The sequence below is a fragment of the Salinarimonas sp. genome (genome assembly GCF_046292825.1).
GTDB lineage: Bacteria > Pseudomonadota > Alphaproteobacteria > Rhizobiales > Beijerinckiaceae > Salinarimonas.
Genome location: NZ_JBKBQG010000001.1, coordinates 226,614 through 339,810, shown reverse-complemented (window position 1 = coordinate 339,810; position 113,197 = coordinate 226,614). Strand labels below are relative to the sequence as shown.

General features: G+C 69.8%; 99 protein-coding genes, 2 tRNA genes and 4 pseudogenes (1 of these 105 running past the window's edge). 53 read left to right on the top strand and 52 right to left on the bottom strand.

Going from position 1 to position 113,197, the window contains the following annotated elements; genetic code table 11:
- Positions 1-644 carry the 3' portion of a helix-turn-helix transcriptional regulator gene (locus tag ACK4UM_RS01625; RefSeq protein WP_409794667.1) on the top strand. It extends 175 nt beyond the left edge of the window, so the window shows 644 of its 819 coding nt (coding positions 176-819); the start codon falls outside the window, past its left edge; the stop codon is at positions 642-644.
- Between the two features lie 34 nt (positions 645-678).
- Here ACK4UM_RS01625 and ACK4UM_RS01620 read toward each other — a convergent pair whose 3' ends face one another.
- The 7 genes from ACK4UM_RS01620 to ACK4UM_RS01590 all read right to left on the bottom strand — a co-directional run bounded on the left by ACK4UM_RS01620 (position 679) and on the right by ACK4UM_RS01590 (position 8,660).
- Positions 679-1,806, bottom strand: a complete 1,128-nt coding sequence (locus ACK4UM_RS01620; RefSeq protein ID WP_409794664.1) for an ABC transporter ATP-binding protein — start codon at positions 1,804-1,806, stop codon at positions 679-681.
- Positions 1,803-2,822, bottom strand: coding sequence for an ABC transporter ATP-binding protein (locus ACK4UM_RS01615; protein WP_409794661.1), 1,020 nt, complete (start codon positions 2,820-2,822; stop codon positions 1,803-1,805). The genes ACK4UM_RS01620 and ACK4UM_RS01615 overlap by 4 nt, the downstream gene beginning before the upstream one ends.
- A gap of 91 nt (positions 2,823-2,913) precedes the next feature.
- Complete coding sequence (locus tag ACK4UM_RS01610; protein ID WP_409794658.1) at positions 2,914-4,473, bottom strand: ABC transporter substrate-binding protein; 1,560 nt, start codon at positions 4,471-4,473, stop codon at positions 2,914-2,916.
- A gap of 70 nt (positions 4,474-4,543) precedes the next feature.
- Positions 4,544-5,479 (bottom strand): ABC transporter permease, encoded by a 936-nt coding sequence (locus ACK4UM_RS01605; RefSeq protein ID WP_409794655.1) that lies wholly within the window; start codon positions 5,477-5,479, stop codon positions 4,544-4,546.
- On the bottom strand, positions 5,476-6,417 hold the full coding sequence (locus ACK4UM_RS01600; RefSeq protein ID WP_409794652.1) for an ABC transporter permease: 942 nt from the start codon (positions 6,415-6,417) through the stop codon (positions 5,476-5,478). The genes ACK4UM_RS01605 and ACK4UM_RS01600 overlap by 4 nt, the downstream gene beginning before the upstream one ends.
- The gene (locus ACK4UM_RS01595) at positions 6,414-8,048 is read right to left on the bottom strand and encodes an amidohydrolase (RefSeq protein ID WP_409794649.1); all 1,635 of its coding nucleotides are present in this window, start codon (positions 8,046-8,048) and stop codon (positions 6,414-6,416) included. The genes ACK4UM_RS01600 and ACK4UM_RS01595 overlap by 4 nt, the downstream gene beginning before the upstream one ends.
- Before the next feature lie 536 nt (positions 8,049-8,584).
- A tRNA-Ala gene (locus ACK4UM_RS01590) sits at positions 8,585-8,660 on the bottom strand.
- A gap of 228 nt (positions 8,661-8,888) precedes the next feature.
- On the opposite strand from ACK4UM_RS01590, the gene ACK4UM_RS01585 reads away from it, so the two are divergent.
- The 5 genes from ACK4UM_RS01585 (at position 8,889) to ACK4UM_RS01565 (ending at position 12,982) form a co-directional block, all read left to right on the top strand.
- Complete coding sequence (locus ACK4UM_RS01585) at positions 8,889-9,179, top strand: YggT family protein (RefSeq protein ID WP_409794646.1); 291 nt, start codon at positions 8,889-8,891, stop codon at positions 9,177-9,179.
- 14 nt (positions 9,180-9,193) lie between these two features.
- Positions 9,194-10,069, top strand: a complete 876-nt coding sequence (gene folD / locus ACK4UM_RS01580) for a bifunctional methylenetetrahydrofolate dehydrogenase/methenyltetrahydrofolate cyclohydrolase FolD (protein WP_409794643.1) — start codon at positions 9,194-9,196, stop codon at positions 10,067-10,069.
- 194 nt (positions 10,070-10,263) lie between these two features.
- Positions 10,264-11,013, top strand: a complete 750-nt coding sequence (locus ACK4UM_RS01575; RefSeq protein ID WP_409794640.1) for an electron transfer flavoprotein subunit beta/FixA family protein — start codon at positions 10,264-10,266, stop codon at positions 11,011-11,013.
- A gap of 1 nt (position 11,014) precedes the next feature.
- On the top strand, positions 11,015-11,950 hold the full coding sequence (locus tag ACK4UM_RS01570) for an electron transfer flavoprotein subunit alpha/FixB family protein (RefSeq protein WP_409794637.1): 936 nt from the start codon (positions 11,015-11,017) through the stop codon (positions 11,948-11,950).
- Positions 11,951-12,106: 156 nt separating this feature from the next.
- Entirely contained in the window at positions 12,107-12,982 is an 876-nt protein-coding gene (locus ACK4UM_RS01565) for a 3-hydroxybutyryl-CoA dehydrogenase (protein ID WP_409794634.1), read from the top strand.
- A 72-nt stretch (positions 12,983-13,054) separates the two neighbouring features.
- Here ACK4UM_RS01565 and ACK4UM_RS01560 read toward each other — a convergent pair whose 3' ends face one another.
- The 7 genes from ACK4UM_RS01560 to ACK4UM_RS01530 all read right to left on the bottom strand — a co-directional run bounded on the left by ACK4UM_RS01560 (position 13,055) and on the right by ACK4UM_RS01530 (position 20,685).
- Entirely contained in the window at positions 13,055-13,621 is a 567-nt protein-coding gene (locus ACK4UM_RS01560) for a hypothetical protein (RefSeq protein WP_409794631.1), read from the bottom strand.
- A 23-nt stretch (positions 13,622-13,644) separates the two neighbouring features.
- On the bottom strand, positions 13,645-14,142 hold the full coding sequence (locus ACK4UM_RS01555) for a hypothetical protein (RefSeq protein WP_409794628.1): 498 nt from the start codon (positions 14,140-14,142) through the stop codon (positions 13,645-13,647).
- A 214-nt stretch (positions 14,143-14,356) separates the two neighbouring features.
- Positions 14,357-15,379 (bottom strand): class I fructose-bisphosphate aldolase, encoded by a 1,023-nt coding sequence (locus ACK4UM_RS01550; RefSeq protein ID WP_409794625.1) that lies wholly within the window; start codon positions 15,377-15,379, stop codon positions 14,357-14,359.
- 41 nt (positions 15,380-15,420) lie between these two features.
- Entirely contained in the window at positions 15,421-16,617 is a 1,197-nt protein-coding gene (locus ACK4UM_RS01545; protein WP_409794621.1) for a phosphoglycerate kinase, read from the bottom strand.
- A 106-nt stretch (positions 16,618-16,723) separates the two neighbouring features.
- Positions 16,724-17,731 (bottom strand): type I glyceraldehyde-3-phosphate dehydrogenase, encoded by a 1,008-nt coding sequence (gene gap, locus ACK4UM_RS01540; protein ID WP_409794618.1) that lies wholly within the window; start codon positions 17,729-17,731, stop codon positions 16,724-16,726.
- Positions 17,732-17,826: 95 nt separating this feature from the next.
- Entirely contained in the window at positions 17,827-19,791 is a 1,965-nt protein-coding gene (tkt, locus tag ACK4UM_RS01535; protein ID WP_409794752.1) for a transketolase, read from the bottom strand.
- 486 nt (positions 19,792-20,277) lie between these two features.
- Positions 20,278-20,685, bottom strand: coding sequence for a hypothetical protein (locus ACK4UM_RS01530; RefSeq protein ID WP_409794615.1), 408 nt, complete (start codon positions 20,683-20,685; stop codon positions 20,278-20,280).
- Positions 20,686-20,781: 96 nt separating this feature from the next.
- Here ACK4UM_RS01530 and ACK4UM_RS01525 point away from each other — a divergent pair, with 96 nt between their 5' ends.
- Positions 20,782-21,039, top strand: a complete 258-nt coding sequence (locus ACK4UM_RS01525; protein ID WP_409794612.1) for a transcriptional regulator — start codon at positions 20,782-20,784, stop codon at positions 21,037-21,039.
- Between the two features lie 383 nt (positions 21,040-21,422).
- Here ACK4UM_RS01525 and ACK4UM_RS01520 read toward each other — a convergent pair whose 3' ends face one another.
- From ACK4UM_RS01520 to ACK4UM_RS01475, 10 genes are all read right to left on the bottom strand, one after another.
- Positions 21,423-22,913 carry a TrkH family potassium uptake protein gene (locus ACK4UM_RS01520; protein WP_409794609.1) on the bottom strand — a complete coding sequence of 497 codons (1,491 nt, stop codon included), beginning with the start codon at positions 22,911-22,913 and terminating at the stop codon, positions 21,423-21,425.
- Positions 22,914-22,918: 5 nt separating this feature from the next.
- Positions 22,919-24,304: a Trk system potassium transporter TrkA gene (gene trkA, locus ACK4UM_RS01515; RefSeq protein WP_409794606.1), complete on the bottom strand. Its 1,386-nt coding sequence runs from the start codon at positions 24,302-24,304 to the stop codon at positions 22,919-22,921.
- A gap of 182 nt (positions 24,305-24,486) precedes the next feature.
- Positions 24,487-25,227, bottom strand: a complete 741-nt coding sequence (locus tag ACK4UM_RS01510; protein ID WP_409794603.1) for a YqjD family protein — start codon at positions 25,225-25,227, stop codon at positions 24,487-24,489.
- A 33-nt stretch (positions 25,228-25,260) separates the two neighbouring features.
- A complete protein-coding gene (locus ACK4UM_RS01505; protein WP_409794601.1) occupies positions 25,261-26,022 on the bottom strand; it encodes a DUF3618 domain-containing protein in 762 nt (253 codons plus the stop codon).
- Entirely contained in the window at positions 26,019-26,420 is a 402-nt protein-coding gene (locus ACK4UM_RS01500; protein WP_409794598.1) for a phage holin family protein, read from the bottom strand. Before ACK4UM_RS01500 ends, ACK4UM_RS01505 begins: the two co-directional genes overlap by 4 nt.
- A 10-nt stretch (positions 26,421-26,430) precedes the next feature.
- Positions 26,431-27,123, bottom strand: coding sequence for a hypothetical protein (locus tag ACK4UM_RS01495; RefSeq protein WP_409794595.1), 693 nt, complete (start codon positions 27,121-27,123; stop codon positions 26,431-26,433).
- A 224-nt stretch (positions 27,124-27,347) separates the two neighbouring features.
- On the bottom strand, positions 27,348-27,845 hold the full coding sequence (locus ACK4UM_RS01490) for a hypothetical protein (protein ID WP_409794592.1): 498 nt from the start codon (positions 27,843-27,845) through the stop codon (positions 27,348-27,350).
- Between the two features lie 10 nt (positions 27,846-27,855).
- On the bottom strand, positions 27,856-29,166 hold the full coding sequence (rlmN, locus tag ACK4UM_RS01485) for a 23S rRNA (adenine(2503)-C(2))-methyltransferase RlmN (protein ID WP_409794589.1): 1,311 nt from the start codon (positions 29,164-29,166) through the stop codon (positions 27,856-27,858).
- A gap of 457 nt (positions 29,167-29,623) precedes the next feature.
- On the bottom strand, positions 29,624-30,403 hold the full coding sequence (locus ACK4UM_RS01480) for a DUF1499 domain-containing protein (protein ID WP_409794586.1): 780 nt from the start codon (positions 30,401-30,403) through the stop codon (positions 29,624-29,626).
- A gap of 9 nt (positions 30,404-30,412) precedes the next feature.
- Positions 30,413-31,315, bottom strand: a complete 903-nt coding sequence (locus ACK4UM_RS01475; protein ID WP_409794583.1) for a LysR family transcriptional regulator — start codon at positions 31,313-31,315, stop codon at positions 30,413-30,415.
- Between the two features lie 140 nt (positions 31,316-31,455).
- Between ACK4UM_RS01475 and wrbA the strand changes: the two genes are divergently transcribed.
- Complete coding sequence (wrbA, locus tag ACK4UM_RS01470) at positions 31,456-32,055, top strand: NAD(P)H:quinone oxidoreductase (protein ID WP_409794581.1); 600 nt, start codon at positions 31,456-31,458, stop codon at positions 32,053-32,055.
- A gap of 193 nt (positions 32,056-32,248) precedes the next feature.
- A complete protein-coding gene (locus ACK4UM_RS01465) occupies positions 32,249-32,482 on the top strand; it encodes a hypothetical protein (protein WP_409794578.1) in 234 nt (77 codons plus the stop codon).
- Between the two features lie 53 nt (positions 32,483-32,535).
- Here the strand turns inward: ACK4UM_RS01465 and ACK4UM_RS01460 are convergent, their stop codons facing one another.
- Positions 32,536-33,513 (bottom strand): L-threonylcarbamoyladenylate synthase, encoded by a 978-nt coding sequence (locus ACK4UM_RS01460; protein ID WP_409794575.1) that lies wholly within the window; start codon positions 33,511-33,513, stop codon positions 32,536-32,538.
- Between the two features lie 173 nt (positions 33,514-33,686).
- On the opposite strand from ACK4UM_RS01460, the gene ACK4UM_RS01455 reads away from it, so the two are divergent.
- On the top strand, positions 33,687-34,757 hold the full coding sequence (locus tag ACK4UM_RS01455; protein ID WP_409794572.1) for a methyl-accepting chemotaxis protein: 1,071 nt from the start codon (positions 33,687-33,689) through the stop codon (positions 34,755-34,757).
- A gap of 312 nt (positions 34,758-35,069) precedes the next feature.
- On the opposite strand, the gene ppdK is transcribed toward ACK4UM_RS01455, so the two are convergent.
- The 4 genes from ppdK to ACK4UM_RS01435 all read right to left on the bottom strand — a co-directional run bounded on the left by ppdK (position 35,070) and on the right by ACK4UM_RS01435 (position 43,417).
- On the bottom strand, positions 35,070-37,748 hold the full coding sequence (gene ppdK, locus ACK4UM_RS01450; protein WP_409794569.1) for a pyruvate, phosphate dikinase: 2,679 nt from the start codon (positions 37,746-37,748) through the stop codon (positions 35,070-35,072).
- 160 nt (positions 37,749-37,908) lie between these two features.
- Positions 37,909-39,117 (bottom strand): hypothetical protein, encoded by a 1,209-nt coding sequence (locus ACK4UM_RS01445; RefSeq protein ID WP_409794566.1) that lies wholly within the window; start codon positions 39,115-39,117, stop codon positions 37,909-37,911.
- A 191-nt stretch (positions 39,118-39,308) separates the two neighbouring features.
- The gene (gene glyS / locus ACK4UM_RS01440; RefSeq protein WP_409794563.1) at positions 39,309-41,390 is read right to left on the bottom strand and encodes a glycine--tRNA ligase subunit beta; all 2,082 of its coding nucleotides are present in this window, start codon (positions 41,388-41,390) and stop codon (positions 39,309-39,311) included.
- 341 nt (positions 41,391-41,731) lie between these two features.
- Positions 41,732-43,417 (bottom strand): lysine--tRNA ligase, encoded by a 1,686-nt coding sequence (locus ACK4UM_RS01435; protein ID WP_409794560.1) that lies wholly within the window; start codon positions 43,415-43,417, stop codon positions 41,732-41,734.
- Between the two features lie 176 nt (positions 43,418-43,593).
- Here ACK4UM_RS01435 and ACK4UM_RS01430 point away from each other — a divergent pair, with 176 nt between their 5' ends.
- From ACK4UM_RS01430 to ACK4UM_RS01400, 7 genes are all read left to right on the top strand, one after another.
- Positions 43,594-43,797: an AbrB/MazE/SpoVT family DNA-binding domain-containing protein gene (locus ACK4UM_RS01430; RefSeq protein ID WP_409794557.1), complete on the top strand. Its 204-nt coding sequence runs from the start codon at positions 43,594-43,596 to the stop codon at positions 43,795-43,797.
- Between the two features lie 53 nt (positions 43,798-43,850).
- The gene (locus ACK4UM_RS01425) at positions 43,851-44,597 is read left to right on the top strand and encodes a M48 family metallopeptidase (protein ID WP_409794555.1); all 747 of its coding nucleotides are present in this window, start codon (positions 43,851-43,853) and stop codon (positions 44,595-44,597) included.
- Positions 44,597-45,802 (top strand): multidrug effflux MFS transporter, encoded by a 1,206-nt coding sequence (locus tag ACK4UM_RS01420; RefSeq protein WP_409794552.1) that lies wholly within the window; start codon positions 44,597-44,599, stop codon positions 45,800-45,802. Before ACK4UM_RS01425 ends, ACK4UM_RS01420 begins: the two co-directional genes overlap by 1 nt.
- Before the next feature lie 79 nt (positions 45,803-45,881).
- A complete protein-coding gene (gene ahcY / locus ACK4UM_RS01415; RefSeq protein ID WP_409794549.1) occupies positions 45,882-47,282 on the top strand; it encodes an adenosylhomocysteinase in 1,401 nt (466 codons plus the stop codon).
- Positions 47,283-47,455: 173 nt separating this feature from the next.
- Entirely contained in the window at positions 47,456-48,421 is a 966-nt protein-coding gene (gene accD / locus ACK4UM_RS01410; RefSeq protein ID WP_409794546.1) for an acetyl-CoA carboxylase, carboxyltransferase subunit beta, read from the top strand.
- Positions 48,422-48,434: 13 nt separating this feature from the next.
- On the top strand, positions 48,435-49,760 hold the full coding sequence (locus ACK4UM_RS01405; RefSeq protein ID WP_409794544.1) for a bifunctional folylpolyglutamate synthase/dihydrofolate synthase: 1,326 nt from the start codon (positions 48,435-48,437) through the stop codon (positions 49,758-49,760).
- A gap of 23 nt (positions 49,761-49,783) precedes the next feature.
- Entirely contained in the window at positions 49,784-50,404 is a 621-nt protein-coding gene (locus ACK4UM_RS01400) for a septation protein A (protein ID WP_409794541.1), read from the top strand.
- A 32-nt stretch (positions 50,405-50,436) separates the two neighbouring features.
- On the opposite strand, the gene ACK4UM_RS01395 is transcribed toward ACK4UM_RS01400, so the two are convergent.
- Positions 50,437-50,589, bottom strand: coding sequence for a hypothetical protein (locus tag ACK4UM_RS01395; RefSeq protein ID WP_409794539.1), 153 nt, complete (start codon positions 50,587-50,589; stop codon positions 50,437-50,439).
- A gap of 9 nt (positions 50,590-50,598) precedes the next feature.
- On the opposite strand from ACK4UM_RS01395, the gene ACK4UM_RS01390 reads away from it, so the two are divergent.
- Both ACK4UM_RS01390 and ACK4UM_RS01385 read left to right on the top strand, forming a co-directional pair.
- Positions 50,599-50,721 (top strand): hypothetical protein, encoded by a 123-nt coding sequence (locus ACK4UM_RS01390; protein ID WP_409794536.1) that lies wholly within the window; start codon positions 50,599-50,601, stop codon positions 50,719-50,721.
- Between the two features lie 22 nt (positions 50,722-50,743).
- The gene (locus ACK4UM_RS01385) at positions 50,744-51,283 is read left to right on the top strand and encodes a DUF3291 domain-containing protein (protein WP_409794533.1); all 540 of its coding nucleotides are present in this window, start codon (positions 50,744-50,746) and stop codon (positions 51,281-51,283) included.
- Between the two features lie 55 nt (positions 51,284-51,338).
- Here ACK4UM_RS01385 and ACK4UM_RS01380 read toward each other — a convergent pair whose 3' ends face one another.
- The gene (locus ACK4UM_RS01380) at positions 51,339-51,965 is read right to left on the bottom strand and encodes a CGNR zinc finger domain-containing protein (RefSeq protein WP_409794531.1); all 627 of its coding nucleotides are present in this window, start codon (positions 51,963-51,965) and stop codon (positions 51,339-51,341) included.
- 269 nt (positions 51,966-52,234) lie between these two features.
- Here ACK4UM_RS01380 and ACK4UM_RS01375 point away from each other — a divergent pair, with 269 nt between their 5' ends.
- The 13 genes from ACK4UM_RS01375 (at position 52,235) to ACK4UM_RS01315 (ending at position 65,740) form a co-directional block, all read left to right on the top strand.
- A complete protein-coding gene (locus ACK4UM_RS01375; RefSeq protein ID WP_409794528.1) occupies positions 52,235-53,515 on the top strand; it encodes an MFS transporter in 1,281 nt (426 codons plus the stop codon).
- Positions 53,516-53,604: 89 nt separating this feature from the next.
- Positions 53,605-53,937 carry an ArsR/SmtB family transcription factor gene (locus ACK4UM_RS01370; protein ID WP_409794525.1) on the top strand — a complete coding sequence of 111 codons (333 nt, stop codon included), beginning with the start codon at positions 53,605-53,607 and terminating at the stop codon, positions 53,935-53,937.
- Between the two features lie 216 nt (positions 53,938-54,153).
- Entirely contained in the window at positions 54,154-54,369 is a 216-nt protein-coding gene (locus tag ACK4UM_RS01365) for a hypothetical protein (RefSeq protein ID WP_409794524.1), read from the top strand.
- Between the two features lie 67 nt (positions 54,370-54,436).
- Positions 54,437-55,777 carry a permease gene (locus ACK4UM_RS01360; RefSeq protein WP_409794521.1) on the top strand — a complete coding sequence of 447 codons (1,341 nt, stop codon included), beginning with the start codon at positions 54,437-54,439 and terminating at the stop codon, positions 55,775-55,777.
- Between the two features lie 369 nt (positions 55,778-56,146).
- Positions 56,147-57,673, top strand: a complete 1,527-nt coding sequence (locus tag ACK4UM_RS01355) for an ABC transporter substrate-binding protein (RefSeq protein WP_409794519.1) — start codon at positions 56,147-56,149, stop codon at positions 57,671-57,673.
- A gap of 82 nt (positions 57,674-57,755) precedes the next feature.
- Entirely contained in the window at positions 57,756-58,697 is a 942-nt protein-coding gene (locus tag ACK4UM_RS01350; RefSeq protein WP_409794516.1) for an ABC transporter permease, read from the top strand.
- Positions 58,697-59,605 (top strand): ABC transporter permease, encoded by a 909-nt coding sequence (locus ACK4UM_RS01345; RefSeq protein ID WP_409794513.1) that lies wholly within the window; start codon positions 58,697-58,699, stop codon positions 59,603-59,605. Before ACK4UM_RS01350 ends, ACK4UM_RS01345 begins: the two co-directional genes overlap by 1 nt.
- Positions 59,605-60,819 carry an amidohydrolase/deacetylase family metallohydrolase gene (locus tag ACK4UM_RS01340; protein WP_409794510.1) on the top strand — a complete coding sequence of 405 codons (1,215 nt, stop codon included), beginning with the start codon at positions 59,605-59,607 and terminating at the stop codon, positions 60,817-60,819. The genes ACK4UM_RS01345 and ACK4UM_RS01340 overlap by 1 nt, the downstream gene beginning before the upstream one ends.
- Complete coding sequence (locus tag ACK4UM_RS01335; RefSeq protein ID WP_409794507.1) at positions 60,816-61,835, top strand: ABC transporter ATP-binding protein; 1,020 nt, start codon at positions 60,816-60,818, stop codon at positions 61,833-61,835. The genes ACK4UM_RS01340 and ACK4UM_RS01335 overlap by 4 nt, the downstream gene beginning before the upstream one ends.
- Entirely contained in the window at positions 61,832-62,815 is a 984-nt protein-coding gene (locus ACK4UM_RS01330) for an ABC transporter ATP-binding protein (protein ID WP_409794505.1), read from the top strand. The genes ACK4UM_RS01335 and ACK4UM_RS01330 overlap by 4 nt, the downstream gene beginning before the upstream one ends.
- Before the next feature lie 26 nt (positions 62,816-62,841).
- Positions 62,842-63,345, top strand: coding sequence for a RidA family protein (locus ACK4UM_RS01325; RefSeq protein ID WP_409794504.1), 504 nt, complete (start codon positions 62,842-62,844; stop codon positions 63,343-63,345).
- Positions 63,346-63,607: 262 nt separating this feature from the next.
- Positions 63,608-64,819, top strand: a complete 1,212-nt coding sequence (locus ACK4UM_RS01320; RefSeq protein WP_409794503.1) for an aminotransferase class V-fold PLP-dependent enzyme — start codon at positions 63,608-63,610, stop codon at positions 64,817-64,819.
- Between the two features lie 93 nt (positions 64,820-64,912).
- A complete protein-coding gene (locus tag ACK4UM_RS01315) occupies positions 64,913-65,740 on the top strand; it encodes an IclR family transcriptional regulator (RefSeq protein WP_409794500.1) in 828 nt (275 codons plus the stop codon).
- Between the two features lie 12 nt (positions 65,741-65,752).
- Here ACK4UM_RS01315 and ACK4UM_RS01310 read toward each other — a convergent pair whose 3' ends face one another.
- The 3 genes from ACK4UM_RS01310 to ACK4UM_RS01300 are packed head-to-tail and all read right to left on the bottom strand — an operon-like array spanning position 65,753 to position 70,383.
- Positions 65,753-66,646, bottom strand: a complete 894-nt coding sequence (locus tag ACK4UM_RS01310) for a DMT family transporter (RefSeq protein WP_409794497.1) — start codon at positions 66,644-66,646, stop codon at positions 65,753-65,755.
- Between the two features lie 3 nt (positions 66,647-66,649).
- Entirely contained in the window at positions 66,650-69,091 is a 2,442-nt protein-coding gene (locus ACK4UM_RS01305) for a PIG-L family deacetylase (protein ID WP_409794494.1), read from the bottom strand.
- Positions 69,088-70,383 (bottom strand): ROK family protein, encoded by a 1,296-nt coding sequence (locus tag ACK4UM_RS01300; protein WP_409794491.1) that lies wholly within the window; start codon positions 70,381-70,383, stop codon positions 69,088-69,090. The genes ACK4UM_RS01305 and ACK4UM_RS01300 overlap by 4 nt, the downstream gene beginning before the upstream one ends.
- Positions 70,384-70,571: 188 nt before the next feature.
- Here ACK4UM_RS01300 and ACK4UM_RS01295 point away from each other — a divergent pair, with 188 nt between their 5' ends.
- From ACK4UM_RS01295 to ACK4UM_RS01270, 6 genes are all read left to right on the top strand, one after another.
- Positions 70,572-71,822 (top strand): extracellular solute-binding protein, encoded by a 1,251-nt coding sequence (locus ACK4UM_RS01295; protein ID WP_409794488.1) that lies wholly within the window; start codon positions 70,572-70,574, stop codon positions 71,820-71,822.
- Positions 71,823-71,947: 125 nt separating this feature from the next.
- Positions 71,948-72,820 carry a carbohydrate ABC transporter permease gene (locus ACK4UM_RS01290; protein ID WP_409794749.1) on the top strand — a complete coding sequence of 291 codons (873 nt, stop codon included), beginning with the start codon at positions 71,948-71,950 and terminating at the stop codon, positions 72,818-72,820.
- Positions 72,817-73,674: a carbohydrate ABC transporter permease gene (locus ACK4UM_RS01285; RefSeq protein WP_409794485.1), complete on the top strand. Its 858-nt coding sequence runs from the start codon at positions 72,817-72,819 to the stop codon at positions 73,672-73,674. The genes ACK4UM_RS01290 and ACK4UM_RS01285 overlap by 4 nt, the downstream gene beginning before the upstream one ends.
- Positions 73,671-75,194 (top strand): argininosuccinate lyase, encoded by a 1,524-nt coding sequence (gene argH / locus ACK4UM_RS01280; RefSeq protein WP_409794482.1) that lies wholly within the window; start codon positions 73,671-73,673, stop codon positions 75,192-75,194. Before ACK4UM_RS01285 ends, argH begins: the two co-directional genes overlap by 4 nt.
- A 1-nt stretch (position 75,195) precedes the next feature.
- Positions 75,196-76,272, top strand: coding sequence for an ABC transporter ATP-binding protein (locus ACK4UM_RS01275; RefSeq protein ID WP_409794480.1), 1,077 nt, complete (start codon positions 75,196-75,198; stop codon positions 76,270-76,272).
- Positions 76,269-77,177, top strand: a complete 909-nt coding sequence (locus ACK4UM_RS01270; RefSeq protein WP_409794477.1) for a PfkB family carbohydrate kinase — start codon at positions 76,269-76,271, stop codon at positions 77,175-77,177. The genes ACK4UM_RS01275 and ACK4UM_RS01270 overlap by 4 nt, the downstream gene beginning before the upstream one ends.
- 260 nt (positions 77,178-77,437) lie before the next feature.
- On the opposite strand, the gene ACK4UM_RS01265 is transcribed toward ACK4UM_RS01270, so the two are convergent.
- Positions 77,438-77,584, bottom strand: a complete 147-nt coding sequence (locus ACK4UM_RS01265; protein ID WP_409794474.1) for a hypothetical protein — start codon at positions 77,582-77,584, stop codon at positions 77,438-77,440.
- Positions 77,585-77,873: 289 nt separating this feature from the next.
- Here ACK4UM_RS01265 and ACK4UM_RS01260 point away from each other — a divergent pair.
- From ACK4UM_RS01260 to ACK4UM_RS01250, 3 genes and pseudogenes are all read left to right on the top strand, one after another.
- A pseudogene (locus ACK4UM_RS01260) lies at positions 77,874-78,063 on the top strand (transposase); the annotation flags it as partial.
- Positions 78,064-78,239: 176 nt separating this feature from the next.
- Positions 78,240-78,841: pseudogene (locus tag ACK4UM_RS01255) on the top strand (integrase core domain-containing protein); the annotation flags it as partial.
- 254 nt (positions 78,842-79,095) lie between these two features.
- A tRNA-Ile gene (locus ACK4UM_RS01250) sits at positions 79,096-79,171 on the top strand.
- Between the two features lie 1,129 nt (positions 79,172-80,300).
- On the opposite strand, the gene ACK4UM_RS01245 is transcribed toward ACK4UM_RS01250, so the two are convergent.
- Positions 80,301-80,534: a hypothetical protein gene (locus ACK4UM_RS01245; RefSeq protein WP_409794471.1), complete on the bottom strand. Its 234-nt coding sequence runs from the start codon at positions 80,532-80,534 to the stop codon at positions 80,301-80,303.
- 220 nt (positions 80,535-80,754) lie between these two features.
- Between ACK4UM_RS01245 and ACK4UM_RS01240 the strand changes: the two genes are divergently transcribed.
- The 4 genes from ACK4UM_RS01240 to ACK4UM_RS01225 all read left to right on the top strand — a co-directional run bounded on the left by ACK4UM_RS01240 (position 80,755) and on the right by ACK4UM_RS01225 (position 87,712).
- The gene (locus tag ACK4UM_RS01240; protein ID WP_409794468.1) at positions 80,755-83,577 is read left to right on the top strand and encodes an EAL domain-containing protein; all 2,823 of its coding nucleotides are present in this window, start codon (positions 80,755-80,757) and stop codon (positions 83,575-83,577) included.
- A 464-nt stretch (positions 83,578-84,041) separates the two neighbouring features.
- The gene (locus ACK4UM_RS01235) at positions 84,042-86,381 is read left to right on the top strand and encodes an MHYT domain-containing protein (RefSeq protein WP_409794466.1); all 2,340 of its coding nucleotides are present in this window, start codon (positions 84,042-84,044) and stop codon (positions 86,379-86,381) included.
- A 173-nt stretch (positions 86,382-86,554) separates the two neighbouring features.
- On the top strand, positions 86,555-86,986 hold the full coding sequence (locus tag ACK4UM_RS01230; RefSeq protein WP_409794463.1) for a hypothetical protein: 432 nt from the start codon (positions 86,555-86,557) through the stop codon (positions 86,984-86,986).
- A 402-nt stretch (positions 86,987-87,388) separates the two neighbouring features.
- Positions 87,389-87,712, top strand: coding sequence for a helix-turn-helix domain-containing protein (locus tag ACK4UM_RS01225; protein ID WP_409794460.1), 324 nt, complete (start codon positions 87,389-87,391; stop codon positions 87,710-87,712).
- A gap of 642 nt (positions 87,713-88,354) precedes the next feature.
- Here the strand turns inward: ACK4UM_RS01225 and ACK4UM_RS01220 are convergent.
- From ACK4UM_RS01220 to ACK4UM_RS01185, 8 genes and pseudogenes are all read right to left on the bottom strand, one after another.
- Positions 88,355-89,585, bottom strand: a pseudogene (locus tag ACK4UM_RS01220) (IS256 family transposase).
- Positions 89,586-89,793: 208 nt separating this feature from the next.
- A pseudogene (locus ACK4UM_RS01215) lies at positions 89,794-90,111 on the bottom strand (integrase core domain-containing protein); the annotation flags it as partial.
- Positions 90,112-91,036: 925 nt separating this feature from the next.
- Positions 91,037-92,068 (bottom strand): aldo/keto reductase, encoded by a 1,032-nt coding sequence (locus ACK4UM_RS01210; protein ID WP_409794457.1) that lies wholly within the window; start codon positions 92,066-92,068, stop codon positions 91,037-91,039.
- Between the two features lie 14 nt (positions 92,069-92,082).
- Entirely contained in the window at positions 92,083-92,376 is a 294-nt protein-coding gene (locus ACK4UM_RS01205) for a putative quinol monooxygenase (RefSeq protein WP_409794454.1), read from the bottom strand.
- A 13-nt stretch (positions 92,377-92,389) separates the two neighbouring features.
- Positions 92,390-93,085 (bottom strand): GntR family transcriptional regulator, encoded by a 696-nt coding sequence (locus tag ACK4UM_RS01200; RefSeq protein ID WP_409794451.1) that lies wholly within the window; start codon positions 93,083-93,085, stop codon positions 92,390-92,392.
- Positions 93,082-94,113, bottom strand: a complete 1,032-nt coding sequence (locus ACK4UM_RS01195) for a Gfo/Idh/MocA family protein (RefSeq protein ID WP_409794448.1) — start codon at positions 94,111-94,113, stop codon at positions 93,082-93,084. The genes ACK4UM_RS01200 and ACK4UM_RS01195 overlap by 4 nt, the downstream gene beginning before the upstream one ends.
- Positions 94,110-95,234: an isocitrate/isopropylmalate dehydrogenase family protein gene (locus ACK4UM_RS01190; protein WP_409794445.1), complete on the bottom strand. Its 1,125-nt coding sequence runs from the start codon at positions 95,232-95,234 to the stop codon at positions 94,110-94,112. Before ACK4UM_RS01190 ends, ACK4UM_RS01195 begins: the two co-directional genes overlap by 4 nt.
- Positions 95,231-96,250, bottom strand: coding sequence for an SMP-30/gluconolactonase/LRE family protein (locus ACK4UM_RS01185; RefSeq protein WP_409794443.1), 1,020 nt, complete (start codon positions 96,248-96,250; stop codon positions 95,231-95,233). Before ACK4UM_RS01185 ends, ACK4UM_RS01190 begins: the two co-directional genes overlap by 4 nt.
- 107 nt (positions 96,251-96,357) lie before the next feature.
- Here ACK4UM_RS01185 and ACK4UM_RS01180 point away from each other — a divergent pair, with 107 nt between their 5' ends.
- The 3 genes from ACK4UM_RS01180 to ACK4UM_RS01170 all read left to right on the top strand — a co-directional run bounded on the left by ACK4UM_RS01180 (position 96,358) and on the right by ACK4UM_RS01170 (position 99,732).
- Positions 96,358-97,365, top strand: coding sequence for a Bug family tripartite tricarboxylate transporter substrate binding protein (locus ACK4UM_RS01180; RefSeq protein ID WP_409794440.1), 1,008 nt, complete (start codon positions 96,358-96,360; stop codon positions 97,363-97,365).
- A 69-nt stretch (positions 97,366-97,434) separates the two neighbouring features.
- Positions 97,435-98,190, top strand: a complete 756-nt coding sequence (locus ACK4UM_RS01175; RefSeq protein WP_409794438.1) for a hypothetical protein — start codon at positions 97,435-97,437, stop codon at positions 98,188-98,190.
- 9 nt (positions 98,191-98,199) lie between these two features.
- Positions 98,200-99,732, top strand: coding sequence for a tripartite tricarboxylate transporter permease (locus tag ACK4UM_RS01170; RefSeq protein ID WP_409794435.1), 1,533 nt, complete (start codon positions 98,200-98,202; stop codon positions 99,730-99,732).
- A 410-nt stretch (positions 99,733-100,142) separates the two neighbouring features.
- Here ACK4UM_RS01170 and ACK4UM_RS01165 read toward each other — a convergent pair whose 3' ends face one another.
- A complete protein-coding gene (locus ACK4UM_RS01165; protein WP_409794432.1) occupies positions 100,143-101,051 on the bottom strand; it encodes a LysR substrate-binding domain-containing protein in 909 nt (302 codons plus the stop codon).
- 183 nt (positions 101,052-101,234) lie between these two features.
- Here ACK4UM_RS01165 and ACK4UM_RS01160 point away from each other — a divergent pair, with 183 nt between their 5' ends.
- The 5 genes from ACK4UM_RS01160 (at position 101,235) to ACK4UM_RS01140 (ending at position 106,104) form a co-directional block, all read left to right on the top strand.
- Positions 101,235-102,260: an amidohydrolase family protein gene (locus tag ACK4UM_RS01160; RefSeq protein WP_409794429.1), complete on the top strand. Its 1,026-nt coding sequence runs from the start codon at positions 101,235-101,237 to the stop codon at positions 102,258-102,260.
- Positions 102,257-102,760, top strand: coding sequence for a TRAP transporter small permease (locus ACK4UM_RS01155; RefSeq protein ID WP_409794426.1), 504 nt, complete (start codon positions 102,257-102,259; stop codon positions 102,758-102,760). The genes ACK4UM_RS01160 and ACK4UM_RS01155 overlap by 4 nt, the downstream gene beginning before the upstream one ends.
- The gene (locus ACK4UM_RS01150) at positions 102,757-104,034 is read left to right on the top strand and encodes a TRAP transporter large permease (RefSeq protein ID WP_409794423.1); all 1,278 of its coding nucleotides are present in this window, start codon (positions 102,757-102,759) and stop codon (positions 104,032-104,034) included. Before ACK4UM_RS01155 ends, ACK4UM_RS01150 begins: the two co-directional genes overlap by 4 nt.
- A 64-nt stretch (positions 104,035-104,098) precedes the next feature.
- Positions 104,099-105,073: a TRAP transporter substrate-binding protein gene (locus tag ACK4UM_RS01145; protein ID WP_409794420.1), complete on the top strand. Its 975-nt coding sequence runs from the start codon at positions 104,099-104,101 to the stop codon at positions 105,071-105,073.
- A 131-nt stretch (positions 105,074-105,204) separates the two neighbouring features.
- On the top strand, positions 105,205-106,104 hold the full coding sequence (locus tag ACK4UM_RS01140) for an aldose 1-epimerase family protein (RefSeq protein ID WP_409794418.1): 900 nt from the start codon (positions 105,205-105,207) through the stop codon (positions 106,102-106,104).
- On the opposite strand, the gene ACK4UM_RS01135 is transcribed toward ACK4UM_RS01140, so the two are convergent.
- The 7 genes from ACK4UM_RS01135 to ACK4UM_RS01105 are packed head-to-tail and all read right to left on the bottom strand — an operon-like array spanning position 106,105 to position 113,117.
- Complete coding sequence (locus tag ACK4UM_RS01135; protein WP_409794415.1) at positions 106,105-107,019, bottom strand: 2-dehydro-3-deoxygalactonokinase; 915 nt, start codon at positions 107,017-107,019, stop codon at positions 106,105-106,107.
- A gap of 5 nt (positions 107,020-107,024) precedes the next feature.
- The gene (locus tag ACK4UM_RS01130) at positions 107,025-107,963 is read right to left on the bottom strand and encodes a dihydrodipicolinate synthase family protein (protein ID WP_409794412.1); all 939 of its coding nucleotides are present in this window, start codon (positions 107,961-107,963) and stop codon (positions 107,025-107,027) included.
- 2 nt (positions 107,964-107,965) lie between these two features.
- Positions 107,966-109,144, bottom strand: a complete 1,179-nt coding sequence (locus ACK4UM_RS01125) for a mandelate racemase/muconate lactonizing enzyme family protein (protein WP_409794409.1) — start codon at positions 109,142-109,144, stop codon at positions 107,966-107,968.
- The gene (locus ACK4UM_RS01120; RefSeq protein WP_409794407.1) at positions 109,141-110,085 is read right to left on the bottom strand and encodes a dihydrodipicolinate synthase family protein; all 945 of its coding nucleotides are present in this window, start codon (positions 110,083-110,085) and stop codon (positions 109,141-109,143) included. The genes ACK4UM_RS01125 and ACK4UM_RS01120 overlap by 4 nt, the downstream gene beginning before the upstream one ends.
- Positions 110,082-110,918, bottom strand: coding sequence for a carbohydrate ABC transporter permease (locus tag ACK4UM_RS01115; RefSeq protein WP_409794404.1), 837 nt, complete (start codon positions 110,916-110,918; stop codon positions 110,082-110,084). Before ACK4UM_RS01115 ends, ACK4UM_RS01120 begins: the two co-directional genes overlap by 4 nt.
- Positions 110,918-111,871 carry a carbohydrate ABC transporter permease gene (locus ACK4UM_RS01110; RefSeq protein WP_409794401.1) on the bottom strand — a complete coding sequence of 318 codons (954 nt, stop codon included), beginning with the start codon at positions 111,869-111,871 and terminating at the stop codon, positions 110,918-110,920. Before ACK4UM_RS01110 ends, ACK4UM_RS01115 begins: the two co-directional genes overlap by 1 nt.
- A gap of 10 nt (positions 111,872-111,881) precedes the next feature.
- Positions 111,882-113,117 carry an extracellular solute-binding protein gene (locus ACK4UM_RS01105; RefSeq protein ID WP_409794398.1) on the bottom strand — a complete coding sequence of 412 codons (1,236 nt, stop codon included), beginning with the start codon at positions 113,115-113,117 and terminating at the stop codon, positions 111,882-111,884.
- Positions 113,118-113,197: the final 80 nt, after the last annotated feature.

The following is a 113,197-nucleotide window of genomic DNA, read 5'->3' as shown; positions in this document are numbered from 1 at the left end:
GCCTGGCCGAGCGGCTCGCGATCCCGCTTCGCGAGCGCAACGCGCTCCTCCTCGCCGCGGGCTATGCGCCGCATTACGCGGAGCGACCGCTCGACGCGCCCGAGCTCGCCGCGGCGCGCGACGCGGTCGCGCAGGTGCTCGCCGGGCACGAGCCCTATCCGGCGCTCGCCGTCGACCGGCACTGGTCGATCCTCGCCGCCAACGCCGCCGTGGCGCCGCTCCTCTCGGGCATCGCGGAGCCCTCGCTCGCGGCCCCGCCCGCGAACGCGATGCGCCTGAGCCTGCATCCCGGCGGCCTCGCGCCGATGATCGTCAATCTCGCGCAATGGCGCGCCCACCTCCTCGAGCGGCTCGCGCGCCAGGTCGCCGCGAGCGCCGACGCCGCGCTCGCCGGTCTCCTGGACGAGCTGCGCGCCTATCCCGCACCGCCCCAGACCCGCTCCGACGGCTCGGAACGGCTCGGCATCGCCGTGCCGCTGCGGCTGCGCACCCCGGCCGGCGAGCTCGCCTTCATCTCGACGGTCACGGTCTTCGGGACGCCGACCGACATCACGCTCTCCGAGATCGCCATCGAGGCCTTCTTCCCCGCCGACGCGGCCACGAAGCGCGCCTTGCGCGGCGATCGGACCGTGGACGGCGGATGATGCCGGCCTTGTTCCTGCCGCTTGGGTGCCCGCCTCACGAAGCGGGCAGCGCCTCGCTCTCGCGCGGACCCGTGTCCCCCTCTCGCAGGGCGGCTCGCCGCTGTTCGAGCACCGCGAGGCGCCGTTCGAGCGCCTCCGACACCCGGGAGCCGGCTCCGAGCATGGTCGAGGGGGCCTCTTCCGCGAAATGACAGGCGACGCGCGCGCCCTCGACCTCGCGCAATGCGGGGCGTTCCTTCGCGCAGATCGGCCGCGCGAGCGGACAGCGCGGATGGAAGGCGCAGCCCGGCGGCGGGGCGAGCGCGCTCGGCGCATCGCCCTCCACGCTCGCGCGCACGCGCACCGCGCTCGGGTCGGGCCGGGGGGCTGCCGCGACGAGGCTGAGCGTATACGGGTGCATCGGGCGGGCGAACAGCCGCTCGGCCGGCGCCTCCTCGACGATCCGCCCGAGATACATCACCGCGACGCGCGTCGCGATGTGGCGCACGACCGCGAGATCGTGGCTGATGAAGACGTAGGCCATGCCGAACTTGCGCTGCAGATCCTGCAGGAGATTGACGATCTGCGCCTGGACCGAGACGTCGAGCGCCGAGACCGGTTCGTCGCAGACGATGATCCGCGGACGCGTCGCCAGCGCCCGCGCGATGCCCACGCGCTGGCGCTGGCCGCCGGAGAATTCGTGCGGATAGCGCTCGGCGTGGAAGGCCGAGAGACCGCAGGTCACGAGCACCTCGGCGATCTTGTCCTCGACGTCGCGCGCGGTCGCGACTCCGTGCAGGAGCAGCGGCTCGCGCAGCACTTCCGCGACGCTCATGCGCGGATTGAGCGAGCCGAACGGATCCTGGAAGATGATCTGCATGCGCCGACGCATCTCGCGCAGCGCGCCCGACGAGAGCGCGCGCACGTCGACGCCGTCGAGCCGGATCTCGCCGGCCGTCGGCTCGATCAGCCGCAGGACCGTGCGCCCGGTGGTCGACTTGCCGCAGCCCGATTCGCCGACGAGCGCCAGCGTCTCGCCCTCGGCAACGGTGAAGTCGATGTCGGTCACGGCCTGCACCGCGCCGACCTGGCGGCGCAGGAAGCCCTTGCGCACGGGGAAGTGCTTGGTGAGGCCGCGCACTTCGAGCACGGGCTTCTTCTCGGCCGTTTTGGCGACGCTCATGCGGCACCTCCCTCAATCGGCGCATAATGACAGGCGACCGCATGGCCCGGCGCGATCTCGCGCAGCGGCGGCGGCTCGGCGCGGCACGTCTCGGTCGCGAGCGGACAGCGCCCCGCGAAGCGGCAGCCGACGATCCTCTCCCAGGGAGGCGGCACCGAGCCCTCGATCGTGGCGAGCCGATCGGCCTGCACGTCGATGCGCGGCACCGCCGCCATCAGGCCGATCGTGTAGGGGTGCTGCGGATCGGCGAAGAGCGCCGCGGTCGGCGCACGCTCGACGATGCGGCCGGCATACATGACGACGACGTCGTCGCAGCTCTCGGCCACGACGCCGAGATCGTGCGTGATCAGCACGGTCGCCGCCCCCGTGCGCTCGCGCAGATCCGCCATCAGGTCGAGGATCTGCGCCTGGATGGTGACGTCGAGCGCGGTCGTCGGCTCGTCGGCGATGAGGAGATCGGGGTCGTTCGCGAGCGCGAGCGCGATCATCACGCGCTGGCGCTGCCCGCCGGAGAGCTGGTGGGGATAGTCGTCGATGCGCTTTCCGGGCGAGGGCAGGCGCACGAGATCGAGCAACGCGACCGCCCGCTCGCGGGCCGCCTTCGCGGAGAGATCCGAATGGACCCTGAGGCTCTCCACGATCTGCTCGCCGCAGGTATAGACCGGGTTCAGGGACGTCATCGGCTCCTGGAAGATCATCCCGATGCGCCCGCCGCGCAGGCTGCGCATCTCGCGCTCGGAGAGCGTGAGGAGATCGCGCCCGTCGAACAGGATGCGGCCGCCCGCATAGATCCCCGGCGGCTGCGCCACGAGACGCATGATCGCGAGCGAGGTCACGCTCTTGCCGCAGCCCGATTCGCCGACGACGCCCAGCGTCTTGCCGCGGCGAACCGAAAAGCTCACCCCGTCGACCGCGCGGTAGAGCTGCCCTCCGGCCCTGAAATGCACGGCGAGGTCCTCCACCGAAAGCAGGGTCTCGGTCTGCGTCGCCGGTGCGACCGGGCTCATCGCGTTCATCGCTTCCTCCGCTCGTCCCGAGCCGTCCGCCATTCCGAAGAGCAGGGGAAAGGCACGTCGCACGCGCCTTCCCCCCCGGTTCGTGACGTCGTCAGTTCAGGAACCGCAGGTCCAGGCCCTTGTAGAGGCCCGAGCCGTAGATGTTGTGCGGGACGACCGGCGCCATGCGCGCGGAATGCACGATCGTCATCGGCTCGTGATACAGCGGCAGCCACACGGCGGCGTCGTGGACGATGCGCAGCACCTCGCCGTAGGCGTCCGAGCGGGTCTCGTCGTCGGTGGCGGTCTTGCCGGTCTGCAGGAGGCGATCGGTCTCCTCGTCCTGCCAGTTCATCCGGTTGGGGGTGGGCACGTTCTCCGAGCGGAAATAGAGGTTGAGCGCGTCGCCGGCCGAGATGTAGGGGAAGCTCATCCCGAACATGTCGAATTCCTGCGTCGCGAGCCGACCCCAGGCGACGGTGGCGTCGAAGGCCTGGATGTCCATGTCGACGCCGATCTCGCGCAGATAGGCCTGGACCGATTCGGAGATGCGCGCCCAGGTCGAGCCGGCGAAGACGTAGGTGACGGGACGCAGCACGACGCCGTCCTTCTGGCGGATGCCGTCCGGACCGCGCTCCCAGCCGGCCTCGTCGAGGATGCGGTTCGCCTCGTCGGGATCGAAGCGCAGGAGCCTCTCGTCGATGTCCGGGTTCCAGTCGAGCGCGGCCTGCGAGATGTAGCCGAAGGCGGGCTCCACTTCGCCGAAGAACAGATCCTCCGCCATCGCCTCCTGATCGACCGCGAGATTGATCGCGCGGCGCACGGCCGGGTCGGCGACGGTGTCCTTGTCGATCTTGAAGCCCATGAAATAGGTCCAGAACGCGAGGTCGGACTGGGTCACCTCGACGTTCGGCGCGGCGCGCAGCTGCGAGAGCGCGATGTAGGGCACGTATTGCGTGATCTCGCTCTGGCCGGTGAGGATCGCCACCGTGCGGGTGCTCTCCTCGGGCACGATCTGCCAGGTGACCCGCTCGAGATGGGCCGGACCCTGGTTCTCGTAGAAGGGCGGGCCCCAGGAATAGGCCTCGTGGCGCTCGATGATCATGCGGTCGCGCGGGGTCCACTCGACCCAGCAGAACGGGCCCGTGCCGTTGAAGCCGTTGATCCCGAAATCGGCGCCGAGCGCCTCGACGTTCGCCTCGTCGATGATCGTCGCGAAGCTCTGGGTGAGCTGGTAGAGGAGTTCGGAGAAGGGCTCCTCGAGCCGGTATTCGACCGTGCGCTCGTCGATCGCGCGGATCTCGGCGACGTCGCCCGCGCGCCAGGCGACGGGCGAGTTCGTGGCGGGGTCGATCCAGCGGTTCAGGCTGTAGACGACGTCGTCGGCGGTCATCGCCTTGCCGTCGCAGAACTGCACGCCCTCCTTCAGGTGGAAGGTGTAGGCGAGGCCGTCGTCGGAAACCTCCCAACGCTCGGCGAGGCCCGGCGCGATCGTCTGCATGTCGGGCTCGAGCGTGACGAGCGTGTCGCCGATCATGAACAGCACTTCCGCCGCGGCGCGCGCCGTCGACTTGTGCGGATCGAAATTGTTGCTGTCGACCTCGCGCACCACCGTGATCTCGTTGGCGGCGGCGATGCCGCCGAACGCGATCAGGGCGCAACCCGCGAGCATGGCTCGCTTCGATCCTCCGGTCATGTGAACACTCCTTCTTTCCCTCTGGTTTTCGTTTCTCGTTTTCGCCTCAGGACCGCAGGCGCGGATCGAGGACGTCTCGGAGCGCATCGCCGAGGATGTTGGCGGCGAGCACGATGACGAAGATCGCGGCGGACGGGATCACCGCGATGTGCGGCGCGAACAGGAGGAAGTCGCGTCCCTGCGCGGCCATCATCCCGAGTTCCGCCGCGGGCGGGCGGGCGCCGAGCCCGAGGAAGCTCAAGGCGGCGCCGATCAGGATCACCTGGCCGAAGCGCAGGCTGATGAAGATCATGATCGAGGAGATGCAGTTGCGCAGGAGGTAGCGGCGGAAGAGCGCGAAGTCCGACAGCCCGACCGCCCGCCCGGCCTCCATGAATTCCTGCTCCATCACCGACACGCCGATCGAGCGCGCGATGCGCGCGCAATCGGGGACGGTCGCGATGGCGAGCGCGACGATCACCGGCACGACGCCCGGGCCGAACACCGCCACCATCGCGAGGCCGAGCAGGATCGCCGGGAACGAGAGCAGCATGTCGACGACGCGCATCACGAAGGGGTCGATGCGCCGGTAGAAGGCGGACAGGAGCCCGATCAGCGAGCCGACGAACCCGCCGATGCCCACGCTCACGAGGCCGATCAAGAGCGTGAGCCGCGCGCCGTGGAGGAGGCGGCTGAAGATGTCGCGACCCTGGCCGTCGGTGCCGAGCAGATGCGCCCACGTGCCCCGCTCCGCCCAGACCGGCGGCGTCATCACCGCGCGCGAGGAGCGGGCCGGGTCGTAGGGCGCGATCCAGGGCGCGAGCAGCGCGCCGCCGGCGATCGCGACGAGGACGACGAGCGCGAGGAGCGCCGCGCGGTCGCTCAGGAGGCGCCGCCACCAGGCGGTGCGCGGCGGCGCGCTCGGACGGGCGGGGACGGGAGCGGCGGTCGCGGCGGGCGCCGCGGCGGCGGGCTCGGGGGGGCGGGAGGTCGTCGCGCTCATCGGTTCTGCACCCGCGGATCGAGGAGCGCGTAGAGGATGTCCACGATCATGTTGATGACGATGAAGGCGAGCGCGAGCACCATGATGGTGCCCTGCGCGAGCGGGAAGTCGCTCGACAGGATGGCGCCCACCGCGAGCCTGCCGATGCCCGGCCAGGAGAAAATCGTCTCGGTCACCACGGCGCCGCCGAGGAGATAGCCGGCCTGCAGCCCGACGAGCGTCACGACCGGGATGAGCGCGTTGCGCAGGCCGTGACGCAGGATCACGGCGCTCTCCGACAGCCCCTTGGCGCGCGCCGTGCGCACGTGATCGAGGCGCAGCACCTCGAGCACGGCCGAGCGCGTCATGCGCGCGACGGGGCCGATGAAGATGAGGCCGAGCGAGAGCGCCGGCAGGGCGATGTGGCGCAATCCCTCGCTCGTCCACAGCGGCCCGCCGCGCCCGATGAACGGGAAGACCTGCCATTGCACGCCGAGGAAGTGGATCAGGACGAGGCAGATGAAGAAGATCGGCAGCGACACGCCGGCGACCGAGAAGGCCATCACCGCGCGGTCGAGGATCGACCCGCGGCGGACCGCCGCGAGCGTCCCCAGCGCGATCCCGATCGGGATGGACCAGACCAGACACGCCACCATGAGCTCGGCCGTCGGCCCGATCGCCGCGAGGAGCTCGGCCGAGACCGCGCGGTTCGAGATCAGCGAGCGGCCGAGATCGCCGGAGAGCACGCGCCCGAGATAGGCGAGGAACTGCACGATCACCGGCTCGTCGAGCCCCATCTCGGCCCTGATCCGCGCCACCACCTCCGGCGGCGCCATCGGCCCGGCGAGCACGATCGCCGGATCGCCCGGCACCATCACGAGGAGCAGGAAGCCGAACAGGAGGACGCCGAACAGAACCGGGATCGACAACAGGAGCCGGTTGACGACTTGCGAGATCATGCGGCCGCGCCCTCCCGCTCGTAGACCAGAGCGCCGCCGAGCACCGTCAGATCGCAGCGCGTCTCGAGGATCTCCTCGGGCGCGATCGCGAGGAGGTCGCGGTCGAACACGGCGACGTCGCCGAGCTGGCCGGGCAGGAGGCGACCTTTGATCGTCTCCTCGTGGGCGGCATAGGCGGAGGCATAGGTATAGGCGTGCAGCGCCTCCTCGATCGACAGGACGTGCTCGGCGCCGATCACCGTCCCGCGCTCGGTCTTGCGCGTCACCATCGTGTAGAGATTGGCGAAGGGGTCGATCTCGACGACGGGGCAATCGGTCGAGGCGGAGGGGTGGAGCCCGCGCTCGATCCAGGTGCCCATCGGATGGGAGGCGAAGACGCGGGCGTCGTCGAGCACCGTGCGGTATAGATCGCCGAACCAATAGATGAAGGCGGGCTGGGGCGCGGGCAGGATGTGGTTCGCGACGAGCCGTTCCATCTGGTCGGGCCGCAGCCAGCCGCAATGCTCGATGCGGTGCCGGCGATCGGGGTCGGGCGTGTCGGCCAGCGCCGCCTCGTAGGCGTCGAGCACCTGATCGATCGCGGCGTCGCCGATCGCGTGGACCGCCATTTGGTAGCCCGCGCGATGGGCGGCGAGCACCATGGCGTTCAGTTCCTCCGCCTCGAGGCAGAGGATGCCGTATTCCTCGCCCTCGCCGAGATACGGTTTCGTCATCGCGGCCGTGCGCCCGCCCGCGCTGCCGTCGGTGAAGATCTTGACGGGGCCGATGCGGAAGCGCTCGTCGCCGCCCCCCGTGATCATCCCCGCTTCCATGGCTTGCGGCAGCACGGAGCGCCCCTTGTCGCCCATCAGAGTCGCGTAGACGCGCACCGGCAGCCGGTTCTCGCGATGCGCCTTCTGATAGGCGAGCATTTCGAGCCAGCCGTCGCGGATGCCGACCGCCGCCTCCATGCAGGAGGTGATGCCGTGGGACAGGAGGCTGCGCCCGCCGCGCTCGATCGATCCGACGAGCTCGTCCACGCTCGCCCGCGGCATCGCCGCCAGCACCGCGTCGCGGCCGTTCTCGGCGAGCATGCCGGTGAGCTTGCCGTCCCGCCGCTCGATCAGGCCGCCGGGCGGCGAGGGGGTGGTCTCGTCGATGCCCGCGCGCTGGAGCGCGAGCGAATTGCATACCGAGAGATGGCCGCAGGTGCGCACGATATAGACCGGGTGATCGGGCGCGACGGCGTCGAGGTCCTCGCGGGTCGGGTAGATTCCCGTGTCGAGCTTGAACTGGTCCCAGCCGCGCCCGACGACCCACTCCCCCTTCGGCGTCGCCGCCGCGCGGGCGCGCACCGCCTCCTTCAGGGCCGCGAGGGTGGGGGCCGCGCGCGGGCGCAGATCGACCTCGGACATGGCCGTGCCATAGGGAATCAGATGCATGTGGGCGTCGTTCAGCCCCGGCGTCGCGAGCCGCCCGGCGAGATCGACGACGCGCGTCTTCGGGCCCACCAGGGTCCCGATCTCGCGCGAGGTCCCCGTCGCGAGGACCCGGCCGCCGAAGAAGGCGATCGCCTCCGCGATGCCGAGGCCGAGGCCGCGCCAGACGCGGCCGTTCACGAGGACGAGGTCTGCTGCAACGGGCGAATTCATGATGGGCGTCTCCGGACCTGCATTCGGCCGTTGCTGCGGGTGGCGAGGGCGCCGTGCGGCCCCTTCGAGAACGGCTCGTGTTCTTGGCGTCACCCTCAGTAACGGCGATCGCGTCTGGCGTGGTCAAGCCCCGCGGGAACGATTTGCGGCCGGTTCGCCGATGGACCTGCCGCGTAATCCCTTCGGGCAAATGCGCACGAAAACCGGCATGCCGAAGAACGAGGCACCGAAATTGTGCAGAAGATCTTATTTTGGGCGGCGCTTTGTTTCAGGCGCGACGAGAGACCACGTGCGGCCCGTAGCCCGCGCGGTTCGGTTTCTTGCAAAGCGCGAAGCGGGAGGACGAGGCACTGCCGCACGCAAAGCGAGCGTCGCCGATGCGGCGCGACAAGACAAGCCCGTCGGGCCGCGCGCGCGACCCCACGCCGGTTGGGGCATTCGCGATCGCGTCGTCGGTGGGGACGCGATGACAGACCGCCGGCGGGGTCCGAGCCTCGGCTCGACCTGCGCGGCGACGGTCAGGAAAGCGTGGGAAATGGTGGAGCTGAGGGGATTCGAACCCCTGACCTCTGCAGTGCGATTGCAGCGCTCTCCCAACTGAGCTACAGCCCCGGCCCTTCGGCCGATGGAACGGAGCGGCGGGGCCGTCCGTGTCGGGTGCGCGGTTGATAGAGGGCGCGCGAGCTTCTGTCAACGCGCTTCTCGCGGCGATTTTTCCGCCGCGCGCGACGCGCCGTCCCGGCGGTTTTGCGGCGATAGCGTCGCCATGCGGTTGTCGAGCGCGGCGATCGGGCTTAAGTGAAGCGCACCCGCCACCGTCCCTGCCCGGATCCGTATCCCATGCGTGCGCTCCTCGATGTGATCATCGTCGCCCTCCAGCTCTACACGTGGATCATCATCGCCTCGGCGATCATCTCGTGGCTGGTCGCCTTCGGCGTCGTCAACATGCGCAACGATTTCGTGCGCGCGGTCTACGATTTCCTCCACCGCGTCACCGAGCCGGCGCTGCGACCGATCCGCAGCATCATGCCGAATCTCGGCGGCATCGACATTTCGCCGATCATCCTCCTCTTGGTGATCTTCTTCATCCAGCGCGTGATCGCCTATTACATCTATCCGGTCGCGTTCTGACGGAAAGGCTCGCCATGGCCGCGCGCATCATCGACGGCAAGGCGATCGCGCAGAGCCTGCGCGAGACGCTCGCTGCCGAGGTCGAGGCCCTCTCGGGGCGCGGCATCGTGCCCGGCCTCGCCGTCGTCCTCGTCGGCGAGGACGCCGCGAGCCAGGTCTACGTGCGCAACAAGGCGGCGCAGACCAAGGCCGTCGGCATGCGCTCGATCGAGCATCGGCTGCCCGCGGATACGAGCGAGGCCGACCTGCTTCGTCTCGTCGCGACCCTCAACGCGGACGACGCGGTCGACGGCATCCTCGTCCAGCTGCCCCTGCCCGCGCAGATCGACGCCCAGCGCGTGATCGAGGCGATCGACCCGGAGAAGGACGTCGACGGCTTCCACCCGGTCAATGCCGGGCGCCTCGCCACCGGCCTGCCGGGGCTCGTGCCCTGCACGCCGCAAGGGTCCATGCGGCTCGTCGAATCGGTGCGCACCGACCTCGCCGGGCTCGAGGCCGTCGTCGTCGGGCGCTCCAACATCGTCGGCAAGCCGATGGCGCAGCTCCTCCTGCAGCGCTCCTGCACGGTGACGATCGCCCATTCGCGCACCCGCGACCTCGCCGAGGTGTGCCGGCGCGCCGACATCCTCGTCGCGGCGGTCGGGCGGCCCGAGCTCGTGCGCGGGGACTGGATCCGCGAGGGCGCGATCGTGATCGACGTCGGCATCAACCGCGTGCCCGCCCCGGAGGCCGGCGAGGGCAAGACCCGGCTCGTCGGGGACGTCGCCTTCGAGGAGGCGCGTGCGCGCGCGGGCGCGATCACGCCGGTGCCGGGGGGCGTGGGCCCGATGACCATCGCCTGCCTCCTCGCGAACACGCTCCAGGCGGCGAAGGCGCGGAGAGGAAACTGAACGCGCGCCCGCGCGCGGGGGAAATCTCCGCTTTCTTTTGTCGCATGGGCAAACGGCTTGGCCTTTGCGCGCGTTGACCTGTCGAACGGCGCTCTGTACGGTCCGCACCGCTCGCTCACGCGCGCGTTCGGACGCGCTCGACGCCGGTTCTTGCCCGGCGAGGCGCCGGATGCGCGGAGAAGGACGGTCAACTCATGAAAATCCTCGTGCCTGTCAAACGGGTGGTCGACTACAACGTGAAGATCCGGGTGAAGCCCGACGGCTCCGGCGTCGACCTCGCCAACGTGAAGATGTCGATGAACCCGTTCGACGAGATCGCCGTCGAGGAGGCGATCCGCCTCAAGGAGAAGGGCGTCGCGACCGAGATCGTCGCGGTCTCGATCGGCCCGGCCCAGGCCGGCGAGACGATCCGCACGGCGCTCGCCATGGGCGCGGATCGCGGCATCCTCGTGAAGACGGACGGGATCGTCGAGCCGCTCGCGGTCGCCAAGATCCTCAAGGCGGTGATCGGCAACGAGAGCCCGCAGCTCGTGATCATGGGCAAGCAGGCGATCGACGACGATTGCAACCAGACGGGCCAGATGCTCGCCGCGCTCATGGGCTGGGCGCAAGGCACCTTCGCCTCCAAGGTCGAGCCCGGCGAGGGCACGGTCGACGTCACCCGGGAGGTCGACGGCGGCCTCCAGACGGTGTCCTTGAAGCTGCCCGCCATCGTGACGACGGACCTGCGCCTCAACGAGCCGCGCTACGCGTCCTTGCCCAACATCATGAAGGCGAAGAAGAAGCCGCTCGACGAGACGAGCCCGGACGCGCTCGGCATCGACGTCACCCCGCGCCTCCAGGTCGTCTCGACCGCCGAGCCGGCCAAGCGCCAGGCGGGCGTCAAGGTCGCCTCCGTCGCCGATCTCGTCGGCAAGCTCAAGAACGAAGCGGGAGTGCTCTGAGATGGCCATCCTCCTCCTCGCCGAACACGACAACGCGTCCCTCAAGGACGCGACCCACAAGGCGCTCGCCGCCGCCTCCCAGATCGGCGGCCCGGTCCACGTCCTCGTCGCCGGCAAGGGCGCCGAAGGCGTCGCGCAGGCCGCCGCCAAGCTCGACGGCGTCGAGAAGGTGCTGCATGCCGACGACGCCGCCTACGAGCACGCGCTCGCCGAGCCGCTCGCGGCCCTGATCGTCTCGCTCGCGGGCTCCTACGACGCGCTGATCGCCCCCGCCTCCACGACGGGCAAGAACGTGATGCCGCGCGTCGCCGCGCTGCTCGACGTGATGCAGGTCTCCGACGTCGTGAAGGTCGTCTCGCCCGACACGTTCGAGCGGCCGATCTATGCCGGCAACGCGCTCCAGACGGTGCGCTGCGCCGAGCCGAAGAAGGTGATCACGGTGCGCACGGCCTCCTTCCAGGCGGTCGGCGAGGGCGGCTCCGCCTCGGTCGAGAGCGTCGGCGCCGTCGAGGATCCGGGCCTCTCCTCCTTCAAGGGCCAGGAGATCGCCCATTCCGACCGGCCGGAGCTGACCTCGGCCAAGATCATCATCTCGGGCGGCCGCTCGCTCGGCTCGCAGGAGAACTTCAAGACCTATATCGAGCCGATCGCCGACAAGCTCGGCGCGGCGATGGGCGCCTCGCGCGCGGCGGTGGACGCGGGCTACGCGCCCAACGATTGGCAGGTCGGCCAGACGGGCAAGGTCGTCGCGCCCGATCTCTACATCGCGGTGGGCATTTCAGGCGCCATTCAGCATCTCGCCGGCATGAAGGATTCGCGCGTCATCGTCGCCATCAACAAGGACGAGGAGGCGCCGATCTTCCAGGTGGCCGATTACGGCCTCGTCGGCGACCTCTTCCAGATCCTGCCGCAGCTCAAGGACGAGCTCGGCAAGTAGGGCGAGGGCCGCGACATTCCGGCGCAGGCGGCCGATCCGCCGCGCCACCGGTCTTAAGACGATATTTCGAGGCCGCGGGCATAGGCTTGCGGCCTCGAAAGTGCCAATGTGCAGGGGCGGCGCGCGACGCGTGCGCTCGTGACGAAGGTGGGCCTCATGGAGATCAACACGGTCGGCGTCATCGGCGCGGGTCAGATGGGCAACGGCATCGCCCATGTCTGCGCGCTCGCGGGCATGCAGGTACGCCTGAACGACCTGAGCGAGGATCGCGTCAATGCGGGCCTCGCCACCATCAACGGCAACATGGCGCGCCAGGTCGCCAAGGGCGTGATCGAGGAGAGCGCGCGCAAGGCGGCGCTCGAGCGCATCCGCCCGGCCTTCGGCCTCGACAAGCTCGTCGGCTGCGACATCGTCATCGAGGCCGCGACCGAGAACGAGGAGGTCAAGCGCTCGATCTTCGCCGCGCTCTGCCCCCACCTGCCGCCCGAGACGATCATCGCCTCGAACACCTCGTCGATCTCGATCACCCGGCTCGCCGCCTCGACCGACCGGCCCGAGCGCTTCATCGGCATCCATTTCATGAACCCGGTGCCGCTGATGCAGCTCGTCGAGCTGATCCGCGGCATCGCCACCGAGGATCCGACCTTCGAGGCGGCGAAGAGCTTCATCTCGCGCCTCGGCAAGACGGTGACGGTGGCGGAGGACTTTCCGGCCTTCATCGTCAACCGCATCCTGCTCCCGATGATCAACGAGGCGATCTACACGCTCTACGAGGGCGTGGGCTCCGTCGATTCGATCGACACGGCGATGCGGCTCGGCGCGAATCACCCGATGGGCCCGCTCCAGCTCGCCGATTTCATCGGGCTCGACACCTGCCTGTCGGTGATGCAGGTCCTGCACGACGGGCTCGCCGACACCAAATACCGCCCCTGCCCGCTTCTCGTGAAATACGTCGAGGCCGGCTGGCTCGGCCGCAAGACTCAACGCGGCTTCTACGATTATCGCGGCGAACACCCGGTCCCGACGCGCTGAGTTTGCGGCGTCGAGGCGTCCGCAAGCTGCGGGCGGACGGGCTGCGAGGCCCGCCCGCCGCCCCATGGGTTCTCACATGCGCTGAAGGGCGCCGCCGGGCCCGGGTCGCAGCAGCCAACCGCCGATGCCGAGCAACAACGCGGCGAGCCCGGTCACGACGTCGCCGAGAAAGCGCGCCGCATCGGCGAGATCGAAATTCGATCGGTCCCCCGCCAGCGCGCCCTTGAGCCCATTCATGCGCCGCTCGACATCGCCGAGCCAGCCGCGTTGTTGCGCATTCAGGACGTCCCCGCACTGGTTCTTCAAGAACTCGATCTTCTCGAGCATCTCGTCGATCTTCTCGCCGAGCACCTGCCTCGTCGCGGGCGGCTGCTGATCGAGGCGGCCGCCATTCATCACGATCGGGTGGACGATATCGGAAATCTCCTGCGAGAGCTGGACCGCTTCTCGTAGGACGTCGCGGCAGACGGCGGCGCGCTGCTCACGGCTCGGGCCGCTCGCGCTCGCGAGGAGAAACGTCGGCTGCGCAGGCTCGGCGGGTCGAGGGGCGACGGCATTCTGGAGAGTACCGACTGTTCCGGGCATGGGGAAACTCCTGGCTTCATCGAGTGGGACCGCGCGAATTTCGGGGCGAGACACGGCTCGCCCGTCCTGGCGCGTCGTCACATGCGTTGGGGAAGGAGCGGAGGACGCAGCAGGAGACGACCGATTCCGACCAGCAGACCACCGATCAGGGTCGCGGCCCCTTCGGCGATACGGCCGATGCGGGACAGATCGAGATTCATGTTCCCGCCGTCCAGGCCGCCCAGCGTGCCGTCGATCTGCCGCTCGATCTCGCGCAGGGCGGTCCTCTCCTCGGGGGTGAGGAAGTCGGAACAATTGTGGCGCAGGAACTGGATCTTGTCCGAGAGTTCCTCGATCATGTCGCGCAGTTCCTGCTTCGATTCCTCGGGAATGAAGGTGAGGTTGTGCACCCGCGTCAGCTCGCGAACGCGGCGCGAGAGGGCGTCGGCGAGATCGAAGGTGCTTCTGAGGGCATCCGCGCAGATCTCCTCGCGGTGCGGCAGGTTCGAGCGCCCGGCGCTCGCGAGGGTGAAGGACTCGCTGCGGGGAACCGCCCGGTCGGCAGAAGCGGAAGGGGTGCCGAGAGTCAATTGCATGGAAGTTCGATCCTTGCATGTTTCTTAGGAATAGGAGCGCATTTATGCTAATGTCTTAGATTGTTGTCAATGCATTTGATCGCAGAAGCGCCCCTGCGTTGGGCACGTCCGTGGGCACGACCGCGTCGCGGGCCAACCGAACTCACCGCGTAAGAAAAAAGGGGCGCCGGTCCCGGCGCCCCTTGCGATCGATCTTCGTCTGCGATGCGACCGATCAGGCGGCCTTCTCCTGATCGGCGCTCCAGTCGCCCTGGGAGGCGAGGCCGTTCATGCGGGCGCGGTGGGCAAACGCCTTCTGCGCGGCCGGCACGTTCTCCGACTTGCCCGACCAGGCCTTCTGCGGCGCGGCCTGGAGCGCGCGGCCGTAGGAGAAGGTCATGTGCCAGGGGAAGCCGCCGATCTTGTTCATCGCGTCGAGATGCGCGGTCGCCTCCTCGTCGGACTGGCCGCCCGAGAGATAGGCGATGCCGGGCACGGCCACGGGCACGCAGCGCTCGAGCACCTGGATCGTGCGCTCGGCGACCTCCTCGACGGAAGCCTTCGTGGGGCACTTCTTGCCCGGCACGACCATGTTCGGCTTGAGCACGGTGCCTTCCAGGATCACGCGCTGCTCGTAGAGCTCCGCGTAGACCGTCTTGAGCACCCATTCGGTGACGTCGGCGCAGCGCTGGATGTCGTGATCGCCGTCCATCAGCACTTCCGGCTCGACGATCGGGACGATGTCGCATTCCTGGCACAGCGCCGCGTAGCGGGCGAGCGCGTGGGCGTTGACCTTGACCGCGGTCCAGGTCGGGATGCCGTCGGCGATGTCGATCACCGCGCGCCACTTGGCGAAGCGCGCGCCGAGCGCGTAGTATTCCTGCAGGCGCTCGCGCAGGCCGTCGAGGCCCTCCGTCACCGTCTCGCCGGGGCAGAACGGCAGGGGCTTGGCGCCCGCGTCGACCTTGATGCCGGGGATCGAGCCCGCATCCTGGATCAGCTTGACGAGCGAAGTGCCGTCGGCCGCGCTCTGGCGGATCGTCTCGTCGAACAGGATCACGCCCGAGATGTTCTCGCGCATCGCGGTCTCGGTGCGGAACAGGAGCTCGCGATAGGCGCGGCGATTGTCTTGCGTATTCTCGACGCCGATCGCGTCGAAGCGCTTCTGGATGGTCGAGGTGCTCTCGTCGGCGGCGAGGATGCCGCGTCCGGGCTCCACGAGGGCGTAGGCGACTTCGGTGAGCTGGTCGATGTTCATCGCGGACCTCTCGTTCAGGCGGATCGAAAACGGACGGATGGTCAGGAGCGGCGCAGCGCCTCGACGCCCGGCAGGGGCTTGCCTTCGAGCCATTCGAGGAAGGCGCCGCCCGCGGTGGAGACGTAAGAGAAGTCGTCGGCGACGCCGGCATGGTTGAGCGCGGCGACCGTGTCGCCGCCGCCCGCGACCGAGACGAGCTTGCCCGCGCGCGTGCGCTCGGCGGCGAAGCGCGCGGCCTCCACCGTGCCCTTGTCGAAGGGCGATTTCTCGAAGGCGCCGAGCGGGCCGTTCCAGACGAGCGTCTTCGCGTCCGAGATCGCCGCGCGCACGCGATCGACCGAGAGCGAGCCGACATCGAGGATCATCCCTGCGTCCGGGATCGCGTCGATGCCGTATTCGTGGTGCGGCGCGTGCTCCTCGAAGCGCTCGGCGACGGTCGCGTCGACGGGCAGGATGATGGCGCAGCCGGTCTCCTTGGCGCGGTCGAGGATGCGCTGGGCGGTCGCGGCGAGGTCGCGCTCGGCGAGCGACTTGCCGACGCCCACCCCGATCGCATGCAGGAAGGTGTTGGCCATGCCGCCGCCGATGACGAGGCTGTCGACCTTGGCGACGAGGTTCTCGAGGAGATCGAGCTTCGTCGAGACCTTCGCGCCGCCGACGACCGCGCAGAGCGGGCGCTCGGGGTGCTCGAGGCCCTTCGTCAGGGCGTCGAGCTCGGCCTGCATCGCGCGCCCGGCGAAGCTCGGCAGGACGTGGGCGAGGCCCTCGGTCGAGGCGTGCGCGCGATGGGCGGCGGAGAAGGCGTCGTTGACGAAGAGATCGCCGCTCTCGGCGAGCGCCTTCGCGAAATCCGGGTCGTTCTTCTCTTCGCCCGCATGGAAGCGGGTGTTCTCGAGGAGGACGACGTCGCCGTCCGCCATCGCCGACACGGCCGCGCGGGCCGGCTCGCCGACGCAATCCTCCGCGAAGGCGACGGGGCGGCCGAGAAGCCCCTCGAGCGCGGCCGCGACCGGCGCGAGGCTCTCGCTCTCGACGCGCTTGCCCTTCGGGCGGCCGAAATGGGCGAGGAGCACGACGCGGCCGCCCTTGCCGGCGATCTCGCGGATGGTCGGCACGACGCGCTCGAGACGGGTGGCGTCCGTGACGCGGCCGTTCTCCATGGGGACGTTCAGATCGACGCGCAGGAGCACGCGCTTGCCGCCGACATCGGCGTCGTCGAGGGTACGAAAGGCGCTCATTCTCGTCTTCTCTCCGCTCTCTCTCTCGTCATCGAGACGGCGGCGGACGCGATCGGCATCCGCCGCATGGCGCGAGGGGGGCTCCCGGGAGGGAGCCCGCGCGGGATCAGAGGAGGCGCGCCATGTGCACGGCGGTGTCCGCCATGCGGCAGGAGAAGCCCCACTCGTTGTCGTACCAGGACATCACGCGCACGAGCGTCCCGTCCATGACCTTGGTCTGGTCCATGTGGAAGATCGAGGAATGGGAATCGTGGTTGAAGTCGATCGAGACGTTCTTCTCGTTCGTGTAGCCGAGCACGCCCTTCAGCGGACCCTCGGCGGCGGCCTTGATCGCGGCGTTGATCTCGTCAACCGAGGTCGCGCGCTTGGCGACGAACTTGAAGTCGACCACCGACACGTTCGGGGTCGGCACGCGCAGAGCCACGCCGTCGAGCCGGCCGTCGAGCTCGGGGAGGACGAGGCCCACCGCCTTCGCGGCACCCGTCGAGGTCGGGATCATCGAGACCGCCGCCGCGCGGGCGCGGTAGAGATCCTTGTGCATCTGGTCGAGCGAGGGCTGGTCGTTGGTGTAGGCGTGGATCGTCGTCATGAAGCCGCGCTCGATGCCGATCGCGTCGTTGAGCACCTTCGCGACCGGGGCGAGGCAGTTCGTGGTGCACGAGGCGTTCGAGACGACGAGGTGGTCCTTCGTCAGCTTGTCGTGGTTGACGCCGTAGACGACGGTGAGGTCCGCCTTCGTCGCCGGCGCCGAGACGATCACGCGCTTGGCGCCCGCCTCGAGATGCGCCGCCGCCTTGTCGCGGTCGGTGAAGATGCCCGTGCACTCGAGCGCGATGTCGACGCCGAGATCCCTGTGGGGCAGCTCCGCCGGATTGCGCACCGAGGTGACCTTGATCGGCCCGGTGCCGACGTCGATCGTGTCGCCGTCGACCTTCACCGTCCCGGGGAAGCGGCCGTGCACGGAATCGTAGCGCAGGAGATGGGCATTCGTCTCGACGGGGCCGAGATCGTTGACGGCGACGACACGGATGTCCGTCCGCCCGCTCTCGGCGATGGCCCGCAGGATGTTGCGGCCGATCCGCCCGAACCCGTTGATCGCGACCTTCACCGTCATGTCCGTCTCCTGTGATGAGGGCTCGGCCTCCCCCGGCCGAGGCCCCTGGTGCATCTCTCCCCCGTGGGCGGCGTCTCCGCCTCGGGCTCGCGCCCTCACGAATTGTGGCGCGCGGCGATTCTGTCGGCGAGCGCCTCGGCGGTGATGCCGAAATGCTCGTAGAGGTCCTTGTAGGGCGCGCTCGCGCCGAAGGACGCCATGCCGACGAAGACCCCGTCCTCGCCGATCACGGCATCCCACCCGAAGCGTACCCCGGCCTCGATCGCGGCCTTGATCGGAGCGTCGCCCACGATCGCCGCGCGCGCCTCTTCCGGCTGGGCCAGGAACAGGTCGAGCGAGGGCACCGAGACAACGCGCGAAGCGATGCCGCGTTCGGCGAGGCGTGCGCGCGCGGCCATCGCGATCTCGACCTCGGAGCCCGTGGCGAAGATCGTGGCGAGCGCCCGGCCGCCTTCGGCGGGGGCGAGCTCGTAGGCGCCTGCCGCGCAGCGGTTCTCGGGCTCTGCGTCCTGGCGCAGGGGCGCGAGGTTCTGGCGCGTCAGCGCCAGGAGCGAGGGACCGTCGGTGCGCTCGATCGCGAGCTGCCAGCATTCGGCCGTCTCGATCGCGTCGGCGGGGCGGAAGACGCGCAGGTTCGGCATCGCGCGCAGGGCCGCGAGATGCTCCACCGGCTGGTGCGTCGGCCCGTCCTCGCCGAGACCGATCGAATCGTGCGTCATCACGTAGATCGCCGGGATGCCGGCGAGCGCCGCGATGCGGATCGAGGGACGGCAATAATCGGCGAAGACGAGGAAGGTCGCGCCCGCCGGGCGCAGGCCCCCGTGCAGCGCGATGCCGTTCATCGCCGCCGCCATGCCGTGCTCGCGGATGCCGTAATGCAGGTAGCGGCCGGAGAAATCGTCCGGCGTCACCGCGACCGCCGTCTTGACCCGCGTGTTGTTCGACGGCGTCAGGTCGGCGGAGCCGGCGACGAGCTCGGGCATCACCGGCGCGATCGCCTCGAGCGCGGCCTCGGACGCCTTGCGGGTGGCGAGCGACGCGGGGGCGGCGACGAGCTTCTTCTTGTGGGCGAGGATCGCCTCGCCGAGGGCCGCGGGCGGGGTGTGGGCGAGGCGGCGCTCGATCTCGGCGCGGGTCTCGCGCGGCAGCGCCTGGAAGCGCGCCTCCCAGGCCTTGCGGGCCGAGCGGCCGCGCCGTCCGGCCTTCTCCCAGGCCTTCTTGATCGCGGCGGGGATCTCGAAGGGCGCGTGCGTCCAGCCGAGCGCCGCCTTGGCGCCCGCGAGCTCCTCCGCGCCGAGCGGCTCGCCGTGGGCCTTCGAGGTGCCCGCCTTCTTGGGCGCGCCGAAGCCGATCGTGGTGCGGCAGGCGATCAGCGTCGGGCGGTCGGACTTCTTCGCCCGCGACAGCGCCCGTGCGATGGCGACCGCGTCGTGCCCGTCGACCCGCACGGCCTTCCAGCCGGAGGCCTCGAAGCGCTTGAGCTGATCGGTCGAATCGGAAAGCGACAGCGGCCCGTCGATCGAGATGCCGTTGTCGTCGAACAGGACGACGAGCTTGGCGAGCTTGAGGTGCCCGGCGAGCGCGATCGCCTCCTGGGAGATGCCCTCCATCAGGTCGCCGTCGGAGGCGAGCACGTAGGTGTGGTGATCGACGATGTCGTCGCCGTACTCCGCCGCGAGCATGCGCTCGGCGAGCGCCATGCCGACCGCGGTCGCGATGCCCTGGCCGAGCGGCCCCGTCGTCGTCTCGACGCCCGGGGTCACGAAGTTCTCCGGATGGCCCGGCGTGAGCGAGTGGAGCTTGCGGAAGCGCTTGAGCTCCTCGATCGTCACCCCGGCGACGCCGGTCAGGTGCAGGATCGAGTAGAGCAGCATCGAGCCGTGGCCGGCCGAGAAGACGAAGCGGTCGCGGTCCGGCCAGGTGGGGTCGGCCGCGTCGTACTTCATCGCCTTGGTGAAGAGCGCGGTCGCGACGTCCGCCGCGCCCATCGGCAGGCCGGGATGGCCGGATTTCGCGGTCTCGACCGCATCCATGGCGAGCGCACGGATCGCATTCGCCATATCGCGTTGGGAGACGTCCTCCCGGCTCGCCTCGACGGGCGCCGCCTTGGTCTGATCGTTCACAGGTCCGGTCCGCTTCATCTCGCCGCCCACGCCCCCGCTGCGCGAAGCCGTGGTTTTTCGCGCGCTGCTTAGCATGGGCGGGCCGGGAGTCAAAGACGGAGGGGGCGGGATGGAGAGGCGACGGCCCCTCCTTCCCCTCAGAGCGCGGGAATCTCTTCCGGCCCGTCATTCCGGGGCGGCGAAGCCGAGCCCGGAATCCAGAACCCCGACGTCGGTTCGAGCGCGCATGCGCGCTCGCTCCGCAAACCTTAGGCAATCGATGCGTCGAAGGACGCAGCCTATAGGCTGCTCGACACACGTCGGGAGTCTGGGTTCCGGGCTCGCTTCGCGCCCCGGAATGACGGCGTCGAGGTTAGAAGAAAAGGGTTCGCAGGCTTCGAGGGGAAGGAGAGCGCGCGCCGTGTTCGTCGGGCGGCTGCTCTGTCACTCCGCCAACAGAGCGAACGGATCGGCGTCGATCTGCATGAAGCGGCTCGCGACGGGGCCGGGCAGAGGTGCGTCGGCTTCGAGATAGGCGCGCAGCGCGTAGAGGCGCCGGCGCAGGCGGGCGGCTTCGTCGGGGCCGGCCTCGGCGAGGGCGTCGACCTCGGCGGCGGCGAGCGCGAGGGTGAACAGGGCGCCGAGCGCGCTCGCGGGCCGCAGATCGCTCGCGCGGCCAGCGATGTGCGACAGGCTCAGATCCGCCTCCCGCATCACCCGCGCCGCGCGCGCACGCTCCGCCTCGTCCCGCTCCATGCGCAAAACCCGCTCCGCCTCCGACCGCCGCCGAAGAAGCCGCTCCGCCTCCGCGCACAGGCACGCGAGCGGACACGCGCGCGCGTCGTCCGACATGATGGGGTCTCTCGTTGCGTTGTGGGTCCGCCGAGAGATATAGTCGAGGTCGCAGACGAAAACAAGGGCTCAGCCCTCACTTTTTGCGAGTTCAGCGTGCCCAAGGCCACGATCAGCAGCGAGCAGGTGCGGGCCGCGCGGGCGTTGCTGCGCTGGGAGCAGACCGATCTCTGCCGGGAATCGGGGGTATCGCTCGCAACGATCCAGCGGCTCGAAGGCAGGCCGGGCCCGCTCGCGGCTCACGCGAGCACGGTGGAGAAGCTCCGCGCGGCGTTCGAACGGGCGGGGGTGAAGTTCCTGGACGCGAATGGGGAGGGGGCGGGGGTGCGGTTTTCGGTGCCGTCCAGGACCTGAACCGCCCCGTGTCATCCCCGGCCGGAGCACGCGAAGCGTGCGCAGGGGAAGGGGACCCAGCGCGAGAATTGCTTGCGGAGCAAGCACTTGTGGCGGCGACCAGCCGCCTGGTCGGCGGCCGTTCGAGCGTGCTCCGCACGCATCTCTTCGTGCTGGGGCCCCTTCCCTTCCGCCGCTTCGCGGCTCCAGCCGGGGATGACACCGGTGGCGCGTGTAGATCGCCCACGAGAACCCCTCTCCCGAACGGGAGAGGGGCAGGGGTGAGGGGATACGGGGTCAGGACTATCTCCGCACGTCGCGCGCCGAGAGGCGGGGAGCCCAAATCTCCACCCGTACGCCCTCACCCCCGGCCCCTCTCCCGTTCGGGAGAGGGGAGACGCGCCTCACCCCCGCCAGAACCGCGGCATGAACAGAATCAACACCGTGAACAGCTCCAGCCGCCCGAGAAGCATCGCGAAGGACAGGATGTATTTCACCGCGTCCGGGAGCGGCTGGAAATTGCCGGCGGGGCCGATGATGGGGCCCAAGCCCGGGCCGACATTGGAGAGGGCCGAGACGGCGGCCGACGCGCTCGTGAGGAAATCGAGGTCGAAGGCCATGAGCGCGATGGTGATGGCGCTGTAGCAGACGAAGAACAGCGTGAAGAACACCACCACCGATCCCACCACGTCGTCGGGCAGGACGCGGCCGGCATAGGTGCGGGGGAAGACGCCGCGGGGGTAGAGGAGGTGCAGGAAATGGCTGTGGAGGACCTTGGCCATCACCTCGTAGCGGAAGATCTTGACGCCGCCCGCGGTCGAGCCGGTGCAGCCGCCGACGAACATCAGCCCGAAGAACACGCCCACCGCCACGTTGCCCCAGGCGCCGTAATCGGTCGAGGCGAAGCCCGTCGTGGTGACGACGGAGACGACGTTGAAGGCGGCGTGGCGCAGGGCGTCGGGGAAATCGTAGCGCTCGGTGTGGACGAGCCAGGCCGTCATCGCGATCACGACGACCGTCACGAAGCCGAGGAGCACGCGCACCTGGCTGTTGCGCAGATCGTCGAGCGAGCCGCGGAACAGGCGCACGTAGAGCACGAAGGGCATCGCGCCTGCGAGCATGCCGACGACGGCGATCCAGTGGATCGCCGGGCTGGTCCAGTGCCCGAGCGAATTGTCGTGGGTCGAGAAGCCGGCGGTGGCGATCGTGGTGAATGCGTGGGCGACCGCGTCGAAGGTCGTCATGCCCGCGAGCCGGTAGGCCATCGCGCACACGACCGTGAAGCCGAGATAGATGAGACCGATGGCGAGCGCGATCTCGCGCACGCGCGGCAGCACCTTCTCGGAGCGGTCCGAGCTCTCGGTGCGGAAGAGCTGCATGCCGCCGACGCCCAGAGCGGGCAGGATCGCGATCGCGGTCGCGATGATGCCGATGCCGCCGAGCCATTGCAGCGTCGCGCGCCACAGGAGCACGCCCGGCGGCGCGTCCTGGAGGCCGACGATCACCGTGGCGCCCGTGGTGGTGAGCCCCGACATCGCCTCGAAGAAGGCGTTGGCGAAGCTCTCGCGCAGCTGCGCGTAGTCGGACAGGTAGAGCGGCAGCGCCGCGAAGAGGGCCACCGTCAGCCAGGTCAGCGGGGTCAGCACGAAGGCCTGGCGCAGGGAGAGCCCGCCCGCGATCTTGGTGCGCCGCATGCTCAGGAAGAGGCTCGCGCCGACGGCGAAGGTGATGCCGCTCGAGATCGCGAAGGCCTTCCAGTCCTCGTTGCGGGTCGCGACGTCCACGGCGAGCGGGATCAGCATCGCCGCCGAGAGCGCGACCAGCATGCCGCCGAGGAGTTGCAGGATGGGACGAAGCGCGGGCAGCGCCCAATTGTCGAGGGAGACGCGCGCCATGGTCTCTAGCGCTCGTCCCCGCCCGATCCGGCGAGGAATGCTTCCGCCTTCTTGAGGCTCTTGTAGGTGACCATGGCGATGACGCTGTCGCCGGCGCGCACCCGGTGTTCGCCGTGCGGGATGACGACGGTGTCGCCGCGCACGACGGCGCCGATCAGCATGCCCTCGGGCAGGCCGATCTTGTTGATCGGCCCGGAGACGAGCTTCGAGCCTTCCTGAGCGCGCGCCTCGATCACCTCGCCGAATTCCTCGCGCAGGGTGTACAGGGCGGACACCGAGCGGTGGCGCACGTGGCGCAGGATCGTCGAGATGGTGATGGCGTTGGGGCTCACCACCGCGTCGATGCCGAGAGACGGCATGATCGGCTCGTAGCTCGTCTTGTTGACGAGCGTGATCGCGCGCTTGCAGCCCATCCGCTTGGCGAGCACCGAGGAGAAGATGTTGGTCTCGTCGTCGTTCGTGACGGCGACCACAGTCTCGGCCGAGCCGGCATTTGCCTCCTCGAGCACTTCCGTGTCGAGCGCGTCGCCGTGCAGCACGACGGCGCGGTCGCCGAGCTCGCGCGAGACGAGCTCGGCGCGCTCGCGGGAATGCTCGATCATCTTGATGCGCACGTAGGGCGCCTCGCGCGCGAGCATCTTTGCCAGATTGAGCCCCACATTGCCGCCGCCGACGATGACGACGCGCCGGGCGATGCGCTCCTCGTGGCCGAAGAAGGCCATCACGCGGTCGACGCGGTTGGGCTCCGTGACGACGTAGACGTCGTCGCCGCGCTGGATCACGTCGGCGCCCGCGGGAACGAAGGCCTCGCCGTTGCGCACCACCGCGACGACGAGGAGGTGCGGATCCGGCATGATCTGCGGGATCTCGGAGAGCTTCTTGCCGACGAAGGCACAGGAGACCGTGTCGCAATGGATGCCGAGGAGCTGCACCCGCCCGTCGGCGAGCGGCACCGTGTCGAAGGCGCCGGGGGTGCGCAGGCGGCGCGCGATGCCGTTCGCCACCTCGACCTCGGGGGAGATGACGACGTCGATCGGCATCTGGTCGGCGGAATAGAGCGCGCGCGAGAGCGGATCGAGATAGCCGTGATGGCGCACGCGGGCGATGCGCCGCGGCACCCGGAAGAGCGTGTAGCCCACCTGGCAGGCCACCATGTTGACCTCGTCCGAGCGCGTCACCGCGATCAGCATGTCGGCCTCGCGCGCGCCGGCGCGCTCGAGCGTCTCGGGATGGGAGGCGTGGCCCACCATGCCGCGGACCTCGTAACTCTCGTCGACACGGCGCGCCTGCGCGGCGTCGATGTCGACGACGGTGACGTCGATCCCTTCGTTGGCGAGATGGCGCGCGATGGTGGAGCCGACCTGCCCCGCGCCACAGACGACGATCTTCATGCGTTCTTCGTCGAGCCTTTGCGAACCGCGACACGGGACCGACGGACGCGTGCCTCGCGCTGGTTTACGACGAAGCGCACGGCGTGACAATGCGGGTTCGCCGGGGGGTGTGGACGAGACGACCGAAGGCCGGGCAGCCCCGACGGGCGGCCCGGCCTCGATGTCGCAGCGTCACGCGGCGATCAGTGACGGCGCTGGGTGTCGAGCGGGCCCGAGCGGCGGGCGGCGTCCTCTTCCTCGCTCGTCTCGCGGCGCCATTCCGATTCGTGGGTGGGATGCCCCTCCTCGGTGCGCGCGAAGGCCTCGTGGGCGTAGTCGCGCCCGGCCCGCACGGCCTCGCGGGCATAGCCCATGCCCTGGTGGCGCAGATCGTCGGCGTAGCGGCCGATCGTCTCGTCCTCGTGGCGCGAGCGCGGCAGGAGCGCGCCTATCGCGAGACCCGCGGCGAGGCCGAGCACGCCGATGAGGAGCGGGTTCTCGCGCACGAAGTCGCGGGTCGCCTCGTAGCCCTGGCTGCCGTAGCGATAGGCCTCGTCGTAATAGTCGTGCCCGCGGTGCATCGCCTCCTCGTAATAGTCCCGGCCGCGATGCAGGGCCTCCTCGTAATAGCGCTCGCCGCGCTCGCGGGCCTCGTCGGCCCAGCGGCGGCCTTCGCGCATGTAGTCCTCGCCGCGACGACGGGCCTCGCCGGCGAGCTCCTCGCCGCGATGGCGGCTCTCCTCGTAGGCGCGGCTCATCGCGTCGCCGGAGGAGCCGCCGGAGCGGCCCGCCGAGGACGAGCCGCCGGTCTGGCTGCCCGCCTGGCTGCCGTACAGGCCCTCGCGGGCGGAGGGGTTGCTCGAATAGGTCCCCGAGGGCGAGCCGCCGGCCGGCGGCGTCGCGTGCGGGGAATGAGCGTTGTCGTCCTTCTTGATGTCGGCCATCGGGACCTCCTCGAATGTGCGTTGTCGTTCGCGTCAGCGTCGCGTGCCGGACGCGCCCGGGGCGGTGTCGCCGGGGGCGGCGGGCGAGGCGCGCGTCGGCGAGGGGGCGGGGCTGCGGTGCAGCGCCTCGCCCTCGGGAGCGGCATGGGTCGGATCCGGCGGCCGGCGAACGGCGCCTGCGGGCACGTCGGAGGCGCGCAGGCCGCCGTCGCCGCCCATCACCCGCTCGCCGACCCGCGCACCGGCCGTCACGCCGCCGCGATCGGGCGGCTCGCCGGCGCGGCTCGTCGGGCGGCTCGTGCCGTTGCCGACGGAGCGCGTCTCGCCGGGGCGCAGATCGCTCGCGCCGACGGTCGTCGGACGGCTCGTCGCGGCGGAAGCGCGCGGCATCTCGGCCGTGCGCGCCGCGGCGGCCGCACCCTCGCGCTCGGCGCGCTCGCGCCGCTCCGCTTCGGGCGAATCGCGGTCGATGGGTCGCACCGCCGGGCGCGGCCCGAGGCGCTCCTCGAGATCGCGGCGGGCGCGGGCGCGCAGGTCGCGGCGCCGTCCCGCCTCGGTCATCGAATAGGCGAGCCAGCCGAGCCCCGCGACGACGAGGAGGACCGGCACGGGATGGGCGCGCAGCGTATCGGCCGCGCGATCGAGCGTCGTTCCGTAGCCGGAGCGGCGCGCCGTGCCGAGCACCTCGTCGATGACGCCGGAGGCGGTCATGCGGTCCTGCAGCTGGTCGATCGTCTTGTCGAGACGGGCGCGCGATTCCGCGATGTCCTGCTCGAGCTCGGATATCGAGGTCATGCGTGCCTCCTGTTCGCGAGGACGTCCTTGTCCTGCTCGACCGAGCGGATCGTGCGCGTCGGCTCGAGCGTCGCCGACGAGAGCTTCGAGCGGCCGTAGAGGACGAGGATCAGGAAGATCACGAACATCACGACCGCGACGATCAGGGCCGCGAGCGGTCGTGAATTCAAAGCTTCGGCGAGCCAGGAGACCGCCGCGTCGGTGAGGAGCACGAGGGTCGCGATCGCGAACACCGCGGAGGCGATGATCGCGACGAGGCCCGTCACCAGGAGCTTGACGTTGTGGCTCACTTCCGTGCGGAAGAGGGCCATCTCCTTGCGGGCGAGATCGGTCGTCTCCCGCAGGGCCTCGGCGACCAGCGCCTGCATGCTCTGGGTCTCACGGTGATCGTGATGCATGGCGGCCTCCTCAGGTGGCGCCGGAGGTCGAGCCCGCGCCGCTGCCGGGCTTCGCCGTCGAGGTCGAGGACGCCGACGTCGTCGAAGACGCGGTCGGGGCCGCGGTCTGAGACGCGGTTTGAGACGCGGTTTGAGACGACTTGGCCGAAGACGACGACGACGCGGCGGCACCGGACGTCGCGCTCGAGGCACCCGGTCCGCGCGAGCGGCGGCGCTCGGCGCGCTCGCTGCGCAGCTGGTCCGAATAGGCGCGCCGCCCCTCGACGTCCGCGCCCGAGCTCTTCAGGAAGCGGGCGAGCACGAAGCCCGCGATGCCCGCCGCGGCCGCGAAGGTCGCCGGACGGCGCCGGGCGAAATCCTCCATGTCCGAGACCATCTCGACGAGCGAGCGCTCGCGGATCTCGTCGGCGAGCGTCTCGAGCCCGTCCGCCGCGCTGTCCACGAACATGCGGACGTTCGGGCGGTCGTCGAGCGATTGCCCGGTCTCGCGCAGCGTGGACGCGATGTCCTCCACCGATTGCGCGGCCGAATCCTTGCGTCGCTCGACGTATTCCGCGGCGCGATCGCGCGCCTGGTACACGAATTCCGAACCACGCTCCTGCGCCTCTCCGGCGATGTCTCGCGCGGCATCCTGCGCCTCGCGCTGGACATCGCGCCAATCGGCGTTGCGAGTCTCCTCGCCGTTCTGCGTGCCAACCGGCATGTGCAAGGCCTCCTTCTATCTCGGCCACTCAACAGGCGAGAGCGGCAAGGGTTCCGAAGGGCGCGCGGAGGCGCGTCGAAGGGGGAAGAGGAATCCCTCCCTGTAGAGGAGGGTGGCCTCGCGAGCGGAGCGAGCGAGGTCGGGTGGGGCCCGACGCGCAGCGGAAAAACGCCACCCGGGCCCCACCCGGCCCCTGTCGCTCACGCTCCAGGGTCCACCCTCCCCTACGGGGAGGGACGCCCCACCGCCTCGCGGCCGGCGCTGCGGCCGGCGGTCGCCCAGTAGACGAGGCCTGCGACGGCGCCGGTGACGAACAGGATCGCGGTCAGGCGCCCCTCGGCGGCGAGCGCCGCGCCGGGGCCGGGGCCGGCGCGCAGGAGCCAGGGGATCGCGGCGGTGACGAGCGCGGTCAGCCCGCCGTAGAAGGCGAAGGAGCGGCTCCCGACGATCTCGCCCGCCGCCGAGACGAGCGTCACCGGGCCGATCACGAGGACGAGCGAGAGCATCCAGAAGCCCGCGAAGAGCGAGGCGACGAGGAGGTCGGGGTCCCCTCCCCCCGCGGCGGCGGCGAAGAGCGCGTCGAGCGCGGCCAGACCGAGGAGCGCGATCAGCTCGCGCGCGGCGGGCTCCGCCATCACGCCGAACAGGAGCGCGAGCGCGCCGGCGGGTATCGCGAGCACGAGCCCCACGCACCACAGGATCAGGCGCCCGAGCGCGCGCAAGCGGCCGTCCTCAATCGTCCGCGGCGGCGGCGGCGTACACGCCCTCGGCGCCGATGCCGCTCTCGGCCATCATGCGAGCGCGGGCGCGCAGCTTCTCCGTCTCGCTCTTGAGCTGGCCGCAGGCGGCGAGGATGTCGCGCCCGCGCGGCGTGCGCACCGGCGAGGCGTAGCCCGCCCGGAAGACGATCTCCGAGAACCGCTCGATCCGCTCCCAGGACGAGCACGAATACTTGGTGCCGGGCCAGGGATTGAACGGGATCAGGTTGATCTTCGCCGGCACGCCCTCGAGGAGCCGCACCAGCGCGCGGGCATCCGCGTCGGAATCGTTGACGCCGTCGAGCATCACGTATTCGAACGTGATCCGCCGCGCGTTCGAGACGCCGGGATAGGTGCGGCAGGCCTCGATCAGCTGCGCGATCGGGTATTTCTTGTTGAGCGGCACGAGCTCGTTGCGCAGCTCGTCGCGCACCGCGTGCAGCGAGATGGCGAGCATGGAATTCGCCTCCTGCCCGAGCCGCTCGATCTGCGGCACGACGCCCGAGGTCGAGACCGTGATGCGCCGGCGCGAGAGACCCAAGCCCTCGTTGTCGGACATCACGCCGATCGCGGCGACGACGTTGTCCGTGTTGTAGAGCGGCTCGCCCATGCCCATGAACACGATGTTCGTGACGAAGCGCCCGCCGTCGGAGGGCACGAAGGCCCCTTCCGCTGGGCTCGCATGCGGCCAGTCGCCGAGCCGGTCGCGCGCCACCACGAGCTGCGCGACGATCTCGGCCGAGGTGAGGTTGCGCACGAGCTTCTGCGTGCCCGTATGGCAGAACGAGCAGGTCAGCGTGCAGCCGACCTGGGAGGAGACGCAGAGCGTGCCGCGGTCGGTCTCGGGGATGTAGACGCACTCGATCTCGGCGCCGCGGTCGAGCGGGCCGGTCGAGGGCATCCGGATCAGCCATTTGCGGGTGCCGTCCTTCGACACCTGCTCGGAGACGACCTCCGGCCGCGCGAGCGTGTAGGCCTCGGCGAGCGCGGCGCGCAGGCCCTTGCCCACGTTCGTCATCTCGGAGAACGCGTTGGCGCCGCGGAAATAGATCCAGTGCCAGAGCTGCTGGACGCGCATGCGCTGCTCGCGCTCGGGCACGCCGATCGCGCCGAGGCGTTCCGCGAGCTCGGCGCGCGTCAGACCGACGAGCGAGGGCTGCCCCGCGAGCGCGCCGGGCGCGAGCGGCCGCTCGGCGACCTTCTCGATGGCGCCGTCGGCGATGGCGCCGGCCTCGACCGCCGGAGCGTTCGGATTGCGGCGCGCGATGTCGAGCGCTTGGGACATAGGGGAGAGCCTTCTCGGTTCGGTATCGGCTCCATATAGGCGATGCGAACCGCGCGCGACAGCCCCTCCCCTCGACCGCTGCGTTTGGAGCCTCTCGGCCGACGGCGCGCTCCCGCTCCTTTCCGTCGGTTCGGGTATTCTTTCGTTGCGGTGTCATTAGTCAGTCGCGCCGACAGGGTGAGTGCTCCACCGGTGTCATCCCGGGCCGCGAAGCGGACCCGGGACCCATAACCGCCACGTCTCAGTCGCAGCCTATAGGCTGCGTTTCTCCCACGACGGAACCCGCTGAAAGGTGGTGCAGCGAGCGCGGCATGCGCGCTCGGACGGTCGTCGAGGTCATGGGTCCCGGGTCCGCTTCGCGGCCCGGGATGACAACCTTCGCAAGACTCACGGACTGGCATGGGAAGGAGATCAGCGTCACCAACGTCGATCTCGTCCGGAAACCAGCACCCACACCTCACATCCCCTCGCGGCGGCGCTCCTCGAAGGCGGCGAGGAAGGCGCGTACGGTCTCGGTCGGTCCGCCGAGATCGTCGACCGGCGCGCGGGAGACCGCGCGGACGTCGACGCGGGCGCCCTCGCCGGAGGGACGCACGCGCACCGCGATCTCGACGGGCAGGCGCAGGAGGAGCGTCGTCGTGCGCCCGTCGATCGTGCCCGCCTCCCGCTCCTCGCCGGGCGGCACCGATTCGAGGACCTGCATGCCGATGTCGGCGGCGGCGGTGAGCGCGAGGGAGAAGGCGGTGTCCTCGGGGAGCTCGACGACGAGGGGCGCGATCCGCGTCGCCTCGGCGCGCTGGCGCGCCCGCAGACCCGGATCCGCCGCGGCCCCGCGCCAGCCGCCGCGCGCGGCGACCACGGAGGGGGTGGTGGCGAAGGCGGGGGCGGATTCGAGATCGGTGCTCACGTCGAAGACCGGCGGGCGGATCGCCGAGCGGGCGCCGATCGCCGCCGGATAGGCGAGCACGAGCGCCGCGAGGGCGACCCCGCCGAGCGCGATGCCGAACCCGCGATGGCCGTGCATCCAGATCCGCACGAAGGCGAGGAGCGCGAGCGCGAGCGCGACGAGGGCGAGCCCCGCGCTCGCGGCGAGCGCGGCGAGGCCGCCGTCGAGATCGAGCCGGCTCGTGCGGGTGAGGATCGCCGAGAAGGCGAAGGCGGCGAGCGCGACCAGTCCGACGCGCGCCGCCCAGACGGCCGGCCGCGACACGGGATCCTCGACGATCAGACGACGCATCGGCGCTCCTCACCCCTCGATGCGGGCGCGGGAGGTGGCGATCTCGCCCGCGACGTAATCGAGGAAGACGCGAACGCGCGTCGAGCGCCGCAGATCCGGGTGGGTGAGCAGCCACAGCCCGGCGGAGAAGTCGGGCCGCGGCGCCGACAGGCGCAAGAGGCTCGCGCGCGCATCGCCGATGAAGACCGGCAGCGCGCCCACGCCGAGCCCGCTCTCGATCGCCTCGCCCAAGCCGAGCACCGTGTTGACGCGGTAGGCGACGCGCTCGGGGGCGACGTTGTCGCGCACGTATTTGGCGACCTTGAGGGTCGATAGGTTGTCGCCGAGCGCCACCCAGTCGCGGGAGAACAAAGCGGACGGGTCCGCCGGCGGCCCGTCGGGGAAATCCGCCCGGCGCCCGAACAGGGCCCAGCCGATCGTCGCGAGCCGGCGTCCGATCAGCGTCTCGGGCGGATCGTCGGTGGCGCGGATGGCGACGTCGGCATCGCGCTTGGAGAGGTTGAGCGCCTGGTTGGCGAGGACGACGTCGAGGCGGATCTCGGGATAGCGCGCCCGGAAGCGGGCGAAGATCGGGGTGAGCAGGTGGACGAGGAGCGTATCGTTCGTCGTCACCCGCAATTCGCCCGCGGGCGCGATGGTCTGGCCGTCGATCTTGCGCGAGAAGCCGACGACGTCCTCCTCCATGCGCTCGGCGATCGCCACCATCTCCTCGCCGGCGGTGGTCAGCGCGTAGCCGGTGCGGTGGCGCTCGAACAGCTTGACGCCGAGCCCGTCCTCGAGCTGGCCGAGACGGCGGAAGACGGTCGAATGGTTGACGCCGAGCGCGCTCGCGGCCCCGGTCAGCCCACGGGCCTCCGCGATGGATTTCACGAGGCGGAAATCGTCCCAGACGAGCTGGCTCGGCACCGTCATTTTATGCGTCCGCGCAAGATTGCTCTTCCCCCTATACAATTGGCATTGCGCGATGGAAAGGCCCATCTTCCGGTTCGACGCGGCGAACGACGCCGTCGGCGATCGCGCCCGAACCGAAACAGCAATCCAGAGGAGCCGACATGGCCAAGGTCCTGGTTCTCTATTATTCCAGCTGGGGTCACATCGAAGAGATGGCCTACGCCGTCGCCGAGGGTGCCCGCGAGACCGGCGCCGAGGTGCACGTCAAGCGCGTGCCCGAGCTGGTGCCGACGGATGTCGCCGAGCAGTCCCGTTACAAGCTCGACCAGAAGGCGCCGATCGCGAGCGTCGACGAGCTCGCCGATTACGACGCGATCGTGTTCGGCACGCCGACGCGATTCGGCAACATGGCCGCGCAGATGAAAAACTTCCTCGACCAGACCGGCGGGCTCTGGGCCAAGGGCGCCCTCGTCGGCAAGGTCGGCGCGGTGTTCACCTCGACGGCGACCCAGCACGGCGGCCAGGAATCGACGATCCTGTCGTTCCACACCGTGCTCCTGCACCAGGGCATGGTGATCGTCGGCCTGCCCTATACCTTCGCCGGCCAGTCGGGCCTCGACGAGATCAAGGGCGGCTCGCCCTACGGCGCCTCCACCATCTCGGCGGGCGACGGCTCGCGGCGGCCCTCCGCGGTCGAGCTCGAGGGCGCGCGCTTCCAGGGCCGCCACGTGGCGCAGATCGCCGGCAAGCTCGCGGGCTGATCAGCGTCTTGCGAGACGCGGAGCACCGTCGGTCCACGAGGCGCCACGCCCGGGGGCCGACGGCGTCTCACTCCGGCATGCGGCGCCCCCCGCATCATCGGCGGAGAGGTGACATTGTCGCAACTTCGGATATCGTCGATCGAGCGGCGCTGAAAGCCGCACATCGAAAGACGAAACCGGGGGTAATCATTTCATGAACAGCTTTCTCGCGAACGCACTCGGTGTCGCGAACACCATCTTGGCAGCGCTCTTGATACTCGGGAGCATGGCCGTCTTCGGCAACGCCGTCGGCATGGGTGGATTTGGGATCGTGGTCGGCCTGGTGGTCGGCCTCGTTCTCGCAGTCGTCGTTTGCGGCCTGCTCGCCATCCTGGTGGAGATTCGGCGCGAGCTCGTCAGGATTCGCGAGGCTTTGGCAAGGGCCTGAGCAGCGAGTCGCGCGCCGGAGCGTCGCCGATCAGCGCGGCGGCCGCTCGCTCATCAGCGCGGCGCCGCGGCGCGGGCGAGGCGGTCGGCGATCGCCTCGCCGAGACCCGTACGGGGGATCGGCGCGACCGCGATCGTGTGCGCCCCGCTCTCGTCGAGCGCACGCAGCGCGGCGAAGAGATTGCGCGCCGCCTCCGCGAGGTCTCGGGAGGGCGAGAGATCGCGCACCGCGATCGCATGATCGACGCCCGCCGGACGGGGCTCCCCGAACAGGAGCGCCGCCTCGCCGGGGAATATCTCGCGCGCGTCGAGACGCACGCCCGCGCGCGGCGCGTAATGGGAGGCGAGCATGCCGGGCGCGCGCGGCGCGGCAGGATCGTCTCCGGTGGCCTGCGCCTCCGCGAGGCGGCGGCCGAGCAGCCTCTCGATCGCCTCGCGCGGCACGCCGCCCGGGCGCAGCAGAACGGGATCGCCGCCGAGACAGGCGAGGATCGTCGATTCGACCCCCACCCGCGTCTCGCCGCCATCGACGATCGCCGCGATGCGTCCGTCGAGATCCCCCGCGACGTGGTCGGCCCGGGTGGGGCTCACGCGTCCGGAGCGATTGGCCGAGGGTGCGACAACGGGTCGCGCCGCCGCGCGCAACAGCGCCTGGGCCACGGGATGGGCCGGAACGCGCAGGGCGACGCTGTCGAGCCCCGCCCGCGCGACGTCGCAGACGCCGCCCTGCAAGGCGCGGGGGACGACGAGCGTGAGCGGGCCGGGCCAGAAGGCGTCCGCGAGGCGCCGGGCGTTCTCGTCGAAGAGACCCTCGCGCGCGGCGGCGTCCACATCCGGCACGTGTGCGATCAACGGGTTGAAGCGCGGGCGTTCCTTGGCCTCGTAGATCCGCACCACCGCCGCCGGGTCGGTCGCGTCGGCGCCCAACCCGTAGACGGTCTCGGTCGGGAAGGCGACGCAGCGCCCCGCGCGCAGGAGCGCGGCGGCCTGCGCGATGGCGTCGGCGTCGCAGCCGAGATGGAGCGTGTTCATCGAGGACCCGTCCGTGAGAGCCGCGGCGTTTAGCGGCGCCCGCCCCCCGATGCAAGCGATTTCCTGATCGAAATTTGTGCAATTAGCGGGACCTCGCACGAATTTACCTTAAACTTCGGATAACCAACCCATGTGATCATCGCCCCGATCGACGATCATCGGGGGCAACAGCGTTGGCACGATCGACTCTCGCGAGCGCCGGACGACCGGCCGAGGAGCGCGGCGGCTCGCTCACCGACATCGCCGCGATGACGGCGGAGGTGCGCAGCGTCGCCGCCGAAAAGACGAGACGCATCCAGCAGATCACCGGCCAGATGAAGATCCTGGCGCTCAACGCGATGATCGAGGCGACGCGGGCGGGCGAGCATGGCCGTGGGTTCTCCGTCGTCGCGCAGGAGGTCCGCTCCGTCGGCGACGTGGTGGCGAGCGTCGCCCGCGAGCTCGAGGAGCACCTCGCCGAACGCGTCGCGGCCCTGCAGCGCGAGGTCGAGACCATGGCGGACGCGGCCAAGGGCCAGCGGCTCGTCGATCTCTCGCTCAACGCCATCGAGCTGATCGATCGCAACCTGTACGAACGGACCTGCGACGTGCGCTGGTGGGCGACGGATTCGGCGCTGGTCGAATGCCTCGCCGAGCCGAGCGCGGAGCGGGTGCGCCACGCCTCGAAGCGGCTCGGCGTGATCCTCGGCGCCTACACCGTCTATCTCGATCTGTGGCTGTGCAATCTGAAGGGCGACGTCGTCGCCAACGGGCGCCCCGAGACCTACGACGTGCGCGGCCGCAACGTCGCCCACGAAGCCTGGTTCAAGTCCGCCGTCGCGCTCGCCACGGGGGACGATTACGTCGCCGCCGACGTCGGCACGCAGCCGCTCCTCGGCAATTCCCAGGTGGCCACCTATTGCGCCAGCGTGCGCGAGGGCGGCGAGGCGCGCGGGCGCCCGCTCGGCGTGCTCGCGATCCATTTCGACTGGGAGCCGCAGGCGCGCGCCATCGTCGAGGGCGTGCGGCTCGCGCCCGAGGAGCGGGCGACCACGCGGGTGCTCCTCGTCGATGCCGCCATGCGCGTCATCGCGGCCTCCGACGGCGTGGGCCTTCTGACCGAGCGGCTCTCCCTGCCGCTCGACGGGCGCCGCGCCGGCTACTCGCACCTCCCGGACGGCACCTTCGTCGCCTTCCACGCCACGCCGGGCTACGAGACCTATCGCGGGCTCGGCTGGTACGGGGCGATCGTCAAGCGGGGGTGACGGAGGTCGGGACGCGTCGGGAGGTTCCTTCCGCCCAGAGTATTAAAACCTTTCATTGCGACGTCATCCCGGACGCCGAAGGCGATCCGGGACCCATAACCACCACGTCTCAGTCGCAGCCTGTAGGCTGCGTTTCTCCGACGAAAGCCGCCCATCTGGAGCGGAACGCACGCGGCATGCGCGCTCGAACGATCCTCGTGGGTATGGGTCCCGGGTCCGCTTCGCGGCCCGGGATGACAACCTTCGAAAGATCCTCAAGCTCTGATGGGAAGGAGAGGGGGGCGCGGCCCGGTGAAGCGCCCCCCCTGCCCCTCACGCCAGCGAACGCGTCTCCCCCGCGAGGGCGGCCTGGGCGGCGGCGAGGCGGGCGATGGGGACGCGATAGGGCGAGCAGGAGACGTAATCGAGCCCGAGCCCCTCGCAGAAGCGGATCGAGGCCGGATCGCCCCCGTGCTCGCCGCAGATGCCGAGCTTGATGTCGGGCCGCGTCTTGCGGCCGCGCTCGGCGGCGAGCGCCACGAGCTCGCCGACGCCCTCCTGGTCCAGCGTGACGAAGGGGTCGAACTCGATGAGCCCCTTCTGGACGTAGGGTCCGAGGAAGGAGGCCGCGTCGTCGCGCGAGATGCCGAGCGTCGTCTGCGTGAGATCGTTGGTGCCGAAGGAGAAGAACTCCGCGGCTTCCGCGATCTCGGCCGCGCGCAGCGCCGCGCGAGGCAGCTCGATCATGGTGCCGACCTGATAGGCGAAGGCGGCGCCCGTCTCCTCCATGACCTTCTTCGCCATGGCGTCGATGCGCGCCTTGACGAGGTCGAGCTCGGGCTTCGTCATCACGAGCGGCACCATCACCTCGGGGGTGACGGGGCGGCCGGTCTCGCGCGCGGCCTGCGCGGCCGCCTCGAAGATGGCGCGCGCCTGCATCTCGGCGATCTCGGGATAGGCGACCGCGAGGCGCACGCCGCGGAAGCCGAGCATCGGGTTGAACTCGTGCAGCTCGGATGCGCGGCGCTTGAGCTTCTCGGGCGAGGCGCCCATGGCCTTGGCCACCTCCGCGATCTCCTCCTCGGTATGGGGCAGGAACTCGTGGAGCGGCGGGTCGAGGAGGCGGATCGTGACGGGCAGGCCCGACATGATCGTGAACAATTCGACGAAATCGGCCCGCTGCATCGGCAGGAGCTTGTCGAGAGCGGCGCGGCGGCCGGCCTCGTCGTCGGCGAGGATCATCTCGCGCACGGCGACGATGCGGTCGCCCTCGAAGAACATGTGCTCGGTCCGGCACAGGCCGATGCCCTCGGCGCCGAAGGTGCGCGCGGTGCGCGCGTCGAGCGGCGTCTCGGCATTGGCGCGCACGTCGAGGCGGCGCACGCCGTCGGCCCATTCCATCAGCTTGGCGAAATCGCCCGAGAGCTCCGGCTCGAGCATCGCGACCGCGCCGACGAGCACCTGGCCCGCGCCACCGTCGATGGTGATGACGTCGCCCGTCTTCAGGGTGCGCCCGCCGCAGGCGAGCGTGCCGGCCTTCGCGTCGATGCGCACCGTGCCCGCGCCCGAGACGCAGGGCTTGCCCATGCCGCGCGCGACGACCGCCGCGTGCGAGGTCATGCCGCCGCGCGTCGTCAGGATGGCCTCGGCGGCGTGCATCCCGTGGATGTCCTCCGGGCTCGTCTCGACGCGCACCAGGATGCACTTGCGCCCGGCCTTCTTGGCGGCCTCGGCGGCTTCGGAAGTGAACACGATTTCGCCCGAGGCCGCGCCTGGCGAGGCGGGGAGCCCGGTCGCGAGGATGTCGCGCTTCGCCTTCGGGTCGATCGTCGGATGCAGGAGCTGGTCGAGGGCCTGCGGTTCGACGCGGCCGACCGCCTCGCGCTGCGTGATCAGCCCCTCCTCGACGAGGTCGCAGGCGATGCGCAGAGCGGCGCGCGCGGTGCGCTTGCCGTTGCGGGTCTGGAGCATCCAGAGCTTCCCGCGCTCGATCGTGAACTCCATGTCCTGCATGTCGCGGTAGTGCCCCTCGAGCACCCCGCAGATGCGCACGAGCTCGGCGAAGGCGTCCGGCATCGCCGTCTCCATCGACGGCTTGTCGGAACCGGAGGCCACGCGCGCGGCCTCGGTGATGTCCTGCGGCGTGCGGATGCCGGCGACGACGTCCTCGCCCTGCGCGTTGATCAGGAACTCGCCGTAGAGCTTGTTCTCGCCCGTCGAGGGGTTGCGGGTGAAGGCGACGCCGGTGGCGGAGGTCTCGCCCATGTTCCCGAACACCATCGCCTGCACGTTGACGGCGGTGCCCCAGCTCGCCGGGATCGCGTGCAGCTCGCGATATTTCTTCGCGCGCGGATTCATCCAGGAGCCGAACACGGCGGAGATCGCGCCCCAGAGCTGGGCGTGGGGGTCCTGCGGGAAGGGCGCGCCGGTCGCCTTCTCGACGATTTCCTTGTATCGGGCGATCAGGATCTTCCAGTCGTCGGCGGTCAGGTCGGTGTCGAGATCGTGGCCGCGGCGCTGCTTGTAGGCCTCGAGCGCCTCCTCGAAATCGTGGTGCTCCACGCCGAGCACGACGTTCGAATACATGGTGATGAAGCGGCGATAGCTGTCGTAGGCGAAGCGCTCGTCGCCCGCGTCCTGCGCCACCGCGCCGACCGTGTCGTCGTTCAGCCCGAGATTGAGGACCGTGTCCATCATGCCCGGCATCGAGGCGCGCGCGCCCGAGCGCACGGAGACGAGGAGCGGTTTTTCGGGATCGCCGAAGCGGCGCCCGGCGATGCGGCCGACCTCCGTCAGCGCCTGCGCCACGGCGTCCTTCAATTCCGGCGGATAGGTCTCGCCGTTGTCGTAATAATAGGTGCAGACACCGGTGGTGATGGTGAAGCCCGGAGGGACGGGAAGGCCGAGATTGGACATCTCGGCGAGGTTCGCGCCCTTGCCCCCGAGGAGGTTGCGCATGGACGCCTCGCCCTCGGCGCGGCCGTCGCCGAAGGTGTAGACCCACTTCGTCATCGTGACACCTCGTCTGACCTCGTTGTGCGAGCGCGAACGCACTCGCCTGCGCGCAGCCATAACGGCTGGAACGCGTTTTGGGAACCGCCCCGCTCGGGCTCGTCAACGCGCGAGGGCCGCTCTCGTTGCGCCGCGAGACCGTGTGCGGGGGTCGCACCCGTCAGACGCGCAGCGGTCCCGATGGGCGGGGGCCGAGGGGCGGCAGGCCGGCATGCTCGGCGGACGCTTCGCGGAAGAAGAGCGCGCCGAGGGGCTCGGGGCCGTCATTGGCCGAGAGCGGGCCGGGGCGCACGGGCGCGTCGTTGGCGGGCGGCGGCGCCGTCGGCACGAGGGCGTCGTTGGCGGGGGTGAGGCCGGTCGTCTCGCCGAGCGGGCGGGCGAGGAGGCGCGCGAGGGGCGAGATCGGCGCGCCGCGCACGGTGCCGGCGCGGGGGCCGGCGGGCCCGGCGGAGAGGCCGGGCGCGGGCGCCTCGCCCCGCTGGCCGCGCGACTTCGCCTCGACGAGCGGGTCCATCGGCTGGATGTGGAAGGGCGTGCGGTCGAGCGGCGCGCCCGAGAGGAAGGCGTTGACCCGCACGCTCACCTCGGGCGGCGTCGCCGGGTTGAGCGTGAGCGGCCCCTCCGCTCGCGGGGCGAAACCCGCGATCGGCGCCGCTGCGACCGGGGCCGCAGGCCCGGCGAGCGGCGCGACCGACGCGGCAAGATCCGGCATCGCGGGGGCGGGCGGCTGAGCGCCCTGCACGGACGGCCGCGGCGCAGTGCCGCGGGTCACGCGGGCGCGCGGGGAAGCCGACGCGGCGGGGCCGAGAAGGGAGGCGGCCGGCGGCTCGGCCGAGCCGGCGCGCGGGTCCGGCGCGAACAGGAGCGGCGGTGCGCTCGGCGGGTAGGTGCCGGCACCCGGGGGCGGGGCGGCGAAGGCTCCCGGCGGACGCTGCGGCAGGAAGCCGGCGAGGCCCGGCAGCGGCATCGTCGGCGGCCGCGGGAGGAGCGGCGGCGGCTGCGATTGCGGCTCGCGCGCGGGCTCCTGCCTCGCGGGATCTTGCCGTGCGGGATCTTGCCGTGCGGGATCTTGCCGTGCGCCCGGCTGCTGGGGCGCGTTCCTCGCGGCGAGGCGGCGGGCGACGTCGTTCTGGACCGCCTGGCTCGGCGGTTGGGCATTGTCCTCGGCGACGCGGCGGCGATCCTTGACGTCCGGCGCGGGCGCCTCCTCGCGGCGGCGGCGCTCTTCGCGATCGCGGTCGCGCTGCTCGACGATGCGCCGGTCCCGCTGGAAGACGTCGAAGAACTCCCGGCTCGCATTCTCGAGCCGGTGCAGGTCGCGCTGGTCGACGGGGGGCGCGTGCCCGACATTGTTCAGCGGGGTCGTCAACCCGAATGCCTCGAAGATGCACCTCTGCATCGCAAATATAGCGCAATGAGAGGCGGCAATCACCTGGGGCGAATTCGGGAATCGGCGTCGTTTTGCTTATTTCGCTTAACGTAAGGGACTAAATTGATGGGCCGACAAATGCGCACGGATCATCGACTATAATCTTTGGTTATTAACCTAGGCCTCTTCGATCAAGCCTGGATCTGGCCGAAATCCGCGACCGTTCGCATCGCGCGCCTCAGCGCAGCGAGGAGCCGCAGGCGGTTGGCGCGCAGATCCGCGTCCTCCGCGTTCACCGTGACCGCGTCGAAGAAGGCGTCGACGGGCGCGCGCAGGACGGAGAGCGCCCGCATGGCCCCCTCGAAATCCTCGCGCCCGAGCGCGGCGCGCGCCTCCTCCTCCGCGCGCGCGAGGGCGGCGACGAGCGCCTTCTCCTCGCTCTGCCCGCGCGCCTCGACGAGCGCGAGATCGGGCGCCTCGTCGTAGGCGCGCGCGTCCTTCTTCTCCTCGATGCGCAGGATGTTCGCCGCGCGCCGATAGCCCGCGAGCAGGTTCGCGCCGTCGTCCGTCTCCAGGAACCGCCCGAGCGCCTCGACCCGGCGCACGATCATCAGGAGATCGTCCTGGTCGTCCAGCGCGAAGACGGCGTCGATGAGATCGTGCCGCGCGCCCTCCTCCCGCAGGTGGACCTTCAGGCGATCGGCGAAGAAGGCGAGGACGTCGGCGCGCACGGACGGCTCGAGGCTCTCGAGCACGCGCGCGAGCCGCAGCCGCAGCCCGTTCTCCAAGACGATCCGGATCACGCCGAGCGCCGCGCGCCGCAGCGCGAAGGGGTCCTTCGACCCCGTCGGCTTCTCGTCGATCGCCCAGAAGCCGGCCAAGACGTCGAGCTTGTCGGCGAGCGCCACCGCGACGGAGACCGGCGCGTTCGGCACCCGGTCGGAGGGGCCGGCGGGTTTGTAATGCTCCTCGATGGCGGCGGCGACCGCCTCGCTCTCGCCCTGCAGCGAGGCGTAATAGCGCCCCATCAGGCCCTGCAGCTCGGGGAACTCGCCGACCATCTCGGTCACGAGATCGGCCTTGGCGAGGCGTGCGGCGCGGGCGGCGTCCTCCGGATCGGCGCCGACGAGGGGCGCGAGCGTGCGCGACAGCGCCTCGATGCGCGCCACGCGCTCGGCCTGGGTCCCGAGCTTCTCGTGGAAGACGATGGCGGAGAGCTTTTCGAGCCGCTTTTCCAGCGCCACCGCCTTGTCGGTCTCGTAGAAGAAGCGCGCGTCGGAGAGGCGGGCGCGGACCACCCGCTCGTTGCCGGCGACGATCGCCGCGCCGCCGTCGGTCGCGACGATGTTGGCGGTGAGCAGAAAGGCGTTCGAGAGGCGGCCGGTCTCGCGGTCGCGGGTGACGAAGCACTTCTGGTTGGCGCGGATCGTCGCGCGGATCACCTCCGGCGGCAGCGCCAGGAAATCCTCCTCGAAGCGGCCCATCAGCACGACCGGCCATTCGACGAGGCCGGCGACCTCCTCGAGCAGCCCCTCGTCCTCGACGAGCTCGAGCCCCTGCGCGAAGGCGAGATCGCGGGCGTCGTGGAGGATGACGTCGCGGCGTTGCGCGGCGTCCACCACGACGTGCGCGCGGGCGAGCGAGGACGCCCAGTCCTCCAGCCGGCGCACGCGGATCGCGTCGGGCGCATGGAAGCGGTGGCCGTAGGTCACGTCCCCGCTCTCGATGCCGTCGACGCTGAAGCGCACCACCTCCGGTTCCTCGGTCTCGGGGCCGAAGGTCGCGAGGATCGCGCGCAGCGGGCGCACCCAGGCGAGCGAGCCGGGCTCGGCGGAGGCCGCGCCCCAGCGCATGGATTTCGGCCAGGGGAAGCGGCGGATCACTCCGGGCAGGATCTCGGCGAGCGCCTCCTGCGTGGGGCGGCCGGGCCGCTCGACGATCGCGACGTAGAAATCGCCCTTCTTCGGATCGGACTGGACCTGCGCCTCCTCGATCGAGGCGAGGCCGGCGCTCTTGAGGAAGCCCTGGAGCGCCTGTTCGGGCGCGCCGACGCGCGGCCCTTTGCGCTCCTCGCGCACGTCCTTGCCCTTGGCGGGCAACCCGGCGACATGGAGCGCGATGCGGCGGGGCCCCGTGAACACGGCCGCGCCCTCGTAGAGATAGCCGCCCTCGACGAGCGCGTCGGTCACGAGCCGCCGCAAATCCTCGCCCGCCTTGCGCTGCATGCGCGCGGGGATCTCCTCGGAGAAGAGCTCGATCAGGAGGTCGGGCATCGCGGTCTTTCTCGGGCGCTCTGGGGACGTCTCTTCCCGCAGCGCTCTACGCGGGCGAGCCGGAGAGCGCAAGGGGAAGGCAACGGCCGCCCCGCCGCCCTTCTCCTTCCCCTCAGAGTTTGTGAATCTCTCTCATCGAACCTCCACGCCGTCATTCCGGGGCGCGAAGCGAGCCCGGAATCCAGACTCCCGACGCTCGTTCGAGCGCGCATGCGCGCTCGCTCCGCAACCGAAGCACGCCGAGACGTCGAAGGACGCAGCCTACAGGCTGCTCCTCCAACGTCGTGGATCTGGGTTCCGGGCTCGCTTCGCGCCCCGGAATGACGGACAACCCGTAAGACTCACCCGCCCCGCTTCGCGAGGAAGGCCTCGTGCTCGGCGATGAGGGCGCCCGTGAGCGCCTTTTCGATCAGCGCCCGCGTCTCGGCGACGCCGTAGAGGGCGACGAAGGAGCCGAAGCGGGGGCCGCGCTCCTCGCCGAGCAGGATCTGGTAGAGCGTCGCGAACCAGGCGAGCGAGACGCCCGGCCGCCCGTCGGGGCTCTTCGACTTGCCGGACATGTCCGGGAAATGCGTGCGGCCGACCTCGTAGACGACGTCCTGGAGCGCGGCCGCGTCGGTCGAGCCCTCGTGGGCGGCGAGCGCCGCGTCGAGTTCCTCGAGCGCCTTGCGCTCGGCGTCGGTCGGCGCGCGGTAGCGCTTCGCCGGCCGCACGAAATCGCGGTAATAGCGCACCGCGAGGCCGACGAGCTCGTCGAGCCGCGGATGCGTTTGGGGCGAGGCCGAGGGCGCGTAGCGGCGGATGAAGGCCCACAGGAGACCGGGTTCCTGCGCCTGCGCCACCGCGACGAGGTTCAGGAGCATGCCGAAGGTGATCTGCGCCGGCGGCGCGTTGCCGCCCCCGCTCTCCACCGTCTCGGGCGCGGGCGGGTTGCCGCCGTGGATGTGCCAGACGGGGTTCGAGAGCCGGCTCTTCGCGTCCTGCTTCTGGTAGCGCTCGAGGAACGAGAGATATTCGTCGACGTGCTTGGGGATCACGTCGAAGAACAGGCGCTTGGCTTCGCGCGGGCGGTTGTACATGTAGAGCGCGAGGCTCTCCTGCGTGCCGTAGGAGAGCCATTCGTCGATGGTGAGCCCGTTGCCCTTCGACTTCGAGATCTTCTGCCCGTTCTCGTCGAGGAAGAGCTCGTAATTGAAGCCCTCCGGCGGCTCGGCGCCCAGCACGCGGGCGATCTCGCCGGAGACCTTGACGGAATCGATGAGGTCCTTGCCGGCCATCTCGTAATCGACGCCGAGCGCGACCCAGCGCATCGCCCAATCGGGCTTCCATTGCAGCTTCGCCGCCCCGCCGGTCACCTTCGTCTCGTAGCGCGCGCCGCTCTCGGGATCGCGCCAGACGATGGTGCCGGCCGACAGGTTCCGCTCCTCGACGGGCACCTGCATGACGATGCCGGTCTCAGGGTGGATCGGCAGGAAGGGCGAGTAGGTCGCCCGCCGCTCGTCGCGCAGCGTCGGCAGCATCACGCCCATCACCGCGTCGTAGCGCTCGAGCACGCGGAGCAGCACGGCGTCGAACCGGCCGGAGCGGTAGCATTCGCTCGCCGAGAGGAACTCGTATTCGAAGCCGAAGCGGTCGAGGAAGGCGCGAAGCCGGGCGTTGTTGTGATGCCCGAAGCTCTCGTGCGTGCCGAAGGGGTCCGGCACCTTCGTCAGCGGCAGCCCGAGCGCGCCGCGCAGCATGTCGGGATTGGGCACCCCGTCGGGCACCTTGCGCAGCCCGTCCATGTCGTCGGAGAAGGCGACGAGCCGCGTCGGGATCGCGTCGTCCGTGAGCGCGCGAAAGGCGTTGCGGACCATGGTGGTGCGCGCGACCTCGCCGAAAGTGCCGATATGCGGCAGGCCAGAGGGCCCGTAGCCGGTCTCGAACAGGACCTCCTTCTTGCCCGTGCGCTCCATCCGCGCGAGGAGCTTGCGCGCCTCCTCGAAAGGCCAGGCGCCGGCAGAGGCGAGGGCGTCGCGATCGATCATGGGTCTGTCCGCCTGATGGGCAAGAGCCGATACATAGTGTCGACACGGGCGCGTCGAAGGGGAAGGGCTTAATGCCGGGCGCCGGGGGGCGTCAACTCGGGGAGGGGGCGGGCGTCCTTGTCCGCTGACGCGGACGAGGCGTAAGGTTGCGGCTCCGGCACGAGAGGCGAGCGACGATGGCCGCGACGACGATTCTGTCACCGACCGACGAGATCGAGATCCCCGAGGTCGTCCGGAGCGCCCGCGGCCGGAAGCCCGGCCAGACCTGCGCTGTCGTGCCCAAGAGCAGCGGCGTGCTGATCGTCCCCGTGCCGTTGAAGGAGCGGCTCGCGGGGCTCGCGAAAGGCGCCGATCCCAGGGGTTATCGCGACCGCGCGTGAACGCGCTCCCCTCCCGCTTGTGCCCGCGACCCCGCGCGGGCATGCTCCGGCTCATGCGAATCCCGCTTTTGTTCCGACGGGCGCCGCAGCCGGACCGGATCACGGTCGCGCATGCCGGCACCCGCTACGAGGTGGCCTTGAAGCGCAGCGCGCGGGCGCGGCGGCTGACGTTGCGCGTCTCGAGCGCGACGGGCGAGGTGGTGGCGACGGTGCCTCAGTCGGTGGCGCATCAGGCGGTGACGCGCTTCGTCGAGGCGCATGCCGGCTGGATCGCGACGCGCGTCGCCAAGCTTCCCGAGCGCGTCGCCTTCGTCGCGGGCGCGCTCGTGCCCGTTCGCGGAGTGCCCCATCGCATCGTGCATGTCGCGGGGCCGCGCGCGCCGGTGAGGGTGAACACGGACGAAACGGGCGCGCCCGTCCTCCTCGTCGCCTGCGACCCGCTCGTGGTGCAGAGCCGCGTGCGCGATTTCCTGCGCCGCGAGGCGACGCGCGATCTCGCCGAGGCGGTCGCCCGCCACACCGCGCGTCTCGGCATCCCCGCCCGCAAGATCACCTTGCGCGACACCCGCAGCCGCTGGGGCTCGTGCTCGGCGAAGGGACATCTCTCCTTCTCCTGGCGCCTGATCATGGCGCCTGCCTTCGTGCTCGACTACCTCGCCGCCCACGAGGTCGCGCATCTCAAGGAGATGAACCATTCCCACCGCTTCTGGCGCCTCGCCGAGAGCCTGTGCCCCCGGCTGAAGGAGGCCGAGGCCTGGCTCACGCGCCACGGGGCGGAGCTCTATCGGTACGGCGCTTGATGCAGACCACGATCAAGGCGCGTTTCCTGCGCCCCGACACGCTCGCGCTCACCGCGACGCTCGCGCTCCTCACCGCTCTGGGCCCGCTTTCGACCGACATGTACCTGCCGGCGCTGCCGACGATCGCGCAGGCGCTCGACGCTTCGGTGCCGGCGACGCAGTTCACGCTCTCCGCCTTCCTGATCGGCTTCGCCTGCGGGCAATTCCTCTACGGCCCGGTCTCGGACCGGGTCGGACGGCGGCCCGCGCTCGCCTTCGGCCTCCTCCTGTTCGTCGCAGCCACCATCGCCTGCGCGCTGGCGCCGAGCATCGAGGTGCTCTCGGCCGCCCGCTTCCTCCAGGCGCTCGGGGCGTCGGGGCCGATCGTGCTCGCGCGCGCCATCGTGCGCGATCTCTACGAGGGGCCGCGGGCGGGGCGCGAATTGTCGCGGATGGGCACGATCATGGGCCTCGTGCCCGCGATCGCCCCCGTCCTCGGCGGGCTCGTCTACCAGGCGACGGGATGGCGGGCGCTCTTTCTCGCGATCGGCGTCTTCGGGGCGATCCTCGCCGCGGTCGCGCTCGCGGGGCTCCCCGAGACGCTGCGCCGGCGCGACCCCACCCCGCTCTCGGCGCGGGCGATCCTGCGCGGGTTCTCGGGGCTGATGGGCCATGCGGGCTACCGCCTCGCGGTGGCGCTGACCGCGATCACCTATGCGGGCCTGTTCGCCTTCATCTCGGGCTCGAGCTTCGTGCTGCAGGGCGTCTACGGGCTCGATCCGCTCGCCTACGGGCTGTCCTTCGCCTTCGTCGTGTGCGGCTACATCGCGGGAACCGTGATCGCGCAGATCGTGGTGCCGCGCCGCGGGCTCGCGGGCACGATCCGGCTCGGCACGGCGGCCTTGGCGATCGGCGGGTGCGCGATGCTCGCGCTCGTCCTCGCGGGCCCGCCGTCCTCGCTCGCGCTGACCGTGCCGATGGCGCTCTACGGGATGGGTGTGGGGCTCACCATGCCGCAGGCGGTGGCGAGCGCGATGCAGCCCTTCCCGGACCGCGCGGGCGCGGCCTCCTCGCTCCTCGGCATCGTCCAGATGAGCCTCGCCGCCCTCGTCGGCATCGGCGTCGGCTGGGCGATCGCGCTTACGCCGATCGCGCTGCCGGCCGCGATCGCCGCGCTCGGCCTCGCCGCGCTCGCTCTCCAGATCGGGCTGCGGGAGAAGACATAAAGACATCTTTATATCTTGATTGCATCCCGCGCCCGTCTCTGCTACACGAGCCGCGAGACGGATCAGGAGCCGACACGTCATGACCCAGGATTACATCGTCAAGGACATCTCGCTCGCCGGCTGGGGCCGCAAGGAGATCTCCATCGCCGAGACCGAGATGCCCGGCCTCATGGCCGTGCGCGAGGAATACGGCGCGCAGCAGCCCCTGAAGGGCGCGCGCATCGCGGGCTCGCTGCACATGACCATTCAGACGGCGGTGCTCATCGAGACGCTCAAGGCGCTCGGCGCCGACATCCGCTGGGTGTCGTGCAACATCTATTCGACGCAGGACCACGCCGCGGCCGCCATCGCCGCCGCAGGCATCCCGGTCTTCGCCTGGAAGGGCGAGAGCCTCGTCGATTACTGGGACTACACCGCCAAGCTGTTCGAGTGGCACGGCGGCGGCATGCCCAACATGATCCTCGACGACGGCGGCGACGCCACCATGCTCGTCCATCTCGGCAAGCGCGCCGAGGACGGCGACACGGCCTTCCTGAAGAGCCCGGGCTCGGAGGAGGAGGAGATCCTCTTCGCGCTGATCCAGCGGCTCCTCGCCGAGAAGCCGAAGGGCTGGTTCAACGAGCTCGCCGCCTCGATCAAGGGCGTCTCCGAGGAGACGACGACGGGCGTGCACCGGCTCTACATCATGGCCAAGGAGGGCAAGCTGCTCTTCCCGGCGATCAACGTGAACGATTCGGTCACGAAGTCGAAGTTCGACAATCTCTACGGCTGCCGCGAGTCGCTCGTCGACGGCATCCGCCGCGGCACCGACGTGATGATGGCCGGCAAGGTCGCCATGGTCGCGGGCTACGGCGACGTCGGCAAGGGCTCGGCCGCCTCGCTGCGCCAGGCCGGCTGCCGCGTGATGGTCTCCGAGATCGACCCGATCTGCGCCCTGCAGGCGGCGATGGAGGGCTACGAGGTCGTGACGATGGAGGACGCCGCCCCGCGCGCCGACATCTTCGTCACCGCCACCGGCAACAAGGACGTCATCACGATCGACCACATGCGCGCCATGAAGGACCGCGCGATCGTGTGCAACATCGGCCATTTCGACAACGAGATCCAGGTGGCCGCCCTGAAGAACTTCAAGTGGGACAACATCAAGCCGCAGGTCGACGAGATCGAGTTCCCCGACGGCAAGCGCATCATCCTCCTGTCCGAGGGCCGTCTCGTGAATCTCGGCAACGCGATGGGGCACCCCTCCTTCGTGATGTCGGCCTCCTTCACGAACCAGACGCTCGCCCAGATCGAGCTGTGGACGAACCAGGGCAAGTACGAGAACAAGGTCTACGTGCTCCCGAAGCACCTCGACGAGAAGGTCGCGATGCTCCACCTCGAGAAGATCGGCGCCAAGCTCTCCAAGCTGCGCCCGGACCAGGCGTCCTATATCGGCGTCAAGGAGACGGGGCCGTTCAAGCCGGAGCATTACCGCTACTGAGGACGGGCGGCCGCCCGCCCCTCGTCCGGGAGCGAGCGGCTCGCTCGCTCCCGCCGACCCCGCGATCGCGCCCCGCGCCATGGTTGGCGTGCGGGCGCGTTTTCGTCTATGAGGGGCGCCGACGAGGCCCCCACGGCGCCAAGGCCACGCGCACGGCTCGAGGACGAGAGAGCATGAACTGGATTTCCGACGTCGTGCGTCCGCGCATCAAGACGCTGTTCAAGCGCGAGACGCCCGACAATCTCTGGATCAAGTGCCCCGATACCGGGCAGATGGTGTTCCACAAGGACGTGGAGGCCAATCTCTATGTGATCCCGGGCTCCAACCACCACCTGCGCATGGGCGCGGCCGAGCGCCTGCGCAGCGTCTTCGACGGCGATTTCGAGGAGATCGCGCTCCCCGACGTGCCGGCCGATCCGCTGAAGTTCCGCGACGAGAAGCGCTATGTCGACCGCCTGAAGGAGAACCGCGCCAAGACCGGCATGCAGGACGCGGTGCGCGTCGCCGTCGGCGCCATGGGCGGGCTCGACGTGACCGTCGCGGTGCAGGACTTCTCGTTCATGGGCGGCTCGCTCGGCATGGCGGCGGGCGAGGCGATCGTCATCGCCTGCGAGACCGCGGTCGCGCGGCGCACGCCCTTCGTGCTCTTCGTCGCCTCGGGCGGCGCGCGCATGCAGGAGGGCATCCTCTCGCTGATGCAGATGCCGCGCACGACGGTCGCGATCCGCCGGGTGAAGGAGGCGGGGCTGCCCTACATCGTCGTCCTCACCAATCCGACGACGGGCGGCGTCTCGGCCTCCTACGCGATGCTCGGCGACGTGCACATCGCCGAGCCGGGCTGCGTGATCGGCTTCGCCGGCGCGCGCGTGATCGAGCAGACGATCCGCGAGAAGCTGCCGGAGGGCTTCCAGCGCGCGGAATATCTCAAGGAGCACGGCATGGTGGACATGGTCGTCCACCGCACCGAGCTGAAGGGCGTGCTCGTCAATCTCTGCCGGCTGTTCACCAAGGCTCCGGCGCTCGAGCCCGCCCGCCAGAATCCGGTCCCCGAGGCGATCGCGCAGAGCGACGACGAGGCGGCGGATCTTCCCGCCGAGGGGCCGTCCGAGCCGGAGGCCGCCGCTCGCGGCGCGGCTTGAGGCCCGCTCCGCCATGGAGTCCTCCGACGCGATCCTCGCGCGCTTCCTCGCGCTCCACCCGAAGACGATCGACCTGTCGCTCGGCCGCATCGAGCGGCTGATGGAGCGCCTGGGCCATCCCGAGCGGCGCCTGCCGCCGACGATCCACGTCGCCGGCACCAACGGCAAGGGCTCGACGATCGCCTTCATGCGGGCGATCCTCGAGGCGGCCGGGCTCGCGGTGCACGTCTACACCTCCCCGCATCTCGTGCGCTTCCACGAGCGCATCCGCCTCGGCCGGCCGGGCGGCGGCGTGTTCGTGCCCGAGGACCTGCTCGTCGAGGCCTTCCGCGCCTGCGAGGCGGCGAACGGCGAGGAGCCGATCACCGTCTTCGAGATCACGACGGCGGCCGCGCTGCATCTCTTCGCCGAGGCGCCGGCGGACGTGCTGCTGCTCGAGGTCGGCCTCGGCGGGCGGCTCGACGCGACGAACGTGATCGCCGATCCCGCCGCGGCCCTCGTGACGCCGATCGGGCTCGACCACGCGGAATATCTCGGTCCCACCGTCGACCGCATCGCGGCGGAGAAGGCGGGCATCTTCAAGCGCGGCGCACCGGCCCTGATCGCGCGCCAGGATTACGAGGCGGCCGAGCGGGTGCTCGTCGAGACGGCCGAGCGGGTCGGCGCGCGCCCGATCCTCGTCGGCGGACAGGATTTCACCACCCACGAGGAGAACGGGCGGCTCGTCTTCCAGGACGCGGACGCCCTCCTCGATCTGCCGATGCCCCGCATGGTCGGCGCGCATCAGCTCGTCAATGCGGGCCTCGCGATCGCGGCCGTGCGCGCGGCGGGCTTCGCGCGCCTGCCGGCCTCAGCCTTCGAGCAGGGGGTCGCGCGCACCGATTGGCCGGGGCGCCTGCAGCGGCTGACGCGCGGCGTCCTGCCCGCGCTCGCGCCGGAGGGCTCCGAGGTCTGGGTCGACGGCGGCCACAATCCCGATGGCGGGCGCGTCGTCGCCGCCGCGATGGCGGACCGGGCCGAGCGCGCGGACGCGCCGCTCGTGCTCGTCGTCGGCATGCTCGGCACCAAGGACGCGCAGGGCTTCCTCGAGAAGTTCTCCGGCCTCGCGCGCGAGGTGATCGCGGTCCCGGTCCCCGGCCAGATGGCCGCCCGCCCGCCCGAGGAGGTCGCCCAGATCGCCGCCCGCGCCGGGCTCACGGCCTCGACCGCGCCCTCCGTCGAGGCGGCGCTCGCCTCCCTCGATTCGACCATCTGGGAGAGCCCGCCGCGGGTCCTGATCTGCGGCTCGCTCTATCTCGCCGGGGCGGTGCTTGCGGCGAACGGCACCTTGCCGACCTGAGGCGGGTCGCGGTACACGAGCGCATGTCGAAGATCGATGATCTCCCCAAGATCGAGGACCCGGCCCACCCGGCGCACCTCAACCCCATCCTGAAGCTCGCGCTCGAGCTCGGGCCGCTGGTGCTGTTCTTCTTCGTCAACCAGCGCACCGAGATCTTCACCGCGACCGCCGTCTTCACGGTCGCGACCGTGATCGCGCTCGGCGTCCATTACGCGCTGGCGAGGCGCCTGCCGGTGATGCCGCTCGTCTCGGCGGTGGTGGTCGTCGTCTTCGGCGGGCTGACGCTGCTCCTCCAGGACGAGCTGTTCATCAAGCTCAAGCCGACGATCGTGAACTCCCTGTTCGGCGCGGTCCTGCTGATCGGTCTCGCCTTCGGCAAGCCGCTCCTGACCGTCGTGCTCGACAGCGTCTTCCGCCTCACCGACGAGGGCTGGCGCAAGCTCACCTTCCGCTGGGGGCTGTTCTTCTTCGTGCTCGCGGCGATCAACGAGATCGTCTGGCGCACGCAGACGACGGATTTCTGGGTGAGCTTCAAGGTCTTCGGCATCATGCCGATCACCATCGCCTTCGCCCTCGCCCAGACGCCGCTCCTCATGCGCTACGAGGACAAATCCGGCGCCGACGGCGGGGCCGAGCGCACTTGAGGATCGCCCGCCGCGCCCGCCCTCGCTCTCACTCAGCAGCCGCAGACGATCTCGGTGCCGGTGCGGCGCTCGGTGCCCGCGGTCGCGTAGCCGTCGCGCTTCCGCCAATCGAGGCGCCGATCAGCGCGCGGACCTGGAAAGCCGAGGGTGAGCAGCTTCAGAGCGGTCTTGGTGCCTGCGGGCATTCGGACGAGGTGCTCAAGCTCCTGCCGCCGCTCACCATTCCGGTCGAGACGCTGATGCGGGCGCTCGCCATGATCGAGAAAGCCGTGCTCGAATGCGTGCACGGCGACGAGACCCGCACGGCGGCGGCGTGAACGAGAACAGGGAGGTCGCGACATGGCACGCCTCGCATTCACCACCTTCGCCATCATGAAGGCGCCCTACGGGGACCCGCAGGTGCACGGCTTCGAGGCGCTGACGCCCGCGGTCTTCCGCCGCGCCGAAGAGGCGGAGGGCTTCATCGACCGCGCGCGGGAGCTCGACGACCAGAACCACCTGACGAATTTCGAGCGCGATTGGGGCGCCTGGGGGCCCTTCGCGGTGCCGCGCTTCTACGACGGCGGCCACGACACCGCGAGCGACACCCGCGCCTCGACGCTCAGTCTCTGGCGTTCCGTCGAGGCCGTGCGCGCCTTCGCCTATGGCGGGCTTCACCAGCGCGCCTTGCATCAGCGTCAGAAGTGGTTCCGCGAGCCGGAATGGCCGACCTTCGCGATGTGGTGGGTCGACGACGATCGCGTCCCGCGCTGGGCGGATGCGGCCGAACGGCTCGAGCATCTGCACGACAACGGCCCGACCCCGTTCGCCTTCGACTTCCGCAAGCCCTTCGACGCGAACGGCAATCCCCTCGTGCTCGCCGCTTCGACCGCGGCCTGAGCGGAGGCCCCGCACCGACGCGGGCGTCGTCCGAGCCTGTCGCTCGGGCGACGCCTCACGCCGCGCGCTCGCGGCGCAGCCGCCGACGCCCCTTCTCCCGGTTGCCGCAGACCTCCATGCAGCACCAGCGCCGGGACCTGTTCTTGGAGGTGTCGAGGAAGAGCCAGCCGCAGGTCGACGAGGCACAGACCCTCACGCGCGTGAGCCGTTCGGCGGTCAGCAGCGCCTCCGCGGACGCGATCACCGGCCGCAGGGCGTGCGCGAGCGCGACCGGCTCCGGCGCGACGCTGGCGCGGACCAACCCGGCGGGTCCCCAGACGAGGCGGGCCTGGTCCCGTGCGGCGGCGGACGTCGCGTCGAGACATGCGAGATCGGCCGGTTCGGGCGCGTCGCCGGCGATCGCGGCGGCGAAGATCCGCGCGAGCGCCGCGCGCAGACGGCGCATGTCCTCCATGAACGCGTCGGCGGCCGGCGCATCCGAGGCGGCGATGCGCATGAGAGCGCGGAAGGCGGTCTCGTCGAACGCCTCCCGCCGCCGCAGCCAGGTGAGCGTCGCGAAGGCGTCCGTGAGGGAATCCTCCCACAGACGCGCCGTGCGATGGCGGTCCGTCGTGCTGTTCACGAAGTCGAGCACGAGCGCGCCGGACTCGAAACGGCTGTCTCCACCCCATCTTTCAATCATCGGATGTGATCATCTTAGCCTTTGATTCTAAAGGCCGAATCTTGCACGGACGCCGCCCAGATGCAAGACGCCGGGTAATTAACCCCCAAAAGGCTGTTGACAGGTTTATTCGACCAAAGCATAGTCACCCTCGAGAGTTGCTTTTCGGGGTCGCCGACATGGACCCCACGGCGAAATCCCGCCAGGCGCGTGGTTCACTGCACTCCCGTTCCCCGACACGAGACGGCCTTCAGGGCGCGCCCTCCCCCTCCGCAACGAAAGGCCTTTCCGTGACCGCCAAAGCAGAACCTGGAGGCTCCGCCTCGAACGCGCTCGCGGGCGTGCTCATCACCGTGCTGCTGACGAGCTTCGTCGCCTCCACCTACGGGTTCGGCTTCTACCTGTTCTCGCAGCTCGTCCCCGACATGCGCGCCGATCTCGGCTTCGACATCGCGGTGGTCGGCACGATCACGGCGGCGGGGCAACTCGGCTTCCTCGCCTTCGCGGTCGCGGGCGCCTGGCTCGCGCCGCGTATCGGCGGCGGGCAGGTGGTGATCGGCTCGGTCGCCTTGTGCGCATCGTGCCTGATGCTCCTGCCGACGACGGATTCGATCCTCCTCATCGGCCTCCTCCTGACGATCCTCGGCGGCACCGCGGCGTCGGTCTACGTGCCGATGGTGGAGATCGTCTCGCGGGCGATCGGCTACGCGCATCGCGGCAAGGTGCTCGGCCTCGTCTCGAGCGGGACGAGCTACGGCGTCTTCGTCAACAGCCTGCTCGTGCCGATCTTCGTCGTCGCCGGAGATTGGCGCGGGGTCTGGCTCACGGTCGGGGCGGGCACCTTCGTGGTGACGCTGATCGCGACCGTCACCTTCTGGAGGCTCGGCCTGTTCCGGCGCCCGCCCGCGCCCGCCGCCGAGGCCGCGCGCGGGGGCGGCTTCCTCGCAGGCATCGGCGCGGCGCTGGTGCCGTGGGTCCTGATCATCTGGGCGATCACCTTCCTCAACGGCTTCTCGACGCTGCCCTTCCAGAACTATCTCTCGCCCTATCTGCGCGAGGAGCTCGGCTTCTCGGTGGAGCTCGCGGCCTTCGTCTGGGGCGTGATCGGCTTCATCGGCATGTTCGCGGGCTTCGTCGTCGGCTGGATGTCGGACAAGACCGGGGTGCGGCTCGCGCTCGTGCTCACCTATCTGTGCGTCGTGGCGGCCGCGACGATCCTCGTCGTCGCGCCCACCGAGACCCTCGTCGTCGCCGCGGGCGTGCTCTTCGCGGTCGCGTTCTACCCGATCTTCGGCCTCGTGCCGGCCTACGTCGCCAAGACCGCCGAGGGCGCGCAGGCGACGATCGTCTTCGGCATCGCCAACGTGACCCTCGGGATCGGCGGCATGGTCGGCAATTACGCGTTCGGCCTCGTGGCGAGCCTCACCGGCACCTTCACGTGGATCTACGGGGCGATCGCGCTCGCCGCCTGTGTCCTCGCGATCCTCTCGATGGTGCTCCCGGCCGAAGGCGCAGGCGAGAAAGGCGCGTCTTCCGCTGCGGAGGGCTGCGCGCCCGACGCCGCCACCTGACGGGGCTCCCGCGCCTCCCGCATTGTCGCTTCGACGAAAACGGCTATATGGTCGCGAGCGACAGTCGACGGGAAGCCGGGAGGGGGCTCATGCGAACGAAAGAGATCGCCGCCGTTCTGGCCGAGCTCGGCAACGAGACGCGCCTGAGCCTGTTCGAACTCCTCGTCCGCGCCGGACCGCCCGGCCTCTCCGTCGGCGAGATCCAGCGCGAGCTGCAGATCCACGCCTCGACCCTCGCCTTCCACCTGCGCGGCCTCGCGCAAGTGGGGCTCGTCGAGCAGGAGCGGCAGGGGCGCATGGTGATCTGCCGGGCGCGCCTCGACGTGCTCAACGACGCCATGGACTACATCAGGAACGAGTGCTGCCGCGGTCAGCGCACGCTCGCCGCGCCCGAGGCCGGCGCGCGCCTCGGCGGAGCCTGACGCGCTCGGGCGGCGGCTTTCGGCTTTCGATTTTCATCCATTTTCCACCGGTCGATGAGCGAGCGCGGCATCCGCGCCCGCCGACGCCGCACGTGCCCACGAGGGGGGCGCGATTCTTTTTTCGAGAAAACGCAATCGCGGGTCTGGACAACAGCCCGAGTGTGCGACATAACCAGTTTTATGATGATATGATCATCGGACGCCGGGAGGATTCCCATGAGCGCCTTCGCCAACGCCGTCACCAGGGCGATCGCCGTTTGGCTCGCCGCACTCTCGATCCGCACTCTTCGCGCGCGCCGTTCGGGCGGAGCGCTCCTCGGCGCGTGCACCTGCGCGCTCGGCGGGCGGCTCCTGCGCGACGTCGGCCTGCCCGAGCGTCGGGATTCGCTGCACGACACCCTGTCGGCCATCCGCATCGAGCACACGATCTGAGCCTTTCTCGCGAAGGGCGGCGCGGGCCCTTGCGCGCGCGACCGCACCGATCCACGGAGACCCCACCATGAGAGCCGGTGAACCAACGGACATCGCCCTGCTGCGCGAGCCCGAAAGCGAGGCGGCGCAGAGCCCCTCGGTGGAGCGGATCGAGATCGCGCCGAAGGCGTCTTCCTGCTGCGGCAGCGCCCGCAAGGCGGCGAGCGCCGCCGGCGCCGACGCCCCTGCCGCGGCGGCCGCGATCCCCCCCGCGCCCGCTCTGGCCTTCGCGACCGGCGAGGCCGGGCCGGAGCCCCGCGTCGGCTGCTGCGGACCGTCGGGCGGCGCCGCGAGCGCGGCGATCGCGCCGAGCGACGGCGGCCTCTCCGCCACGATGGCGCGGGCGGCGCGCACCGCCTACCGCACGGGCGGCGCGCCGGTGATCGCGGTCAGCGCGATCCTCGCCGCGCTCGCGGTGACGATCCCGGCCCAGGCGGTCGCGAGCCTCGGCTTCGCGCTCGGCGCCTTCGGCTCGATCCTGCCCTTCTTCGCGATCTCGATCGGGCTTGCCGCGGGCGCGAAGGCGACGGGCGCCGACAACATCATCGCCCGCGCCTTCGCGGGCCGGCAGGGGCGCTCGATCGCGGTCGCCGCGCTCGTGGGCGCGCTCTCGCCGTTCTGCTCGTGCGGCGTGATCCCGGTGGTGACGGGGCTCCTGATCGCCGGCGTGCCGATCGCGCCCGTGATGGCGTTCTGGATCGCCTCGCCCCTGATGGACCCGAACATGTTCGTGCTCACCGCGGCGACGCTCGGGCTCGAATTCGCCGTGGCGAAGACGGTCCTCGCGATCGCCATGGGGCTCCTCGCGGGCACGGTCGCCGCGGCGGTGACGCGCACGGGCGTGCTCGACGACGCGCTCAAGGTCGCCGTGTCGAAGGGCTGCGGCCCCTCCTCCTGCGGCCCGCGCAAGCCCGCCCGGACCGAGATCGTCTGGCGCTTCTGGGACGATCCGGCGCGCGCGCAGACCTTCCTGCGCAGCGCGGGGAGCAATTCGTGGCTGCTCGGCCGCTGGCTCTTCCTCGCCTTCGTGCTCGAGAGCCTGATGGTGGCCTTCATCCCCGGCGATCTCGTGGCGCAATGGCTCGGTGCGGACGGCCCGTTCGCGGTGCCGCTCGCGGTGGCGCTCGGCATCCCGGCTTACCTCAACGGCTATGCCGCGATCCCGCTCGTCTCCGGACTGATCACGCTCGGCATGAGCCCGGCGGTCGGCCTCGGCTTCATGATGAGCGGCGGCGTCACCAGCATCCCGGCCGCCTTCGCCGTCTGGGCGGTGGCCAAGCCGCGGCTGTTCGGGCTCTACATCGCGCTGGCGATCCTCGGGGCGATGGGCTCCGCCTACGCCTACGGCCTCTACCTGGCGCTCGTCTGAATCCCGACGGAGTTCGGCCGCGCCTGCGACGCGACCCTCTCGCCCGCCGCCCTCGGGGACGGCGGGCGGCCCGTGTGCCGGGCGTCCGAAATTGCGATCGAAGATTTTTCAGCCGGCTCTCTTGCCACGCCGTCGCCGGGCGCTAAGTGCCCTGTTGCGCGATCGTGAGTCGTATCGTTCCTCGCCGCGCACAGCATCATCCCCCATCGTCGCAAGACCCCGCCAGACCCCTCTCTCCCCCGGCGCCGCGCCCGCGGCGTCGGGCGATTTACGTATGGGCAAGCTCCCTTGACGCGGCATTTCGATTTGCGAGGCTATGCCGCAACAAGAGCACTTATGCCACAATAACGGAATAGAGGAGAGAACGCGATGAAAGCCTCGGTTCTCGCAGCGATCGCTGCGCTCGCGCTGACGACCGTCAGCGGCATCGCCCTCGCGCAGGAGCGCGGCGGCGTCATCGACGTGGCGACGATCGGCGAGCCGCCGACGCTCGACCCGATGGCCTCGACGGCGGACCTCGTCGGGATCATCACGCAGCACGTCTTCGAGACGCTCTACACCTTCGACGAGAGCTGGAACGTCACGCCGCTCCTCGCCGAGGACCTGCCGACGATCTCGGACGACGGGCGCACCTACGAGATCCGGCTGCGCGAGGGCGTCGCCTTCCACGACGGCTCGACCATGAGCGCGGAGGACGCGGTCGCCTCGCTCGAGCGCTGGATGCGCATCGCGACGCGCGGGCGTCAGGCGGCCGAGGTGATCGAGAGCGTCGAGGCGCAGGACGAGCGCACGATTGTCGTCCGCCTGAACGCGCCCTACGCGCCGCTGACCGCGCTCCTCGCCTTCAACAACGCCGCCGCCATCGTCATTCCGGCCGCGAACGCCGCGCAGGAGCCGCTCTCCGACATCGTCGGCACCGGTCCCTATCGTCTCGAGGCGCGCGTTCCCGACCAATACATCCAGCTCGTGCGCTTCGAGGATTACGCGGCGCGCGACGGAGAGCCGAACGGCTATGGCGGCGCGCGCCGGCAATTCCTCGACGAGATCCGCTTCGTGCCGGTGCCCGATCCGAACACCCGCATCGAGGGCGCGGTCGCGGGGCAGTTCGCCTATGTCGACGCGCTGCCCGTCGAGGCCTATCCGCGCATCGCGTCGGGCGCGACCGAGCCCGTGATCCTCGCGCCCTTCGGCTGGCCGGTCTTCGTGATGAACACGAAGGAAGGGCTCGCCTCCGACCTGCGCGTCCGCAAGGCCGTCCAGGCGGCGCTCGCGCCCGAGGACATGATGCTCGCGGCCTTCGGCTCCGAGGACTTCTTCGAGATCGACGCCGCCTGGTATCCGAGCTCGCATGTCTGGCACACGCAGGAGGGCACCGAGCCCTACCGGCCGGAGGGCGATACCGAGGCCGCGCGCGCGCTCCTCGCGGAGGCCGGCTACGACGGCACGCCGCTGCGCATCCTCACGAGCCGGCAATACGAGTTCCACTACAAGATGGCGGAGGTCGCCCAGGCCTATCTGCAGGCGGCGGGCTTCACGGTCGAGATGGACGTGGTGGAATGGGCGACGCTCACCCAGCGCCGCGCCGACCCGGCTCTGTGGGACATCTACATCACCCACAGCCCCTTCCTGCCCGAGCCGTCCTTGATGGGGATCATGTCGGACACCTCGCCGGGCTGGTGGGCGTCCCCCGCGAAGGCCGCGGCGCTCGAGGCCTTCAACACGCAGAGCGACCGCGACGCGCGCATCGCGCTCTTCGCCGACGTGCAGCGGGTGATCTACGAGGAGGCGCCCGCCTACAAGGTCGGGAACTTCAACGCGCTCGCGGCGAAGGCCCCGAACCTGGAAGGCGTGGTGCCGGCGCCCTGGCCGTACTTCTGGAACGCCTACCTGCGTTGATTGGTGCGCGGCCGCGGCGCGCGATCCCTCGCGCCGCGGCCGCGCCATCCTCCCCTTCCCCGAAACGGAGCCTCGGCGATCCATGGCGCGCGCCGTCCTCAATCGTCTCGTCGGCATGCTCGTGGTGATGGCGCTCGTCGTCACGATCGTGTTCGTGATCGTGCGCGTCACGCCGGGCGACCCGGCCGCCGTCATGCTCGGGCCGGAGGCGACGGGCGAGGACATCGCGGCGCTGCGCACGCGGCTCGGCCTCGATCGCACGATCGGCGAGCAATACGTGCTCTACGTCGCGAGCCTGATGCGGGGGGATCTCGGGCATTCGATCTTCCTCGACATGCCGGTGACGCGCGCGCTCCTCCTGCGGGCCGAGCCGACCTTCTTCCTGACCCTGTTCTCGCTCTCCATCGCGACCGCGATCGCGCTGCCGGTCGGCATCCTCGCCGCCTATCGGCGCGGGGGCGCGTTTGACCAGGTCTCGACGAGCCTCGCGATGTTCGCGGCGAGCGTTCCGAGCTTCTGGCTCGGGCTCGTGCTGATGCAGGTCTTCGCGGTCAAGCTCGGCTGGTTCCCGACCTCCGGCTATGGCGGGCCGGGCGCGGGCTTCCTCGAGCGGATGCGCCACCTCGTCCTGCCGGCGACCGCGCTCGGGCTCGTCAGTTCGGCGCTGATCATGCGCTTCACCCGCGCCTCGCTGCTCGACGTCCTCAACGACGACTACGTCCGCACCGCGCGCGCCAAGGGCATGAGCGAGACGCGCGTCGTCCTGCGCCACGCGCTCAAGAACGCGCTCATCCCGATCCTCACCGTCGTCGGGCTGACCGCGGCGCTCCTGATCTCGGGGGCGATCGTCACCGAGACGGTGTTCGGCCTTCCCGGCGTCGGCAATCTCATCGTCTCCGCCGTGCTGCGGCGCGACTATCCGGTCATCCAGGGGGCGTTGCTCGTCGTGGCGAGCCTCTACGTTCTCGTCAACTTCGCGATCGACATGCTCTACCTCGCCATCGACCCGCGGGTGCGCTACTGATGGGCGCGCTCACCACATCGCGGACGGGACCCGCCGACGCGGCGGGCGGGCGCGCGCGGCCGAAGGCGCGGCGCGAGCGGCCGGCGATCCTGCGCCTCGCCCGGCGCCCGAGCGCGGCGATCGGCGCGCTCGTCCTCCTCGCGATCGTGCTCCTCGCCATCGCCGCCCCCTTCGCGACGCCGCACGACCCGATGCAGCTCGCGGTGCGCAACCGGCTCCAGGCGCCGAGCCTCGTCCATTGGATGGGGACGGACGAGCTCGGGCGCGACGTATTCACGAGGCTCCTCTACGCGGGCCGCACCTCGCTCGCGGTCGGCTTCGCGGTCGTGATCCTCGCCGCGCTCGCCGGGGTGACGCTCGGGCTTCTCGCGGGCTTCTTCCGCCGGCTCGACGCGCCGATCTCGCGGGTCGTCGACGCGATGATGGCCTTTCCCGACATCCTCCTCGCGATCGCGCTCGTCGCCGCGCTCGGCCCGTCGGCGGCGAACGTGGTGATCGCGCTCGCAATCGTCTACGCGCCGCGCATCGCCCGCGTCGTGCGCGCCTCGACGCTCGTCATCCGCGAATTGCCCTATGTGGAGGCGGCGCGCGCGCTCGGGGTGCCGACGCCCGTCATCCTCGTGCGGCACGTGTTGCGCAACGTCGTCTCGCCGCTCCTCGTGCAGGCGACCTTCGTCTTCGCCAACGCCATCCTCGCCGAGGCCGGGCTCTCGTTCCTGGGCGTCGGCGTGTCGCCGCAGGTGCCGACCTGGGGCACGATGATCTCGGTCGGCCGTCAATTCCTCGACGCGGCGCCCTGGATCATGTGGGCTCCGGGGGCGGCGATCGTCCTCACCGTGCTCTCGCTCCAGCTCGTCGGGGACGGGCTGCGCGACTTCCTCGATCCGCGCCTCGCCAAGGACGTCTGATGCTCGACAATCGCTTCGCGCCGCAGGAGCGGCCTCTCCTGATCCGCAACGCGACCCCGATCGGATTCGTCGGCGCGCTGCCGCCGCGGGTGGACGTGCTCGTCTCCCGCGAGGGCGCCATCCTCGAGGCGGGTCCGCGCATCGAGACGGGCGAGGATCCGCGCGTTCTCGACGTCGCCGGCGCCTATCTCTGCGCGGGCTGGACCGACCTGCACGCCCACGTCTATTGGGGCGGCACCGACATCTCGATCGAGCCCGCCCAATGCGGCGCCGAGCGCGGCGTCACCACGATCGTCGACGCGGGCTCGGCCGGCGAGGCCAATTTCGCCGGGATGCGTCGCTTCGTGATCGAGCCGGCGCGGGAGAACGTCTACGCCTTCCTCAATCTCGGCTCCATCGGCCTCGTCGCCTGCAACCGGGTCAGCGAGCTGATGGACATGCGCTCGATCGACATCGACCGCACGCTCGACGTCGTGCGCCGCAACGCGGACGCGATCGTCGGCATCAAGGTCCGCGCGAGCGCCGTGATCACGGGCGGGTGGGACCTCGTGCCGGTGAAGCTCGGCAAGAAGCTCTCGCGCATCCTGAAGCTGCCGGTGATGGTGCATGTCGGCGAGCCGCCGCCGCTCTACGACGAGATCCTCGGCCTGCTCGAGGAGGGCGACATCGTCACCCATTGCTTCAACGGCAAGCAGGGCGGCTCGCTGCTCGAGGACGAGGAGCTCTACCGCCTCGTCGAGGACGCGGCCGCGCGCGGCATCGTGCTCGACGTCGGGCATGGCGGGGCCTCGTTCTCCTTCGACGTCGGCGCCGCCGCGCTCGCGCGCGGGCTGAAGCCGACGACGATCTCGACCGACCTCCACAACCGCTCGATGGATGGAGCGGTCTGGGATCTCGCCACCACGATGTCGAAGCTGCACGCGCTCGGCATGCGGCTCGAGGACGTGGTCGAGGCGGTGACGCGCGCGCCGCGCCGGGCGATCCGCCGCCCCGGCTGCGAGCGGCTCGCCCCCGGCGAGAAGGCGGAGCTGACCGTGTTCGACGTCGTCGACGGCGATCTCGAGGTGGTCGACAGTCACGGCGCCCGCTCGCGGCTGTCGCGGATCTTCGAGCCGCGCTACGCCGTGCTCGGGGCGGAAGCGATCTCGGCGCGCCGCCATCGGCCGGAGAGCGGCGGACGCCATTCCTGCCCCCATTGCGGATGGCTGTCGTGAGCGCGCCGCTGCCCGAGGACGTCATCCTGTCGGTGCGCGAGCTGCGCACCTGGTTCGCGCTGCCGGACGCGACCGCCAAGGCGGTCGACGGGGTGACCTTCGACCTGAAGGCGGGGCAGACGCTCGCGGTGGTCGGGGAATCGGGCTCGGGCAAGTCCGTCACGAGCCTGTCGGTGATGGGGCTCCTGTCGCGACCGGGAAAGGTGGCGGGCGGGCAGATGCTGTTCCGCGACCGCGCCGGGCGCGTGCGCGATCTCGCGCGGACCTCGGCGAAGGAGTACCGCGCGATCCGCGGGCGCGAGATCGCGATGATCTTTCAGGAGCCGATGACCTCGCTCAACCCGCTCTACACCGTGGGCGACCAGATCGGCGAGATGATCGCGCTGCACGAGCCGGTGAGCCGGGCGCAGGCGCGGGCGCGGGCGCTCGAGATGCTCCAGCGCGTCGAGATCCCGGCGGCGCGGACGCGGCTCGACGACTACCCGCACCAGATGTCGGGCGGCATGCGCCAGCGCGTGATGATCGCGATGGCGCTCGCCTGCAGCCCCTCGCTCCTCATCGCCGACGAGCCGACGACCGCGCTCGACGTCACCATCCAGGCCCAGATTCTCGATCTCCTCGCGCGCCTGCAGCGGGAGACCGGCATGTCGATCCTGTTCGTCACGCACAATCTCGGGGTCGTCGCCGAGATCGCCCACGAGGTGGCGGTGATGTATGCCGGGCGCGTCGTCGAGCACGCGCCGGTCGAGGCGCTCTTTCGCGGCCCGACGCATCCCTACACGCGCGGCCTCCTCGCCTGCACGCCCGACCGCACGCGCGACCTCGCGCCGGACGGCGGACGCCGCGCGCTCGACGCCATCCCGGGCACGGTCCCGCCGATCACCGACCTGCCGGAGGGCTGCGCCTTCGAGCCGCGCTGCCGGGAGACGATCCCCGCCTGCCGCGTCGGCGTGCCGCCGCTCGCGCCGTCCGGCGCCGCGAGTCTCTCGCGCTGCGTCCGGAGCCATGCCGCATGACGACGACCCACGCCTCGGGAGAGGCCGCTCCCCTCCTGTCGGTCCGCGGGCTCACGAAGCGCTTTCCGTCGAAGGGCGGGCGGGTGGTGCGCGCGTTGGAGGACGTCTCCTTCGACGTGCCGCGCCGGGCGACCGTCGGCCTCGTCGGGGAATCGGGCTCGGGCAAGACCACCGCCGGGCGCTGCATCCTGCGCCTGATCGAGCCGAGCGCGGGCGAGGCGCGGTTCGACGGGGTCGACCTGTTCGCGCTGCCGCCGCGGGCGCTGCGCGCCTATCGGCGCCGCATGCAGATCGTCTTCCAGGACCCGTTCTCGAGCCTCAACCCGCGGCTGCGGGTCGACGCGATCCTCGGCGAGGCGCTCGATGCGCGGGGCTTCCCGCGCGGCGCGGCGAGGCGGGAGCGGGTGGCCGAGCTTCTCTCCCTCGTCGGGCTCTCGCCGGACCACGCGCGGCGCTTCCCGCACGAGTTCTCCGGCGGCCAGCGCCAGCGCATCGGCATCGCGCGCGCGCTCGCGGTCGAGCCGGATTTCATCGTCGCCGACGAGCCGGTCTCGGCGCTCGACGTCTCGGTGCAGGCGCAGGTGCTCAATCTCCTGTGCGATCTGCAGGCGCGGCTCGACCTCTCGATCCTGTTCATCGCCCACGACCTCTCGGTCGTCGAATATCTCTGCGACGAGGTGGTGGTGCTCTATCTCGGGCGGGTGATGGAGCGCGGCCCGCGCCGGGCGGTCTACGACGCTCCGCGCCATCCCTATACGCGCGCGCTCCTCGCCACCGCCCCGGTGCCCGATCCCGCCCGGCGCGGGCGGCGCTCGCCGCTGCCGGGAGACATCCCCTCCCCGCTCGATCCGCCCTCCGGCTGCGTGTTCCGCACCCGCTGCCCGGCGGCGATCCCGGCCTGCGCGCAAACCGTGCCGCCCCTCGAGGCGGTCGGCGCGGGCCACCACGTCGCCTGCATCCGCCATGCGGCGCTCCCATGAAGACCACGCGTTCGGAGTCGCACCCCGTGAAGTCGACAACCCGCCCCCTCGCCCCGCGCGAGACGGCAGAAGACACCGCCATCGCCCGTCTCGAGCGGCTCGGGATCGCGCTGCCGGCGCCGCCCCCGCCGATCGGCAATTTCGTCACGCACGTGGTGCAGGGCGATCTCCTCTACCTCTCCGGACAAGGGCCGACCCATCCCGACGGACGGCTGCATGCCGGCAAGGTCGGCGCGGATGTCGGCGTCGAGGAGGCCTATGCGCATGCGCGGCTCACGGGGATCAACCTCGTCGCCGTGATGCAGGCCGCCCTCGGCGATCTCGAGCGCGTCGTGCGCATCGTCAAGCTCTTCGGCATGGTCAACGCCACGCCGGACTTCACCGACCACCCGAAAGTGGTGAACGGCTGCTCGGATCTCTTCCACGACGTGTTCGGCGAGCGCGGCGTCCACGCCCGCTCGGCGGTCGGCCTCGGCTCGCTGCCGAACGGCATCACGGTCGAGATCGAGGCGATCGTCGCCTTCCGCTGAGAGGCTGCATGTGTTCCCCCTACCGTCATTCCGGGGCGCGAAGCGAGCCCGGAACCCAGAACCCCCACGTTCGACCGAGCGCGCATGCGCGCTCGCTGCGCAACTTCAAGCAGTTTCTGCGTCGAAGGACGCAGCCTATAGGCTGCTCATCCGAGGTCGGGAGTCTGGATTCCGGGATCGCTTCGCGCCCCGGAATGACGGCTTCGATGTAGTCGGCCGAAAATGCACAGCCTCTGACGGATAAAGAGAGGACGCCACCACCATGTCCACCAACGACCGGCCATCCGACATCCGCGCCCGCTTGGGGCTGCGCCCCGTGATCAACGTCTCGGGCACGATGACCTCGCTCGGCGCCTCGATCGCGGTGCCGGAGACGGTCGCGATCATGGGCGAGATCCTCACGCAATGGACGGAGATCGCCGATCTCCAGAGAGCGGCGAGCCGCGCCATCGCGCAGGCGACCGGGGCGGAGGCGGGCTTCGTCACCGCCTCCTGCTCGGCCGCCGTGACGCTCGGCGTCGCCGCGGCGATGACGGGCACCGATCTCCTCGCGATCGAGCGCCTGCCCGACGCGAGCGGTCTGAAGAGCGAGGTGCCGGTGCTCGCCGGTCACATGGTCTCCTACGGCGCGCCCGTCGAGCAGGCGATCCGCCTCGCGGGCGCCCGCGTCGTCCCCGTCGGCCAGGCGACGAGCGCGCACGCCTACCAGCTCGCCGGCGCGATCGGCCCGCAGACGGCGGCGGCGGTCTACGTCGTCTCCCACCACGTGGTCGATCACGGGCAGATCCCCTTCTCGACCTTCGTCGAGATCTGCCGGTCGCGCGGGGTGCCGGTCGTCGTGGACGCGGCCTCCGAATACGACCTGCGGGGCTTCGTCGCGCAAGGCGCCGATCTCGCGCTCTATTCCGCCCACAAGTTCCTGGGCGGGCCGACCGCGGGCATCGTCGCGGGCCGGAAGGAGCTCGTGCGCGCGGCCTATCTGCAGAACCGCGGCATCGGCCGCGGCATGAAGGTGGGCAAGGAGAGCATCGCCGGCACGATCGCGGCGCTCGACGCGTGGGCGCGGCGCGACCACGCGGCCGTGCGGGCACGGGAGGGGCGCGCTCTCGCGCTGTGGGTCGAGACGCTCCGCGAGCGCGCCGGCATCCGCGCCGAGATCCTCCCCGATCCCACCGGCAATCCCCTCGATCGCCTGAAGGTGAGCGTCGATCCCGAGACGGCGCGCATCAGCGCCTGGGACCTCGTCGACCGGCTCGCGGCGGGCGATCCGCCGGTGATCGCCCGCGACCACGAGGCCGAGCGCGGCTTCTTCTATCTCGACCCCTGCAATCTGCACCCGGAGGAGGAGCACGTCGTCGCGCGCCGCCTCCTCGATGAGCTCGAGCGGGCGCGCGGGGCGAACGAGCCGATCGTCACGCCGTTTCCCGAACGCGAGCGCGCGCGGGAGGCGGGCCTGTCGCGATGGCCGGACTGATCGCGGTTTTCGTGCCGGCCGGCCTGACCGCACCGGGCCGGCTGCGCTATGTCGGTGGCGGACGCGCGTGTCGCGCACGCAGGAGGGGCTCGCATGGCGAAGGGTGACAGGGCGGCTCTCGCGGCGCTTGAGGCAGGCGCCGAGGCGCAGGACCAGGCGCCGCCGCGCCGCTCGCGCACGAGCGGGATCGAGCGCGTTCTCCAGATCCTCGATCATCTCCAGACGAAGGGCGAGGCGTGCACCGCCTACGAGGTGGCGCGCGCCGTCGGGGCCCCGCTCTCGACGGTCTACGGGCTCATCGACGATCTCGTGGAGAAGGACGTGCTCGAGCGCGATCCCGGCGGGGCGCTCTGGCTCGGCCCGCGGCTCTACCGCTACGGGCTCGCTTATGCGCGCAACGTCGATCTCCTCTCGGCCGCGACGAGCGTGATGCACCGCCTCGCCGCGCAATCGGGCGAGACGGTCCAGATCTGCGGGCGGGACGGGGACGACATGGTGGTGCTCGCGATGATGGAGGGGCGCGACCATTTCCAGGTGACCTCGCGCGTCGGCACGCGCACGCCGTTGAACTGGACGGCCTCCGGGCGCCTCCTCGTCGGCCACATGAGCGAGGAGGATCTCGTGGCTCTGTTCGCCCGCTGCGGCCGGCCCTCGCCGACGGGGCGCGCGGAGACCGATCCCGTCGTCCTCGCGCGCTCCTCCCGCGAGGCGCTCGCCGCACGGCTGTCGATCCAGGCGGGCGAATCCGATTTCGCGGTCGCCTGCATCGCCTCCCCGATCCAGGACCCGGACGGCGTCTGCCGCGCGACGATCTCGATCGTGGTCCCCGAGCGCAAGGCGGGCCCCGAGGCGCCCGATCTCGTCGATCTCGTGCGCGAGAGCGCCGCGCGCGTCGAGGCGAAGCTCGGCTGGCGGCGCTGAGGCGGCGCCGCGTCAGGGGTCCGTCTTCCCGCCTCTCGCTGCGCGGCGGGCCGCGCGCGCGTCGAGGTGCAGGATGAGGACGATCAGCGCGGCCCCCGCGGCCATCGTCCAGGTCGGTCGCTCGCCGAAGACGAGGAAGCCCGTCGCCGCCGCGAACACGAGCGAGAGGTAGCCGATCGGCGCGAGCACGCTCGCGGGCGCGGCGCGGTAGGCGCGCAGGAAGCAATATTGCCCCGCCTGGGCGAGAAGCCCCGCGCAGACGATCGCGACGACGTCGCCGCGCGCCACCGGCACCCACGCCATCGCCGCGAAGGGTGCGGTGAGGATGCCGAGGCCCAGCGTGTAGAACACCATCAGCGTCGTCGGGCTCTCCGCGCGCAGAGCCCGCGTCTGGACGGTGGCGAGGGATCCGAACAGGACGGACGCGCCCGCCGCGAGCAGCCCCGTCTCGGCCGCGGCCACGCCCGGCGCGACCATCGCCACGACCGCGACGAGCCCCGCCGCCGCGTAGAGCCAGCGCGCGGCCGCCACCCGCTCGCCGAGCAGCAGGACCGCGAGCGCCATGGTGACGAGGGGCCGCGTGAAGCCGATCGCGGTGACGAGGGCGAGCGGCAGCGCGGCGAGCGCCGCGAAATTGCCCGTGAGCGCCGCCGCGTTGCAGGCGACGCGGAACAGGTGGCGGCCGGGGCGGCGCGTGCCGATCACCCGCGCCCGGTGACGCCAGACGAGCGGAGCGATCGCGAGGAGGCCGATCACCGCGCGCAGGAAGACGAGCTGCACCGCCGGATAGGTCGCGCCCTGCGCCTTCACGATCGCCGCCATGATCGCGACGAGCGTCATGTCGGCGAGGAGCCAGGCGACGCCCGCCCGGCCGTCGGCCGCATCCGTCCGCGCGAGCGTCGGCACGGCTCAGGACGCCGGCTGCACGAGATTGGCCATCAGGCGGAACGCGCCCGGGACGAGCCGATCGAGCTGGTGGTGCAGGACGAGGCTCGTATGGGTGTGCCGCCCGCGGCCGATCCGCGCCGAGACGAGCGCGCCCTCGAGCGGCGCCTCGCCGGGATCGCTCATGGCGAGGAGCGGCGCGTAGGCCTCGTCCCAGCGGGCGGCGAAATAGAGGCCGCGCTCCTTGTCCCAGCCCTCCCAATCGGCGGGTCCGATGCGATTGGGGCCGGCGAGAAGCGGGTGGTCGGGCGCGAGCACGCGCACGGGCGCGCCGGGATCCGTCACCCGCCAGCGCAGGGAGGGCGTGCCGATCTCGAGACGGCGCGGTGGCGTCGCGCGCGCATCCCAGCCGTCGCTCGGGCGGTGATAGAGGGTGAGGAGATGTCCGCCCTGCGCGACGAAGGCGTGCAGGCGCGCGCGCGCGGCCGCGAGGTCGGGCCGTAGCCCGAAGGCGAAGATGCCGACGACGATCGTCGTGAACCGCGACAGGTCCCCCGCCAGATCGGCGGCCGAGAGGCTCTCGACCGGAAGCCCCATCCGCTCGAGCCAGAGCCCGACCCGATCGGCCCCGCCGCCGACATAGCCGATCCGCGCGCCCGCGGGCACGGCGAGATCGAGGGCGAGGAGGCGCAGCACGGCCGGCTCGCGGAAGATCGCGGCGCCGATATGGGGGTAGCGGATCGCGATCTGGCGGTAGGCCGGGCCGTCGGGTCCGCGCGCGGGAAAGCGGTGGAGCCCCGGGGCGAGATCGGGATCCGCGGCGAGCGTCAGACGCCCGTCCGCCTCGGCCTCGACGCGAAAGCCGGCGGGGGCGTCGAGCGTGATCGGCGGTCCGGCGCAAGCGATCGTCCACGCCCGGCGCGGATCGGCGAGCGGCGCGAGGATCGCCTCGGGAGAGAATTCGGTGCTCCCCTCGGGCGCGACCGCGAAGGGCTCGTCGAGCGCGAGCGGCACCCGCACGCGGCAGCCGGCGATGCGCGCGCGCAGGATCGGCACGAGCGGCCCGTCGCCGCCGAGCGCGTCCCACCCTGCCGCGAAGAGCGGGGTCGGCGCGGCGTCCGCGGCGGCCGCGAGACCGGTGCGGAAGACGAGCGCCTCCGCATCGTCATCGGCCGGCCCGAGCGTCACCCCGGCGGGCGCGACGACCTCGAGCGCGATCTCGTCGGCAGCACCCTTCTCCTCGACGCGAACGACGAGCGTGCCGGATCGGCCCGGCGCGAGGCGGGGCGGCTCGGCGGCGGCCATCGCGCAGAGCCCGCTCGCCTCGACGAGGGCGGCATCCAGCGCGCGGGCGCTGCGTGCGAGGCGGTGGCCGTGGCGGGCGCGAAAGCCGTCGTCGGCCGTGCGCTCGGCGCGCGCCAACGCCTGGGCGGCGGCCGCGAGGGCGTCGAGGCAGCGGGGGCGATCGGCGAGCGCGGCGATCGCGGCCTCGATCGCGTCCTGCGCGCAGGCGAGCGCGTGCGCGGTCGGGTCGCCGTCGGCCTCGCGGGCGAGGTCGCGCAGGGTGGCGGGGAGGCCGTCGAGGAGGCTCGTCTCGGGCGCGGGCTCCCCCCGACCCTCGCCCGTGTCGACGCGATGCAGGCCGAAGCGGCGGCGTCCGCCGCTGCGCCAGACGCCCATGCCCTGGCTCGCGTGGAAGCGGCGCGAATATTCGCCGATGCGATCGTATTCCGCCCCGCGGATCGGCTCGCGGCCGGGGACGACGATCGCGAGCGTCTCCGTCGGCGGGGGCGTCTCGTCGTCGTAGGTGTCGCCGCCCCCCGACCAGGCGGGGAGATAGGCCTTGGCGACGCGCCAGGGGGCGAGCCCCTCGCGCGCATGCTCGGGATGCGCGCGCGGATCGGCCGCGAGCGGGATCGCGGCGAGCGCCGCACGGGTCATGGCGCGATGGTGGCCGTGCTGGCCGGGGACGTCGAGGAAGGTCGGCAGGACGATGTCCGGGCGCCACAGACGATAGGCGCGCACCAGCCGCTCGACGATCCGCGCCTCGCCCCAGCGCGCGAGCGTGTCCTCGCCGTTCTTCGAGAAGCCGAAATCGTGGACGGGGTCCTCGGGGCCGTGGCCGAGCCAGACGACGTCCGCGTCGAGCTCGCGGGCGGCCTCCTCCATCTCCCGCGTGCGCAGGAGGCCGAGCGCGCCGCCGCGCTCCGGCCCGAGCGCGTTCTGCCCGCCCTCGCCGCGGGTCGAGCAGGCGATCGCGATGCGAACGCCCATGCCGAAGCGCAGGAATGCGAGGAGGCCGGAATGCTCGTCGTCGGGATGGGCGCCGGTATTCATGAAGGAGGCGACGCCGCCGAGCCGCGAGAGGGCGCGGTGGAGGCGCAGGATCGCGGGGTCGGCACGCTCGCGCGCCAGGCGCTCGCGGGCATTCGTCTCGGCGGGGGGAGCGAGGGGGGAGGCGGTCATCGGCGGGGGCGGCCTTCTTCTTGTCGCGTCGCGGGCGAGGCGGCAGCGGCCCGGACGGTGTCGAGCTTGGGCGTCAGCGTGTCGAAGACGGGGAGCGAGGCGGCGCCGAGCGCGGCGGTGAGCTGGCCGGTCTGGCCGCGCACCACCCGCGGCAGCGCCCGCTCGCGCCGGCTCGCGACGGAGACCGGCAGCGGCTCGAGCGCGGCGACGAGGGCATCGGTCAGCGCGTCCGGCAGCACACCGCCGAAGACGATCGTCTCGGGATCGAGGATGTTCTCGAGGGTCGCGATCATCGGCGCGAGATGGGCGGCGGCCTCGGCGATCCAGGCGGCGAGGATCGGGTCGCCCGTCTCGAGCAGGCGCGCGAGCGCCGCCGCGTCGGGGGCCGCGACGGAGCGCTCGGCGAGGCGCTCGCGCAGAGCGTGGACCGAGGCGTATTGCTCGAGGCAGCCGCGTTGGCCGCATTGGCAGGCGCGCCCGCCCGGCGCGACGACCGCATGGCCGATCTCGCCCGCATTGCCGAAGGCGCCGCGATAGGGCCGCCCGTCGGCGATCAGGCCGAGCCCGAGGCCGGCGCCGAAATAGAGGAGGCAGAAGGTCTGCAGGTTGCGGCCCGCGCCGAACAGGCGCTCGCCGATCGCGGCGGCGGTGGCGTCGTTCTCGACGACGACGGCGTGGCCCACGACGGCGCCGATCTCCGCGGCGGGCTCCGCACCGTCCCAGCCCGCGAGCGTCGTCGGCCCCACCGAGGTCATGCCCTCGATGCCGAACGGACCCGGCATGACGACGCCCACGCCGAGGATCTCGACCTCGCCGACGCGGTCGCCGGCACCCGCGCGCTCCGCGCGGGCGAGCGCGGCCTCCATTCCGGCGATCTCGGCGGCGACCTTCGGCACGACGATCGCCGGGTTCGTGGCGGCGAGCGGCGTGATGCGCTGCCCGCGCAGGCCGCCGGCGAGGTCGAGGGCGACGGTGACGAGGTGGTCCGCCGCGATCTCGACGCCGATCGTCACCGGCCCGTCGGGATTGACCGCGAACTGGATCGGCGGCTGGCCGCGCCCGCGGCGCAGGCGGCCGACCTCAACGAGGAGCCGCTCGGCCACGAGTTCGTCGACGATGTTGGCGACCGCCTGCGGGGTCAGCTGCGCGAGCTCGGCCATGCGCATGCGGCCGATCGGGCCGTGCAGGCGGACGACGTCCAGCACGACGCGGCGATTGTGGCTGCGATTGCGTTCGGGATTGCTCCCGATCGCGACGCGGTGCCCGTTCCCAGCTGCGCCTTCGAGGCTCATCGACCCGCACCTTTCGTCCTTGCGACTATCCCGATCGCGCCGGAATAATTCAAGTGGATTATTTTATTGACAGGCCGCTTCTCCCGCGGCGATCCTCTGTCGCGAACGAGCCCGGACGAGCGCTCGATCACGGACGGGAAGCCCCGATCGGCCGCAGCGGCCGCGATCGGCAAAGGCGGAGGAAGAGGATGCGCACCACCTTGTTGAAGGCCGGCCTCCTGGCCGGCGTCGGCCTGTTCGCCGCGAGCTCGGCCCAGGCGGTCGAGATCGAGTACTGGCAATACGTGTTCGATTCCCGCGTCCGCGCGATGGACCAGCTCATCGAGCGCTTCCAGGCCGAGAATCCGGGCATCACCGTCCGGCACGTGACCTTCCCCTATGCGGATTACCAGACCCGCGTCGTCGCGGCCCACGCCGCCGGCCGCGGGCCGGACGTCGTGCAGCTGTTCTACGGCTGGACGGACAACTTCGTCGATGGGGGCATCCTGCAGCCGCTCTCCCGGGAGGCGTTCCCGCACGAGGAGATCGAGGGCGCGTTTTTCCCGATCGTGTCCGCGATGAAGCGCGAGGACGAGTATTACGGCCTGCCGACCGCCGTGCGCTCGCTGGCTCTGTTCTACAACAAGAACCTCTTCACCGAGGCCGGCCTCGACCCCGACAGCCCGCCGCAGACCCTCGACGAGTGGATCGCCGCCGCCGAGGCGACCACGAAGCGCGACGGCGCCGGCAACATGATCTCGGCCGGCACCACCCTCGACATGGCCGGGCAGGATCACCATTGGTGGCGCGAGGTGCTCGTGCGCCAGTTCGGCGGGGAGCCCTATACCGACGATTACCGCACCGTCACCTACGACAGCGAGGAGGGTCGCGCCGCTTTCGCCTGGTATACCGGCCTCCAGCTCGAGCGCGGCGTCGGCGCCGCGGGCTTCATGGACGAGGGCCAGGCCGCCTTCCGCGCCGGGCTCGCCGCGATGACGATCGACGGCACCTTCCGGCTCGGCGCCTTCCGCTCGATCGAGAGTTTCGAATGGGGCGTGGCCGAGCTGCCCGCCGGCCCGGACGGCACGCGCTCGAACTATTCGAGCTATTTCGCCAACGGCATCGGCGCGCGCGCGCAGGGCGAGCGGCTCGAGGCGGCGGAGAAGTTCCTCGCCTACATCACCTCGCCCGAGGCGATGGACGTCTGGCTCGAGACGGTGGGCGAGCTGCCCGCCCGCCGCGAGGTCGCGCTGACCGAGGAGAACCTCGCCGACCCGATCTACGCGCCCTTCCTGCGCGGCCTCGAATACGCCCACACGACGCTCTTCGTGGACGAGGCGGCGCAGCGGCAGCTGATCATCGACGCGACGAACCGCGTCCTCCTGCAGGGGCAATCCCCCGCCGACGCGCTCGCCGAGGCGGCGCAGCGGGAGCAGGCGATCATCGACGCGCGCCGGTAAGCGTTTCGCGACGCGACAGGGGGAGGGCCGCCATGAGCATGCGAGCGTCGAAGGGCGACGCGACGGTTCCGGTGCCCTCCTCCGCATCGGACGCGCCGCGCGGCTGGGGCTGGCACCGGTTGACGATGGGGCAGAAGCAGGTCGTCTGGGCCTGGGGCTTCCTCGCGGTGCCGATCCTGTTCTATGCGGGCATCCGCTTCTACCCGACACTCGACGCGTTCTGGCTCTCCCTGACGGACTGGAACCTCCTGCGGCCGGCCCGCTTCGTCGGGCTCGCCAATTACGAGCGGCTCGTCGCCGACCCGCACTTCTGGCAGGTCTTCGTCAACACCTTCGCCTATCTGCTCATCGGCACGCCGACGAGCATCCTGATCGCCTTCGCGATCGCCTTCTACCTCGACCGCGTGCGCTTCATGCACGGCTTCATCCGGGCGCTCTACTTCCTGCCCTTCCTGACGACGGCGGCGGCCATGGCCTGGGTGTGGCGCTGGTTCTATCAGCCGCCGCCGATCGGCGTGATCAACGGCTTCCTCGCGAGCGTCGGCCTGCCCGCCCAGCCCTTCCTGCGCTCGACCGAGCAGGCGCTGCCGTCGATCCTCGTCACCGCGATCTGGGCGGGGCTCGGCTTCCAGGTGATCATCTTCATGGCCGGCCTGCGGGCGATCCCGGCCACCTATTACGAGGCCGCGCGCATCGACGGGCTCGGCGAATTCGCCATCCTGCGCAAGATCACGCTGCCGCTCCTGAAGCCCACCACGGTGTTCCTCGTGGTGCTCTCCTCGATCGGCTTCCTGCGGATCTTCGACCAGGTCTACAACATGACGACCAACGATCCGGGCGGCCCGCTCGGCTCGACGAAGCCGCTCGTGCTGTCGATCTATCAGAGCGCCTTCTCCTCCTACGAGATGGGCTACGCCGCCGCGCAGACGGTCGTGTTGTTCACGATCCTGCTCGTGGTCTCGCTCCTGCAGCTCTGGATCCTGAGGGAGAGGACATGAGCGCCCCCGCTTCCACCCTCGCCGCCCCCGCCGGCAAGAAGCCGCTGCGTCCGGGGCGCATCGTCGCCTGGACGCTCCTGTTCATCGGGGGCGTGATCATGGTGACCCCGCTCCTGTTCATGTTCTCGACCTCGCTGAAGACGGCGGGCCAGGTCTACGATTTGAGGCTCGTGCCGGCCGCGCCGACGCTCGCGAACTACGTCCAGGTGCTCTCGGACGGGCGCTTCCTTCGCTGGTTCCTGAACTCGACCCTCGTCGCGATCGCGGTGACCCTGTCGACGCTGTTCTTCGACAGCCTCGTCGGCTACACGCTCGCGAAGTTCCGCTTCCGCGGCCGGTCGATCGTCTTCATCGCGATCCTGTCGACCCTGATGATCCCCACCGAGATGCTCGTCATTCCCTGGTACCTGATGGCGAGCCAGCTCGGTTGGCTCGACACCTATTGGGGCATCATGTTCCCCGGCATGATGACGGCCTTCGGCACCTTCCTGATGAAGCAGTTCTTCGAGGGCGTGCCGGACGACTTCCTCGAGGCGGCGCGCATCGACGGGCTCAACGAGTTCCAGATCTGGTGGCGGGTGGCGATGCCGCTCGTGACGCCCGCGCTCTCCGCGCTCGCGATCTTCACCTTCCTCGGCAATTGGACGGCGTTCTTCTGGCCGCTGATCGCCGTGACGAGCCGCGAGCTCTACACGCTCCCCGTCGGGCTCTCGAGCTTCGCGGTCGAGCAGTCGATCCAATGGGAGATGATCATGACGGGGGCATCCCTCGCCACCATCCCGACGCTGATCGTGTTCATCGCGCTCCAGCGCTACATCGTGCGCGGCGTCATGCTCGCGGGGCTGAAGGGATGAGCGCGCCGACGAACGCCTCCCCGCAGGCGCAGGACACGAGCGTCTTCCCCGATCCGGTCTATGCGCGCACCGTGCTCGCGCCGCTCTTCGACGCCGCCCGCACCTCCCATGTCGCGGGCTTCCGCGCGATCGACGCGGCCCATTGCGTGATGCTCGCCGAGACCGGCATCCTGACGCGCAACGAGGCCGCCGCGATCGCCCGCGCGCTCGCCGAGATCGCCCGCGAGATCGACCCCGCGCGCCTCGTCTACACGGGCGAGGTGGAGGATTACTTCTTCCTCGTCGAGCGCGCCCTGAAGGACCGCGTCGGCCCCGATCTCGGCGGGCGGCTGCACACGGCGCGCTCGCGCAACGACATCGACCACACGCTGTTCAAGCTCGCGCTCAAGGAGCGCATCGACGCGATCCTCGCGCGCAGCCACGCGCTCCTCGCGGCTCTGATCGAGACCGCCGCGCGCGAGCGGGACACGATCGTCGTCGCCTACACGCACGGCCAGCCGGCCCAGCCCTCGACCTTCGGGCATTATCTCGCCGCGATGATCGAGGTCGCGCTGCGCGACGTCGCCCGGCTCGAGGAGGCCCGCGCGATCGTCGATCTGTGCCCGATGGGGGCGGCGGCGATCACGACCTCGGGATTCCCCATCGACCGCGCCCGCGTCGCCGCCCTACTCGGCTTTTCGGCGCCGCTGCGGAACTCCTATTCCTGCATCGCTGCGGTCGACTACCAGACGGCGACCTTCTCCGCGCTCGAGCTCCTGTTCCTGCATCTCGGCCGGCCGATCCAGGATTTCCAGACCTGGTCGAGCTTCGAGGTGGGCCAGCTCTACGTGCCGAACGCGCTCGTGCAGGTCTCCTCGATCATGCCGCAGAAGCGCAATCCCGTGCCGATCGAGCACCTGCGCCACCTCGCGAGCCAGGTGGTCGGGCGGGCGCGGGCGATGCGCGACGTGATGCACAACACGCCCTTCACGGACATGAACGATTCCGAGGGCGAGACGCAGGAGATGGGCTACCAGGCCTTCGCGGTGGCCGAGCGCGCGCTCGATCTCCTCGCCGCCCTCGTCGCGCAGGTGCGCATCGACCCCGCCCGCGTCGCGCAGAACGTCGCGCGCTCCTGCATCACGATCACCGAGCTCGCCGACACGCTCGTGCGGCGCGAGGGCCTGTCCTTCCGCCAGGCCCACGAGATCGCCGCCGCGACCGCGCGGGCGGTCGTCGCCGCGGGCGGGACGCTCGTCGCGGACGGTCACGCGCCGTTCGCCGCCGCCTTCCGCGAGGCGATCGGACGCGAGCCGGGGCTCACGGCGGCCGATTTCGCGGTGGCGGTCTCGGCCGAGCACTTCGTCGCCACGCGCGACCGCTACGGCGGCCCCGCTCCCGCCGCGATGGACGAGGCGCTCGCCGCCTATCGCGACGCGCGCGACGGGCTCGCGACGCGCATCGCCGAGCGGCGCGCGCGGGAGGCGGCGGCGTCGGCCGAGCGCGAGCGCGCCTTCGCGGCCCTGATCGAGGAGAGATGAGATGGCGCGGATCGAGCTCGAGGGCATCGTCAAGAGGTTCGGGTCGACGAGCGTCGTCCACGGCATCGACCTCGCCATCGCCGACGGGGAATTCGTCGCGCTCGTCGGGCCGTCGGGCTGCGGCAAGTCGACGACTCTGCGCATGATCGCGGGCCTCGAGGACGTCTCGGGCGGGACGATCCGGATCGGCGGGGTCGTCGTCAACCATCACGAGCCCAAGCGCCGCAACATCGCGATGGTGTTCCAGAACTACGCCATCTATCCGCATCTGACGGTGCGCGAGAACATCGCCTTCGGCCTCTACACCGCGCCGCTGTCGCGGGAGAAGAAGCGGGCGCGGGTGGACGAGGCCGCGCGCATCCTCGGCCTCGAGGCGCTGCTCGAGCGGCGCCCGGCGGCGCTCTCCGGCGGCCAGCGCCAGCGCGTCGCGATCGGGCGCGCGATGGTGCGCGACCCCTCCGCCTTCCTCTTCGACGAGCCGCTCTCGAATCTCGACGCGCAGCTGCGCAACCAGATGCGCATCGAGATCAAGCGGCTGCACCAGAGGCTCGGGGCGACCACCGTCTACGTCACCCACGACCAGGTCGAGGCGATGACGATGGCGGACCGGATCGTCGTCATGCGCGAGGGCCGGATCCTCCAGATCGGCACGCCGAGCACGCTCTACGACGCGCCCGCCGACGTGTTCACCGCGCGCTTCATCGGGACGCCCGCCATGAATCTCCTGCCCGCCCGCAACGCCCCCGACGGCCTCCTCGTCGAGGGCGCGACGGCCCCCGTCCCCGCGCCGAGCGCCGCGACCCGCGTCGAGCGCCTACTCGTCGGGGTGCGTCCGCAGGATCTCGTGGTGGGAGCGCAGGCGCAGGGCGACGGCCTGTCGCTGACGGGCACCGTCACCGCCGTCGAGCCGCTCGGACCCGAGACCCACGTCCACATGGACACGGCGGGCGGCCCCGTCATCGCGCTTGCCGCGAACCGCTCCGCGCCTGCGGTCGGCGCGACCGCGACGGCTTTCGCGGAACGCGCCTGCCTGCACGTCTTCGACGCCGCGACCGAGCGCGCGCTGGAGCGCGCATGAGCGGCACCGATCGCGCGGGCGGCGCGGTTCTCGCCCTCGGTCGCGTCTATTGCGACCTCGTCTTCACGCATCTCGACGGCTTTCCCGTCCTGGGACGGGAGGTCTATGCCCGCGATCTCGACGTCGTCGCGGGAGGGGGGGCCTATATCGCGGCGGCCCATCTCGCGGCGCTGGGGCGGCATGCCGCGCTCGTGGCGCGGCTCGGGGGCGACCGGCTCTCGCGCCTCCTCGAGGACGAGCTCGCCGGAAGCGGAATCGACCTGCGCTTCCTCGACCGCGACGCGGCGGACGGACCGCAGGTGACCGTCGCCATGGCCGCGCAGGGCGAGCGCGCCTTCCTCACCCGTCGGGCGGGCGCCGCCTGTCCCGGATCGCTGCCCGAGGCGCTCGCCTGGCCGCAGGCCGCGCATCTGCACATCGCCGAATACGCGACGCTCGCCGAGCGGCCGGACCTCGTGCGGGCGGCGCGCGCGCGGGGGCTGTCCGTGTCCCTCGATCCGAGCTGGGACGACGCGCTCATCCGCGCGCCGGGCCTTCTCGACGCCTGCGCGGGCGTCGAGATCTTCCTGCCCAATCTCGAGGAGGCGCTCGCGATCACCGGGGAGACCGCGCCGGCGCGGGCGCTCGACGCGCTCGCCGCACGTTTCCCCGTCGTCGCGCTGAAGGCGGGCGCGGACGGCGCCTTCCTCGCGATCGGCGCCACGCGCCTGCACCGCCCCGCGAAGGCCGTCCCGGTCGTCGACACGACGGGCGCCGGCGACGCCTTCGACGCGGGCTTCCTCGACGCCTGGCTCGCCGCCCGCGCCCCGGAAGACGCCCTCGAGGCCGGCATCGCGAGCGCCAGCCTCGCGGTGCAGGCCCCCGGCGGCCTCGGCCGGCTGAGGGGAGATCCACGGTCGATCTGAAGCCGCCCACCGCCCTGCGGCGGCCGGATCGACCGTGAACGATCGACGATTTTCGGATGACGAACGAGGCCTCCTCGTGTAGACGAAACCCTTGCGAGCACACGGGGGCCCGTAGCTCAACGGTTAGAGCCGGCCGATGAAAGCCCGCCGCGGACCGGCCAGATTTCTCGCCTCGCAGGGCGTTCAGCCGCTCCCGCAATTGTCGGGGGCGTCGGGGCCAGAAGCGCGGCTCCACTATCCGTCCCACTACAAACTCGGGATCAGACCGAACGTGAGCAGCGCGACCATTGCGTTGTTGCCGGCAGTCGGCGCCCGCGCAGCATGACGTCGCCGAGTGCCGCCCCGTAGATCAGGCCGCCGACGGTCACGAGGGCGACTGCCCGTTTGTCGGCGATGCCGAGCCACATGCGGCGCGCCGCCGCCTGATCCGGCGCGCAATCGCCTCGGCCTCTCGGTACAGCGGCAGCGCTTTTGCGATCGAGCCCGCGCGGACGGCGCGAGCTATTAGCGTGACATATTTCTCTTCGTCCGTTGTCATACGCCCTCCTTATTATTGTATCATTGGCATCATGCAATTCAAATGCGAGCGGGTCAATCGGATCCGTCGGCGGCGGGCTATCAGCATGCAAACACACCCATTTCGTACTGGCCGGGATGTTTCATCGCGCGCGCTCCGGCAACACGCAAAGTCGGACAATGAAGCAGTCACGATTTTCAGAAGAGCAAATTATTGGCATCTTTCGCGAGCAGAAGGGGGGCGAAGAAGGCGGACTGGTGCCGTCGCCATGGGGTCAGCGGCGCCACCTTTCACGCGTGGAAGACGAAGTTCGGGGGCCTGGGCGTGTCCGAGGCAGCCGAAGCCTCGACGCTCCCCCGCGAGCCCGCATGCTGGCGCAGCGCGCCGTCGTCAAGGCTCGTCCGGTAGCAAATCGTCGAGCGATCGACGCTTCGGACTCGGCACGCCCGCCGCTCGCTCATCCCTTAAGTCCGATACGAGGCGAGCGACCGTTTGCAGTTCGGCGGCGGGCGTGAGGGTTTTTCTCCGAGGATGCTATCGACGGGCTCCACATCCTGCTCCGGCGCGAGGGCGTAGTGGCCAACCGCAAGTGCACGCAGCGCGTCTACCGAGAGCTCGGGCTCGCCGTCCAGCGCCGACGCGGTCGTAAGCGGGCTGTCGGCACACGCGCGCCGATCCTGATGGCGGCGGCGCCGAACACGCGCTGGGCCCTCAACTTCGTCCACGACCAGTCGCGACCGGCAATGCCATCCGCATCCTCACCGTCGTGGATCTCTTCTCGCGCTATACGCCGGTGGTCGAACCTCGGCACAGCTACCGAGAGGAGGACATCGTGGCGACGCGAGAGCGTGTCTGCGCCGAGTTCGTCTCTCGCGATCAGGACCCGTGGGCCTATTGGGGTGGCGTCGTGCTCGACTACTCGCAGCCCGGCAAACCGACGGACAACGACTTCACCGAGGCCTTCAAAAGAAGCTTTTGGGCGGAGTGCCTGAACGCCCGCTGGTTCACCGGGCTTGCGGACGCGCGAGAGAAGTTGGACGCTTGGCGCAGATGTTACAACGAGGAGCGCCCACGCGGCGCGATCGGGTACAAGTGTCCGATCACCCTCATGAACCCCGACGGCCGATCCGGCCGGCCGTCGGCGTGACCCTCGAAACTCCAGCTGCGGGTAGTCCGTGTTCGGGCACGGATCAGCCGAGGCTCTGCAATGCTTTCGGCTGGATGAGTGATGGGGGAGGGGGCACAGCGGATCGCCCGAAGCGAAAGGCAGTTTGACCTGCCAACCGCGAACATGCGTTTTCCAATGGTTTCGTATTGGGTCCGTTCCGTCGGGAGTGAACGACAATTTTTGCATGACGAACGAGGCTTCCTCGTGTAGACGAAACCCTGACGAGCACACGGGGGCCCGTAGCTCAACGGTTAGAGCCGGCCGCTCATAACGGTCTGGTTGCCAGTTCGAATCTGGCCGGGCCCACCACATTCTTTCCAGATTGTCGCACCAAATTGGGAGCGAGTCGTTTTCGAGAAAGCGCGATTCGATCCAAAGAATCGCGAGTCGGTGCCGCTGAGCAGCTTATTGCCCGTCGACGTCCGATCACGCCGGACGGATCACCTCTGCGACCTTGCGCCAAGCTTCCGCAAAGCCGGGCTTCTCCGCCCAGCCGTACTCGGTTATCGCGCGCCCAGAACGGCGCCCTCGCCACATCCCCCTTCCCGACGCGAATCGCCGCGTCGTCGCTATGCGGGTGGAGCGCCTCGCCGATCAGGAAGTCGCCGTCGCGCCCGGCTACCACCTTGCTGTCGACGTTTATCGGGAGCGTACTGGCGTGGCCGTCGTTCTCGGGATCGTCGCCGTTGGGCCAGACCACGTTCCCACCCTCCGGTGATCCATGCACAGTACCTCGTGCGAACAGCTCGTCAGTTCGATCAGCCCGCCTGGCAGCGCCTCCACGCACAGATACTCCGTGCACCCGACGACGGCGTTGTCAACCGGCGTCCAATCGGCGCTCTGACTCGATCTCGGTGCAATTTGGGATTCCAACGGCAGCGCTTTGAGGGGAGGCGCTACCATGCGGCGGATTCGATTCGGACGAGCAGCATCGCTCGCGGGACTTGTCGTCGAGGAGGTCGCCGTTGCGGACGCGGCGGTCGCCGTCCGGGCGCGAAGCCCCTCGAGGGAAGCGCATTGCCCTCTCTGCGGCGCGGTGTCTGCCAGCGTTCATAGCCGATACGAGCGCCGCGCTGCACACACGTATGCGACGTAAGGGCGCGTCGCGACCGCACCGGCTAACCCAGAAGACCGCAATCCGCTCAAAGCCGACAACAAGCTGAACTCCTTTTAGCAGCTTGGGTTGTTCGGCGCCGCCTTTCAACAGCCGCGGCGCGGAAGCCGCGTCGAGCGGTCCTGCGCTCGCGCACGCCGTCTGCCCATCGCCTCGAAACGTTCGCCCACCTCAAGTCCGCGCCAGAACGGTATGACGAGCGCGGCGGGTCCGAACCCTATCGGCGCATTGAGCCGAGATCGAAGGGCAGGAACAGTCCCTCGAAGGCGAGCCAAGCGTAGAGGGTGTCCGGGCACATCCAGATGCCGAGCACCGTCGCGTTCATCACATCTGGATCGCCAGGAGATCGCCAACGGGAACGGCGCGCCACAACAAGAACGCGGTGAGGGAAAGGAGCGGCAGGGCGAAGGCGAGGTTGAGCACAAAGATCGTCCGGCCCGGCAGCGGCGTGCGCGCCATCACTGCCAGCACGAGTTGTACGGCCAAAATGGCGTGGAACAGAACGGCGAGCAGGGCGAAAAGCGAGGCCCGGCGCCGCTTTCGGCCAGAGCCGTTCACGAGATCTTCAGGTATTCGAACGACGGTCGATACTAAGCGAGGCGCAATCAATAGGAATATACCTCTCGTTCCAAGGAAAAGAGCGATGGGCGGCTCGACAAGCAAGAATTCGTGTGTAGGGCGGGGCGCAACTTGGACCGAGGAGGCTCGCCTCGCGGCGCTTCGGCACTATCGCATCCTCGACACGGATCCGGACCCGGCATTCGACGATCTAGCGAGAATGGCGGCGCAGATCTGCGCGGCGCCGATCGCCGTCGTCAACTTCATCGACCGCCAGCGGCAATGGTTCAAGGCCGAGGTGGGGCTTGGCATCCGCGAGACGGACCTCGACATCTCGATCTGCAAGCATGCACTCCTCGAGCAGAGTCTCTTCGTCGTCCCCGACACGAGATCGGATCCGCGCTTCGCGGCCAATCCGCTGGTGCTGGGAGCGGCGGGGCTGCGCTTCTACGGCGGAGCTCTGCTCAAGACGCAGGCCGGCCTCCCTCTGGGCACCATCTGCGTCCTAGACCGTGAGCCGCGCCCTGACGGGTTGAGCGACGATCAGCAGCGCGCTCTTCTGGCGCTCGCGCGGGCCGTCATGCGCGAGCTCGACCTGCGGCTCGTGGCCCATCTCTTTTGGACGAGCTTGGATGCGGTCGAAACGGGCTTCCTCATGCTCGATCCCGACCGAAATCTCCAGATCGTCAACCGAGAGGCGGCCTCTCTGCTCGGTCTCCAGGAGATGAAGACGGCGTCGACGGCGCCTCTGCTTTCTCCCCTGCAAACGGCACCGGCAAAGAGCGAGCTTCGCCGCCTTCTCGAGCTAATTCCCGCGAGCGCGTCCGACGTCACTTTAGAGCATACCACCGACGAGGGGCGCACCCTGGCCGTCCGCGCGTTCCGTACGGACGACGGAAGTGCGGTGGTCACCATCAACGACGTCAGCACACGTCGAGCAGCCGAGGCCGCGGCGCGTTACCGCGAGAGCCACTATACCACCCTCACAGATGCGATTCCGCAGAAGGTTTGGATCGCCGACAGGAGGGGGATGACGACGTACTGCAATCGCGCAATGCTGGAATATTGCGGGAGCGTGGGCGACACAGTCGACGATCGGTTCGGCTTGTTCCACCCCGAGGACAGGAGAGCGGCACTCGCGACCCGGCAGATGGCGCTCGATACGTCGGCGCCGCAGGAGCTCGAGGCCCGCTTTCGCGGGCGAGACGGAACCTACCGTTGGCACAGCGTGACACTCGCCCCCGTCCTGCACGACGCAACGATTATCTCCTGGATCGGCGTCGCGCTTGATGTCCACGATGTACGCGAAGCCGCGCGCGAGGCGCGAGAGAACGAGGCGCTTCTGCAGCTCACGTTGGAAAACATGGACCAAGGCCTCCTGATGGTTGACGCTCAGGAAATGGTCCGGGTCTACAACAAGCGCTTCGTCGATCTGCTCGAGCTGCCGGAGGATCTCGTCGCACGACGCCCGCATTTCTCAATCCTCGCCGATTACCAGGAGCGCACCGGCGAGGTAGACACCGGTGAGGAAAACGCACCCGAATGGCTCGTGAAGCGGCGCAGCGTTATCGGCGCGCCGCCGATCTACGAGCGCGAGCGGCCGAACGGGACCGTCGTCGAGGTACGCACCGTGCACCTTGCCGAAGGCGGCGCGATCCGCACCTATGCGGACGTCACAACCCGCGCCAAGGCCGAGCGCGAGCTTAACAGGCTCGCGCGACACGATCCTCTAACGGGCCTGCCGAACCGTCGCGCTTTCCAGGAGAAGCTCGAGGAGCTCGCCGTCGGTACATCTGCCGGGCGCAGGTTCGCGCTCCTCCTCCTCGATCTCGACAGCTTCAAGGACGTCAACGACACGCTCGGACACCCTATCGGGGACTGGCTTCTCGCCAACGTGGCGAAGCGTTTGTGCGCCGGCCTTGCGGCGTCGGCAATCGCGGCGCGGCTCGGTGGAGACGAGTTCGCGATCCTTCTCCCCGAGGTCCGAGGCGAGTGGGAAGCGCAAGTCGTCGCCCGCCAGGTCATGGCCACCCTGAAGGAACCTTTGATCCATCAAGGCCGCGACCTCGGCCGCAGGACGAGCATCGGAATCGCGCTCGGACCGGACCACGGGCGCACCGCGGCCGAGCTGACCCGATCGGCCGACCTCGCTCTCTATGCGGCGAAGCGCGAGGGCCGCAATCGCGCCGTGATGTTCGCTCCGGCTCTCGCGAAGGCGGCGCAGGAACGGGTGCGGGTCCTACGCGAGGCGCAGCGTGCCCTAGACGAGGACAGGATCCTTCCCTTTTACCAGCCCAAGATCGACCTTTGGTCGGGGCAGATATACGGCTTCGAGGCCCTTCTTCGCTGGGTGCACCCGAGCGGGGGCACGAGAGCGCCGGGCGAGCTCGCCCCCGCTTTCGAGAATGCCGAGATTTCGGTCGCGCTCGGCCAGCGGATGCTCCAGCGCGTCCTTGCCGACATGGTCTCCTGGCAGCGCGATGGCCTCCCGTTCGGCAGCGTCGCCATCAACGTGTCGAATGCGGAGTTCGCGAACCCGCGGCATGCGGAGACGGTCATCTCGATGCTGAGCGAAAGGGGGCTCCCCGCGTCATGCCTCGAGATCGAGCTGACGGAATCGGTCCTCCTCGGGTCGAACTCGACGCAGGCCGCGGAGGCGATGGACCGATTCAGGCGAGCCGGCATCGCCGTCGCGCTCGACGACTTCGGAACGGGCTTCGCCTCGCTCACCCATCTCAACCAGTTTCCGCTCGACTGGATCAAGATCGACCGCAGCTTTATCGAGGCGATCGCTCCGGAGAACGAACGAGCCGGCGCGATCGCCGAAGGAATCGTGCGGCTCGCGCGAAGCCTGAAGATCGGCGTCGTTGCCGAAGGTGTCGAGACGCGATACCAGTCGGACTTCCTTCGGGAACGGAACTGCGGGCTCGGGCAGGGCTACCTGTTCTCCCGCCCGATGAACGGCACGCGCGTCCCGCACTTCGTTAGCGGCTGGAACTCACGTGACTTCATCGGGTCGGATGGGGTGCGGCAGCGAGCATAAGGTGGCCCGGCCGCGCGCTATCGTCGTCGGATCATCGCCGCGGCGACGAGCTCCTCGCGCAGCGGGCGCGCCAATATGTCCCTCCGGCGAGGCTTCTCGAGGATCCGGACGCCCGCTCTTGGCGCAGGATCCGCGCCTCCTTCGCGAGATCGACGTCATCGAGGTGGCCGGGCATAATGAAGCTGAAGAGGAGATCCAGCTGCGTTCCCTATTGCGACGCCTCCGACAAAGAGCGCGCGGACGACGCCGCGGCGCGGTAATTGCGGGGAGATCGGTACGCGCAACCTCCGTCTCGTCGTTCGGCGCGGTTCTCGAGTCGGTCGCCAGCTCTGCGAAGAGACTGGTTTGCCGGCGCACGGCCATGAGTCTGCGACTACGAAGAAGCGTTCGCTTTCGCGATCTCCGAGAGCTCGTATGCGAGGTTAGCGCCAAGCTTGCATCCGAGACGAGGTTGACGCAACGGTATGGCCCTTCTCGTGCTCCGGTCCTGCGTGCCGATGACCATTTCCGGCTCCCTCGATCCCCTCCTCGTCGCGCTCTCGATCATGCTCGCGGTCGCGGCCTCCTACACGGCACTCGACCTCGCGACGCGGGCGCGCGCGTCGAGCCACCTCACCCATGCCGCATGGCTCGCGGCGGCCGCGCTCGCGATGGGCGGCGGCATTTGGTCGATGCATTTTGTCGGCATGCTCGCCTTCAGCCTGCCGGAAATCGAGATCCGATACGGCCTCGGCCTCACGTTGGCGTCGCTCGCGCTGCCGATCGGCGTCTGCGGCCTCGGATTTGCCCTCGCGAGCCGACCTCGCTTCGGGGCTTTCAGCCTTCTGGCGAGCGGGCTGTTCGTCGGCCTCAGCATCGCGGGAATGCATTATCTCGGAATGGCCGCGATGCATCTGCCGGCCGAGCTCACGCACGACGAGATCTGGGTGGTGCTGTCGATCGCCATCGCGATCGGCGCGGCGACGCTCGCGATCTCCCTCGTGACGCGCGACACTGGGCCGGTCGAGCGCATCGGGGCAGCCATGGTCATGGGGGCGGCGATTTCGGGCATGCATTACGCCGCCATGGCCGGCGCGCATTTCGAACTCCATGCCCACGAAGCGCACACTGCCTCTCTGTCGGTCGCGGACACGCATCTCGCCCTCTGGATCGCGACGACGACGCTCCTCATCCTCGGCCTCGCGCTCGTCGCGTCGGTGATGGATCGCCATCACTCGCTGCGCGTGGCCCGAGAGGCGGCTCAGGCGCGTGAGAGCGAGGAGCGGCTCGATCTCCTGCTCGAGAGCCTGACCGATTACGTGATCATCGGCCTCGATGCACAGGGGCGGGTGACACGTTGGCCGCAGAGCGCACGGCGGGTGATGGGCTACTCGGCGGCGGAGGTGATCGGCTCGCACGTCTCGCGCTTCCATACGCAGGCGGCCCGGGAGGCCGGCGCGGCGGATCGCGAGCTGCGCATTGCAGCCGAAGAGGGCCGCTTCGAGGAGGAGGGCGAGCGGGTGATGCGCGACGGCACCGCTTTCGAGGCGAGCGTCGTCGTCCATCCCATGCGGGGCCCCGACGGGCGGCTCGTGGGCTTCGCCAAGGTCGTGCGGGACGTGACGGAGCCCAAACGCGCTCAGCGCGAGCTCGAGAGTGCCCGCGAGGCGCTCGCCCAGGCGCAGAAGACGGAGGCGATCGGCCAGCTCACCGGGGGCGTCGCGCACGACTTCAACAATCTCCTCATGGCGATCACGAGCAGCCTCGAACTCCTCCAGAAGCGGCTTCCGCCGGATCCCCGCCTCGCGCGCCTCGTCGGCAATGCGATGCAGGGTGCCGAGCGTGGCGTCGCGCTGACGCGCCGGATGCTCGCCTTCGCCCGTCGCCAGCATCTCGAGCCGCAACCCGTGAACCTCGCCGCGCTCGTTTACGGCATGACGGAGCTGCTCCAGCGCACCATCGGGCCTGGCATTCGAATCGAGACGCGCTTCCCCTTGTCCCTGCCGAGCGCGAAGGTAGATGCGCATCAACTCGAACTCGCGATCCTCAACCTGACCGTGAACGCGCGCGACGCGATGCCGAACGGCGGGAACGTGGTCATCGGCGGGCGGGCGGCGCCAGGCACCACCGAAGGATCTGCGGAAGTCTGTGTGTTCGTCTCGGACGAGGGCGTCGGCATGGACGCGCAGACGCTCGCTCGGGCCCGAGAGCCGTTCTTCACGACAAAGGGCGTCGGCAAGGGAACGGGGTTGGGCTTGTCGATGGTGCACGGTCTCGCCGAGCAATCCCGCGGCCGCCTCGTGCTCGAAAGCTCCGAGGGGCAGGGAACGACGGCGGAGATCTGGCTTCCCGTCGCCGAAACGACGCCGGAGCAGGCCCCCAACGTCGTCGCCTTTCGAAGTTCGACGTCGCCCCGGCAGGAGCCGTCGCGCTCTGCCGCTGCGCCGCAAGGAAGGCGCCACCTCATCATCCTCGTTGCCGACGACGATCCCCTCGTTCTCGAGAGCACCGCGGCCATGCTGGAGGAACTCGGCCACGTCGTCCTGGAGGCGCGCTCGGGAGAGGAAGCGCTCTCCCTTCTCCGCCAGACACGAACGCTCGACGTGGTCGTCACGGACTATGCCATGCCCGGCCTCAACGGCCTCGAGATTGCGAAGCAGGTCGCGGAAATGCGGCCGAGCATCCCCATCATTATGGCATCCGGCTATGCCGAGGTCTCGGACGAGCCCGCTGTCTCGGTGACACGGCTCGCCAAGCCGTACACGCAGGAAGCGTTGCGCGCCGCACTGGACATCGCTTTGCAGAAGACGCCGCGGATCGCCTGACGAACGCGGCCGTCGTCGAGCCCCCCGAGCGCATCTTCGGGCGAGCGGCGGCTCGAGGATGGATCGGGAGGGACGTCACGAGATCGGCAAACCGTCAACTGTAAAAATCGACAGGTGTCGGCGCGATCTGGTTGCGCTATCGTTCGCACTCCTGCAACGTGTGCACGACGGCAATGCCCAAGAGCCAGTATCTCGACGCCTTCGTCACCGGGGCTCTCCTCGATGCCCCTGAAGGCACCGGTCTCCCCGGTGCCGATCGCCAGATCCTCTGCGATCTCGTCGCTTTGGCCCGCGCATTCGTGCGCCTCGATGCCGACGAGCGAGCTGCCGTTATCGCCGACGTTCATGGCCGCGCCGTCGATCTGCTCCCCGCGGAGTCGCACCCCTTTTTCGTCGACGACTCGGCGCCGACGCGCACGACCACATCCAACCTGGGCGCCGCCGTGGCCATTGGGCACCTCGTTGAGAGCGGGACCAAGATCGTCGCCGACAATGCGCGCGGCGCCTTCGTCGATGCGGCGAGTCATCGCCTTGGCGATCCCGCCGACGGCCTTCAGACCGGCCGGGCTGTCGGCGACGAGAACGTCGACTTTTCCGTCGATTGAGGACGCCCGCATGAACGGGAGTCCACGCGATCGAGGTGCGCCTACAACACCCGCACGTCGTCCTTGAGCTGGAGAAGTCCGATGGCGTGTGGGTGAATTGGCGCGCCCCGGGATCCCTCCTGTTTGTTGATCGGGGTGCCCCAAGACTCTTCTTGCTTCCTGCTTAGGAATGAGCAGGCAAGGTGGTTAGACCTGGGCCCCCAAGCCAATCGGCGCGGGACCCTGTCGCCGATCTACAGGCATGTTCCGAACCTGCGTTATGCGGCGCTTCCCACTCGCGGTTACCGCTCGATCGATTGAAGAGCAGCGCTCAACCGTGGAGGCGCATATGAGCAACCGTGCAACGACGAATGACGAATCCGAGCTGGGCAGTCGCATTCGGCTTGCTCGTAAGCGGATGAATTGTCGCAAACCAATTTCGGGAAAGCGCTGGGCGTCACGTACCAGCAGGTTCAGAAGTACGAGAACGGCACCGATCGAAACGCCGTTTGCCGTCTCATGGCGATCGCCCGAATGCTCGAGTTTCCGTTGCCCGCCTTCAATCCCAGTGCCGAAGGTGACGAAGGGGCGCTCCTCACGCACGAGGAAATCGCCGCGCTCGCGGCATCCCGCCAGATCGGGTCGCCAGTGATGCGCGGTGCTGCCGTCGATGCCCTGAAGACTTTCGCCGCGTTAGCTCCGAGCGAGAGGAGTCCCGGTCCGACGAAGCGCGCCCGCCGTTCTTGATCCCACGCGGTCACCGACGGGCCAGGCCGCCTCACTCGGATGTGAGAGCTCAACCTAGGAACCGTTGCCGGTAGCCCTAGTTCTTGCCCCGTTAGCTGTTCGGGGCTTTACATGGGTAGTTACATCTTTGTGAAACCGAAGAACGGCAGGTGGCAGGTTCGTCGTGTCGTCGGCGACGCTCGGTCCGCACCGGTCACTTTTTCGAACGTTGTTGCAGCTGTCGCTTTCGCGCGTGGGCTTAGGCGCAGAGGGCGCCGCAGGAATGACACTCACGCCTTGCGCACGAAAGAACGCGATGCAGATCAAGATGTTTGATTTTCGACCGCCGCACGACCGAGTGCGCCGCACTTCACTCGCGATTAACCGGGCAGAACTACAATGCAGAAGCACCTTGGCTTGGTGCTGTTGAAAACCCCGCACTCGCCCGCCGGCCAGAACCCGGCGGGCTTTTTCGTTCTCCTCCCGCGGGCATCATCCGAGATGAACCTCGTATCTGCCTGCTAAACCGCTGGCAGCAGCATCAACTATTCGTCAGCTTTTTGGTGCAACAAAAGGTACGGTGCTGATCCGTGGATCGTGTCCCGCGGCGTGGTGTAGCTGACGCGGTGCCATGGACGATCCTGGGCAAGACCGGATCGTTCGTCAGGGCTCCATTGCTGGCAGGCTGACGGCGGGATCATCGCTCAAGCCGGCGATGGTTTCCAGCGTCATGTACCGGGCGCGCTGGACGGCCCATTCGTCGTTCTGCTCGAGGAGGATCGCGCCGACGAGACGGGTGATCGCACTCTCGTTGGGGAAGATGCCGACGACCTCGGTCCGGCGCTTGATCTCGCCGTTGAGGCGCTCGAGGGGTTCGTCGAGTGCAGCTTGGCCCGGTGCCGCAAGGGGAAGTCCATGTAGGCGAGGACGTCGTGCTCGGCCTCGTCCATCAGGCCTGCGAGCTTCGGGGCCTTCGGTCTGAGCTGGTCGGCGACCCGGTGCCATTGCTGATGGGCAGCCGCGGCGTCCTCCTGCGCGAAGGCGGTCGCGACGAAGGCGGACACGACGCGCCGTCCGCTGCGCCCGGAATGGGCCAGGAGATTGCGCATGACGCCGAAGGCGCCGCGAAGCGAAGCGCAGCGAATTGGACGCGGCACCTTTGCCAGGTGGCCGTGAGGACCTTCGAGACGGCGGCCTTGATGCCTTCGTGCGCGTCCGAGATCACGAGCTTCACGCCGCGAAGGCCGCGCCGGGCGAGCTTGCGCAGGAAGTCCTTCCAGAAGGTCTCGGCCTCGGACGGGCCGATGTCCATCCCCAAAACCTCGCGTCGGCCATCGGTGTTGACGCCGACCGCCACGATCACCGCGACCGAGACGATACGGCCGTTCTGGCGCACCTTGACGTAGGTCGCGTCGATCCAGAGATAGGGCCAGTCGCCCTCGATCGGCCGGTCGAGGAAGGCCTTCACGCGCTCGTCGATCTCCTGGCAGAGCCGGCTCACCTGGCTCTTCGAGACGCCGCTCATGCCCATCGCCTTGACCAGATCGTCGACGGAGCGCGTCGAGACGCCCTGGATGTAGGCCTCCTGGATCACGGCCGTCAGCGCCTTCTCGGCCATCCGCCGCGGCTCCAGAAAGCCCGGGAAGTAGCCGCCCTTGCGCAGCTTCGGGATGCGCAGCTCGACCGTACCGGCCCGCGTCTCCCAGTCCCGGTCGCGATAGCCGTTGCGCTGCACGATTTGCTCGGCGCTCTTCTCCCCGTAGCCGGCACCCGTCAGCGCGCCAACCTCGAGCTCCATCAACCGCTCGGCGGCGAAGCCGATCATCTCGCGCAGGATATCGGCGTCCGGGGTCTTCTCCACGAGCCCACGCAGGGCCATCATCTCGTCGGTCATCGGTGGTCCTCGGTTCAGGTTGGTCTTCGCAACCCGACCCTACCGCAGAACCGTCGATGACCACCCGTCCCACGGAGCCGGCCGTCCGCTACGGCGCAATGGAAAGCGCGCGAACGGCCGCCTCCGCTAGCGTCGAGCTACACCATAAAGCGGGACACGACCGATCCGTGGCCGAACGCTGGAGCACCCGCAGTTTGAGTCTCGGGGGTCACGCCGACGGCCAGCCGGATCGGCCGTTGGGACTCACTGGGGTGATCGGGCACTTGTACCCGATCGCGCGGTGTGGGCGCTCCTCGTTGTAGTATCTGCGCCAAGCCTCCAACTTTTCTCGCGCGTCCGTAAGCCCGATGAACCAGTGGGCGTTCAGGCACTCCGCCCGGAGGCGCCCGTTGAAGATATCGGCGAAGGCGTTGTCGGTCGGCTTGCCGGGCCGCGAGAAGTCGAGCACGACGCCATGCCGATATGCCCACAGGTCCAGATCGCGGGAGACGAACTCGGCGCCCTGGTCGACCCAGATCATGGAGGGGAGCCGATCTCGGCGGTGACCCGCTCATGCGTCGTTTTTACGTCCTTCGCTCGGGCGAAGTGCTGCGGGAGGATGCTCGGGTGCACTCTCGCTAAATCATCGCGCCCGGACTCCTCTCGCCAGCTACATTCTCATCTGCGCGAGGCATCCAAGACAACATAGATCGCGTCCGAACCGCTGCTTGTTGGATGTCGATGAAACCGAATCGCGACTTGTTATGTCGCCCATTCCTCATTCTTCAACGTACTGAGTAGTTGCAATTTCTTAATCGACTCGCTCTTCGTTGGCGCCGACAGGAGAAGTTTGGGAACGTCCGACGATGGTCTCAACGATGCGAATGGACCTGGGGCCGTGTATGGCCGCCTATACGGATGGTTTTCCATCCTGTCGACATGAGCAATCTCTTACACAGCTAGCCGGCAAGGTCAGTCGGCAAGCATTTCTCGAAAAATATGCCTAGAGAACCAGAAACCTAGGCCTTGATTAGCTAAACATTCTGCTCGATGCGCCGCGCCCGTTCGACGCCGCGGCTTGTCCTCCGGTCCGCCCGGAGCCTTCCCGCAATCCGGCGTGCACCAGGCTAACCGTGACGTCGACCGCTCTCTGGCGACGCCGGGCGCGGCACGCCGAGCCGGTCGGCCGCGGCGCGGAGACTCCGTTCCGCGGCGACCGAAAGTTACGGCCAAGGCGTTGCATTTCGACTGTCTATTGCCACCGCTCGAGGCCTGCAGATGAACCGACTGATCGCCCTGTCCTGCGCCCTTCCCACGTCTGAGCCTGGCCGGAGGAATCCGCCTGCTGAAGCTTCGTCGAGCACAAGGCCAACCTCCTCCCTGGTGCTCCCTCGCTGGTGCTTGTTGACGACTCGAGGCCGGCGAGCACGCCGTCGACGACATCCGGTATCGCATCGGCTATCCTGGAAGAGTCAGCCCGCAGGATCGCAAGGACTGGCTCGTCCCGCCGGCGCATAGGCCGGGTCGATGTGGTGCGGGATTGCGGTGGTGCCGGGCGGAACGAGAGCGTCGACGAAGGCCTCGTCGCTCCCCGCGAGCGAAACGGACGGCGCCTGCAGATAGGCATGCCACTGCTCGAGCGTCCGCGGCCCAGCGACCAAACCCGTGACCTGCGGGTTCGCGAGTATCCAGGCGGCGGCGAAATCCGCCATCGCGATGCCCCGTTCTTCACAATGGGCGCGTAGCCGCTCGGCCGCGGCGAGCGCGGCGGGGTGGTACTCGGTCTCGAGGATGCGCTTGTCGCCGCTCGCCGCACGGCTGTCCGCCGGCGCCTCGCCGCCCGCGCGGTATTTGCCGGTGAGGACGCCGCGCGCGAGCGGGCTGTAGGCGTAGACGCCGATGCCGAGCGCGGTGCATGCCGGGATCAGCTCGATCTCGGCCATCCGGTTGAAGGCGTGGTAGTAGAGCTGGCAGACGGCCGGCCGGTCGATGCCCATCTCGTCGCACAGATTCGCGATACGGGCGACGCGCCAGGCGCGGTGGTTCGAGACCCCGAGATATCGGACCTTGCGCGCGCGCACGAGATCGGCGATCGCACGAACGGTCTCTTCGAGCGGCGTGCCGTGATCCTCCTTGCGCAGGTAGAGGATGTCGATGGTCTCCACGCCGAGCCGCCGGAGCGAGCGCTCGGTCTCCTCGAGGATCCAGCGTCTCGAGAGGCCGCGTTCGTGGGGGCCGGAACCCATCGGATTGCCGAGCTTGGTCGCGAGAACGATGTCGTGCCGACGCCCGCGCAAGAGCCGCCCGACGATCTCCTCCGAACGACCGGCATTGTAATTGTCGGCCGTGTCCACGAAATCGACGCCGGCCGCCGTCGCCTCGTCGAAGATGCGCGCAGCCTCCGCCTCGTCTGTGCGCCCGCCGAACATCATCGCGCCGAGCGCGATGCGGGAGACGGTGAGGCCCGTCCGGCCGAGGCGGGCGCGAGGAACCGGATTCGTCATCTTCTGCCTCTGCTTCAAGCGGGCACGCGGCGGAGGAGCCGGCGCACGCGCTTGTCGATCACGTGCTCGCCGCTCGCGGCGGCGAAGCGGGCGTAATGCGGGCTCGCGACATGCGCCTCGAACGCCGCTTCGTCCTCGTAGACCTCGTAGAGGAAGACGCTCGCGGCATCGCTCTCGTCGACGCAGACGTCGAATTGCAGGCAGCCGGGTTCGTCTCGCAGCGAAGCCTCGGCATTCTCGCGGATCAACGCCATGAAGGCGTCGGCGCTCTCTCTGGCGATCTCGAAATCGACGACGATCACGAACACGGGCGTTCTCCCCTCACAATTGGCTCGGCCCCCGGCGCAGGAGGTCGACGAGCATGGCGCCCGCGCGGACACGGTGTTCGCGGTGGATGCGCGCGGCCGCGGCGGCGTCGCGCCGCTCGATCGCTTCGACGAGGGCGAGGTGGTCGCGGTTCGATTCGGTCGGGCGCGGACGAAGGCTGAGCGTCGCCATGCGTACGCGGTAGGTCTGGTCCCAGAATTGGTGCACGAGGTCGCGCAGGCGCCGGTTGCCGCAGGTCTCGATGAGGACCGCGTGAAACCTCTCGTCCGCGCGCGCCCAGGCCTTGAGGTCGTCGCGGGCGAGCGCCTCGTCCATCGCCGCGACCGCCGTCCTCAGCTCGCAGATCGCGTCCGCGGGCAGGCCGCGATCGGCGATCCGCGCGGCGGCGTCCGATTCGAGCGCGGTGAGGATCTGGTAGATCTCCTGCATGTCGTCCGCCGAGATCGGCAGCACGCGCATGCCGTGGCGCGGGCGGATCTCGACCATGCCCTCGTTGGCGAGCCTGATCATCGCCTCGCGCACGGGCGTGCGGCTCATGTCGAGGAGGAGGGCCAGCTCCTGCTCGAGCATGATCGAGCCCGCCGGCAGCTCGTTGTCGAGGATGCGGCGGCGGATCTCCGAATAGGCGCGCATCGTGAGCGAGACGCGCTCGTCACCAGGCACGGTCGAGGCGGCGCTGCTTTTCGTCATGGAAGCCCGATCGTCTCCCCGCCGCGGGCAGAGGAGCGGTAGATCGCCTCCTCCACGGCGAGGTTCGCGAGATAATCGCGCGCGCGGTTGGACACCGGCTCGCCGGTGAGAATATGGTCCACGACATGCCTCTGCAGCAAGAACACGCTGTCGCCCGCAAAGCCGCGATTCTCCCATCGGTAGGCGATTTCGCGCTCTTCGTTCTCTCCGAAGCCGCGGCGGAACAGACGGCCGTAGCCGTCGAGCCGCAGCGTGCTCGCTTCCCCTTCCACGAGCATCTCCCCCATGGTCAGGCGTCGGTTGTCGGCCGGGTGGTCCAGGAGGCGGTTCGCATCGAGGATCGCGCGGGTGCCATTCGCGAAATCGAACGAGACGAGGCCGCTGTCCTCCCCCGCGATCGCCGGATTGAGGCGCGACAGCCGCGCGCTCACTGCGACGATCTCGCCGAAGAGGAAGCGGAACGTGTCGACGAAGTGGATACCCGTCTCGTGCACGAGGAAGCGCTCCATCTTCTGAAAATAGGGCTGGCGGTCGAGGTAAGCCCGCGGCTCGCGCCCGTCGCCCGGGCGCATGCGGAAATGGGCCTGGTAGACGTGGCCGACGGCGCCCGCCGCGATCTGCGCGCGGATCTCGCGATGCCAGGGCTGGAAGCGGAAATTCTCGTGCACGACGAGAAGGATGCCCGCGTCCTCCGCGATCGCGGTGGCCTCCCGCGCCTCGTCGAGATCGCGGCAGAAGGCCTTCTGGCAGATCGCCGCGATGCCCCGCTCGGCGGCGAGCGACACGAGCGCGAGGTGGGAGGCGGGAGGGGTCGCTATGTCGAGGAGGTCGATCTCGAGCGCGTCGCACATCGCGCGCGCGTCCGCGAACGCGGCCGGGACGCCGTGCGCCGCGGCAGAGGCGCGCGCCTTGTCGAGATCGGAATCGCAGATCGCGACCAGGTCGACGTCGTCGAGCCGCGCCCACGCCTCGTGGTGGAAGCGCGCGAAATAGCCCGCGCCGATCGTCGCGACCCGCAGCCGCCTCACGGCCGGTCCTCCGTCGACACGAAGGCCATGGCCTCGAGAACGGCGCGCGCGACGGCGCTCGTCCCCGCCTCGCCGCCGCGCTCGCAGGTGACGAGCCGGCCCGTGCCGAAGGCGGCGTCGACCGCGCCCTCGATCAGGGCGGCGGCCTTGCGGGCGCTCGCGACTTCGTGGCGCTCGCCGAGCCAATCGAGCATCATCGCCGCGGAGAGGAACATCGCGGTCGGGTTCGCCTTGCCCTGGCCAGCGATGTCCGGCGCGCTGCCGTGGCAGGGCTGGAAGACGGCATGCGTGTCGCCGACATCCGCCGAGGGCGCGTAGCCCATGCCGCCGACGAGCCCCGCCCCGAGATCGGAGAGGATGTCGCCGAACATGTTCTCGGTGACCATCACGTCGAATTCCCACGGCTTGAGCACGAGCATCAGGGCGCTCGCGTCGATATAGACGTGGTCGGCCAAGAGATCGGGGAAGGCGCGGGCGCGCTCGTCGAAGATCTTGCGGAAGAAGGCGAACGAGGTGAACACGTTGGCCTTGTCGACGCAGGTCACCCGCCCCTGCCCGACCCCGCTCGCCCGCCGCCGCTGCCCGAGGCGCAGCGAGAAGTCGAACAGGCGCTCGCAGACGCCGCGGGTGATCACCATCGTTTCGCGCGCCTCGCGATCCTCCTCGATCGTGCCGCGGCCGCGCGAGGCGAACAGGCCCTCCGTCGATTCGCGGATGATCACGAGGTCGATCTTCTCCGCGCGCGGATCGCGCAGGACGCTCGAGACCCCGGGAATGGTCCTGATCGGGCGCACGCCGGCATAGAGGTCGAGATCGAAGCGCAGATCGAGTTGGGGGGCGATCTCGGTGCCGTCGGGATAGCGGATATGCGGCAGGCCCATGGCGCCGAGGAGGATCGCGTCGGCGCGGGCGGCTGCGTCGAAGGTCGCCTTCGACATCGCGCTGCCGGTCGCCACATAGGCGTCGGCGCCGGCCTCCAGCCATTCGAAGCGCATGGCGAAATTGCCCGCGCGCCGGACGGCTTCCTCGACGACCTCAATGCACGGCGCCATGACCTCGTGGCCGATGCCGTCGCCGGGCATGACGGCGATGTGGAAGCTCGTCGAGGGGATCGCGTTCATGACGTCGTCTCCGGAGGGCGCGTCGGCAGGCGCTCGGCGAGCGCTCCGAGGGGGAAGTTCCAGTGCGGCGGCGGGGCACCGGGGATCGGCGCCTCGAAGGCTTCGATCGCGTCGCCGAGAAGGCAGCCGAGATAGGCGATGCGCAGGTCGGGGCCGCCGAAGGCGAGGCTCGAGACGTTGCGCAACCGGGCCGCGGGCGCCCTGTCGAGATGGGGACGGCCGAGTCGATGCTCGCGCCAGGCGCGCTCGACCTCGGCGAGATGGTCGGAATCCGCGTCCTCGAGGACCAGATCCGTCCTGCCGTCGGGGGCGACGCGGATGACGCGGTTGCTGACGATGGACGTGATCCACACGCCACCCTGTTCATCGAAAGTGAGCCCGTCGGGGAAGGTGCCCTCGCCGAACTCGCAGACCACCTCCTTTTCGCCCAGGCTGCCGTCCGCGCGCAGCGGAAAGCGCGACAGCCGTCTCGTGAAGGTCTCGTTGACGTAGAGATGGCGCCCGTCCGGGGTCAGATGGCACTCGTTCGTGTAGCCGAGCCCGTCCGCGACGAGGCGCACGTCGCGATCGTCCGCGCGGAGGATGAAGCCGTCGTCGACATTCGGCCGATAACCGAGATCGCGCGGGCTTCGCCGCGTGCTGACCGTGATCCAGAGCACGCCCTGCGGGTCGCGGTGGACGAAGTTCGTCGGCGGCAGCGGGCGGCTCTCGAAGGTCTCGATGACGGGCTCGACCGCGCCGTCCGGATGCAGACGGAAGACGCCGCCGCTCTCCGCGCCGAGATCGGCCATGAGCACGCTGCCGCCGGGCTCGAGCGCGATCCCGTTCGGGCGCATCGGCCGGTTCGTGCCGCGCGCCTCGACCCGCGAAACGCCGCCCGTCGTCGGATCGACGAGCGCGATCCCGCCCTCCCCCGCCCAGTCGGCGCAGAGCAAGACGCCGCTCGCGTGCGCGATCACGCATTCGGGCCGCACGAGGCCCGAGCCGATCCGGCGGAGCTGCGAGAGCGGGATCATCCTGTTGACGCTCCATGCGCTAACGTATACATAAATGGATACCGATATCCCCACGCCAGATCAAGCCCCGCGAGAGGGCTGCCGGGGATCGAAAGGGAGGAAGGAAGATGCGCACGGTCTCGATCGCCCTCGCGGGCATCCTCGCCGCCGGCTTCGCGGCGCAGGCGCAGGACTACCCTACGCGCGACATCACGACGGTCGTCGTCTGGGGCGCCGGCGGCGGCACCGACACGATCAACCGCCTGCTCGCGGCGGAGATGCAGAAGCACCTGCCGGTGCGCATCAACGTCGTCAATCGCACGGGCGGCGTCGGCGGCTCGGCGGGCATGAGCTACGTGTTCTCGCAGCCGACGGACGGCTACACCCTCGCCGGAATCTCGGAATCGAACGTCACGGCCGGCGTGCAGGGCGGGTGGGACCAGCGCTTCGACGTCTGGCAGCCCTTCATCTTCGGCGGTTCGCCGCTCGTCCTCTCGGTCTCGGCCAACGCGCCCTGGCAGAACCTCGAGGAGCTCGTCGAGGCGGCGCGCGCGGCGCCGGGCTCGATCCGCGCGGGCGCGAGCGCGGCGGGCTCGATCCACCATCTCAACCTGCTCGCCTTCGAGCGCGGCACGGGCACGGATTTCAACTACATCCCCTACGACGGCTCCGCGCCCGCGCAGAACGCGGCGGTGGCGGGCGAGGTGCAGGTCGTGCTCACCTCGATCGCCGAGCAGCAGCAGCTCATCCGCGCCGGGCGCCTGCGTCCGCTCGCGATGATGACGCCGGATGCGATGGAGCTCGAGGGCGTCGGCGAGATCGCCTCGGCCTTCGATGCCTATCCCAAGCTCGACGAGCACCTGCCGATCGCGCAATCGATCGGCGTCGCGGTACGTGCGGACGCGCCCGACGAGGTCAAGGCCCGGCTCGGGGAAGCCTTCGAGGCGGCGCTCCAGGAGGAGGCGGTGCAGAACTGGGCACGCGACAATTACTACAGCATTTCCGGCAAGCACGGCGAGGAGGCCAACGAGGAATTCGCCCGCCTCGAGAGCCTGTTCGCCTGGACGCTGCACGAGCTCGGCGCGACGACGGTCGATCCCGAGACCCTCGGCATCCCGCGCCCGAACGGGGACTGAGCCGGCGGGGGCGCAGCGCGCGCTCCCCTCGCCCGTCCTCATCGTAACCGCATCCGCGCGAGGCCGATCGTGGAACAGCCGCCCGTCGCCAGGCTCCGCAAGGCCGATTTCTGGACGGCCCTCCTCCTGATCGCGCTCGCGACGGGCATGCTCGTCGAGGCGCTCGGTTACCCCCTGGAAGGCAGCTTCGCGGGAGTGCGGAACGTCTGGTACGTCTCGCCGGCTCTGTTTCCCCTGATCGTCGCCGGCATGCTGATCCTCCTGTCGGCCTATCTCCTCGCGGTCTCGATTGCGAGCGGCGGAGCTCGGGCGGCGCTCGCGGATCTCCGCGTGCCGACCCTGCTCGCCACGGCGCGCGGCGCGGCGGACGTCTGGATCGTCACGGCCGTCCTCTTCGGCTACATCGTCGCGCTCGTTCCGCGGATCGACTTTCCCATCGCCACGGCGACGACGCTGTTCGCCTTCGTCGCGATCTACCATACCGGCGTGCCCCGCCTCGCGCGCCGAGCGCTAGTGGGCTTTGTCGGCATCGTCGGCGCGATCGTGGTCTTCGCCTGGTTGGGTCCGCCGATCGGCCCGCGCACCGCGGAAGCCTTCTGGCGCGACGGCGCGGTGCTCGCCGCGTTGCTCGTGCTCGTCGCCGCCTGCGCGCTCGCGATCGGTCCGACCCCGAAAGCGAGAACGCGCTTCCGGCAAGGCCTCGGCGTCGCGATCCTCGTGCCGCTCCTCGTCTCGATCGTCTTCAAGTACGGCCTCGTGGTTCCGTTGCCGAGCGAGGGGCTCCTCGTTGAGGCGATGGAACGCGTGCGCTACGCGTTCAGGTGAGCCGAGGCAATGCCGCTCCTCGACCAGTTCGCGGCCTTCTTCGGCGCCATCACCGGCATTCTCGCGCATCCGTCGAACTGGGCGCTCCTGATCGGCGCGAGCCTGATGGGCATCGCCTTCGGCGCGCTGCCGGGACTGACCGCCACGCTCGGGGTGGGTCTTCTCGCGACGCTGACCTATTCCTTCGACATCCAGACCGCGCTCATCGCGCTCATCGCGATGTATGTCGGCGCGATCTATGGCGGCTCCTATTCGGCGGTCCTCCTCAACATCCCCGGCACGGCCGCCTCCGCCGCCTCGGCCATGGACGGCTATCCGATGGCTCTGCGCGGCGAGGGCGGACGAGCGCTCGGCCTCACGACGACCGCCTCGCTCATCGGGACGATCGTCGGCATGCTGGCCCTCGTCGTTCTCGCGCCGCTGATCGTGGAGGTGGCGCTCGGCTTCACCTCCTACGAATTCTTCCTGCTCGCGCTGTTCGGCATCGTGATCGCCGGCACGCTGCAGAGCCTGGATCTCGTCGTGAAGGGGTGGATCGCCGGCTTCATCGGACTCGCGCTGTCGACGATCGGCCGCGATCGGCTGATGTTCTACCCGCGCTTCACCTTCGACATGCCCGCGCTCGACCAGGGGCTCGAGGTCGTGCCGGTGCTGATCGGCGCCTTCGCGATACCCCAGATCGTCAAGGGGCTGCGTGAGCGCTCGGTCGCGCGCGAGATGCAGAAGCTCGGCCGGATCCTGCCGAGCCTCGGGACGCTTCTCGCCAATCTCAAGCACGTGATCCGCTCGGGGCTCATCGGAGTGGGGATCGGCGCCGTGCCCGGCGTCGGCGAGGACATCGCCGGCTGGGTCTCCTACGGCACGGCCAAGGCGACCGCAGCCAATCCGCAGGATTTCGGCAAGGGCGATCCGGCCGGGCTGATCTCGGCGGAGACGGCCAACAACGCCTGCGTCGGCGGCGCCTTGATGCCGCTCCTCACGCTCGGCATCCCCGGCAGCCCGCCCGCGGTGATGCTGCTCGGCGCGCTGATGCTGCACGGGTTGACGCCGGGCCCGATGCTCTCGATCGAGCGCCCGACCTTCCTCGTCGAGATCGCCGCGATCATGGTGCTGGCCGCGCTGGCGATGTGGATCAACGGCATGCTGCTCGCGCGTCAGGTGGTCAAGCTCCTGCGCATCGAGCCGAGCCTGTTCCTGCCGGTCGTCGCCGTGCTCGCGGTGATCGGCTCCTACGCGCTCGGCCTGTCGATCGTGAACCTCTACCTGATGCTCGCGGTCGGGATCGCCGCCTATTTCCTGCAGGAGATGCACTACCCGATCTCGCCGCTCGTCATCGGGGTGGTGCTCGGGCCGATGGCGGACGAGAACCTGCGGCGCGCCCTCATGGTTGGACAAGGCGATCTCACGCCCTTCCTGACGCGCCCGATCAGCCTCGTCCTGATCGGCGCGATCGTGCTCCTCGTCCTGGTACAGACGCCGATCTACGGCGGAGCGAAGACTTGGCTCGCCGGGCGCCTCGTGCGTGCGCGCAAGCGCGGCTGACCGGATCCCAGGCCATCCCGGCACGCTACTCGGCCGGGTCGCGGAGATCGAGATGGGCGGCGAGATCGGGCGTTGCGCCAGCTGCGATGGCGCGCGTCGCGCCGGCCAGCGAGCTCGTGCGGCTGTGCGCGCGCGGTCGCGGCCACGGCTTCTATGTCACCCATCTGCGCGACGAGGGCGCGGGCCTCCTCTCCTCGGTGGAGGAGGCGCTCGCGAACGGGCGCAAGAGCGGGACGAGCCTCGTCTCTCCCATCCAGAGGCGCTCGGCCCCCCCCACCCGCCTGAGACGTGTCCCATGCGCGTCAGGCCTCCTCGTCTCGTCGTCCTGCGCGACGAGAGCGCCCGACAGGCTCCTTGGGACGTGCAAAGCCGATCTCGCCGATCCCGGCAGATCCGTCCCGCCCTTCCGGTCACGGCTCCGGATGCGCCGGCGCGGTCGCGGAGGCCTCCTCGACGATCCAATCGCGAAACCGCTTCACCTTGGGGATCTCCGCGAAGATCGCAGGAAAGACGAGGTAGTGAGCTCCTGCCGGGCGCCAGAAGTCCGGAGGAACGAGAGGAACGAGTCTGCCGCTGTCGAGGAGTGGCCGCGAGAAGACCTGCGTTTCGAGCGCGACGCCGAGCCCCTCCTCCGCGGCCTGCAGAGCGAGGTATGCGCGATCGAAACGCAGCCCGCCGGTCGGCGCCGTGGTCGCGGAGCCGCATGAGCTCGCCCACTGGTCCCAGGAGACGAGCGTGCGTTCGGAATGCAGGAGAGGCAGCCGGAAGATGTCGTCGGGCCGGGCATGCTCCGGCAGGCGCGCAGCGAGGGGCGGTGCCGCCATGGGGAGGACCACGTCCGGCATGAGTTCGACCGTCTCGAGGCCCGGCCAGCCGCCGACGCCATAGCGGATCTCGACGTCCGTGTCGCTTCGGAAGAAGGCGGGCGGCTCCGGCGTCGCGTGGATCCTCAGGTCGATGTCGGGATGGGCGGCGACGAAGCGCCGGAGACGGGGCACGAGCCAAGCAGGGGCGAAGCTCGGCGGACAGTGGAGCGTGAGCACGTCGCCGGCGCCACCCTTGAGCAGGTTGTCCGTCGCGCGGTCGATCCGTGCGAAACCTTGGCCGAGCAGGCCGGCATACGTTCTCCCTGCGTCGGTCAGCACGATTCGTCGGTTCATGCGGTGGAAGAGGCGGACGCCGAGATGATCCTCCAGAGCCCGCAACTGATGGCTGATCGCAGAGGGCGTGACGCCGAGCTGCGCCGCAGCCTCCGTCACACTGCCGAGGCGGGCCGTCGCCTCGAAGACCTGAAGCGCCCGCAGCGGCGGTTTGGACATCGGAAATACCTGAGTACAGCTCAAGTGAACGGGGAGAATTTATCATTTGCGCGCAACCAACTCAATCGTGTTTCATCGTCGCGAGAGCCGCCGAAGCGGCCGCGGGGCAACCGTCCCCCGAGGAGCGCAACAGGATCGCGAGCGCACGAGACGGTGCCGCGATCGTGACCGAGGAGAAGTCGCATGCCGCTTTCGCGGGGTGCACGCACGCTCGTCGAGCGCCGTCTGGCGCATCTCGCGGCCGTGCAGCAGAGCGTCACGATCGACGCGGACACCCATCCGAGCGATCCGGACGCCTATTCGCCCGAACTCGCGGAGAGGCTCGCCCGTGACCCGAACTACTGGCAGGGTCGGCCGATCGGCGGCGAGGAGCTCCTGCGCGACCTCGATCAGGCCGGAATCGACATGGCCCTCGCCTGGCAGAACCCGGCGGTGACCGTCTACGGTGCCGACGAGAACGAGAATTTCGAGCGGCTTCTCGCCGCGAACCGCTACATCGCGCGGTTCGCGGAAGCGAACCCGACCCGGATCATACCCGGCGGCTGGACCGACCCGAAAGCGCTCGGCCTGCGCAACGCGCTCACGCTCGCGCGCATCTGCGTCGAGGATTTCGGCTTCCCGATCGTGAAGATGAACCCGGCCCAGAACGCCTATCCGATCACGGATCCGATGGTCGGCGAGACGGTCGATGCGATCGTCGCGCTCGGTGCGATCCCGACCTTCCATCTCGGCGGCGACAGCCCCTATACGCCTCCCGACGGTTTCGCGGCGATGGCCGCGCGCAACCCCGCTCACCCGATCATCGGCGTGCACATGGGGGGCGGCGGGTCCCATTTCGTTGCCGGCGACGAGACCTATCTCGGCGCGCGCCGGATCGGTCTCGAGCACGAGAACATCTTCTACGTGCTCAGCGCCAAGCGCGACACCCACATCGAGAGCGCGCTCGTCACCTACCGCTCGGCGGGACCCTCCGCTTGGAGGCGCCTCGCCATCGGTTCCGACGCGCCCTACGGACGGCCGAGCTGGAATTTCGGCGGCATGCGCGGCCTCCTCGCGGCATTGTCGGACGGCGCGCATTCCAACGATCCCCGCCTGCGAGCCGATCCGGGGATGTTCGACGAGGACGCCGCGCGGGATGTGCTCGGCCGCAACTTCGCGGCTCTCGTCGTCGCCGCCTACGAGCGGCTCCTCGCGGGATCCTCGGCATGACGCAGGCGCTGGACCGACTGAGCATGACCGTGAACCGCGTCACCGAGTGGGCTCTCGCCCCTCTTCTGGCATTTCTCGCGGGTCTCCTGGTGGTCGCGGTCTTCTCGCGCTACGTGTTCCACATCGCCATGGTGGAGGCGATGGAACTCACCCGCCTCGCCTTCGTCTGGGGCTGTTTCCTCGGTGCCGCCGTCGCTCTGCGACGGGGGGCGCACGTGCGGGTGACGTTCCTCGTCGATCGGCTCCCGGCGCGCCTCCACCCGCTGGGGCTTCTCGTCGCCTATGCGTCCTTCCTCGTCTTCGCCGGGATGATGGTCTGGCACGGCGCGGCGCTCACGCAACGCATGAGCGTAACGCGCTTTCCCACGCTGGGCATCTCCCAGGCTTGGCTCTATGCGGCGCTGCCGGTTTCCGGAGCGATCATGGTGCTCCATGGCTTGGCCGGGATCGTTCGCGCGGCTGCGGAGCTCGCCGCCGGATCACGAGGACGGGCGCCGTGATCACCGCGATGATCGTCCTCTTCACGGTGCTGGTTCTCGTCTCGGCGCCGCTCGCGGTCGCGCTCGGGCTCGCGATCTCGGTGGGGTTGCTGCTGTTCAGCCCGTTCCCCGTCGCCATCATGTTCCAGCGGATGGTGACCGGCATCGACAATTTCGTGCTCGTCGCGATCCCGCTCTTCGTGCTCGCCGGCAACCTCATGAACGCGGGCGGGATCACCGACCGCATCTTCCACTTCGTCCGCAGCGCGATCGGGCACGTTCCGGGCGGGCTCGCCCACGCGAATGTCGGCACGTCCGTTCTCTTCGCCGGCATGTCGGGCTCGGCCGTCGCAGACGCCGCGGGCATCGGAGCGGTCGAAATCAAGGCCATGCGGGACGCGGGATACAAGACCGAGTTCTCGGCCGCCGTCACGGCGGCGTCCTCGGTGATCGGCCCGATCATTCCGCCGTCGATCCCGCTGATACTGTACGGCGCGATCGCCGAGGTGTCCGTCGGCCGGCTCTTCGCGGCCGGGCTGGTGCCGGGGCTACTCCTGGCGGTCACCTTGAGCGTAATGATCGCTTTCATGTCGCGCACGCACGGCTTTCCCCGCGACCCTCGCTCGAGCCCGTTGCAGATCGCCCGTTCGTTCCTGCGCGCCTCGTTCGCTCTCTTGACGCCGGCGGTGATCCTCGTCGGGTTGATCGGCGGGGTCTTCACTCCGACCGAAGCGGGTGCCGTAGCGGTCGCTTACGCCCTCTTCCTCTCGCTCGTGGTCTACCGGGCGCTGCGCCTGAGGGATCTGCCGAAGGTCCTCGTCGAGACGATGGTCACCACGGCGATCGTGACCTTCATCATCTCCAACGTCTCCGCCTTCTCGTGGGCCCTCGTCGTGACGCGATCGGGGGACGCCTTCGTCGAGGCGATCCGGTCGGTGTCCGACGATCCCGCGATCGTCCTCCTCTTGATCAACGGCCTCCTTCTGATCCTCGGCGCGTTGATCGAATCGGGCGCGGTCTTGATCCTGATGACGCCGCTCCTCGTCCCTCTGGCCTTGTCGATGGGCGTGGATCCCGTCCATCTCGGGGTCGTCATGGTTCTCAATCTCATGATCGGCTGCGCGACGCCGCCGGTCGGCATGAGCCTGTTCGTGACGGCGCACGTGGCGAGCATTCCCGTCGAGCGCATGATGCGGGCGATCCTGCCCTTCCTCGTCCCGCTGATCATCACGCTCCTCGCCGTCACGTTCTGGCCGAGCCTCACCCTCTTCCTGCCGTCGCTCCTCTTCGACTGAGCGGCGGCGGAGACCCCGGGTCCCTTCCGCGGGACCCTCACGAAAACCAAGGGAGGAAACGACGATGTTCAAGAGCTGCAGTATCCTCGCTCTCTCGATCGGAACCATCGCGCTCCTGAGCGCCCCGGCGCTCGCGCAGACGCCGCTCAAGATCGGACACGGCCATTCGAGCCAGCACTCGTTCCATTTGGCCATGGAGCGCTTCGCCGAGCTTCTCGAGGAGAAGGCTCCGGGCGCCTTCGACGTTCAGATCTTCCCGTCCGCCCAGCTCGGCTCCGACCGCGAGATGCAGGAGCAACTTACCTTCGGCACGCTGGAGATGACGGTCACCGGCGTGTTGGGGATCTACGAGCCCAAGCTGGCTCTGCTCGAGCTGCCGTTCCTCTTCCGCGACCGAGACCACATCCTCGCCGCCCAGGAATCGGAGGCCGTGGCCGAACTCGCCGCGTCCCTGCCGCCGCGCGGCCTGCGCCTCGTCGGCTTCGTCGAGAACGGCTTCCGCAACATCACCAACAACGTGCGGCCCATCGAGACCCCGGCGGACGTCGCCGGGCTGCAGATTCGCACCCCCGAGAACCCCGCTCAGATCGAGACGTTTCGCGCGCTCGGCGCGAGCCCGACGCCGATGCCGTTCTCGGAACTCTACGCCGCGCTTCGCCAGGGCGTGGTCGACGGGCAGGAAAACCCGCTCCAGAACATCTACGACGGTAAGCTGTTCGAGGTGCAGCGCCATCTCGCGCTCACGGGACACATCTACAACTCGGCCTACATCGTCGCCTCGGAAGCGTTCCTCCAGAACCTGTCCGAGACCGATCGCGACGCCCTGCTCGAGGCGGCGGAAGAAGCCGGGCGTTGGCAGTTCGCGTACATCGCCCAGAGAGACGAGGAGCTTCTCCAGAGGCTGAAGGATGCCGGAATGCAGGTGACGACGCCCGATCGAGAGGCCTTCGTCCAGGCGACGCAACCGGCCTACGACGCCTTCTTCGCGCGGTTCGGCGACGAAGCGAGGGCGTTCGTTCAGGCGATCGGCGATCTCTGATCGGCGTGACCGGTCGCGTGATCGCGCTCGCGCGATCCCTCGGCATCATTCCGAAAGACGCGTCGCAGCGAGATTCGCGTGAAGCGCGGCAATGAAGCTGGTAAAGCGCGGAAGTCAGGAGCCCTCTTCGCATGAACCTCGCATTGCCTGAAATCGTACACCTGTCGAGCGCTTCGCTGCGCGCTGCGATCGCACGCCGCGGCGCCGAACTCGTCTCCCTGGAATACGAGGGTCGGCCGCTTCTGTGGCATGGAGATCCGACGTTCTGGGATCGTCGAGCACCGCTCTTGTTTCCGGTCGTCGGTCGCTCCCCCGGCGGGAATGTGGCGATCGACGCACGCTCCTACGTCATGCCGGCACACGGCTTCGCGCGCGATCGCATGTTCGATGCGCAGGTGTTCGACGACCGCTCCACGCGCCTCGTTCTCGATGCGGACGAGGCGACGCGCGCGTCCTACCCCTTCGCGTTCCGCCTCTCCATCGACGTCGCCGTCGAGGAGACGCGCATCGTCTTCGCCGCGTCCATCGCGAACCGCGGCGACCGGACGATGCCTTTCGGCTTCGGCTACCATCCGGGCTTCCTTTGGCCGGTGGAGCCGCGCGAGCGGTCGTGCTACGTCCTGCGCTTCGAGGCGCAGGAGGACGGTGCGATCCGCCGCGCGGATCTCGAGACGGGGCTTCTCCTCCCCTCGCGTGCCGAAGCGCCTTTGAAGGGCAGGACGCTCGCCCTCGAGGACGCTCTGTTCGAGCCGGGATCGCTCCAATTCGACGAGGTGCGCTCGCGCAGCGTCTGGTTCGGGCCGGAAGGCGAGGCCGGATTGCGGATCGACTTTCCCGACAGCCCTCAACTCGGGATCTGGACGAAGCCCGGCGCGCCGTTCCTGTGCATCGAGCCGTGGCAAGGCATGGCCGCGGAGGCGAACGGCTCGCCCGAGCTCGCGGCGCGTCCGGGCATGCGCATGCTCGCGCCGGGGGAGATCGCGACCTATCGGATGACGATCGCGGTCGGCATCCGCGACCCGCAAGCGTGATCACGCGCTCTCGGCGTCGAGCCAGCCGATGGACGACGCGATCTTCGAAAGACCGCGCGCGGCGATGTCGGGCGGCGCGCGCCGCGGCTCGACGCCGAAGGCCGCGAAACCGAGCGCGTAAGCGTCCGTGAGGCTCGGCGAGGCGACGATCGTCGGCGCCTCCTCGCCGAAGAGGAGCCGCCCCTGCGCGATCTCGGATCCGATGAGGAGCCCGGAGAGGAAGGAGGTCACGCCGTCGGGCTCCAATCGCCCGGCGAGGACGAGCGTGCGTGCGGCGAAGACCGCCCGGGCAAGACCGCCCTCCTCGTGGGCGCGCGCGCCTGCGGCGAGCCCCTCAGCGAACGCCTCGGAATCGGGCGTCGCGTCCGGCGTCGCGAGCCGGCCGATGATCGAATGGGCGAGGAGGACGGCATGGAACTCGCCGGTGAGAAACGTCGCGAACCGCGCCACCGCGCCCGCCTTCACCTGCGCCCATTTCGAGTGGGTTCCCGGAAGCACCACGAGACCGTCCGCGCCGAGCCCGAGCAATTGGATCTCCTCGCCGCGCATCACGTCGAAAGGCGGCGTCGCCGTGCGCAGACCGGGCGTGAACGCAATCTCGACCGCTCCTGTCGCGTTGAGCTCCACGTGCCGGCGCACGACGGAGCCGCCGAGCGCGTCGAGCGTCGCGGGGCAGTCGACATAGCCCGTCTCGACCCAGCCCTGACGGCTCGTGATCATGCCGCTCGCGAGAATCCGCGTGCCGGCTCGCACCCAATCGCCGATCTCGGCCACGAGCGCCTCCACGAAGGCGGCGTCCGGCACGGCGAGGATGCCCCGTTCGCTCTCGCGGCGCTCCAGGATCGCGCCGTGGCGATCGACGCGCCAGGCACGCAGCCGCGCGGAGCCCCAGTCGAGAAAGACGAGGTCGGCCACGGGCTTCACTCCGCGGCGCGCGGAATGGCCTGGATTTCGGCCTCCACCGCCTGCACATGCGCGAGCAATCGACGCATTTCCGCGATGCCGAAGGCCGTCGGCGTCATGGCCGGAGCGCGGTCGACAGGCTCGTCGAGGCCGATCTTCTCCGAGAAGAAGCGTTTGCCGTAGCAGAGCAGTCCCGGCACGGATCGCGTCATGAAGACGGGCACCGGGAGGATCGCACGGTGGATGCGCTCCGCCTCCTCCATCGCGTCGGGGCGTCCGCTCTCGAACAAGTCGAAGATGCGCACCTGCGCGGCGACCGTGTCGGGTGCCGGGATCAGGCCCGCGCCGCCGGAGCGCAGATGCGTCATGAACTCCACGCCGCCGTGCCCCCCGAAGACGGACAGCCGACCCCCCGTCTCCTCGATGACCCGCGCGACGTCGACCGCCGCCCCCTCCCCTTTCAGCAGGCCGACGTTCGGGTGCCGCTCGGCGAGGGCGACGAGGCTCGCGACGGAGAGGGAGACGTCGAGATTGACCGGGTTGTTCTGCACCGCCACGGGGAAGTCGAGGGCGTCGGCGACCGCGCCGAAGAACCGGACGATCTCCGCCTCGGAGCCGCGCGCAGCCGGCGGCTGCAGGATCACCCAATCGGCACCGGCAGCCCGAGCCGCTCTCGCGAACGCGATCTGCCCGGCGACAGTCGGCTCTCCGATTGTCACCGCGTAGGGCACGCGCCGGTCGACGAGCCCGCCGACCGTCTCGACGAGGGCGAGGCGCTCGTTGACGTCCATCTTGTGCACTTCGGTGACGAGGCCGAGCACGCAGATGCCGTGCGCTCCAGCCGCGAGGCAATGCTCGACCTGGGCGCGCATGGCCGCTTCGTCGAGGCGCCCCGCACGGTCGAAGAAGGCGTAGAGGACCGGGTAGACGCCCCGGAATCGCGTCTGCGGGCTCATGTTCAGCCTCCGGCGACGACGTGATCGAACAGGCGCGGGCTCGGCTCGACGCCGATCCCCGGGCCCTCGGGAAAGATGTAGTAGCCCGCTTCGCAATCCATCTCGCCCGTCGTGTAGACGAGATTTCGATCGAAGATCGAGTGCTGGTATTCGTGGTAGGGCACGCGCTGCAACGCGGCGGCGGCCTGCAGACTAGCCGCCATGAAGATCCCGCAGGAAATCGAGGCGTGCGGGATCACGTCGACGTGGAAGGCCTGAGCCATGCGGCCGATTTGCATGAAGGCGGTGACGCCCGTATGGCCCATTTCCGGCTGGACGATGCTCATCGCCCGCGCCTCGAGCCGCGGGCGATACTCGTAGACCGTGCGCCATTCCTCGCCGAGCGCGAGGGGCACGCCGATGGCGCGCGCCACGCTCGCCTGCCCTTCGAGATCTTCGGGCTGGCACGGCGCTTCTGCGAAATAGAGGTCGTGCGCCTCGAGCTTGCGGATGAGCCGGATCGCCTCGCCCGCCGTGTATTTCCAATGCAGGTCGACCATGAGATCGACGTCGGGACCGACCGCCTCCCGCAGGGCCGCCATCTCGCGCACGACGCCGTCGTCCGACATCGCGGCCGCGAACTTGATCGCGCGGTAGCCCTTGTCGACGAAGGCGCGGGCGAGGTCGCACCGCTCGGTGAGCGTCGCCTTCGGCAATCCGGAGACGTAAGCGGGAAGGCGCTCGTGGCGTCGCCCGCCGAGCAGGGTCGCGAGCGGCAGGCCCACGTTCTTGCCGAACAGGTCCCAGATCGCGATGTCGATCCCGGCGAGCGCGTCGACGTAATAGCCCCCGAAGAAGCCGCGCACGCGCATGAGATCGTAGAGGTCCTCGTTGATCACCACGGGCTGGCCCGGATCGCGGCCGATCAGGGTGGGGGCGAGGAGCTCGTCGATGATGGCCTTGACCGCCTGCGGCGCGGCGATGCCGTAGGTCTCGCCCCAACCGATCCGGCCGCTCTCGCCCTCGATCCGCACGAGCACCGACATGTCCGTCGTCGGATAGATGGAGCGATTGCCCCGCCGGACGACGTAGCCTTTGGAATTGACGGATTCTCCAGGACGCAGCGGCCCCAGATAGGGCACCTCGCGCGGAATGGAGACGATGAAGGTCTCGATCGTTCGAATGGTGTCCACGGGCGTCATGACGGATGCGTCTCCGATGGGATGGTTTTCGCCGGCAGCACCGGACCGCAGGGCAGTTGCGGCGAGAGGTCGGCGAGGATGCGGGCGATCTCGGCTCGGTCTTCGTCGTCGAGAGCGGGGCCGGCGGCGCGCGCGACCGTCGAGGCGAGAAGCCCGCGCCTTGCGAGCACCTCCTTGGTGAGACGCACGCGGAAGATCGCCTGCACGAGGAGGAGCGGAAGGCTCTCGCGGTAGAGGAGCCGCGCCTGCGCGACGGCGCCGCGCCGATAGGCCCGCACCAGCGCGACGTGGAAATCGGCGATCTCGAGCGCGGGCATCGTCCCGGCCGCGCCGCGCGCGAGTTCCTCGAGCACGTAGCGCGCGCCTGCGCCTCCGAAGACGGCGTCGAGCCGCCCCGCATGCGCTTTCACGAGTGCGCCGACGTTCTGGCCGCAGGGAAGGGTCTCTTCCTTGACGTAGCGGATCGCCGGCACCGCCTGCACGATCGCGACCACCGCCTCCGGCGCGAGCCCGGCTCCGTTCGGTGCCGGCGCGTTCTGGAGCATCAGGGGCAGGCTCGTCTCGCGCGCGACGGCGGAGAAGAAGGCGACGTGGCGATCGACGTCCCGTCCGGCGGCGGCCGGCGCCATCACCATGGCGGCCACGGCTCCGGCCGTGGCTCCGGCGCGCGCATGGGCGGCCGCCTTCGCCGGATCGGGAGCGCTCGCGCCGACGACGAAGGGGATGCGCCCCTCGAGCCGTCTGCCGAGCGCCGCGACGAGCGCGGTGCGTTCGGCGTCCGAGAGGGTCTCGACCTCGCTCGCCATTCCCGGATAGACGATTCCGTCCGCGCCGGCGTCGAGCGCGAAGGCGACGAGGCGCTGGAAGGCCGGCTCGTCGATCGCGCCGGTCTCGTCGAACGGCGTCGGCAGGACGGGAAGCACGCCTCGGAGAACGTTCATTTGACGGCTCCCGCGGTCACGCCGGCGACGAATTGGCGTTGGAAGAAGGCGAAGGCGACGACGACGGGAAGCGAGGCGACGAGCGAGGCGGCCATGGCGGCCCCCCAGTCGGAATTCACCTCGTTGAGATAGGACAGGAGCAGACCGGGACCGATCGTGCGCTGGCTCTCCGAGACGACGATCGTCATCGCGTAGAGGAGATCGTTCCACGACCACATGAAGGCGTAGAGGAACACGGTGACGAGCGCCGGCACCGAGACCGGCAACACGATCGTGTGCAGGATGCGCAGCTCGCTCGCGCCGTCGGCCCGGCCCGCTTCGATGAGCTCGCTCGGGATCTGGCTGAAGTAGGAGTAGAGCATGTAGATGCTCACCGGCAGCGAGAAGACGATGTAGGAGAGGATCAGGCCCAATCGCGTGTCGATCAGGCCGAGCGCCGCCAGCATCGGATAGAGACTGATCAGGAGGAGGCCGAAGGGGAACATCTGCGCGGAGAGCATGACCATCATGATTCCCCGCCGCCCGGCGTAGCGATACTTTGCGAACGAGCATCCGGCATAGACGGCGAGCACGGTGTTGATGAGCGCGCTCGCGGTCGAGTTGACGAGGCTGTTCTTCAACTGGACGGGCAAGCCGCCGCGGGTGAGCGCGGTGACGAAGTGCTGGAGCGTGAACGTCTCCGGAAAGGCGGTCGGGACGACCCGGTAGAGCTCGGCGTTCGGCTTCAGCGCCGAGACCACGAGCCAATAGATCGGCGCGAACAGGAAGAACCCGATCAGAGCCAGTCCGGCGACGAACACGAAACGGGCGGTGCGGCTCGAGAGGTCGAACATCACGTGCTCCTCAGGAGCTGGCGGAGATAGAGGTAGGCGGGCGGCAGGATCGTCGCGACCCACAGGACGCCGATCGCCGAGGCGACCCCGATGTCCCACGCCTCGAACGCGCGCCGGTAGACCTCGACCGACAGAACGGCGGTCGCGCGCACCGGCCCTCCGCCCGTCAGGGCGTAGATCGTGTCGAATTGCTGGAGATTGCCGATCATGCCGAGGACGGCGACGACGAGGACCACGGGACGCAGGTGCGGCAGGACGTGGTCGCGCAGGACCGCCCAATTGCCGGCCCCGTCGACCCGCGCCGCCTCGACCTGCTCCTTGTCGAGCGTCTGCAGGCCCGCGAGGAAGAAGGCCATGTAGAGCGGGATCGAGAGCCAGACCTTCGTGATCACGATCGCCGCCATCGCGCCGCCCGCGGTTGATAGCCAGGCGCGGGGGAAGTCGATCAGGCCCATCTCGAGCAGGATCGCGTTGAGCACGCCGTAGCGGCTGTTGAAGATCCACGCCCAGACGAAGGCGCAGACCGTGCTCGGCAACACCCAAGGCAGGAGCGACAGAGCGCGCAGAGCGCCCCGTCCGGGGAAGGGCTGGTGCATCAGCAGCGCCCAGGCGAGCCCGAGCGCCATCGTGAAGGCGGTCGTCGTCGAGACGTAGATCGCGGTCGTGACGAAGGATCCGATCACCGCCGGATCGCTCAGGATCCGGCGGAAATTGGCGAGCCCGATGAAGACGACCTGCGGGCTCTCGAGATTGTCCCTGAAGAGGGACAGAGCGAGCGCGTGCAGGAAGGGGCCGAGGATCACGAGCCCGAAGGCGACGAGCGCGGGGATGAGGAGCAGGCGGCCGACCCGCGTCTGCCCGGCGGTCAGCCCGCGCGGGTCCGCGTGCGGCGAGATCCGGAGGACCGGCGCCGCAGCGCCGGCCGTCGTCGTCGGGAAAGCCGCACCGGCCATCGTACCGCCCTCAGCCGCGCTGGGCCATGGAGGACGCGAGGCGCTGCTGCATCGCGGCGATCGCCTCCTCCGGGGTCTTCTGCCCGAGGAGCGCGCTCTGCACCTCCTCGCCGATGATCGTCGTCATGTCGGCCGCGTTCGACCAGATGCCGATCTCGTTGCGCAGCGGCTCGCCGGTCGCGGCCGCCCAAGCGGAGAGATACGCGTCGTCGCGAACGGTCGGCGCCGCGCGCGCCGCGAGGGTGACCGGCAGCACGCTCTGCTGGATGGGATAGGTCGTCTGCGGTTCCTCGGACACGAGATGGTCGATGAAGCGCGCCGCGGGGGAATCGGGGTTCGCATTGTCGGCCCCGGCGAGCGCCACGAGATGGCCCCACTGGATCGAGCGCGGGGTGTCGCCCTGCGCCAGAACCGGGGTCGTGATCGGCCGCACGATCGGGTCGATCGCCTCGCCCTGCCCGGAGAAGGTGCGGATGTGGGTTCGCGCCTGGGGCGCGTCGAAATAGAAGGCGGCCGCGTTCTGCGCGAAGAGGCGGCGGGAATCGGGCCGGTCGACCTCGGGCGCCGCGAGACGCTCGCGTACGAGGCTCGTCATGAAGGAGAGCGCCGCGTGGCCCGCCTCGCTGTCGACGACGACCTCGCCGTCCTCGGTGACGATGTTGCCGCCATGGACCCACACCCAAATCATGAAGTCGAGGAGGATCGAGCTGTTGTTCTGGGTAGCCATGGCATAGGGCACGGAGCGCGGGATCTTGTCGCGCACGGCTTCGAGGGCCGCCTTGAACTCCGCGACGGTCGTCGGCATCTCGGCGATTCCGGCTTCTTCGAGGACGGCCGCGTTCGCGACCATGCCGATCGTCCCCGAGATCCAGGGCAGCGCCATCTGGCGATCGCCGATGCGGCCGAGCGCGAGGGCGTCGGGTGCGAAGCGGGCCTCGAGCGCCTCGCGGCCGAAGACCTCGTTCAGATCGACGAGCTCGGGCATGTTGGCGTGGGAGGGAAGCCAACGCTCCTGGAGCTGGATGACGTCGGGCAGGGTGCCGGAGCGTTGCCGGAGCCAGACGTTGCGCTGCATGTCGCCCCAGGCGTAGCCGATCGTCTCGACCGCGATGCCGGTCTGCGCCGAGAAGCCGTCGAGGAGCGCCTGGACCGAGGGGCGCCCGGCCTCCTCGGCATAGGTCCAGCTCATGAACTCGATATCGGCGGCGCGCGCCGCCGAGGGGCCGGTCAGCGCGCCCGCGGCCACGAGGGCGGCGGGGGGGGCGCCGCCGGGGGGGGCGGGCCCAAAGCGCATTATTAAAGGTTACGACGGAGGGTTGAGTCGGG

Coding starts and splice junctions, on each gene's coding strand:
- ACK4UM_RS01620 (WP_409794664.1), bottom strand. CDS start 1,806: ATGAGCGTCGCCAAAACGGCCGAGAAGAAGCCCGTGCTCGAAGTGCGC.
- ACK4UM_RS01615 (WP_409794661.1), bottom strand. CDS start 2,822: ATGAACGCGATGAGCCCGGTCGCACCGGCGACGCAGACCGAGACCCTG.
- ACK4UM_RS01610 (WP_409794658.1), bottom strand. CDS start 4,473: ATGCTCGCGGGTTGCGCCCTGATCGCGTTCGGCGGCATCGCCGCCGCC.
- ACK4UM_RS01605 (WP_409794655.1), bottom strand. CDS start 5,479: ATGAGCGCGACGACCTCCCGCCCCCCCGAGCCCGCCGCCGCGGCGCCC.
- ACK4UM_RS01600 (WP_409794652.1), bottom strand. CDS start 6,417: ATGATCTCGCAAGTCGTCAACCGGCTCCTGTTGTCGATCCCGGTTCTG.
- ACK4UM_RS01595 (WP_409794649.1), bottom strand. CDS start 8,048: ATGAATTCGCCCGTTGCAGCAGACCTCGTCCTCGTGAACGGCCGCGTC.
- ACK4UM_RS01585 (WP_409794646.1), top strand. CDS start 8,889: ATGCGTGCGCTCCTCGATGTGATCATCGTCGCCCTCCAGCTCTACACG.
- folD (WP_409794643.1), top strand. CDS start 9,194: ATGGCCGCGCGCATCATCGACGGCAAGGCGATCGCGCAGAGCCTGCGC.
- ACK4UM_RS01575 (WP_409794640.1), top strand. CDS start 10,264: ATGAAAATCCTCGTGCCTGTCAAACGGGTGGTCGACTACAACGTGAAG.
- ACK4UM_RS01570 (WP_409794637.1), top strand. CDS start 11,015: ATGGCCATCCTCCTCCTCGCCGAACACGACAACGCGTCCCTCAAGGAC.
- ACK4UM_RS01565 (WP_409794634.1), top strand. CDS start 12,107: ATGGAGATCAACACGGTCGGCGTCATCGGCGCGGGTCAGATGGGCAAC.
- ACK4UM_RS01555 (WP_409794628.1), bottom strand. CDS start 14,142: ATGCAATTGACTCTCGGCACCCCTTCCGCTTCTGCCGACCGGGCGGTT.
- ACK4UM_RS01550 (WP_409794625.1), bottom strand. CDS start 15,379: ATGAACATCGACCAGCTCACCGAAGTCGCCTACGCCCTCGTGGAGCCC.
- ACK4UM_RS01545 (WP_409794621.1), bottom strand. CDS start 16,617: ATGAGCGCCTTTCGTACCCTCGACGACGCCGATGTCGGCGGCAAGCGC.
- gap (WP_409794618.1), bottom strand. CDS start 17,731: ATGACGGTGAAGGTCGCGATCAACGGGTTCGGGCGGATCGGCCGCAAC.
- tkt (WP_409794752.1), bottom strand. CDS start 19,791: ATGGCGAATGCGATCCGTGCGCTCGCCATGGATGCGGTCGAGACCGCG.
- ACK4UM_RS01530 (WP_409794615.1), bottom strand. CDS start 20,685: ATGTCGGACGACGCGCGCGCGTGTCCGCTCGCGTGCCTGTGCGCGGAG.
- ACK4UM_RS01520 (WP_409794609.1), bottom strand. CDS start 22,913: ATGGCGCGCGTCTCCCTCGACAATTGGGCGCTGCCCGCGCTTCGTCCC.
- trkA (WP_409794606.1), bottom strand. CDS start 24,304: ATGAAGATCGTCGTCTGTGGCGCGGGGCAGGTCGGCTCCACCATCGCG.
- ACK4UM_RS01510 (WP_409794603.1), bottom strand. CDS start 25,227: ATGGCCGACATCAAGAAGGACGACAACGCTCATTCCCCGCACGCGACG.
- ACK4UM_RS01505 (WP_409794601.1), bottom strand. CDS start 26,022: ATGACCTCGATATCCGAGCTCGAGCAGGACATCGCGGAATCGCGCGCC.
- ACK4UM_RS01500 (WP_409794598.1), bottom strand. CDS start 26,420: ATGCATCACGATCACCGTGAGACCCAGAGCATGCAGGCGCTGGTCGCC.
- ACK4UM_RS01495 (WP_409794595.1), bottom strand. CDS start 27,123: ATGCCGGTTGGCACGCAGAACGGCGAGGAGACTCGCAACGCCGATTGG.
- rlmN (WP_409794589.1), bottom strand. CDS start 29,166: ATGTCCCAAGCGCTCGACATCGCGCGCCGCAATCCGAACGCTCCGGCG.
- ACK4UM_RS01480 (WP_409794586.1), bottom strand. CDS start 30,403: ATGCGTCGTCTGATCGTCGAGGATCCCGTGTCGCGGCCGGCCGTCTGG.
- ACK4UM_RS01475 (WP_409794583.1), bottom strand. CDS start 31,315: ATGACGGTGCCGAGCCAGCTCGTCTGGGACGATTTCCGCCTCGTGAAA.
- wrbA (WP_409794581.1), top strand. CDS start 31,456: ATGGCCAAGGTCCTGGTTCTCTATTATTCCAGCTGGGGTCACATCGAA.
- ACK4UM_RS01465 (WP_409794578.1), top strand. CDS start 32,249: ATGAACAGCTTTCTCGCGAACGCACTCGGTGTCGCGAACACCATCTTG.
- ACK4UM_RS01460 (WP_409794575.1), bottom strand. CDS start 33,513: ATGAACACGCTCCATCTCGGCTGCGACGCCGACGCCATCGCGCAGGCC.
- ppdK (WP_409794569.1), bottom strand. CDS start 37,748: ATGACGAAGTGGGTCTACACCTTCGGCGACGGCCGCGCCGAGGGCGAG.
- glyS (WP_409794563.1), bottom strand. CDS start 41,390: ATGCCCGACCTCCTGATCGAGCTCTTCTCCGAGGAGATCCCCGCGCGC.
- ACK4UM_RS01435 (WP_409794560.1), bottom strand. CDS start 43,417: ATGATCGATCGCGACGCCCTCGCCTCTGCCGGCGCCTGGCCTTTCGAG.
- ACK4UM_RS01430 (WP_409794557.1), top strand. CDS start 43,594: ATGGCCGCGACGACGATTCTGTCACCGACCGACGAGATCGAGATCCCC.
- ACK4UM_RS01425 (WP_409794555.1), top strand. CDS start 43,851: ATGCGAATCCCGCTTTTGTTCCGACGGGCGCCGCAGCCGGACCGGATC.
- ACK4UM_RS01420 (WP_409794552.1), top strand. CDS start 44,597: ATGCAGACCACGATCAAGGCGCGTTTCCTGCGCCCCGACACGCTCGCG.
- ahcY (WP_409794549.1), top strand. CDS start 45,882: ATGACCCAGGATTACATCGTCAAGGACATCTCGCTCGCCGGCTGGGGC.
- accD (WP_409794546.1), top strand. CDS start 47,456: ATGAACTGGATTTCCGACGTCGTGCGTCCGCGCATCAAGACGCTGTTC.
- ACK4UM_RS01405 (WP_409794544.1), top strand. CDS start 48,435: ATGGAGTCCTCCGACGCGATCCTCGCGCGCTTCCTCGCGCTCCACCCG.
- ACK4UM_RS01400 (WP_409794541.1), top strand. CDS start 49,784: ATGTCGAAGATCGATGATCTCCCCAAGATCGAGGACCCGGCCCACCCG.
- ACK4UM_RS01395 (WP_409794539.1), bottom strand. CDS start 50,589: ATGCCCGCAGGCACCAAGACCGCTCTGAAGCTGCTCACCCTCGGCTTT.
- ACK4UM_RS01385 (WP_409794533.1), top strand. CDS start 50,744: ATGGCACGCCTCGCATTCACCACCTTCGCCATCATGAAGGCGCCCTAC.
- ACK4UM_RS01380 (WP_409794531.1), bottom strand. CDS start 51,965: ATGATTGAAAGATGGGGTGGAGACAGCCGTTTCGAGTCCGGCGCGCTC.
- ACK4UM_RS01370 (WP_409794525.1), top strand. CDS start 53,605: ATGCGAACGAAAGAGATCGCCGCCGTTCTGGCCGAGCTCGGCAACGAG.
- ACK4UM_RS01365 (WP_409794524.1), top strand. CDS start 54,154: ATGAGCGCCTTCGCCAACGCCGTCACCAGGGCGATCGCCGTTTGGCTC.
- ACK4UM_RS01360 (WP_409794521.1), top strand. CDS start 54,437: ATGAGAGCCGGTGAACCAACGGACATCGCCCTGCTGCGCGAGCCCGAA.
- ACK4UM_RS01355 (WP_409794519.1), top strand. CDS start 56,147: ATGAAAGCCTCGGTTCTCGCAGCGATCGCTGCGCTCGCGCTGACGACC.
- ACK4UM_RS01350 (WP_409794516.1), top strand. CDS start 57,756: ATGGCGCGCGCCGTCCTCAATCGTCTCGTCGGCATGCTCGTGGTGATG.
- ACK4UM_RS01345 (WP_409794513.1), top strand. CDS start 58,697: ATGGGCGCGCTCACCACATCGCGGACGGGACCCGCCGACGCGGCGGGC.
- ACK4UM_RS01340 (WP_409794510.1), top strand. CDS start 59,605: ATGCTCGACAATCGCTTCGCGCCGCAGGAGCGGCCTCTCCTGATCCGC.
- ACK4UM_RS01330 (WP_409794505.1), top strand. CDS start 61,832: ATGACGACGACCCACGCCTCGGGAGAGGCCGCTCCCCTCCTGTCGGTC.
- ACK4UM_RS01320 (WP_409794503.1), top strand. CDS start 63,608: ATGTCCACCAACGACCGGCCATCCGACATCCGCGCCCGCTTGGGGCTG.
- ACK4UM_RS01315 (WP_409794500.1), top strand. CDS start 64,913: ATGGCGAAGGGTGACAGGGCGGCTCTCGCGGCGCTTGAGGCAGGCGCC.
- ACK4UM_RS01305 (WP_409794494.1), bottom strand. CDS start 69,091: ATGACCGCCTCCCCCCTCGCTCCCCCCGCCGAGACGAATGCCCGCGAG.
- ACK4UM_RS01300 (WP_409794491.1), bottom strand. CDS start 70,383: ATGAGCCTCGAAGGCGCAGCTGGGAACGGGCACCGCGTCGCGATCGGG.
- ACK4UM_RS01295 (WP_409794488.1), top strand. CDS start 70,572: ATGCGCACCACCTTGTTGAAGGCCGGCCTCCTGGCCGGCGTCGGCCTG.
- ACK4UM_RS01290 (WP_409794749.1), top strand. CDS start 71,948: ATGGGGCAGAAGCAGGTCGTCTGGGCCTGGGGCTTCCTCGCGGTGCCG.
- ACK4UM_RS01285 (WP_409794485.1), top strand. CDS start 72,817: ATGAGCGCCCCCGCTTCCACCCTCGCCGCCCCCGCCGGCAAGAAGCCG.
- argH (WP_409794482.1), top strand. CDS start 73,671: ATGAGCGCGCCGACGAACGCCTCCCCGCAGGCGCAGGACACGAGCGTC.
- ACK4UM_RS01275 (WP_409794480.1), top strand. CDS start 75,196: ATGGCGCGGATCGAGCTCGAGGGCATCGTCAAGAGGTTCGGGTCGACG.
- ACK4UM_RS01270 (WP_409794477.1), top strand. CDS start 76,269: ATGAGCGGCACCGATCGCGCGGGCGGCGCGGTTCTCGCCCTCGGTCGC.
- ACK4UM_RS01265 (WP_409794474.1), bottom strand. CDS start 77,584: ATGTGGCTCGGCATCGCCGACAAACGGGCAGTCGCCCTCGTGACCGTC.
- ACK4UM_RS01240 (WP_409794468.1), top strand. CDS start 80,755: ATGGCGGCGCAGATCTGCGCGGCGCCGATCGCCGTCGTCAACTTCATC.
- ACK4UM_RS01235 (WP_409794466.1), top strand. CDS start 84,042: ATGGCCCTTCTCGTGCTCCGGTCCTGCGTGCCGATGACCATTTCCGGC.
- ACK4UM_RS01230 (WP_409794463.1), top strand. CDS start 86,555: ATGCCCAAGAGCCAGTATCTCGACGCCTTCGTCACCGGGGCTCTCCTC.
- ACK4UM_RS01210 (WP_409794457.1), bottom strand. CDS start 92,068: ATGACGAATCCGGTTCCTCGCGCCCGCCTCGGCCGGACGGGCCTCACC.
- ACK4UM_RS01200 (WP_409794451.1), bottom strand. CDS start 93,085: ATGACGAAAAGCAGCGCCGCCTCGACCGTGCCTGGTGACGAGCGCGTC.
- ACK4UM_RS01190 (WP_409794445.1), bottom strand. CDS start 95,234: ATGAACGCGATCCCCTCGACGAGCTTCCACATCGCCGTCATGCCCGGC.
- ACK4UM_RS01185 (WP_409794443.1), bottom strand. CDS start 96,250: ATGATCCCGCTCTCGCAGCTCCGCCGGATCGGCTCGGGCCTCGTGCGG.
- ACK4UM_RS01180 (WP_409794440.1), top strand. CDS start 96,358: ATGCGCACGGTCTCGATCGCCCTCGCGGGCATCCTCGCCGCCGGCTTC.
- ACK4UM_RS01170 (WP_409794435.1), top strand. CDS start 98,200: ATGCCGCTCCTCGACCAGTTCGCGGCCTTCTTCGGCGCCATCACCGGC.
- ACK4UM_RS01165 (WP_409794432.1), bottom strand. CDS start 101,051: ATGTCCAAACCGCCGCTGCGGGCGCTTCAGGTCTTCGAGGCGACGGCC.
- ACK4UM_RS01160 (WP_409794429.1), top strand. CDS start 101,235: ATGCCGCTTTCGCGGGGTGCACGCACGCTCGTCGAGCGCCGTCTGGCG.
- ACK4UM_RS01155 (WP_409794426.1), top strand. CDS start 102,257: ATGACGCAGGCGCTGGACCGACTGAGCATGACCGTGAACCGCGTCACC.
- ACK4UM_RS01145 (WP_409794420.1), top strand. CDS start 104,099: ATGTTCAAGAGCTGCAGTATCCTCGCTCTCTCGATCGGAACCATCGCG.
- ACK4UM_RS01140 (WP_409794418.1), top strand. CDS start 105,205: ATGAACCTCGCATTGCCTGAAATCGTACACCTGTCGAGCGCTTCGCTG.
- ACK4UM_RS01130 (WP_409794412.1), bottom strand. CDS start 107,963: ATGAGCCCGCAGACGCGATTCCGGGGCGTCTACCCGGTCCTCTACGCC.
- ACK4UM_RS01125 (WP_409794409.1), bottom strand. CDS start 109,144: ATGACGCCCGTGGACACCATTCGAACGATCGAGACCTTCATCGTCTCC.
- ACK4UM_RS01120 (WP_409794407.1), bottom strand. CDS start 110,085: ATGAACGTTCTCCGAGGCGTGCTTCCCGTCCTGCCGACGCCGTTCGAC.
- ACK4UM_RS01115 (WP_409794404.1), bottom strand. CDS start 110,918: ATGTTCGACCTCTCGAGCCGCACCGCCCGTTTCGTGTTCGTCGCCGGA.
- ACK4UM_RS01110 (WP_409794401.1), bottom strand. CDS start 111,871: ATGGCCGGTGCGGCTTTCCCGACGACGACGGCCGGCGCTGCGGCGCCG.